Raw genomic sequence first — 94167 nt, 5'->3', positions numbered from 1 at the left:
GTGATACACTTTCGCCATTCCTCCCGGACGCCCCTCATGAAATTCTGCTCGAACTGCGGCCATGCGGTCGTGCTGCGCATCCCTGAAGGCGACTCGCGCCTGCGTTCAGTGTGCGACAACTGCAGCACTATCCACTACGTCAACCCGCGTAATGTGGTCGGCACCATTCCCGTGTGGGAGGACAAGGTCCTGCTGTGCAAGCGCGCCATCGAGCCGCGCTACGGCTTCTGGACGCTGCCGGCCGGCTTCATGGAGATCGGCGAGACCACCGCGCAGGGCGCCGCGCGCGAGACGCTGGAGGAAGCCGGGGCACGGGTGCAGATCGGTGAGCTCTTCTCGATCCTGAATGTGCCGCATGTGCATCAGGTGCACATGTTCTACCTGGCAACGCTGGAAGACCTGGACATCTCGGCGGGCGAGGAAAGCCTGGAGGTAAAGCTGGTCGAGGAAGCCGACGTACCCTGGGACGAACTGGCCTTCCCCACCGTGATCCATTCGTTGCGCTGCTTCTTCGCGGATCGCGCGGCGGGACGGCTAGCCGACGGCACTTTCCGCCTGCACAGCCTGGATATCGACAAGCCGATGCGCCCGCTGACCACCCGGGCCACGGTCGAACCCTGAACCCGGGCACGTTGCCCGCACTTCCCGCATGATCACCTGGCTGGATCCGCATGATCCGTTCCCGCCGGTCGAGCGTGCGCTCGGCCCGGGCTCCGACGCGCCCGGCCTGCTTGCGGCCAGCCGCGAGCTGTCGGCCCAGCGCCTGCTGCTGGCTTACCGGCAAGGCATCTTTCCCTGGTATGCCGAAGGCCAGCCGGTGCTGTGGTGGAGCACCGATCCCCGCATGGTGCTGCCGCCGCAGGCGCTGCGCGTTTCCAGCACCTTTCGCAAGACCCTCAAGCGCGTGCTGCGCGACCCCGACTGGGAAGTCCGCGTCGACGACGACTTTGTCGCCGTGATGCAGGCCTGCGCCGAAACCCCGCGCGATGGCCAGCACGGCACCTGGATCACCGAGGACATCATCGCCGCCTATGGCGCACTCCACCGCAATGGCCTGGCCCATTGCGTGGAGACCTGGTACCAGGGCGAGCGCGCGGGCGGCCTGTACGGCGTGGCGCTCGGGCGGATGTTCTATGGCGAATCGATGTTCGCGCGGCTCACCGATGCGTCCAAGATCGCCCTGGCCGCGCTGTGCGCGTTCCTCGGCAACCACGGCGTGGCGATGATAGACTGCCAGCAGGAAACCGATCACCTGGCTTCGCTCGGGGCGAGTCCCATCCCGCGTGCGGAGTTTGCGGCCCATATCCGCATTGCCACCCGCCAGCCGGACATCGTGCCGTGGGGTTTTGACAAGACGGTGCTGCAGAGATGGACCCAGGTGCAGCCCTAGGGCGCGCCGCATTGGCCACTCGCCGCAAGGCCTGGTCGCCGCGCCATCGGCTTTCCCGCGTTGCTGTTTCATCCCTGGCCGTTGCAGACACATGAGCAAGCTAAAGGAACTCCCCCTTTCCGCGTTGCAGTTCTACGCTACGGCACCCTACGCTTGCAGCTACCTCGATGGCCGCATGGCGCGCTCTCAGGTCGCCACGCCCGCCCACCTGATCAATGCCGATGTCTATTCGCGGCTGGTGCGCGCCGGCTTCCGGCGCAGCGGCATCTTTACCTACCGCCCCTATTGCGATGAATGCCACGCCTGCACGCCGTGCCGCGTGGTGGTCGACCAGTTCCGCCCTGACCGCAGCCAGCGCCGGGCCTGGCGCCAGCACGGCAGCCTGCAGGCGCTGGTGGCGCCTCTGACCTACGTGGAAGAGCATTATTCGCTCTACCTGCTGTACCAGTCGATGCGCCACGCCGGCGGCGGCATGGACCAGGACAGCCGCGACCAGTACGAGCAGTTCCTGCTGCAAAGCCGGGTCAACTCGCGGCTGGTGGAATTCCGCGAGCCGCCGGGCTCGCCCGAGGCCGGGCGGCTGCGCATGGTCAGCATGATCGATGTGCTCGACGACGGCCTGTCCTCGGTCTACACCTTCTACGACCCGCTGGAGGTGCATGCCAGCTACGGCACCTACAACATCCTGTGGCAGATCCAGCAGGCCCGCGAACTCGCCCTGCCCCACCTGTACCTGGGCTACTGGATCGCCGATAGCCGAAAAATGGCCTACAAGGCGCGCTACCAGCCGCTGCAGGTGCTGACCGCAAACCAGTGGCGCGCGTTCGATGCGACGCCAGCGTCGCTGCGGGATGCGGCGCCCGCCGTGGCGTCGCCCACCGCTGTGCCGGTCGTGCCACCGCAGCCCGGCGACGAAGCCCCGGAAAACAGCCTGTAGCGGACAGCCTGCGCGAGTCATGCCCGCGCCAGCGGCGCAGTACCCGATCCGGCCCAACCGTTACAATGCCGCCTTGGTCCCGACTTCCAAGCTGATTCCCTGTGCTGAACGCGCTCTACCCCCTGTTTCGCCCCGCCCTGTTCTCGATGGATGCGGAGGACGCTCACCATTTCACCCTCAACAACCTGCTCCGCGCCAAGCGCATGGGGCTGGCGGGCTGCATCGGCAATACCATCGCCGATGACCCGCGCACGGTGATGGGTGTGCGCTTCCCCAACCCGGTTGGCCTGGCCGCCGGGCTCGACAAGGATGGCGCCTACATCGACGGGCTGGCCGCCTTCGGCTTCGGCTTTATCGAGGTGGGCACCGTAACGCCGCGCCCGCAGGCGGGCAACCCGCGGCCGCGCATGTTCCGCCTGCCGCAGGCGGACGCGCTGATCAACCGCATGGGCTTCAACAACGGCGGCGTGGATGCCTTTATCGCCAATGTGAACGCGTCGCGCTGGAAGGCTGAAGGCGGCGTGCTGGGCCTGAACATCGGCAAGAACGCCGATACCCCGATCGAGCGCGCGGTGGACGATTACCTGCACTGCCTGGAGAGGGTCTACCCGCACGCCAGCTACGTCACCGTGAATATCTCCTCGCCGAACACCAAGAACCTGCGCCAGCTGCAGGGCGCCAGCGAGCTCGACCACCTGCTCTCCACGCTCAAGGACGCCCAGCAGCGCCTGGCCGACAAGTACAAGCGCTACGTGCCGCTCGCGCTCAAGATCGCGCCGGACCTCGATGCCGACCAGATCGGCAATATCGGCGATGCGCTGGTCCGCCACCGGATCGACGGTGTGATCGCCACCAACACCACGATCGCCCGCGACGCCGTCAAGGGCCTGCCGCACGGCGAGGAAGCTGGCGGCCTGTCAGGCCGGCCGGTGTTCGAATCCTCCACGCGCGTGGTCAAGAGCCTGCGCGCGGTGGTTGGGGACGCGGTGCCCATCGTCGGCGTGGGTGGCATCTTCAGCGGTGCGGATGCGCAAGCCAAGATCGCGGCGGGCGCCCAACTGGTGCAGGTGTACAGCGGGTTGATCTACCGCGGCCCGGTGCTGGTCAAGGAATGCGCCGCCGCGCTGCGCGCCTGACGGCCGCGGCCCAAACCCGTTTTTGCGCCTTATCACCCCAGCCTCACAAGGATAGCCATGGAAACCACCCGTCTTGGCCGCAGCGACCTGCAGGTTTCGCGCATCTGCCTGGGCACCATGACCTTCGGCGAGCAGAACACCGAAGCCGAAGGCCACAGCCAGCTCGACTATGCGGTGTCGCGCGGCATCAACTTCATCGACACCGCCGAGATGTACCCGGTCAAGCCGCGCGCCGAAACCTATGGCAGCACCGAGCGCATCGTCGGCACCTGGCTCAAGCGCCAGCAGCGTGAGCGCATCGTGCTGGCCACCAAGGTGGCGGGCCCGGCGCGCATGCCATGGATCCGCAATGGCGGCGACCTGACCCCGGACAGCATCCGCGCGGCGGTGGACGCCTCGCTGGCACGCCTGCAGACCGATTACATCGACCTGTACCAGATCCACTGGCCCGCTCGCAACGCGCCCATCTTCGGGCAAAAGCAGTTCGATCCGGCCAATGAGCGCGAGTGCGCCTCGATCCAGGCGCAGCTCGAAGCCATGGGCGAGCTGGTGCGCGCGGGCAAGATCCGCTATGTCGGCGTGTCCAACGAAACGCCGTGGGGCGTGGCCGAATTCGTCAAGCAGGCGGAGCTGCACGGCCTGCCGCGCATCGCCACCATCCAGAACCCGTACAACCTGCTCAACCGCAGCTTCGAGCAGGGCCTGGACGAGGCGTGCTTTCGCACCGACGTCAGCCTGCTGGTATACAGCCCGCTGGCCTTTGGCCAGCTCACCGGCAAGTACCTCGGTGGCGACCTCGCCCACCCCGTGTTTGACGCGCAGGCCAAGGGCCGACTGACCCGCTTCCCGCCCGACTGGAGCCCGCGCTACCTGCGCCCGGAAAGCCTGGCCGCGGCCGCCCGCTACGTGACGCTGGCACGCGAGCACGGCCTCTCGCCGGCAACGCTGGCGCTGGCCTGGAGCTACTCGCGCTGGTTCGCGGCGAGCACCATCATCGGCGCCACCTCGCTGGAACAACTTCGCGAGAACATCGATGCCTGGCAAACGCCGCTGCCCGAGGCGGTCACCGCGGCCATTGCCCGCATCCACGCCGAAATCCACAATCCGGCGCAGTAACGTTTCCCCATTCCAGGCACCGGGGACGGTGCGCCGCCCGAAGCCGCCCATCGCGTGCTCCGGGCCTGCCGTTTTCCCCTACTGACGCGCTGGAACAGGGCAAATTCCGCCTCGAAAATGGTATCCTCGCAGGCTTATCGCCGTCGTATCCGCTGTACAAGAGCGTCCCCCAGCCTGCCGCCTGGTGTATCGCCCACACAATGGACCGGCCGGTTGGCGCAGCGCGCCGCCGGGCAAGACGGCGGACCAGTTCTTATCGAGAACGAAACGCGGCTCATCACCCAGAACCCATATCCGGGGGAGATTAAAAATTATGAAGTGTCTCAAGACATCGACCAAGACCATCCTGGGCAGCGCCGTCGCCCTCGCGCTGCTGTACGGCGGCGCCGTGCAGGCCCAGACCGTCAAGGTGCTCTCGATCGTCGACCATCCCGCGCTGGACGCCATCCGTGACGGCGTGCGCGACGAGCTGAAGACCGCCGGCTTTGACGCCGACAAGAACCTGAAGTGGGAATACCAGAGCGCGCAGGGCAATACCGGCACTGCCGCGCAGATCGCCCGCAAGTTCGTCGGCGACCAGCCCAACGTGATCGTGGCCATCGCCACGCCGTCGGCCCAGGCCGTGGTGGCCGCCACCAAGTCGGTGCCGGTGGTGTACTCCGGCGTGACCGATCCGGTCGCCGCCCAGCTGGTCAAGAGCTGGAGCGCATCGGGCACCAATGTGACCGGCGTGTCGGACAAGCTGCCGCTGGATCGCCAGGTTGCCCTGATCAAGCGCGTGGTGCCCAAGGCCAAGACGGTCGGCATGGTCTACAACCCCGGTGAAGCCAACTCGGTGGTGGTGGTCAAGGAACTGAAGGCGCTGCTGGCCAAGGAAGGCATGACGCTGAAGGAAGCCGCAGCACCGCGCACGGTCGACATCGGCGCCGCCGCCAAGAGCCTGATCGGCAAGGTCGACGTGATCTACACCAACACCGACAACAACGTGGTGTCGGCGTACGAAGCCCTGGTCAAGGTCGCCAACGAGTCGAAGATCCCGCTGGTAGCCGCCGATACCGACAGCGTCAAGCGTGGCGCCGTTGCCGCGCTGGGCATCAACTACGGCGACCTCGGCCATCAGACCGGCAAGGTGGTGGTGCGTATCCTGAAGGGCGAGAAGCCCGGCGCGATCGCTTCGGAAACCAGCGACAAGCTGGAGCTGTTCGTGAACACCGGCGCGGCCGAGAAGCAAGGCGTGACGCTGTCGCCCGAGCTGATCAAGGAAGCGAAGACCGTCATCAAGTAATCACGGCACGCTGACCCTGCGCGTTCGCGCGCAGGTGGCTCTATCCGGGCCCGCCCCCGGAAACGCCTGCGCCGCGCCGCCTGACCCGGGCAGCGCGCCAGGCGTTTTCAGATTCGGCCTCCCGTGCCGGACACAAGCAACTGGATTTCCCCCATGTCCCTCTTTTCCCTGCTGGGCGCCCTGGAGATCGGCCTGATCTTCAGCCTCGTCGCCCTGGGGGTGCTGATCTCCTTCCGCATCCTCAATTTCCCCGATCTGACCGTCGATGGCAGCTTCCCGCTGGGTGGCGCCGTGGCGGCCACGCTGATCGCCTCGGGCCAGGATCCGTTCATCGCCACCGCGCTGGCGATTGTTGCGGGTGCCTTTGCCGGCTTCGTCACCGGCTGGCTCAACGTGCGCCTCAAGATCATGGACCTGCTGGCCAGTATCCTGATGATGATCGCGCTGTACTCGATCAACCTGCGCATCATGGGCAAGCCCAACGTGCCACTGATCACCGAGTCGACCATCTTCACCATCCTGCAGCCGGACTGGCTGCCCGACTACATGCTGCGCCCCGCGCTGCTGCTGATCGTGGTGGTCGTGGCCAAGCTTGGCCTGGACTGGTTTTTCTCCTCGCAGCTCGGCCTGGCCATGCGAGCCACCGGCGCCAACCCGCGCATGGCGCGCTCCCAGGGCATCGCCACCGGCCGCGCCACGCTGGCGGGCATGGCGCTGTCCAACGGCCTGGTGGCCCTCGCGGGCGCGCTGTTCGCGCAGACCCAGGGCGGCTCCGATATCTCCATGGGCATCGGCACCATCGTGATCGGCCTGGCCGCGGTGATCATCGGCGAGAGCATCCTGCCGGCGCGCCGGCTGGTGTACACCACGCTGGCCGTGGTGCTGGGCGCCATCCTCTACCGCTTCTTCATTGCGCTGGCCCTGAACAGCGAGTTCATCGGCCTCAAGGCACAGGACCTGAACCTGGTCACTGCCGTACTGGTGACCGGTGCCCTGGTGTTGCCCGGGACCCGCAAGAAGCTGTTCGGCCGCAAGAACGGAGGTGCCTGAGATGCTGCGCGCACAAGACCTGAAACTCACCTTCAATCCCGGCACCCCGATCGAGACGCGCGCGCTGCGCGGCCTCAGCCTGGATATCCCGACGGGCCAGTTCGTTGCCGTGATCGGCTCCAACGGTGCCGGTAAATCCACCTTCCTCAATGCCATCAGCGGCGATCAGATGGTGGACACCGGCCGCATCACGATCGACGACGTCGACGTCACGCGCAAGCCCGCCTGGGACCGCGCCCCGCTGGTGGCGCGTGTCTTCCAGGACCCGATGGCGGGCACCTGCGAGGCACTGACGATTGAAGAAAACATGGCGCTGGCCATGGCGCGCGGCAGCCGCCGGGGCTTTCGCGCGGCGCTGAACAAGCCCTCGCGCGAGCTATTCCGCGACAAGCTGCGCCTGCTCAACCTCGGCCTGGAGAACCGCCTGACCGACCGCATCGGCCTGCTGTCGGGTGGCCAGCGCCAGGCCGTGAGCTTGCTGATGGCCTCGCTGCAGCCCTCGCGCATCCTGCTGCTGGACGAGCACACCGCTGCGCTGGACCCGAAGACCGCCGCCTTCGTGCTGGAGCTGACCGCCAAGATCGTGGAGGAAGCCAAGCTCACCACGATGATGGTCACGCACAGCATGCGCCAGGCGCTGGACTACGGGCAACGCACCGTGATGCTGCACCAGGGCCAGGTGGTACTGGACGTGTCGGGCGACCAGCGCGCCGGGCTGGACGTGCCGGACCTGCTGCGCATGTTCGAGCAGACGCGGCATGAGCAGCTGGATGACGATGCCCTGCTGCTGGGCTGAGCCTCGCGCTGCGCTCGCTTAGCCACGCACCCATGCAAAAGGCCCCTGCGCAAGCGGGGGCCTTTTGCATTCGGGCAAGGCGTGTGGCTGCTCAGGCTGTGGCCGCCTTGTCCAGCCAGCGCTTGAGCTGGTCGGTAACGGCGGTGCTCGAGAACGAGCAGCTATCCTGCGCAAATACGGCCGCCATCTCCAGCCGGCGCAGCAGTTCTTCCATCGCCTGCCCGAACATCGGCGGCAGCACCAGGCCGGGAGCTGCCTCGCGCCAGCTGCGCACCAGGCCATCGGCCGCGAGCTGGCCGCCAATGTGTTGTTCAAGTGCGGCGCGCATCGTTGCCAGCGCCGGTGCATTGTTCGTGGTCGTGGCCATCAACGCGCCCTCCTTTCTTTGTAAAGTTCGCGGAACGTGCGTCCGCTCGGTGCCGGCAGGTCGCGGGTCTCGGTCCAGCCACGGCCAGCCATCGGCAAGCTGGCAATCAGCTTGCTGCTGCCGCCCATGCGCGCGAGCAAGCGCGCGCCGATGCGGGTGGCGAAGGCGTATAGCCCCGGGCGGCGCGCCACGTAGCCCCACACTTGCAGCCCGAGCCGCTCTTGCCAGGGACGCAGGCCACGCTCCATCTGCTTCTCGCGCAGCTTGCGCAGCAGGTCCGACAGCGGGATCGAAGCCGGGCACACGCGGTTGCATTCCCCGCACAGCGTGGCCGCCTGCGGCAGGTCCAGCGCGTTGGCAATGCCGACATAGCTCGGCGTCAGCACGCTGCCCATCGGGCCCGGATAGACCCAGCCATAGGCATGGCCGCCGATCTTCTGGTACACCGGGCAGTGGTTCATGCAAGCGCCGCAGCGGATGCAGCGCAGCATGTCCTGGAAATCGCCGCCGATCAGGCCGCTGCGCCCGCCGTCGACCAGCACGAAATACATATGCTCCGGACCGTCGCGCTCGCCCTCGGCGCGCGGGCCGGTCAGCAGCGAAAAGTAATTCGAGATGGCCTGGCCGGTGGCCGAGCGCGGCAGCAGCCGCATCACGGTGGCCAGGTCTTCCAGCGTCGGCAGCACCTTCTCGATGCCGGTCACGGCCACGTGCACGCGCGGCATCACCGTGCACATGCCTTCGTTGCCTTCATTCGTCACCACCGCCACCGAGCCTGTTTCGGCAATGATGAAATTGCCGCCGGTCACGCCCATGTCAGCCGACAGGAATTCCGGCCGCAGCACTTCACGCGCTTCGCGCGTCATCTCCGGGATATCGGTCAGGCGCGGTTTGTGGTGGACCTTGGCGAAGAGATCGGCGATCTCTTCCTTGTCCTTGTGCACGACCGGGGCAATGATGTGCGACGGCGGCTCGGCATCGTTGATCTGCAGGATGTATTCGCCCAGGTCCGTCTCGATGCTCTGCACGCCCATCTCGCCCAGCACCTGGTTCAGGCGCATTTCCTCGGTCACCATCGATTTGCTCTTGATGACCTTCTTCACCCCGTGCTTGCGCGCAATCTCGGCTACCAGCCGCGCGGCGTCGGCCGTGGTCTCGGCAAACAGCACGGTGGCGCCGCGGCGCGTGGCGTTTTCCTCGAAGGTGGCGAGCCACACGTCGAGGTTCTGCAGCGCGCGGTCGCGGCGCTCCTTGAGTGCCTCGCGGGTGGCATCGAAGTCGATGTCGCGCATGGCGTCGGCGCGCGCCGTGACGAATTTGGTGGAGAGCTTCTTGAGGTTCTGCTGCAGGCGCTGGTCGGCCAGTTTCTGGCCCGCGCGCGCTTTGAACTCCATGCTGCGAACTTGCATAGCGGGGATCTCGCTAAGGTTTGTTTTTCAGCTGGCCGGGATCAGGCATCACCGGCGAGCACTTGCGCGATATGCAGCACCTGGGTACGCGTGTCGCCGGTCCTGCGCAGGCGCCCCTCGATATTGAGCATGCAGCCGAGGTCGCCCAGCACCACGGCATCGGCACCGCTGGCCTTGATGTTGGCGCACTTCTCGTCGACGATGGCCGTGGAGATATTGCCGTACTTGACCGAGAAGGTACCGCCGAATCCGCAGCAAGCCTCGCAGTCCTTCATCTCGCTGAGCTGCACACCGGGCAATTGCGCCAGGAGAGCGCGGGGCTGGCTCTTGACGCCCAGTTCACGCAAACCGGAGCAAGAGTCATGGTAGGTAATGCGGCCCGTGAACTTTGAGTCGAACTCGCCCAGCTTGGCCACGTTGGCCAGGAAATCGGTCAACTCGAATACGCGCGAGCGCAGGCCTTCATAGCGGCCATTCAACTCGGGATCGTCGCCGAGCAGGTCCGCATAGTGGTGCAGCACCATGCCGCCGCAGGATCCGGACGGAATCACCACGTAGTCGAACATTTCGAACTCGCGCAGGAATTTTTCCGCCAGGTCGCGCGATGCCGTGCGCTCGCCCGAGTTGTAGGCAGGTTGCCCGCAACACGTCTGGGCTTCGGGCACCATCACCTCGAAGCCAGCCTTCTCCAGCAACTTGAGCACCGAGAAGCCGATTTCCGGACGCATGAGGTCCACCAGGCAGGTGGCGAACAGACCAACTCGCATTGTTTCCCTTTTCCAGACCCCGAAACCCCGCAATTATGCGCCCTTGCGTACCGGCCAGCATACAAAAGCGTGCACGGCAGGGGTGAATTCGCCGCATTTTTGCATGCCTTTTTCGACACATTCGCCATCAGCAAAATCCGAAGATTCTTTCGGCAATGCCATTTCACCTATTGAAATTTTCACAATGCGAGATAGAATCAGGCAACCGCTTAATTTGCCGCACGGCAACATTTCCCCATGGCAGAAGCAGACAAAGCCCCCGGCAAGACGTCCATCCAGGTCATCGAACGCATGATGACCCTGCTGGATGCGCTCGCCCAGCACGCTGATCCGGTCAGCCTCAAGGAGCTGTCGCTGACCACCGGGCTGCACCCTTCCACCGCGCACCGCATCCTCAATGACATGGTGGCCTGCCGCTTTGTGGACCGCTCCGATCCGGGCAGCTACCGGCTTGGCATGCGGCTGCTGGAGCTTGGCAACCTGGTCAAGGCCCGGCTGTCGGTACGCGACGCCGCGCTGGCACCGATGCGGGCCCTGCACCGCGTGACGGGCCAGACGGTGAACCTGTCGGTGCGGCAAGGCGACGAGATCGTCTACATCGAGCGCGCCTATAGCGAGCGCTCCGGCATGCAGGTGGTACGCGCCATTGGCGGCCGCGCGCCGCTGCACCTGACTTCGGTTGGCAAGCTGTTCCTGGCCGCCGATGAAGTGGCACGCGTTCGCAACTACGCCACCCGCACCGGGCTGGCCGGCCACACCCGCACCTCGATCACCGACCTGATCAAGCTCGAGCGCGAACTCAACTGGGTGCGCACCAACGGCTATGCGCGCGACAACGAAGAGCTGGAACTCGGCGTGCGTTGCATCGCCGCTGGCATCTACGACGACTCACGCCGTCTGGTGGCCGGATTGTCGCTCTCGGCCCCGGCCGACCGCCTGCAGGACAGCTGGCTGCAAAACCTGAAGGACACCGCGTTGCAGATCTCGCGCGGCATGGGCTACGCGACTGACGTCGCAGCCTGAACACGGCGGGGTGGACGGCGCGGGGAGCCACGCGCCCTTCGCGCCGAACCCTTGCCTCGCCCGCTTCCCCTTTCCTTCCCCCTCTCCCTCTCGCATGGCCCCAACCGAAAACTAGGTATATACCCTTAGTTTTCAGATAACCTGAATAGCTATATCCTGCTGGGCATGCGGACCAAAGCCATTACCCTCACCGAACAGGTAACCCAGCAGTTGCGCGCCGAGATCGCCAGCGGCACCTACCCCGTTGGCGCCCGGCTGCCGACCGGCAAGCAGCTTGCCGAGCAATACGGTGTCAGCCCCGCCGTCATCCGCGAGGTGACCGAGCACCTGCGCTCCCAAGGCCTGGTTGAAAGCCGCCAGGGCGTGGGTAGCACGGTGCGCTCGCGCGTGGGCAATGCCGGCTTCCAGCTGCCGCAGGAGATCGGCATTGATCGCGACGAACTGGCCAGCATCTACGAGCTGCGGCTCGATCTGGAGAGCGCCGCCGCTGCGCTGGCGGCGCTGCGGCGCACCGCGCAGGATGTCGCCGGCATGCAGGCGCTGCTGGACCGGCTCGCGGCGCAATTGCACGACCCGCACCACAGCGCTGAGGCGGACACCGCGTTCCATGTGGCGATCGCCACCGCCACCCACAACAAGTACTACCTGCAGCTGCTGCAGTACCTGAACCTGCAACTGCACCAGGCCGTGCATGTGGCGCGGCTCAATACCCGCCAGCAGGAGGGCCTGTCCGAACGGGTCCACCAGGAACACCTGGCCATCTTCCACGCGATTCGCGCGGGCGACCCTGAACAAGCACGCGCCGCGGCAGTAGCCCACCTGCGCGGCGCGGCGGCGCGCCTGGGCCTGCAACTGGCAGCGCGTGGCGAGTCCCTCACCAGCGGCCAAGAGCCCTCTCATTCCGCGGCCTGAAGCCGCATTGCCACTCCGGATAGACCCATCATGCAAAACTCAGCTTTCCTGCCCCGCCTGATCGAAGCGCTAGGCCCCGACGTGGTCGCCACCGAGCCAGACCAGGTTGCGCCGTGGCTCGCCGACTGGCGCGGCCTTTACCGAGGCAATGCGCAGGCCGTGGTGCGCCCGCGCTCGGTGGATGAAGTGGCACGTTGCCTGGCCTTGTGCCAGCAGGCCGCGGTCCCGGTGGTGCCGCGTGGTGGCAACACCGGCCTGTGCGGCGGTGCCGCGCCGGACAGCAGCCCCGCCAACGTGGTGCTGAGCATGGATCGCATGAACGCGATCCGCTCGATCGATACCATCGCCAACACGCTCGTCGCCGAAGCGGGCTGCATCCTGGGCAACCTGCGCCGCGCCGCGCAGGAGGCGCATCGCCTGCTGCCGCTCAGCCTGGCCGCCGAGGACTCCTGCCAGATCGGCGGCAATCTCGCGACCAACGCGGGCGGGGTCAATGTGGTGCGCTACGGCATGACCCGCGAGCTGGTGCTGGGCGTGGAAGCCGTGCTGCCCAACGGCGAGATCTTTCACGGCCTGCGCGCCTTGCGCAAGGACAACACCGGCTACGATCTCAAGCAATTGCTGATCGGCTCCGAAGGCACGCTGGGCGTCATTACCGCGGCAGCGCTGCGCCTGTTTCCGCGCACCGACGCACGCTCGGTGGTGCTTGCGGCAGTGGCCTCCCCGCTGCAGGCGCTGGAGCTCTTCGAGCTGCTCTTCGCGCAGTGCGGCGCTCGCCTGCAAGCCTTCGAATTCTTCACCGGCCATTGCGTCGACCTCGTGCTCAAGCACGCGGAAGGCGTGCAGGAACCCTTCAGCCAACGCTATCCCGCCTATGTGCTGGTAGAGCTGGCCGACACCACCGACGAAGCCGCCCTCAACGTCCTGCTGGAGCGCGTGATTGGCGAGGCGCTGGAGCGCGAGCTGTGCCTGGACGCCGCCGTCTCTGCGTCGCTGTCGCAACTGCAGAGCCTGTGGAAGCTGCGCGAGGAAATCTCCGAGGCTCAGCGCGCCGACGGGCCGCACCTGAAGCACGATGTGTCGCTGCCGATCGAGCAGATCCCGGCCTTCATGGTGTCGATGGAGGCGCGCCTCAAGGCCATCAGCCCCAGCATCCGCCCGTTTATCTTCGGGCATTTCGGCGACGGCAACCTGCACTACAACCTGTCGCGCCCCGCGGGCGCGGAGCGCGACTGGACCGCGCAGCATGGCAAGGCGCTGACCGCCGAAGTGCTGGACGAGGTGGTGCGCTACGGCGGCAGCATTAGTGCCGAGCATGGTATCGGCCAGCTCAAGCGCGATGATTTCCTGCGCCTCAAGGACCCGCTCGAGCTGCGCATGATGCAGGGCATCAAACAGTTGCTGGATCCGGCCGGCATCATGAATCCGGGCAAGCTGCTCTAAGCGCGCCGCCCGCGCCCCAAAGAAAAACGCGCCGGTGACGGCGCGTTTTTCTTGACTGCAAGCAGCAGGCTGCCAGATCACTCTGGCGCCGCCATCAGATGCCGCGAGGCTGCTGGGCGGTCAGGATTGCCTGGGGGCTAGTGGGGCTGCCAGGCCCCTGCGTCAGGTTTGGGGACGTCGGAAAAGGGCGGCCAGGCCCTGTCTGCACGTGTTCCAGCCAGTCCTTGACGCGGTTGGCATCGGCAAAGCGGGACAGCTTGCCAACGGAATCCAGGAACACCATCACCACATTGCGGCCATTTACGCGCGCCTGCATCACCAGGCACTGGCCAGCCTCGGAGATAAATCCTGTTTTCTGCAGGCCGATCTCCCAGTTGCCGCCGCGAACCAGGCGGTTGGTGCTGACGTAGTGCTGGGTGCGGCCCAGCACGTTGACCTCATGCTCGGTCTGCGTCGAAAACTCGCGGATGGTGGGGTTGCGGTACGCCGCGTTGACCATGCGCACAAGGTCCATCGCGCTCGAGACATTGCTGCTCGACAAGCCGTTCGAATCGACAAAGTGGCTGTCGTTCATGCCGAGCTCGCGTGCCTTGCGGTTCATGGCTTGCACAAAGGCCGGCAGGCCGCCCGGGTAGCTGCGGCCCAGCACCGATGCGGCGCGATTCTCCGAGGACATCAGCGCCAGCAGGAGCGCCTCCTGACGGGAGAGCTGCGCGCCAAAGCGCAGGCGCGAACTGCTGTGCTTTTCGTTGTCGCGGTCTTCCTCGGTGATGGTGAGCACCTCGTCCATCGGCTGGCGCGCGTCCATCACAACCAGGGCGGTCATCAGCTTGGTGATCGAGGCGATCGGCAGGACCGCGGCGGCGTTCTTCTGGAACAGCACTTCGTTGGAGTTCTGATCCATCACCAGCGCCACGCTGGAGCGCAGCGCGAGCGCGTCTTCGGTGTCACGCAGGCCGAGCGCCTCGCCCAGCGAGGGTTTCGCGGGGATGAACGCCGCGCGAACCGGTGCCGCCTGGCGCTGCGCCACCACGGTGCGCTTACCGTTTTTCAGTACCACGACCTTGCGCGTAGTGGCACGCTCGGCCTTGCCGCTGGTCGCGACCTGCTTGGATTTTGCGGATTTGGAAGAAGAACTTGCCGATTTTTTCTCGGACTTGGTGACTTTTGCCGACTTTTTGCTGGTTTTTGCGGTGTCCGACGTTTTCGTCGCGGCATCGGCCACAGGGGCGGCCAGCATGGAAACGGTCAACAGCACGGAGGCCGCAACCGAAGTAAGAGGGGTAGAGCCGAAGAATCGCAAAAATAGGGGGGAATCAGACCGGAACATGATTCATTCAGCGCGCAACTAGGATTGCGCCAGTTTAGGAAAAAAAGAAATTGTTAGCAAGATTAAAGACTTACGCAGCCTCTTTAAAGTTCGATTTGCAAACAATTCCACATTACGGCAAATGCGGGGCACACATCACTTGACACGTGCATTAAGACCGACGTCGACTGTGGTAATTCCACACCGTTTCATCTTTCTCACCCGCCCATCGGGTTGCCCCGAGCCAACATGCAGCGGCAGCGACGGCACAAAGCGAGCCTTCGCCACCGACAACTTCTCAAGATAAGAAACGCGCGAACCCGCTTACCGGTTCACGCTCGGTACTAAGGGTATTCTCTATGGCGGCGGGGTCGGCATGGCCCAGGGCCATGCCGCACACCACCATTTCATCCGCCGGCAGGCGCAAGTGATTGCCGATGACCGCGTGGAACTGGGTGAATGCCGCCTGCGGACAGGTATCCAGCCCGCGCGCCCGCGCCGCCACCATGATGCTTTGCAGGAACATGCCATAGTCCAGCCAGCTGCCCAGCTCCAGGATGCGGTCGATCGTGAAGATCATGCCCACCGGGGCGCCGAAGAACGTGAAGTTGCGCGAGTGCTGCGCATGCATGCGCGCCTTGTCCTCGCGGCTGATCTGCAGCAGGCTGTACAGGTCCCAACCCACCTTGCGGCGGCGGTCAATGTACGGCGCCACCCACTCGCGTGGATAGTAGGGATACTCCTCTCGATACTTGCTGTCGCGCTGCGGATCGTCGTAAGCGGCCAGCACGTCGGCCGACAGCTTCACCTTGGCATCGCCAGTCAGCACATAGACCCGCCATGGCTGGGCGTTGGTGCCCGACGGCGCCCGGCTGGCCACGGCCAGGATCTCGTTGACCACGTCGCGCGGCACCGGCGTATCGAGAAACGCGCGCACCGAGCGGCGCGTGATGATGGCCTGATCGATCAGGGCGGCGCCCCGTTTCTGCTGTGAATCCATGGTTCTCAGCTCCTTTGCGCGGGCCGGATCATGCACCGGCATCCGCGGGTTCGCACACCAGGGCCTGCAGCGCATCGCGCAGCGCGGGCGGCAGCGGCACCGGGCGGCGCGTGGCGCGATCCACATAGACGTGAACAAAATGGCCCTGCGCCGCAGCTACGTCTTCGTCGTTACGGAACAGGCCCACTTCGTAGCGCACGCTCGAATTGCCCAGCCGCGCCACGCGCAGGCCCGCCACCACCGTGTCGGGAAAACTCAGCGCGGCAAAATAATTGCATTGCGTCTCGATCACCAGCCCGATGGTGTCGCCGGACTCGATATCCAGCACGCCTTCCCGGATCAGGTAGGTGTTCACCACGGTATCGAAATAACTGTAGTAGATGACGTTGTTGACGTGGCCATAGACGTCGTTATCCATCCAGCGCGTGGTGATGGGCTGGAAATGACGATAGGCGCTGCGGGTATCTGCGGTCGGTTTCATCGAAAGCGCGAAAAGGGAAAATTAGCGGCGGATCACCAGCGCAACGCCACCGGCGGCCAGGGCCATGCCAAGCGCGGCCAGCGGCGGGAAGCTCTCGCCGAACAGCAGCCACGCCATGGCGGCGGTGGTCGGCGGGGTGAGATACATGAGGCTGGATACCTTGGTGGCCGCGCCTTGTCGGATCAACAGGAACAGCAGCGAGATGGCCCCGATGGACAACGCGACCACCGACCAGGCGAGCGCGCCAACCATCTCGGCATTCCACTCAACGTGACGGGTTTCGGTCAGGAACATGAATGGCAGGCAGGCCAGCGCCGCCGCCGCGAACTGGATCACCGAGCCCATGCGCAGGTCGAACATCGGGCAATGGCGTTTCTGGTACAGCGTGCCGAAGGTGATCGAGAACAAGGCGCCGAGCGCCAGCAGCAGGCTTGGCGCGGACAGCCCGCTGGCCGACAGTTTGTTTGCCACCACCAGGCCCACGCCAAGGATGCCGAGCAGCAACCCCAGCCACTGGCGCCGCCCGATGGTCTCGCCCATGCGCGAGGCCGCCAGCGCGGTCAGGATGGGCTGCATGCCGACGATCAGCGCGGAGACGCCCGCCGGCATGCCCAGCTTGACCGCTGCCCACACGCCCCCCAGGTAGCCCGCCTGCAGGAACAGCCCTGCCAGCGCGATGTGCCCGACCATGCGCCAGTCGGTCGCGCCGGCGCGCTGCGGCAGCGGAACGCGCGCCATCAACACGAAGGGCACCATCAGCACCAGCACACCGACAAAGCGCAGAAACAGGAAGGTCATCGGCTCCGCGTGCGGCATGCCGTACTTGGCTACGATGAATCCCGTGCTCCAGATCACAACGAACAACCACGGCATGGCGGCCATCCACAAGGTGCCGCGCGCCGCGTGGGCCTGGCTGGTTGCACTCATCGTTGTGCCTTCTCCATATCGCCGGTGGGCAGGATCGCACCTGCACCCGCGGCGTCCGGCTTGCCGCGCCTGGAATAGCGTTCGTGATACTGCGAGGCGAGCGCGATGGTCTGCGCATGCACCGCGACGGTGTTCTCGATCTGGTTGCCGTAGCCGCCGGCCATGGCCACGGCAATGGGCAGGCCGCGATCCAGGGCCGCGTCGAACACCAGGCAGTCCCGCCGGGCCAGCCCGGCCAGCGTCAGTTTCAGGCGTCCAAGCCGGTCGCCCTCATGCGGATCGGCCCCGGCTAGATAAATGAGCAGGTCGGGAGCGAAACGCGCGAACAGCGTATCGAGTGCGCCCTGCAGCGCTTGGGCGTAAGTCTCGTCGTCGCAGCCATCGGGCAGGCCTACGTCGAGATCGCTGGCCTCCTTACGGAAGGGATAGTTTTTCTCGCCATGCAGGGACAGCGTGAAGACGAAGGGATCGTCACGCAGGATGGAGGCGGTGCCGTTGCCTTGGTGCACGTCGAGGTCGACCACGGCCACGCGCGCCACCCGGCCATCGCCACGCAATTGGCGCGCGGCGATGGCCGCATCGTTGAAGACGCAGAAGCCACCGCCCTTATCGGCATAGGCGTGGTGCGTGCCGCCCGCCAGGTTGACCGAGATGCCCTCACGCAGCGCTACGCGGCAGGCCTCGATGGTGGCACCAGCGGAGCGCCGCGAGCGCTCGACCATGGCGTCCGACCAGGGAAAGCCGATCTCGCGCTGGCGCGCCGGGTCCAGTTCGCCCCGGGAGACGCTCCCGACATATTCAGGCGTGTGCGCCAGCAGCAAGGCATCGTCCCCGGCCCGCGGCGCCTCGACCAGCACCAGCCCCGGCACATCGCGCTCGACCGTCTCCCTCAACATGCTGTACTTGCGCATCGGGAAGCGGTGGCCCTCAGGTAGGGGCAGGACAAAATGGTCGGCGTAAAAAGCGAGCATGAGGGCAAACATAGGCGGGCAGGCTGACCGGCGGCGGCCGGTCGCGGCGACTTGGCCGTGGCGCATCGGCCGGCGGGTCGCGCCCTTGGGAGACGGCGATTCCGGCAGACCGCGATGGTAGCACTGTGCTGGCCCCGGGGTGCGCCACCCCTCCCCTTCCTCCCCCCACAAGGTGCCGGGCGTGGCACACCTGCCGATGCTACGCAGCCAAAATGTGACAGTGCACCGACTTCAACAACAGTTATTTGTGCATTGCACAAGAAGCCCTTGACACCGTTTTTCTTTTCCCTACAATTGGAATTGTTGCGGCGCACCATCGATTTTGCAGAGCAAGCGGAGCGCGCCGATAACCCCCTTACGCCTGGGGCTGGCTGACGAGAAAACAGGTTTAGCCTTTATTCCGTCATGGCTTTGACATCTGGGCGGCCTAATTTTGCATGACCTTGAACTTCATTATTGGAGACCAGCATGAGCTTCACCCCGGAACAAGTCGCCGCAGCGCAAAAAGCCAACCTCGAAACCCTGTTTGGCCTGACCACCAAAGCTTTCGAAGGCATCGAAAAGCTGGTCGAGCTGAACCTGCAAGTCGTCAAGGCCACGTTCGCTGAAAACGTGGACAACGCCAAGAAGGCCCTCTCGGCCAAGGACGCCCAGGAATTCCTGGCCCTCCAGACCTCGCTGGTCCAGCCGGTTGCCGAAAAGGCCCTGGCGTACAGCCGCCACGTGTACGAAATCGCCTCGGAAACCCAGGCTGAATTCACCAAGGTCGCCGAAGCCCAACTGGCCGAGAACTCGAAGAAGGTGCAAACCCTGGTCGAGAACCTCGCCAAGAACGCCCCGGCCGGCTCCGAGTCGACCGTTGCCATCGTGAAGTCCGCGATCAGCGCCGCCAACAACGCTTACGAGTCGGTCCAGAAGGCCACCAAGCAAGCTGTTGAAATCGCTGAGACCAACTTCCAGGCAGCCGCCAGCGCCGCCACCAAGGCCGCACAGCAAGCCAGCGCCACGGCTCGCACCGCGACCAAGAAGGCCACCACCGCCGCCTAATCCGCGACGGCAGGAAACGGACCGGCTTCGGCCGGTTCGTTGGCAAAGCGCGCCTGGCATGGCCAGCGCATTTTGCCAACGAAGGCAGCACGGAAGGCTACACCCAAGCCGCCCTGCCCTCCTACGGTGTCTCCTCGGTATCTGGTTTCCATGTATTCCAATATCGATTCATTCCCGGCCATGCGCCGGGATTTTTTTGCCTGCGACACATTGGCAAGCAGGCACTCGGACACACGGACACACGCCCTCCCCGCTGCGGGCAAGCTTTGGCCGGCGCAGCCGCAAGCGTATGCGGCAAAAAATCTGGCGGTTAATTGCGAATCAAGACGTAAAAAGGCCCGCCATACGGCGGGCCTCACTCTCGTGTCGCTAACGTCCGGTGCTTAGCGCTTGCGCGGCGGCGGGACGTCGGTGCAGACACCTTCGTAGATCTCGGCAGCCATGCCGATGGATTCGCCCAGCGTCGGGTGCGGGTGGATGGTCTTGCCGATATCCACTGCATCGGCACCCATCTCGATTGCCAGGCAGACTTCGCTGATCAGGTCGCCCGCATGCATGCCGACGATGCCGCCGCCGATGATCCGGTGGGTTTCCTCGTCGAAGATCAGCTTGGTAAAGCCTTCGTCGCGGCCATTGGCAATGGCACGGCCCGATGCTGCCCACGGGAACACGCTCTTGCTGTACTTGATCCCCTGCGCCTTGCACTGGTCTTCGGTCACGCCGGCCCAGGCCACTTCCGGATCGGTGTAGGCCACCGACGGGATCTGCTTGACGTCAAAGTAGGCCTTCTCGCCGTGCGCGGCTTCCGCTGCCACGTGCGCTTCGTGCACCGCCTTGTGGGCCAGCATGGGCTGGCCGACGATGTCACCGATAGCGAAGATGTGCGGCACATTGGTGCGCATCTGCTTGTCGACGTCGATAAAGCCGCGATCCGTGACCGCCACCCCCGCCTTCTCCGCGCCGATGCGCTTGCCGTTGGGCACGCGGCCCACCGACACCAGCACCAGGTCGTAGCGCTGTGGCTCGGCCGGCGCCTGCTCGCCTTCGAACTTGACGTAGATGCCGTCCGGCTTCGCTTCCACGCCGACCGTCTTGGTCTTGAGCATGACCTTGTCGAAGCGCTTCTTGTTCATCTTGTCCCAGACCTTGACCAGGTCGCGGTCGGCACCCTGCATCAGGCCATCGAGCATTTCCACCACATCGATGCTGGCGCCCAGCGTGCTGTACACCGTGGCCATTTCCAGCCCAATGATGCCGCCGCCAATGACCAGCATCTTGTTGGGCACTTCCGGCAGTTCCAGCGCGCCGGTGGAGTCGACGATGCGCGGGTCCTCGGGGATGAAAGGCAACTTGACCGCCTGGCTGCCGGCGGCGATGACGGCTTTTTCGAAGCGGATCACCGTCTTCTTGCCTGTCGTCGCCTTGGCGTCACCTTCGGTTTCCTGCACCTCGAGGTGATGCGGGTCGAGGAAGGTGCCGATACCGCGCACGACCTGTACCTTGCGGGCCTTGGCCATGCCGGCCAGGCCGCCGGTCAGCTTGCCGACCACGGTTTCCTTGTAGTGGCGCAGCCCGTCGAGGTCGATCTTGGCCTCGCCGAACAGGATGCCGTGGGCCGCCAGGGCCTTGGCTTCGTCGATCACGGCAGCGTTGTGCAGCAGCGCCTTGGAGGGGATGCAGCCCACGTTCAGGCAGACGCCGCCGAGCGTGCTGTAGCGCTCGACCAGCACGGTGTTCATGCCAAGATCGGCGCTGCGGAAGGCGGCCGAGTAGCCACCAGGGCCGGCGCCGAGCACCAGCATGTCGCAGGTAATATCCGCGCCGCCCGCATGCGCGGCGGCCGCAGGGGCCGCAGCCGCGGCAGGCGCGGCTACCTGCGCGGGCGCGGGTGCAGGGACCGGCGCGGCCGCCGGCTTGGTCGCGGCTTCGCTCTCCAGCGTGCAGATGACAGCGCCCTTGGCGACCTTGTCGCCCACCTTGATGCGCACCTCTACCACCTTGCCGGCGGCGGACGACGGCACATCCATGCTGGCCTTGTCGGACTCGAGCACGATCAGCGATTGCTCCTGCTCGACCGTATCGCCAGCCTTGACCAGCACCTCGATGACTTCCACCGCGTCGAAATCGCCGATATCCGGCACCTGGACTTCGATCACACTCATGTTTCGCTCCTCAAGAACGCACTCCGCTTCAGATGCGGGGCGCGCCATCGTTATTGGTTGCTCCGTCGCCAGCCATGTCAGCCAGTTGCACCACCTGCACCTCGACCGGGCCTGCCGAACTCTTGTCGAACTCCACCCCTGCATCCACCCCGATGCGCGCAATCTCGCGGGCGGCCAGGCCCGGCTGGTCGTAGACCGCGTGCATGGCGCCCAACGCGTAGTTGCGCCCCGAGCCAATGCCCCAGAAGCGATCGAACGAGAAGACTTCGCGGTACGAATACACGCCGAAAATGCCGGCCGGATTGGCAATCAGGCAGACGATCTGCGAGGACTCGTAAGGATCGTCCTCGTCCTCCTTGGTGTTGATGAAATACTCGTTCTTGAGTTTTTCATGCACCTTGAGGAAGGTCCGGAAGACGTCATCGCGCGAACCCAGCCGGCAATCCTCGCCCAGCCCGGCCAACAGGCTGCGCATGACCGGGAAGTGCGCGGTGGTGCCGGCAAGCGCCACGAAGCTGTCACCCACCGGGAACACCTTCTGGTTGCGCTCGTAGGCCCGCGTGAGCCGGGTGTCGCCAAACGTCACCAGCGCGTCGGCGGCAATCGCCACTTCGCCGGCCTTCTTGACGACAACGCAGGTAGTCATGGGCTCGCTTCCTGTTTGCAGGTTGCAGACGTTGCAGGTAAGGGCGCGCATGGCCGCGAGGCCCGGCGCGCCCTGCCCGCCTTACAGCAGGATGCGGCGGAAATCGGCCAGCAACTGACCGAAATAGGTGTTGAAGCGAGCCGCTTCCGCACCGTCGATGACGCGGTGATCCCACGACAGCGACAGCGGCAGCGTCAGGCGTGGCACGAACTGCTTACCATCCCACACCGGCTTCTGGTACGACTTGCACACGCCCACGATGGCCACTTCCGGCGCGTTGATGATCGGCGTGAAATACGTGCCGCCGATGCCGCCCAGCGAGGAGATCGAGAAGCAGCCGCCTTGCATCTGGTCCGGCTTGAGCTTGCCGTCGCGCGCCAGCTTGGCCAGTTCGTTCATTTCCTGGCCGATCTCGATCACGCCCTTCTTGTCGGCGTTCTTGATCACCGGCACAACCAGGCCGTTCGGCGTGTCAGCGGCGAAACCGATGTTGAAATACTGCTTCAGCACCAGGTTCTCGCCATCGAGCGACGCGTTGAAATTCGGGAATTTCTTCAGCGCGGCGACGGTGGCCTTGATCATGAAGGCCAGCATGGTGACCTTGACGCCTTGCTTCTCGTATTCCTTGTTGAGCTGCACGCGGAAGGCTTCCAGCTCGGTGATGTCGGCCTCGTCGTGATTGGTGACGTGGGGAATCATCACCCAGTTGCGATGCAGGTTCGCGCCCGAGAGCTTCTTGATGCGCGACAGCGGCTTGCTTTCGACCTCGCCGAAACGGGTGAAATCCACCTTCGGCCACGGCAGCAGGTTCAGCTCGCCACCACCCGCCGGGGCGGCTGCTGCCTTTGCCGGGGCTGCGGCATGACCGCTCATCACGCCCTTGACGTAGGCCTGCACGTCGTCCTGGGTGATCCGTCCCTTGGGGCCGGTGCCCGGCACGCGAGACACGTCCACACCCAGTTCGCGCGCGAACTTGCGCACGGAGGGGCTGGCATGGGCAGCGGTGCCGGTCACGCCGGCTACCGGAGCAGCCGCGGCGGGCGCGGGAGCCGGCGCGGCCGCCGGGGCGCTGGCTGCGGGAGCCGGAGCCGGAGCGGCAGCAGCAGCGGGAGCAGCGGCCGGGGCAGCAGCAGCAGGCGCGCTGGCCGGAGCACCGGCGGCGCCTTCCAGGATCAGGATCAGCGTGCCTTCGGCGACGTTGTCACCGACCTTGATCCGGACTTCCTTGACCACGCCGGCGGCTGGCGACGGCACGTCCATGGTGGCCTTGTCGGACTCCAGCGTCACCAGTGCGTCTTCGGCGTTGATGGTGTCGCCCGGCTTGACGTGGACTTCGATCACCGGGACCGAGTCGTAGTCGCCGATGTCCGGCACCTTGACCTCGACCGGGCCGGCGGCGGCGGCGGCGGCCGGCGCGGGAGCGCTGGCGGCTGCCGGGGCCGGCGTCGGGGCGGGGGCCGGCGCGGCGGCCGCGGGAGCCGGTGCGGCTGCGGCCGGGGCGGGCGCAGTGGCAGCCTGGCCGGCGGGCTCCAGCATCACCAGCACGGTGCCTTCGGCGACGTTGTCGCCAATCTTGATCCTGACTTCCTTGACAGTGCCGCCCTGGGGCGAAGGCACGTCCATCGTGGCCTTGTCCGATTCCAGCGTCACCAGCGCGTCTTCCGCGTTGATGGTGTCGCCCGGTTTCACGTGCACTTCGATGACGGGAACGGCGTCGTAATCGCCGATATCCGGCACCTTGATTTCAATCGCTTGACTCATTCAGTGTCTCCTGGGCAGGCCGGCGCGCACGACAAACACGAGCGTGTGAGGTTACCCTCACCGCCGTGATCTGTCACGCCGCCGCGCCGCAAGGCGCCGGGAATCAACCCGGCGCCTTGCGGCGCGGCATTGCCGCTCCTGCGGGGGTTCGTGCAGTCGGCCTGCTTAGACCGACATCGGGTTCGGCTTGTTGGGGTCGAGGTTGTACTTCTTGATGGCTTCGGCCACCTTGTCGCGACCGATGGCACCTTCGTCAGCCAGCGCCTTCAGTGCAGCCAGCGTCACCCAGTGACGATCCACCTCGAAGAAGTGACGCAGCTTCTCGCGGGTGTCCGAGCGGCCAAAACCATCGGTGCCCAGCACCACGAAACGGCGCGGCACGAAGGGACGGATCTGGTCGACAAAGGCGCGCACGTAATCGGTCGAGGCGATCACAGGGCCGCGCACCGACTTGAGGCTCTTGGTCACGTGCGACTCGCGTTGCGGCTCGGTCGGGTGCAGCAGGTTCCAACGCTCCACGTCGTGGCCGTCGCGGGCCAGTTCGGTAAAGCTCGGGCAGCCCCACAGGTCCGACTCCACGCCCCAGTCCTTCTTGAGCAGGTCGGCAGCGGCGATCACCTCGCGGAAGATCGTGCCCGAACCCAGCAGCTGCACGCGCGGCGCATTGCTGTTTTCCACGCCCTTCTTGAACTGGTACATGCCCTTGACGATGTCGCCCTCTACGCCAGCCGGCATTTCCGGATGCTCGTAGTTCTCGTTCATCACCGTCAGGTAGTAGTAGACGTCTTCCTGCTCGGCGTACATGCGGCGCAGGCCGTCCTGCATGATCACCGCCAGCTCGTACTGGAAGGTCGGGTCATACGAGATGCAGTTCGGGATCACGGCATGGAACACATGCGAGTGGCCGTCTTCGTGCTGCAGGCCTTCGCCGTTGAGCGTGGTGCGGCCCGAGGTGCCGCCCAGCAGGAAGCCGCGCGAGCGCATGTCGGCGGCCGCCCAGCACAGGTCGCCGATACGCTGGATGCCGAACATCGAGTAATAGATGTAGAACGGGATCATCTGGATGCCGTGCGTCGAGTACGACGTGGCGGCGGCGATCCAGTCGCACATGGCGCCGGCTTCATTGATGCCTTCCTGCAGCACCTGGCCAGTCTGCGATTCCTTGTAGAACATCAGCTGGTCGTGGTCTTCCGGCACGTACTTCTGGCCTTGCTGGTTCCAGATGCCAATCTGGCGGAACAGGCCTTCCATGCCGAAGGTGCGCGACTCGTCGGGCACGATGGGCACCACGTGCTTGCCGATCTGCTTGTCCTTGAGCAGCGTGTTCAGGATCCGTACGAAGGCCATGGTGGTGGACACTTCACGGCCTTCGCTGGTGGCCTTGAGCAGCGCGTCGAAGGCGGACAGCTCAGGCACCTTCAGGGCTTCTGCCTTCTGGCGGCGGGCCGGCAGGTAGCCGCCCAGGTCCATGCGGCGGGCGCGCATGTATTCCAGTTCCTTCGAGCCTTCCTCGAAGGTGATGTACGGCACTTCCTCGATCTTGTCGTCGGAGACCGGGATGTTGAACTGGTCGCGGAAGCGGCGGATCGCGTCCACCGGCATCTTCTTTTGCTGGTGGCTGATATTCATGGCCTGGCCCGCGTCGCCCATGCCATAGCCCTTGATGGTCTTGGCCAGGATCAGCGTGGGCTGACCCTTATGCTCGTTGGCGGCGCTGTAGGCGGCATAGATCTTGTGCGGATCATGGCCGCCGCGGTTCAGGCGCCAGATGTCCTCGTCGGACCAGTCGGCCACCATCGCCTTGAGCTCAGGGGTATTGAAGAAATGCTCGCGCACGTAGGCGCCATCCTTGGCCTTGAAGGTCTGGTACTCGCCGTCCACGCAATCCATCATGCGCTTCATCAGCAGGCCCTTGTGGTCGCGTGCCAGCAACTGGTCCCAGCGGCTGCCCCACACCACCTTGATCACGTTCCAGCCGGCGCCGCGGAACTCGGACTCGAGTTCCTGGATGATCTTGCCATTGCCGCGCACCGGACCATCCAGGCGCTGCAGGTTGCAGTTGATCACGAACACCAGGTTGTCCAGCTTCTCGCGCCCGGCCATGCCGATCGCGCCCAGCGATTCCGGCTCGTCGGTCTCGCCGTCGCCCAGGAACGCCCAGACCTTGCGGCCTTCGGTCTGCACCAGGCCGCGGCTGTGCAGGTACTTCATGAAGCGGGCCTGGTAGATGGCCATGATCGGGCCCAGGCCCATCGACACCGTCGGGAACTGCCAGAAGTCCGGCATCAGCCACGGGTGTGGGTAGGACGAGATGCCCTTGCCGTCGACTTCCTGGCGGAAGCTGTCGAGTTGTTCCGTGCTCAGGCGGCCGAGCAGGAAGGCGCGCGAATACACGCCCGGGGCCGAGTGGCCCTGCACGAACACCAGATCGCCGCCGTGTTTCTCGGACGGGGCGTGCCAGAAGTGGTTGTAGCCGACGTCATACAGCGTGGCGGCCGAGGCAAACGAGGAAATATGGCCGCCAACGTTGGTGTGCTTGTTGGCGCGCAGCACCATCGCCATGGCGTTCCAGCGGGTGTACGAGCGGATGCGGTGCTCGATGTCCTGGTCGCCGGGAATGCGGGCCTGCTGCTCCACCGGGATGGTGTTGATGTACTGCGTCTCAGCGTGGAACGGCTGGGTGACGCCATTCACGCGTGCGTATTCGATCTGCTTGTCGATCAGGAAGGCGGCCCTGTCGGTGCCTTCGGCGGCGATCACGCCCTGCAGGGCATCAAGCCACTCGTGGGTTTCCTGGGGATCGGCGTCGTTGGCGCTGCTTGCGCCGAGGATCTGCTCTGGTACAGCTGACATGACTGTCTCCTGGTGAATTCCTGCCTCGGTGCCCCCTGATTCTTGTGGTGGGAGCCCCGGCCTGACGGTGTGACTACGGTACGGCGCGCGGGCCGCGAGTGTCTTCGCACGGTCCTTCGCTAGCGCCTCACCCGGGCTTGCCAGCGAGGCTGGCAGGACCGGACGCAGCACTGCCGTCCGCACTTTTCGGTCGGACCGATTCTATGGAAGCACATTGGGCAAGACAAGCCCAATTTTCAAATTGCGATATGGTTTCTTACAATATGAAATATTGCGGCAGCGCACCACAAAACTGCGCCAGCCCTTGCCGCCAAACGCCATTCACCCGCCGCGCCTTCGACAGGAATGCCGCAGCGCCGCATTGGCGCTTACCCCAAGCGACGGGGCGCCGCAATCCCGCTACACTGGTCGGTCAGTCGTCAATCCCACCATGCCGTCCCTCAAAGATTTCTTTTCCCACCTCCGCGCCGCAGTCGTCCCTCCCTCCGCTTCCGGCTCCGCCAAGGCGAGCGGCAGCGACCCTACGCTGGTCGCCCCGCCCAACCCGCTGACGCCCCTCGATACGCTTGGCCACGTGGACGAGCCCGCCGCCGTCAACGGGCCGCCGCGCGGATTGTGGTGGCTGCGCTGGCGCAACCTGGTGGCGACCAGCTGGTTCATGTTCATCCCGCTGGTGGCAATCGTGCTGTTCACGGTGGCGATGGGCGTGATCCTGTGGTCGCTCCATGAAACCGAGCGCCAGCAGCAACGCGACGCGCTTTATCGCGACGCGGCCTGGGCCCAGCAGCGCGTGCGCCTGTCCCTGCTGAGCAACCAGGACCAGCTGGCCTCGCTGGCGCGCGACATCGCCGCCGCCCAGCTGGACCAGGGCGCCTACCGCACCGCCGCGCAGGAAATCCTGCGCGAGAACCCGGAAATCGTCTTCGTCAACTGGCTGGACGCGACCCGGCGCGGGCGCTGGTCGCTGCCGTCCACCTCCGAATTCGCCAGCCGGCTGCGCGAAACCCAGGACCAGCCGCTGGAGCCCGAGGTGCTCGATACCTTCGACGCCGCCCGCGAAACCCAGCGCGTGGTGTACTCGCGCCCGCTGGTCAACGACCGCGGCGACAGCTTCATGCTGATGGAGGTGCCGATCGTGCGGGACAACGAGTTCCTCGGCACCCTGGGCGCGCTCTACTCCATCAACGGCATCCTGACCCACCTGCTGCCGCCGGAGCTGACCGAGCGCTACCGCTTCTCGCTGATCGACAAGAACAACCAGATCCGCGCCAGCACTTCGTTGCGGCCGGTGCCGGGCAACGCGCTGTCCTACGAGGTGTTGCTGGACCCGCCGGGGCACTCGCTGTCGCTGCGCGCCGACGCCTACCCGCCCGCCTCCAACCTGCCCAACAACATGCTGCTGTGGCTAGTGGTGGGGCTGTCGTGCTTCCTGTTGTGGAGCCTGTGGAGCATGTGGCGCCACACCAGCCGGCGCTCCGAGGCGCAGCGCGCCCTGCTGGCCGAGACGTCATTTCGCCGCGCGATGGAAAACTCGATGCTGATCGGGTTGCGTGCGCTCGACCTGAACGGCCGCATCACCTACGTCAATCCTGCCTTCTGCCGCATGACCGGCTGGCAGGACAGCGACCTGGTCGGCCGCGTGCCGCCCTTCCCCTACTGGCCGCCCAACGACCATCAGGAGATGCAAAAGCAGATCGACCTGACGCTGCAGGGCAAGTCCCCGGCCAGCGGCTATGAGATGCGCGCCATGCGGCGCGACGGCAGCAGCTTCTACGCCCGCATGTATGTCTCGCCGCTGGTGGACAGCCGCGGCAGGCACACCGGCTGGATGGCCTCGATGACAGACATCACCGAGCCCAAGCGCGCCCGCGAGGAACTCGCCGCCGCCCACGACCGCTTCACCACGGTGCTGGAGAGCCTGGACGCCGCGGTGTCCGTGCTGGCCACCGACAAGCCCGAATTGCTGTTCGCCAACCGCTACTACCGTCAGCTGTTCGGCTGGGAAGCCGAGGGCCACCTGAAGCTGGCCGGCGGCGAAGTCGACAAGGAGCAGGTCTCCAGCGACGCCACCGACTTCGTCGACGCCTACGCCGGCCTGCCTGCCTCGGAGCTGATGCCCTACTCCTCGGACGCGCGGGAAGTCTTCGTTCCCGACATGCAGAAATGGTTCGAAGTGCGCCGCCGCTACATTCAGTGGGTCGACGGCCACCTGGCGCAGATGCAGATCGCCACCGACATCACGGTGCGCAAGGCCGCCGAGGAAATGGCGCGCCAGCATGAGGAACGGCTGCAGTTCACCAGCCGCCTGACCACCATGGGCGAGATGGCGTCGTCGCTCGCGCATGAGCTGAACCAGCCGCTGGCGGCAATCAACAACTACTGCATGGGCGCGGTGGCCCGGCTGCGCTCCGGGCGCAGCACCGCCGAGGACCTGATCCCGATCCTGGAAAAGACCTCCGCGCAGGCCGTGCGCGCCGGCACCATCATCAGCCGCATCCGGGGCTTCGTGAAACGCAGCCAGCCCCAGCGCCGCGAAGCCGCGCTGCATGACATAGTGGCCGACGCGGTCGGGCTGGCCGACCTGGAGGCCACCCGCCGCCGCGTCACCATCCTGACCCGGCTGCCGGCGCCGCCGGTGGTGCTGTTCGTCGATCCGGTGCTGATCGAGCAGGTGCTGGTCAACCTGCTCAAGAACGCCGTCGAGGCCATGGCCGGGCTGCCCGCGCTGCGCGCCACCGGCGTGGTGCGCCTGCACGCGCGCATCGAGCCGGGCGAGATCGGCCCGAACATGCGCATCGACGTGATCGACCAGGGCCCCGGCGTTGACGAGGCCACGAAGGAACGCCTGTTTGAACCGTTCTTCAGCACCAAGTCCGACGGCATGGGCATGGGGCTGAATATCTGCCGCTCCATCATCGAGTCCCACCAGGGGCGCCTGTGGGTGGAGAACAATGCTGACGGCATCGGCTGCACGTTCAAGATCATGCTGCCGCTGCAGCCGGCACTGATCGACCAATAATCGGCCAACACGACGCCGAGCGGGCCGCGCGGCATTGACAAGACAGGATCAGGCGCGCCAGGGCCGCCCCTGTCGCTTGCCGCCCGGCCCGGTTACACTTGGCGGCAAATGACTTTGATGTCCCAGGAGACTTCATGACCGTAACGCCAAACCCCACCTCCCACCGCGGCGAGACCGTCTTCATCGTCGACGACGATGAAGCCATGCGCGACTCGCTGACCTGGCTGCTGGAGGGCAATGGCTACCAGGTTCGCAGCTTTACCAGCGCCGAACAGTTCCTTTCCGCCTACGACTCGGGCCAGGTCTCCTGCCTGATCCTGGACGTGCGGATGCCGGGCATGAGCGGGCCCGAGCTGCAGGAACGCATGATCGCGGAAAACATCAATATCCCGATCGTCTTCATCACCGGCCACGGCGATGTGCCGATGGCAGTCTCCACCATGAAGAAGGGCGCAATCGACTTCATCGAAAAGCCGTTCGATGAGTCCGAACTGCGATCGCTGGTGGAGCGCATGCTGCAAAAGGCCCGCACCGACCATTCCGCCGCCCGCGAGCAGCGCGCCGCCAAGGACCTGCTGGGCAAGCTCACCACGCGCGAGCAGCAGGTGCTGGAGCGCATCGTGGCCGGCCGGCTGAACAAGCAGATTGCCGACGACCTGGGCATTTCCATCAAGACCGTGGAGGCGCACCGCGCCAACATCATGGAAAAGCTCAACGTCAACACCGTGGCCGACCTGCTTCGCCTGGCCCTGTCCAAAAACAGCTGAAGCAATAGCTGAAACAGCCTGGCCAGCACCGAAGCCCCCCGCCGAGCTTGCGGGGGGTGTCAGCTCAACGCCCTAAGTACTCCTCGTCGCGAAAGGTCACGACCCATTGCGGCTTGTAGACCACGAATACCGCCACCAGCATGCCCGTGAGAAAGGCTTCGCCAAACGCCAGGATCAGCACGGCGGTCAGCGTATCGGGTAGCGACAGCACGCCATCGCCCACGCTGTAGCTACGCCAGACCGCGCGCGCCGCCCCCGCGCCCAGGGCGGCCAGCCCGGCGGCAAAGTAGCCATGGCCGAGGATGAACACAAAGGGATGGCGCGGCAGCAGCCGGCGCATGGCCCCCTGCAGCGCGGCCGACAGCAAGGCCGGCAACAACCCCATCCAGACATAGCGCGGCCACGGCGCCGCCCAGTCCAGCCGGGCCCAGGTGTCGCCAGCCAGGTAGCCCAGCCCCAGGAACGACACCAGATCCACCACGAACAGCGACAGCAAGGCCAGCGGCAGCCCGAACAGGGTCACCATCAGGGTGGCGCCGAACAGCTGGATCGCCAGCCCGCCGGGCAACGTCGCGCGGACCGTCCATAGCAGCGCCAGCAACACCAGTGCGCCCAGCCAGCCATGCTGCAAATCGTCGCGCCTGAGCAGCTGCCAAGGCCGGCGGCTTAGCGCCCAGGCCATGGCGGCCAGGCTGAGCACGATGAGGACGGCATGCTCGGCCGCCGCGGCGGTGGCAAAAGGGGTCAGGGCATCCATGCAGCCATGCTACCAGCGCCCTACTCTCCTGCGCCCCGGGTTGCGTCAACCTTTATAATTCCGCTTTGACCACCTCCAGCTCTCCAGCGCCCATCCCCATGCCAGCCCAACTCATCGACGGCAACGCCCTTGCCAAGCAACTCCGTACCGAAGCCGCCCAGCGCGCCGCCCGCCTGACCGAACGCGGCCACCGGCCCGGCCTGGCCGTGGTCCTGGTGGGCGAAGACCCGGCAAGCCAGGTCTATGTGCGCAACAAGGTCAAGGCCTGCGACGACAATGGTTTTCATTCCTCGCTCGACCGCTACCCCGCCGACCTGTCCGAGGCCGACCTGCTGGCCCGCATCGACGCCCTGAACCGCGACCCGCACATCCACGGCATCCTGGTGCAGTTGCCGCTGCCCAAGCATATCGACAGCCACAAAGTGCTCGAAGCGATCGCCCCGGAAAAAGACGTGGACGGCTTCCACGTGGCCAATGCCGGTGCCCTGATGACCGGTGCCCCGCTGTTCCGCCCGTGCACGCCCTATGGCTGCATGAAAATGCTGGAATCGGTCGATTTCCCGCTGCGCGGCGCCCGCGCGGTGGTGGTCGGCGCCTCCAACATCGTCGGCAAGCCGATGGCGATGCTGCTGCTGCAGGCAGGCGCCACCGTCACCATCTGCAACAGCAAGACGCGCGACCTGGGCGCCCATACCCGCGACGCGGACGTGATCGTGGCCGCCGTGGGCCGGCGCAACATCATCACCACTGACATGGTCAAGCCCGGCGCAGCCGTGATCGACGTGGGCATGAACCGCGACGACAATGGCAAGCTGTGCGGCGATGTCGACTTCAACGGCGTCAAGGAAGTCGCCGGCTACATCACCCCTGTGCCGGGCGGCGTTGGCCCGATGACCATTACGATGCTGCTGATCAATACGCTGGAAGCCGCCGAGCGCGCGGCCGGCTGAACATCGTATCGGTCTGCCACGGACAGTGCCGACGCCGTGCGCGCCGGGTACTGCCTGGCACTGGAAATCCTGCCGCCCCGCCCCAATGTGCGGGGCATTGCCCTTACAGGCCCTGCCAAGAGAGACGTCATGGATCAAGCCGCCAACCAAGCCAACGCTGCAAATCACGCAAACGGCGACAATCCGCTGCTGGATTTCACCGACCTGCCGCGTTTCTCCGAGATCCGCCCCGAGCACATCGGCCCGGCGCTGGACGTGCTGCTGGCGACCGCGCAAGCCGCCGTCGACCGCGCCGAGGACCCGGCCACCGAAGCCACCTGGGCCAATGCCGTGCAAGCGCTGGAAGCCGCCACCGAGCCGCTGGGACGCGCCTGGGGCGTGGTGGGCCACCTGAGTGCGGTGGCGGATACGCCGCCCTTGCGCCAGGCGCATAGCGACAACCTGCCGCGCATGACCGAGTTCTGGTCGTCGCTGGGCCAGAGCCTGGCGCTCTATGACAAGTACAAGGCCATCGCCGCGAGCCCCGAATTCGCCACCATGAGCACGGCTCGGCGCCAATTGATGGAAAACGAGTTGCGCGGTTTCCGCCTGGGCGGCGCCGAACTGCCCGAAGACAAGAAGCCCCGCTTTGCCGCGATCCAGGAACAGCAGGCCCAGTTGTCCAAGGCCTTCTCCGACCACGTGCTCGATGCCACCAATGCCTACGCGCTGCTGATCGAGGACGAAAGCCGCCTGAGCGGCATCCCGGAAGACGCACTGGAGGCCGCGCGCCATGCCGCTGAAAAAGACGGCAAGCCGGGCTGGAAATTCACCCTGCACTTCCCCTCCTACTTCCCGGTGCTGCAATACGCGGACGACCGCGCGTTGCGCCAGACCATGTACGAGGCCAGCGTCACCCGCGCCTCGGAACTGGCCGAGCAGTACGGCCAGGGCAAGGCCGAGTGGGACAACACGGCCAATATGCGCGAGCAGCTCGCGCTGCGCCGCGAAGAAGCGCAGTTGCTCGGCTACGCCTCCTTCGGCGAGGTCTCGCTGGTGCCCAAGATGGCGCAATCCCCGGCCGAAGTGCTGCGCTTCCTGGACGAACTGGCCGCCAAGGCGCGTCCGTATGCCGAGAAGGACTGGGCAGAGCTCAAGGCATTCGCCGCAAGCGAGCTGGGCCTGAGCGACCTCTCGCCCTGGGACGTAGCCTACGCGTCGGAAAAGCTGCGCGAGCGGCGCTACGCCTTCTCCGAGCAGGAGGTAAAGCAATACTTCCCCGAGCCGCAGGTGCTCAAGGGCTTGTTCGGCGTGGTGGAGAAGCTGTTCTCGGTGCGCATCGAAGCCGACCAGGCCCAGACGTGGCACGAAGACGCGCGCTTCTTCCGCGTCGTTTCGCCCGAGGGCGAGCTGCTGGCGCAGTTCTACATCGACCTTTACGCCCGCGAAGGCAAGCGCGGCGGCGCGTGGATGGATGACGCCCGAGGCCGCAAGCTGCTGGATGGCGGCCGCGTGCAAACCCCGGTGGCCTACCTGACCTGCAACTTCACGGCGCCGGTGGGTGGCAAGCCCGCTGTCTTCACCCACGACGAAGTGATCACGCTGTTCCACGAGTTCGGCCACGGCCTGCACCATATGCTCACCCAGGTGGGCGAGCTGGGCGTGTCCGGCATCAATGGCGTGGAATGGGATGCCGTCGAGCTGCCCTCGCAGTTCATGGAGAACTTCTGCTGGGAGTACGAGGTGCTGGCCGACATGACCGCGCACGTCGACACCGGCGAGCCGCTGCCGCGCGAGCTGTTCGAGCGCATGCTGGCCGCGAAGAACTTCCAGAACGGCATGATGACGCTGCGCCAGATCGTGTTCTCGTCGTTCGACATGCACCTGCACACCAGCTTCGACCCCGCGGGCGAGAAGTCCGTGCTGGCGCTGTCCAGGGAGATCAACGATCGTGCCCATGTGGTGCCGCAGCACCCGCTGTCGCGCTGGCCGAACACCTTCAGCCATATCTTCGCCGGCGGCTATGCGGCGGGCTACTACAGCTACAAGTGGGCCGAAGTGCTGTCCGCCGACGTCTACGCGGCCTTCGAGGAAGCCGCGAAGCTCTCCGGCACCGTGCTCGACGCCGAGACCGGCGCACGCTACCGCAGGGAAATCCTGTCGGTGGGCGGCAGCCGACCAGCCATGGAATCGTTCACCGCGTTCCGCGGCCGCGCGCCGCAGATCGACGCACTGTTGCGGCACGGCGGCATGGCGGTGGCTTAACGCCGCACGTCGTCAATAGAAGAATAGAAAAGGTTAAGCGGCTCGGTCTGGGCCGCTTTTTTCATGGCGGCTCGCACGTGCAATGCAGGCGGTCGACAGCAACGCGCAGCCTGCGCTCACCGCAATCGCCACCGAGTAGCTGCCGTAGGCATCGAAGAGCCAGCCGGCCAGGCTGCCGCCCGCCATCGCCGCAATGCCCACCGCGACATACAGCGCACCCAGGATCGCCCCGAGGTTGGCCGTGCCGAACCATGTCGCGGCCAGCGCCGGGTACAAGGAAATGCAACCGCCGTTAGCCGCGCCAAACAGGACGGCAAACAGCGCCAGCGCCGGGAAGCTCGTGGCCTCAAGCCACACGCCGTTGAGCAGCGCGAGCATCAGCGTCAGGCACATGAGCAGCCGCCCTGGACCCAGCCTGTCGCCGAGCCCGCCCAGCAACAGGCGCCCCAGGATATTGCCGGCACCCACCAGCCCGATCAGCAGATTCCCGGCCGTGGACGACAAACCGTGCTGCCGCGCGTACGGATGGATATGGACCAGCGCAGCGAACAGGCCAACCGAGCCCAGCAGGATGGCGCCGAAGTACCACCAGAATCGCCCGCCGCGCACGGCTTGCGCCAGGCTGAGCCCGGTTGGCGGGGGCAAATGGGCTGCGCCAGGCGCCGCAGGCGCGCCATCGGGATACAGGCCGGCCTCTTCCGGGCGCCCCTTTAGCAGCGTTGCCATTGCCAACCCGACCACGGCGATGGCCAGCGCGAAGCAGCGCATTGTCGCCTGCCAGCTCATATGCTCCATCAGCAGGCCCGCCACCACCGGTCCGATGAACGTGCCAAGCCCGGTGCCCGCCAACGCAAGACCCGACGCCCGGCTGCGGTGCCTGACGAACCAGCGCTGCACCGCCGTCACCGCTGGCACGTAGACCAGGCCTACACCCAGGCCCACCAGCGAGCAGAAGGCGACCAGGAACCCCGCCAGCGAATCCGTGACGATGCTGGCGATGGCAAACCCCAGCGCCAGCGAGACAATGCCCATTGCAATGACCCGGCGGGTGGAGATCCGGTCGGCCAGGGACCCGGAGAATACGCCCACCACGTAGTAAATCAGCGCGGTAAACGAGAACACGGAAGCCGCCGACGAACTCCCCACCCCGAAGCCTTCCTGGATGCTCGCGAAAAATGCGCCAAACGAGTAGGCGGCGCCAAATATCAGCGCCAGCAGCACGTGTGTCGCGCCAACCACATACCAGCCCGGGAATATGTTCATCCCCGCGTTTGCCCTTGCGCTCACCTTTGCCATGTTGTCTCCGGTCACCCTCTCGCCTGTCCACACACGCCTCCAGCATCCTGGAATCGTCGATTGCGACACATATTCTTGTATATACAAGATAAGACAACAAATCAACGAGTCGGGATTACCCTGAGCAGGGCCAAACCCACAGCCAAAACCCGCCCCCTTTCTCCTGGCGCATGCCGGCCTTGAATTTGGAGAATCGCTGCCAATGGAAATTGGCTAGACAAGCGCGGTCAAGTAAACTGCGTGCCATGACCTACCTGCCACCCGCCGCCGCCTACGCGCACATCAAGAACTACCTGAAGGACGGACTCAGCGCCGGACGCTGGCCACCCGGCACGCTGATGCCATCGGAATCCGAGCTGGTCAGCCAGTTCCGCGTCAGCCGCATGACCGCCAACCGGGCGGTACGGGAACTGCAGGCCGAAGGCCTGGTGGAGCGCGTGCAGGGCGTTGGCACGTTCGCCACCCAGCCCTATCGCGCATCGTCCACGCTGACCATCCGCGACCTGCACGACGAGATCACTGAGCGGGGCCACCGCCACCGCTCCGACGTGCACATGGCGCGCGCCGAAGTCGTCACCGAGGCATTGGCGCCGCGCATCGGGCTGCCCGTCGGCAGCAAGGTCTTCCACACCTTGATCGTGCATAGCGAGAACGGCGTGCCGCTGCTGTGCGAGGATCGCTACGTCAACCCCGCCCGTGCGCCTGACTATCTCGACGTGGATTTCACCAAGACCACGCCCACCAATTACCTGCTGACCGTGGCACCGCTATGGGAGGCGCAATACTCCATCGAGGCGCAGTTGCCCACCGAGCAGGAGGCCGAGCTGCTGGGCGTCAAGCCAAGCGAGCCCTGCCTGATCGTGATCCGCCGCACCGAAAGCCAGGGCTCGCCGATCACGCTGGCGCGGCTGGTCCATCCGGGATCGCGCTACACCATCGAGGGCTCGTTCAAGCCATAGGGCCGCCCGGCCTGCTCCTGAAGGAAACACCATCCATGCCTGACATCGCCGCGCTTTGCCTGCGTGAAGTCGCCGACACCCATGTGCTGATCGAGCAATGGCTGTCGAACCCCGCTTGCCCCGAAGCCGTACTGGAGACGCTGCTGAAACGGTTTGGTCCGGACTTCAGCATGATCTCGCCAACCGGTGCGCGTATGGAGGCAGGCGGCTTTCCCGCGTTGTTCGCACGACTGCGCGGCGCCCGGCCCGGGCTGCAAATCAGGATTGATGAGTTGACGCTTTTGCATGAGGACGCGCGCTCGGCCACGGTCAGCTACCGGGAGACGCAGGCCTGGAGCGCGGGCGCCTCCGAGCGGCGTGCCTCGGCGCTGTTCGTGATAGGGAAAGATGCGCGTGTCACGTGGCGACACTTGCATGAGACCTGGGCCTGAGGGCGCCTGCCTCTGGAAGTGCCTGTGGCCCCGGCGGTCGTTCATAATGTGCGGGCAAACCAGGGGGACACCGGGACGAATTCCAGTGTCGCCCAGGCAACCGTCAATCAATAAGCCATTTGAACATGAGAATCGCAACCTGGAACGTCAACTCGCTCAAGGTCCGGCTACCGCAGGTACTGGACTGGTTGATCGAGCAGGAAAAGGCCGATACGCCGATCGATGCCCTGTGCCTGCAGGAGCTGAAGATGCCCGACGACAAGTACCCGCTGGCCGAACTGGAAAGCGCGGGCTTCCACAGTGTGTTCACCGGCCAGAAGACATACAACGGCGTGGCGATCCTGGCGCGCAACGCCACCATGGCGACGCCCACCGACGTGGTGCGCAATATCCCTGGCTTCGACGACCCCCAGCAGCGCGTGGTAGCGGCGACCTATGGCGACGTGCGCCTGGTGTGCGCGTACTTCCCCAACGGGCAGGCGCCGGACTCCGACAAGTTCACCTACAAGCTCGGCTGGCTGCAGGCAATCACCGCGTGGCTGCAGGAGGAAATGGTGAAGTACCCGAAGCTGGCGCTGCTGGGCGACTTCAATATCGCGCCCGAAGACCAGGATGTGCACGATCCCAAGAAGTGGGAAGGGCAGAATCTGGTGTCGCCGCCGGAGCGCGATGCGTTCCGGGCGCTGGAGGCACTTGGGCTGACCGACGCATTCCGCATGTTCGAGCAGCCGGAGAAGAGCTTCTCCTGGTGGGACTACCGCATGTTTGCGTTCCGCCGCAACGCCGGCCTGCGCATCGACCACATCCTGCTGTCGCCGGCCCTGCGCGAGGCGTGCAGCGCCTGCGTGATCGATCGCGTGCCGCGCACCTGGGAGCAGCCCTCGGACCACACGCCGGTGGTGGCCACGCTCGACCTGGGCTGAGGCGTTGCGCCAAGGCGCCGGCCACGAGGCCGGCGGCCGGCATATCCGGGTAGCCACCGGCTCGCGTCCGGGCGTCTGCACGGCTACACTTGCGGGCATGAAACCGGCTACCTTCCGCCACCGCAACCTCCCCCACCTGCTGCTGCAAGCCCGTGAAACGCTGATGGCGGGCTTCCGGCCCATCCTGCGTCAGCATGGCATGACCGAGCAGCAATGGCGCGTGGTGCGCACCCTCAACGAGCAAGGCGAGATGGAGCCTAACCAGCTCGCCGATGCCTGCCTGATCCTGAGCCCGAGCCTTACCCGCATGCTGTCGAGCATGGAGGAAGCTGGCCTGATCCTGCGCTCGCGCTCCACCACGGACCAGCGCCGCCAGTTGATCTCGCTGACCGACAAATGCCGTGCCCTGATCGCCGAGATGGAGCCGCTGATCGACCGCCGCTATGAGCAGCTCGAGCAGATGATCGGCGCAGAGCGGCTGGGCAAGGTCTATGGCGCGATCGACGAATTGCTGGTGAGCCTCAGCGAACGAGACCCGCAAGCATGACCGCTCCGGCTGTGCAGGGCACGACCGGCCGGATGCTCGGGCGCCTGTTGCCGGCATGGCGTCACAGCGTGAGCCGCGCCTCCTTGCGTGCGGACCTGGTTGCGGGCCTGCTTGGCGCGGTGCTGGTACTGCCGCAGGGCGTGGCCTTCGCCACGCTTGCCGGCTTGCCGCCGCAATACGGTATCTACGCGGCCGTGATTCCCTGCATCGTGGCGGCCTTGTTCGGTTCCAGCTGGCATGTGATGTCCGGCCCGACCAACGCCAACTCGCTGGCGCTGTTCGCCATGCTGAGCCCGGTGGCATTTGCCGGCAGTCCCGAATACATCAACCTGGCGCTCGCCGTCACCATCATGGTTGGCTTGCTGCAGCTTGCCGTGGGCACCTTGCGCCTTGGCACGCTGGCCAACTTCATCTCGCCCTCGGTGCTGCTTGGCTTCACCTGCGGCGCGGCGACGCTGATCGGCCTCTATGCGCTCAAGGACCTGTTTGGGCTGGCCGTGCCGACGGGCACGAGCGCCTTCGGCGTGGTGCGCTTTCTGCTGGACAACGCCGACGGCATCAACTGGAGCGCGTTCACGGTAGCGGCGATCACGCTGGCGGTGACCGTAGCGGTGAAGCGCGTCTCGCGCCGTCTGCCCTTCATGCTGATCGGCCTGCTGGCGGGTTATGGCGTCGCCCTGCTGCTCAATGCGCCGGGCTGGAGCGCGGGCGCGCACCACGTCAACGTGGTCGGGCCGATCCCGTCGGCCATCCCGCCCTTCCACCTGCCGAATATTTCCTGGCAGGCGATCCCAGACCTGCTTGGCATCGCCGCCGCGCTGACCATCGTGGCACTCGGCCAGTCGATCTCGATCGCCAAGGCGGTGGCGCTGCGCTCGGGCCAGCATATCGATGCCAACCGCGAGTTCATCGGGCAGGGCCTGTCGAACATCGCAGGTGGTTTGTTCTCCGCCTATATCTCCTGCGGCTCGCTGAACCGCTCCATGCCTAACTACGAGGCCGGCGCGCAGACGCCGCTGGCCAGCATTTTCTCGGCCTTGCTGCTGGTGGTGCTGGTCACGGCCAGCGCCTCGCTGCTGGCGCAGATCCCGCTGGCCTCCATCGCCGCGATGTTGCTGCTGGTGGCCTGGGGCCTGTTCGATTTCGGCCGGCTGCGCCGCATCGCCAGCCTGAGCCGCACGGAATTCGCCATCGCCATCAGCACCTTTGTCGCCACGCTGGCCATCCGCCTGGAGATGGCGGTCTTGCTCGGCACCATCCTGTCACTGGTGGCCTATCTCTATCGCACCTCGCGGCCGGCGGTGCGCAGCCTGGTGCCAGACGCCGACGACCCCGACCGGCGCTTTACGCCGCTCGACGAACTGCAGCGCCCGCAGCCGGAATGCCCCCAGCTCAAGCTGTTGCGCATGGAAGGCGCGATCTACTTCGGCGCGGTCCAGTACGTGACGGACCGCTTGCACGAGGCACGCAACGCCCATCCCGGCCAGATCCATCTGCTGGCCATGACCAAGAGCATGAACTTCATCGACCTGGCCGGCGCGGAGATGTGGGAAAGCGAACTGAGCGAGCGGCGCGCCACCGGCGGCGACCTGTATTTCCATCGTCCGCGCACGCAGGTGCTGCAGACGTGGGACCAGACCGGCTTCGCGCTGAAGCTGGGCGAGGGGCACATCTTTTCCACCAAGCGGCAGGCGCTGCACACCATCATTGCGCGCCTCGATCCAGCGGGCTGCGCGCAATGCCAGGCACGCATCTTCGAAGAATGTGCTAGCCGCCCTGGCGGGCCGGGCTACCCGGCAAAACCGGCTTGAGCGCGATCAACGTGATCGGCACAATCGGCGCGATCGGGAAGATCAGTGATGAGCGCGGGGAATGAAAAAGAGAAACGCCGGCGGGAAACCGGCGTCAGGCGGCGAGAAGCCGCAATGACCTGAAGCGGTAGCCCGGGATCGGACCGATGACCGGCCCGGACTGGAATCCGCTTCAGAGCGGCGCCACATGGGCGCGCTTGACTACCACTGGCTGGGCAGCGCCCTGCTCGATCAGCACCACCGCGGCACGCTCGATGGTTTCACGTCCAGCGCGGAACGCCTCTTCCAGCGACAACACCTGGTCGGCACTGAAGCCTTCCCACAGCGCTTCACGGGTCACCACGCAAGTGACTGGTTGGCCGTCGACAACGGCGTGAAATAGCAAGCCTTCATTATTGATATCGTAACGCTCTTGCTCTTGGAACTTGATATCCATCGGTACAGCCCTCCATTGCAAGTGAAGAATCATCCTAACATGGGTCGGCCCGACTCGTCCGCAAAGGCCTACGCCCCGCTCACCCCAAGCAAGACTGCCGAAACCCCGGGTGAGTTCCCACGGCGTGAGTGCCTGACTTCGGTGCAAGGAGAAGGAACAAGGCTGCCCGGGCATTGCACGTACGACGGCGAAATCGCACACGGCATTTCCAGAGCACCCTCATGCAGGAAAAATTACGCAGGGTGTTTGACAAACTCAAAAACCATGATACAATCTTTTTCTTCGTTGGGGCGTTAGCTCAGTTGGTAGAGCAGCGGACTCTTAATCCGTAGGTCGAGTGTTCGAGTCACTCACGCCCCACCAGCGAATTCTAAAAGCCGGAAGCAGCAATGCTTCCGGCTTTTTCCATTGGCGCTCCACATCTGTCACCGCCCTTGCTACGGCCCCGGCGATTCATCCATTCATCCCTCGAAAAACACGCACAAAAAAAAGCCCGCGATCGATGGCGGGCTGGGGAAGGGTCAGGGGCGTTCAGGGAACGACCCGGGGCCTAGTGTGAATACATTACAGATATGCCGCGACCCCTCTCCAGAGGGGTCGCACGCGCGGCACATTCCATTGTTGCCTCAACCCTGCCTGGCGCGCTCGAACAGTTCACGCGCGAGCCCGCGATGCTGCGCAAGGACGCGCGGCAACTCCACCGTCTGCAACTCGCCATCGCGCACCACCACCTTGCCGTTGATCACGCTGGTGGCGACATTGCCCGGCGTGCAGAACACCAGCGCCGCCACCGGGTCGTGGCCTGCGCCGGCGTAGCCCACCTGCGCCATGTCGAAGGACACGAAATCGGCCGACATGCCAGGCGCCAGCGCGCCAATATCGTCGCGGCCCAGCACGCGCGCGCCGCCCAGCGTGGCGATCTCCAGCGCCTCGCGCGCGCTCATGGCGGCGGGCCCGTAGCCCACGCGCTGCAGCAGCATGGCCTGGCGCACCTCCCCCAGCATATGCGCGCCATCGTTCGACGCGCTGCCATCCACGCCCAGCCCGACCGGCACGCCGGCATCGCGCATTGTGCGCACCGGCGCAATGCCTGACGCCAGGCGCATATTCGAGCAAGGGCAATGGGCAACGCCGGTGCCCGTGCGGGCGAACAGCGCAATGCCTTCATCATCGAGCTTGACGCAGTGGGCATGCCACACGTCGGGGCCGACCCAGCCGAGTTCTTCGGCGTACTGGGCCGGCGTGAGGCCGAACTTCTCGCGCGAGTAGGCGATGTCGTTATCGTTCTCGGCCAGGTGGGTGTGCATCGACACGCCATAGTTGCGCGCCAGCAGCGCCGATTCGCGCATCAGGTCGCGCGAGACGGAGAACGGCGAACACGGCGCCACCACCACCCGCAGCATCGCGTGGCGCGAAGCATCGTGGTACTGCTCGATCAGTCGCTGGCTGTCCTTCAGGATGGCGTGCTCCTCCTCCACCACCGAATCGGGCGGCAGGCCACCCTTGCTGCGGCCCACGCTCATCGATCCGCGCGCGGCGTGAAAGCGCATGCCCATTGCCGCCGCGGCTTCAATGGAATCGTCCAGGCGCGAGCCATTGGGATACAGGTACAGGTGATCGCTGGTGGTGGTGCAGCCGGACAGCATCAACTCGGCCATCGCGGTACGGGTCGACACGTCGATCATTTCCGGCGTCAGGTGCGACCACAACATATAGAGGTTGGTAAGCCAGGTGAACAGCTCGGCGTCCTGCGCCGCCGGTACGGCGCGGGTCAGGCTCTGGTACATGTGGTGGTGCGTGTTGACCAGCCCGGGGATCACCACCTTGCCGCGCATATCGATCACCTCGGCACCGCCCTCGCCGATCAGACGGCGGTATTGCGGCGGCAGCTCGGCGGTGGCGCCCACCCATTCGATCACCGGGCCTTGCGCCACCAGTGCGCCACCCGGGATTTCGCGGCGTTGCGCATCCATGGTCACCAGGATGTCGGCATTGATAAGGATGAGGGGCATGGCGGGATCTTCAGGTTGGTGGCGAAAATACCCGGCACGTCATGCGGCCAGGCCCACACAGTCTAAGACGCCGGCAGGCCTTGGCAAAGCATCGATTTCCACCGACGGTGTGCACAAAAACAGCACAGCCAGGTGCAACTCCGCTAGCGCACGCCAGCAAACAACGCCACCAGGCCCTCGCCAATCCGCTCGGCCATCAGTTCCGCCGCGGCGCTCAGCGGATTGCGCGCACGCGCAACCAGCCGCAGTGTCTGGCACGGCAGCTGGCCATCGCGCAGCGGCACCCAGGCCAGCGCCCCGCGCTCCCGCTCCTCCAGCACGTCGAGCGGATTCAGGAAGGCGATGCCGGCGCCAAGCATGACCAGGCGGCGCATCAGCGCGGTCGAAGTGGTCTCGGTGACCGGCGACACCGCGACCGCGGCTCGCGCGAAGGCCTCATCGAGGATGGCGCGAATCGACATCGACGGCGCGGGCAGGATCAGCGGACAGGCCAGGCACTCGCTGAGCAGCGTCGACGGCTGCGCGGCCAGCGCATGCCCGGGCGCCACCACCGCGCCGATATGCCAGTCGTTGCTGGCCAGGATGCGGAAGGCGGCGATATCGGGAAGATCGTAGGCAAGACCGAGATCGGCATCGCCGCGCTCGACAGCGCTGACAATGTCGGCCACGGGCAGATCCAGCAGGCGCACGAGTATGCCCGGGTACTGCTGGCGAAAGGCATGCACCAGCGACGGCATCAGCGAGCCGGCGAGGCCGGCCGTGGTCGCCACGGTGACTTCACCCTGGCGCACGCCCTTCACGGCTTCGATTCGGCTGCGCAGCAATTCGTGCTCGCGCAGCGTCTGGCGCACGTGCGCCAGCACCATCTCGCCTAGCGGGGTCAGGCGCAGGCGTTTGTTGATGCGCTCGAACAACGGCGCGCCCAGCTCCGCCTCCAGGTCCAGGATCTGCCGGTTGATCGCGCTCGGCGCCACGTGCAGATGCAGCGCGGCCTGGCGGATCGATCCGCGGCTGACCACCTCGTCGAGGTAGCGCAGGACTCTGGCATGCATGACGGGCTCCGGACTCGGGCGTTGGATTCAGCGCGGCAGCGACATTGCGCGCCTGGGAAGACGAGCGCATTGTAGCCGCTGGCCAGGCGCACGAAATCCGAGTTGCGCTGACAGCCATTTCAGGCGGCATGGAGTACGCTGGCATCAGGTGCCGGCCGATGGCGACCGGCCCACCTCGATATCCTGTCAGCGCCCGGCGCTCCGACTTCCATGGCCACGAAAACAAGCAGCAAGAAGCCCGTCACGAAGCGCGGCGCAAAGCATGGCGGCGAACCCCGCCCGCCCGGCCCAGCAAAACGCCAGGAAGCGCTGATGCGGTGCCGGAACCTGAAGATGGCGCGCTCCGCCCACGCGTACGTGCGCGGCAACACGCGCAAGTACTACGAATGGCTGGAGGCCAAGCAACCGCACACCCTGCCCGAGGGCCCGGCGATCTGGATCTGCGGCGACTGTCATGCGGGCAACCTTGGTCCGATCGCCGATATCCAGGGCCGCGTCGACATCCAGATCCGCGATCTTGACCAGACCGTGATCGGCAACCCGGCGCACGACCTGATCCGCCTCGCGCTGTCGCTGGCCACCGCAGCGCGCGGCTCGGACCTGCCCGGCGTGATCACCGCGCGCATGCTGGAAAGCCTGGTGCTGGGCTACGAGAGCGCTTTCGATAATCCCGATGCCGCGGCAGGCCTGACTTCACGCCGGCCTGCCGCGGTACGTACCGTGATGCGCCTGGCCCTGGGGCGCAGATGGAAGCATCTCGCCCATGAACGGCTGCAGGACACCACGCCCTCCATTCCACTCGGCAAACGGTTCTGGCGCCTCGCCGCGGACGAGCGGCGCGCAATCGGTGCCCTCTTCGAGCGGCGCGAGATCGCCCACCTCGCCACGCTGCTGACCTCCCGCGACGACGGCGCGCGCGTGGAGGTAATGGACGCCGCTTACTGGGTCAAGGGCTGCAGCTCGCTGGGACGATTGCGTTTCGCCGTATTGCTGTCCGTTGGCAGCAATGACAGCCCCAGTCCCGAAATCTGCCTGATCGATATCAAAGAAGCGGTGAACGCTGCGGCGCCGGGCTACCCCAAGGTGAACATGCCGCGCGGCAATGGCGAGCGGGTCGTGGAAGGCGCCCGCCATCTCTCGCCGGCACTGGGCGATCGCATTCTTTCCGCGCAGCTGCTCGACAAAGCAGTCTTCATCCGCGAGTTGCTGCCGCAGGACCTGAAGCTGGAGATCGAGACGCTGTCACAGGAAGAAGCCAGCCGCGTAGCGAGGTACCTGGGTGAGGTGGTCGGCAACGCCCACGCGCGCCAGATGGACCTGGCCACCCAGCGCAGCTGGCTGGGCGAGCTGGCGCGCAATCGCTCCAAGCAGCTGGATGCGCCGTCCTGGCTATGGACCAGCGTGCTGGACCTGATCGCCAGCCATGAGGTCGGCTACCTCGAACACTGCCGCAAATTCGCGCTTGGGCCGGAGGCACATATCTAAAAACAAATTGCAAAACAGCTATTGCAAAGTCAAAAATCGTCATCTACAATCTTGGACTTCGTTGGGGCGTTAGCTCAGTTGGTAGAGCAGCGGACTCTTAATCCGTAGGTCGAGTGTTCGAGTCACTCACGCCCCACCAGCGAATTCTAAAAGCCGGAAGCAGCAATGCTTCCGGCTTTTTCCATTGGCGCGCCAAACCCCGCCGGATCTCTCCAGGGGGCGCGGCAACCTTGGGCCACCCTTCCCACGCAGCGACGCATACGCGGGTTGATACCAATTCCGCCAGCTACGCTTTCACGGTTGAATTGCGCCTGGAGCACAATGCGGAACATGGTTCCGCATCACGGAACCCATCCGACATCTCCAGCGTCCCGCGGCAAGCAGGAACGAGGGCAACAGCGCGACGCAGATCGCCGTGCCCCACCCCCCGCGCCCGCCCGGGCCGTCATTAGACCTAGAACCCTCGGGAGCCTCTCTTGAAAGCAGTATTGAATGTCGGCAGCGCAGCTTGCCTGGCCCTTCTTGGCCTGTGCCACAGCGCCTTTGCACAAACCTACCCGACCAAGCCAATCCGCCTGATCGTGCCGTTCGCCGCGGGTGGCACCACGGACATCGTGGGCCGCGCGGTGGCCGACGGCATCGGCCGTGAGCTTGGCCAGGTCGTGGTGGTGGAAAACCGCGGCGGTGGCGGCGGCGCAATCGGCGCCGACGCGCTGGCCAAATCCGCGCCCGATGGCTACACGCTGGGCGTTGCGACGGTCAGCACCATGGCGACCAACCCCGCCACCAATGCCCGCAACCCCTACGATCCGATCAAGGACTTCGCGCCCATTACCAATCTGGTCAATGTGCCGAACGTGCTCACGATCAACCCCAAGGTGCCGGCCAAGAACCTGCAGGAGTTCATCGCGCTGGTCAAGGCCAACCCCGGCAAGTACAGCTATGCGTCGGCAGGCAAAGGCAGCATCTCCCACCTCGACGGCGAACTGTTCAAGTTCCTGACCAAGACCGACATGGTCCACATTCCCTACCGTGGATCGGGCCCCGCCCTGAACGACACGCTGGCAGGCCAGGTCAGCGGCCAGTTCGACAACCTGCCCTCGTCCATGCCGCACATCCAGGCCGGCAAGCTGCGCGCCCTCGCGGTGGCGGCGCCCAAGCGCGTGGACGGCTTGCCCGATGTGCCGACCTTTGCCGAAGCCGGCATGAAGGACATGAACAACATGGCCTGGTACGGCCTGGTGGCACCTGCCGGCACGCCTGCCGCGATCATCGCCAAGGTGCATGACGCTGCCGTGAAGACCTTGCAGGACCCGAACGTGAAACGCCGCCTGGCGGAAAGCGGCGCCTACCCTGACGGCAACACGCCGCAGCAATACGCCGCGCAGATCAAGCGCGAGTTGGATATGCGCAAGAAGATCGCACGCGACCAGAACATTACCCTCGAGTAACCGGTAACCGGTAACGTCGCAACGGCCCGGCTGCCTTGCAGCCGGGCCTTGCCAGGGCTCGCGCCTTCGGCAATCCCGCCTCGCCCCTCCCTTTCCGCCTCCCCTGAAAACAACGCTTGCCTTGATCTGGCGCATAGCCGGCCAGGCCAATAAGCGGTTCAATACAGTGGGAAGAAAGATTAACTTCGCAGGGTCATCCCAAGTCGGTAGAGTCACCCTGGTCTGACGACCATATTTGCGGCCATGCCCCCTGCCCGTGGCCATTGCTCTCGAACTACCCAAGCTTTACTCACGAGGATGAAAATGCGCAACAAGACCGTACCCGCCCTGATCATCGCCGCCCTCACCGCCTTTGGCGGCGTGCAACTGGCGCACGCCCAGAAGAACTACACCGATGGCGGCGACCTTTATGGCGGCGCCCATACCAACAAGACGGACCCGAACAAGAGCGCCGCCAAGTCCGGCAAGTTCGATCCGTACACGGATGGCGCGAAGAAATCGACCAAGTCGAACCTGAACGCTTCCGGCACCAAGAAGAAGGCCGACCCCTACACGGACGGGGCAAAGGCCGGCAAGCCCGATCCATACACGGACGGCGCAAAGGCCGGCAAGTTCGATCCGTACACGGACGGCGCCAAGGCCAAGCAGTAAGCCGCGGCGGAAGCGGCAGGCGGCAGGCGGCAGGCAACAAGCAGGCCGTCTCGCCGGAAGGTGCGCCAGCGCACCTTCCGGGCTGCAGGGAACAGGCAAGATCAGCCAACGGGATCGCCACGGCAATGCCAAACGCCCGCTTGAAACGCCATCTGAGCCAGATGGCGCCGCATGTGGAAATGTGAGAGATATCCGAGAATGGATCCGGAAGGCTGCCTACAGCGTGAACCGTAGCGCAGCCTTACCCTTTCGCGATCCCGGACCTCTCCCTTTCGGAGACCATCATGCTAGACCTGCTGCTCCTAATGGCTTCTTCCCTGGTGCTGGCCGTGCTCATCTTCAAGGGATAAGGGATACCGAACAAGGGATGAAGGCCGCAAAGCAACAAGGAAGGCCCAAGCGCAAGCCGCTTCAGGCTGCGGCCAGGGCCGCCTTCGTGCCGCCCATCGTGCCTTCCTCGCGCAAGCGCACGTGCCAGGCCAGCGCCTCCTCGATGAGGTGCGGCGTATGCCCGCCGCGGCGCGTGGCGCGCGTCACGTAATCACGCAGCAACTCCCGATACAACGGATCCGCGCAGTTAGCGATGATCTGCTGCGCGCGCTCGCGCGGCGCCAGGCCGCGCAGATCGGCCAGGCCATGCTCGGTCACAATGATGTCGACATCATGCTCGGTGTGATCCACGTGGGACACCATCGGCACGATGCTGGAGATGGCGCCGGCCTTTGCCATCGACTTGGTGACGAACACCGACAAATGCGCATTGCGCGCGAAGTCTCCCGACCCGCCGATGCCGTTCATCATGTGCGTGCCGCCCACGTGCGTGGAGTTCACGTTGCCGTAGATATCGCACTCCAGCGCCGTGTTGATGGTGATCAGCCCGAGCCGGCGCAGTAACTCCGGATGGTTGCTGATCTCCTGCGGGCGCAGGATCACGCGCGCTTTGTATCGCTCCAGGTCTGCCAGGAAGCGCGCGTAGACGGCGCTGGTCAACGTCACCGATGACGCAGAGGCAAAGCGCAGCCGCCCGGCGTCCAGCAACTCGATCGTGCTGTCCTGAAGCACCTCCGAATACATCGTGAGATCGCGGAACGGGGAATCGACCAGGCCATGCAGCACGGCGTTGGCGATCGTGCCGATGCCGGCCTGCAGCGGCTGCAGCGAAGGCGCCAGCCGGCCTGAGCGCACTTCATGCGACAGGAAATCGTTCAGGTGCCCGGCGATCTGGCGCGTTTCCTGGTCGGGCGGCAACGCATTGGATGGGCTATCGTCCTTTTGCGTGATCACGATGGCGGCGATCTTCGCGGGGTCCACCGGAATAAAAGGCAAGCCGATGCGCTGATCCACCGAGACCAGCGGAATGGGCTGGCGATGTGGCCGCGCCGTCGGCAGGTAGATGTCGTGCAGGCCTTCGAGGCCGGCCGGCATGCTGAGGTTGATCTCGACGATCACCTTCTGCGCCAGCATCGCGAAGCTCGCGGAGTTGCCGACCGAAGTCGACGGCACGATGCCGCCGGATTCGGTGATCGCGACCGCCTCCACCACCGCCACGTCTACCGGCGCGATCTGGCGCCCGCGCAGTTGCTCCACGGTTTCCGACAGGTGCTGGTCGATGAACATCACCTCGCCCGCGTTGATCTTGCGCCGCAAGGTGGCATCCACCTGGAACGGCAGGCGCCGCGCCAGTACATTGGCCTCGGCCAGCATCTTGTCGGTGTCGTTGCCCAGCGAAGCGCCAGTCATCAGCGTGATGCGCAGCGGCTCGTGCGCCGCGCGCCTGGCCAGCGCTTGCGGCACCGCCTTGCAGTCGCCGGCGCGGGTGAAGCCGCTCATGCCTACGGTCATGCCGTCCCGGATCATCGCCGCCGCGGCCTCGGCCGGCATGACCTTGTCGAGCAGGCTGGCCAGCCGGATACGTTCCTTGTACATCTTATGTCTCCATGATGCCCGTCCCGGCCAGAAAGGCCGCGCCGCGCGCCGCGGCAAGGCCAGGTGCCCAGCTCGGCTCGCGCTTCCTACCGGCGGGTAAGGCGCAGACAGGCAGTGTAGCCACGCCAGGCACATTCCTGCGGCGATATAAAATCATGAAAACCAGTCGTAAATCTCATACATCGCAACGTCCGCGCCAGCCCGGAGCGGGCCAGGCCAGCCCGCGCACATTGTGCGCGGTGCCGCCCTTTATGCTCTACAGTAGTTAGCACGGTCATGCTGCCAGGAAGCAGGCAACACACGACGCGCGTCGCGCGGTGCCTGTGCCGGCAACGGACTGCCAAAACAGCCGTCTGGGGGAGACACCATGCTGGCGGAAAGCGAAGCGCGACAGGCCCAGTTGCTGGCCGACCTGATGCAGTTCGCCCAGGGCCGCCTGCCCGGCGACATGTTCGTCCAGGCCGAGCCATTCCTGCGGCACTACTACGACCTGGCCGACGCCGAAGACCTGCTCAAGCGCAACGTGGCCGATCTCTATGGCGCGGTCATGGCGCACTGGCAGACCGCCCAGCGCTTTGTCCCGGGCAATGCGCGGCTGCGCGTCTACAACCCCAACCTCGAGCAGCACGGCTGGCACTCCGACCACTCGGTGGTGGAGATCGTCAATGACGACATGCCGTTCCTGGTGGACTCCGTCACCATGGAGATCAACCGGCTGGGGCTGGCCCTGCATTCCGCGATCCACCCGGTCTTCCGGGTCTGGCGCAACGCGGACGGTACCATCGCCAAGGTGGGCCTGGGTGGCGAGGGCGACACCACCGCGGGCGAGCCCGCCGGCGGTCCCCGGCTCGAATCCTTCATCCATTTCGAAGTGGACCGCTGCGGTGACACCGCCACGCAGGAGGCCTTGCGCAACGGCATTGCCCGCGTGCTGGGCGACGTGCGCGCCGCGGTGCAGGACTGGCCGGCAATGACCGCCATCACCCGCGCCACCATCGACACGCTGGCGCAGGGCCCGGATGGCAACCAGCCCGATACACAGGAAGCCTGCGCCTTCCTGCAGTGGATGCTGGACGAGCATTTCACTTTCCTCGGCCAGCGCGACTATGAACTGGTCGTCCAGGACGACCGCTACTACCTGCGCGGCGTGCCCGGCTCCGGCACCGGCATCCTGAGCGAACGCCTGCACCCTCCCGAGGAGGAGACACTGACCGAGCTGCCCGCGGCGGCCACTTCGGTCATCGAAGACAGGTCGCCGATCTTCGTGACCAAAGCCAATTCGCGCTCCACCGTGCACCGGCCCGGCTACCTGGACTACGTCGGCATCAAGCTGACGGACGCCAACGGCAAGCTCTTTGGCGAGCGGCGCTTCGTGGGCCTCTACACGTCCACCACCTACATGATGTCGTGCGAGGACATCCCGCTGGTGCGGCGCAAATTCGGCAACATCCTGGCGCGCGCGGGCTTCCTGACCAAGGGTCATCTCTACAAGTCGCTGGTGACCATCATCGAGCAATACCCGCGCGACGAACTGTTCCAGGCCGAGGAAGACGAACTGTTCCACATCACGCTGGGCATCCTGCGCCTGCAGGAGCATCAGCGCATCCGCCTGTTCGTGCGGCGCGACCGCTTCGACCGCTTCGTCTCCTGCCTGGTGTTCGTGCCGCGCGACAAGTACAACACGGATCTGCGCCAGCGCATCCAGAAGCTGCTGATGACCGCTTTTTGCGGCAACGGCTGCGAGTTCACGCCGCAACTCTCCGAGTCGCCGCTCGCGCGCATCCAGCTGATCGTGCGCGGCGAGCCTGGCACCATGCCTGAGGTCAACCCGGACGAGCTGGAAGAGCGCATTGTGCAAGCCGCCCGCCGCTGGCAGGACGACCTTGCCGCCGCCCTGCTCGACAGCACCGGCGAGGAGCAAGGCAACCGGCTGCTGCGCCGCTACGGCGACTCCTTCCCGGCCGGCTACCGCGAGGACTACCCGGCCCGCATCGCCGTGCGCGACATCGAGCTGATGGAGGCGGCACAGGCCACCGGCGGCATCGCCATGAACCTGTACCGTCCCATCGAAGCCGCGCCCGGCGCATTCCGCTTCAAGGTCTATCGCGCCCGCGAGCCGATCGCGCTGTCGCTCAGCCTGCCGATGCTGGAGCACCTTGGCGTGCGCGTGGACGAAGAGCGTCCCTACCTGATCGAGCCCAACGGCGCGGCACCGGTGTGGGTCCATGATTTCGGACTGGAAATGGCCGATGGGGTTGCGGCCGGCATCGACCTTGGCGCCGATATCGCGCGCATCAAGGCGCTGTTCGAGGACGCCTTCGCGCGCGCCTGGAGCGGCGAGATCGAGAACGACGACTTCAACCGCCTGGTGCTGCGCGCCGAGCTCGCCGCGCGCGATGTGACCATCCTGCGCGCCTATGCCCGCTACCTTCGCCAGGTCGGGTCGACCTTCAGCGATGCCTATATCGAGCGGGCGCTGACCGGCAACCCGGCTATCGCCTCGCGCTTCGTGGAACTGTTCGTCGCGCGCTTCGACCCCGCCACGGAAAGCGCCCGCGCCGCGCGCTGCGAGCGCCTGCAGCAAGCCATCGGCACGGAGCTGGACCAAGTGCCCAACCTTGATGAAGACCGCATCCTGCGCCTGTTCCTGGGCGTGATCAACGCCACGGTGCGCACCAACTATTTCCGCCACGGCCCCGACGGCGGGCCGCGCCCTTACCTGTCGTTCAAGTTCAACCCCGCGCTGGTGCCCGGCCTGCCCGAGCCGCGCCCGATGTTCGAGATCTGGGTCTACTCCCCGCGCGTGGAAGGCGTGCACCTGCGCGGCGGCCCGGTGGCGCGTGGCGGCCTGCGCTGGTCCGACCGGCGCGAGGATTTCCGCACCGAGGTGCTGGGGCTGATGAAGGCCCAGATGGTGAAGAACACGGTGATCGTGCCGGTGGGCAGCAAGGGTGGGTTCGTGGTCAAGCGCCCGCCGCCAGCGAACGACCGCGACGCCTTCCTGCAGGAAGGCATTGCCTGCTACCAGACCTTCCTGCGTGGCCTGCTTGATGTCACCGACAACCGCGTCGCCGGCACCTTGGTGCCGCCGCCGGAGGTGGTGCGTGAAGACGGCGACGACCCCTATCTGGTGGTCGCCGCCGACAAGGGCACGGCCAGCTTCTCCGACTACGCCAACGCGATCTCCGCCGAGTACGGCTTCTGGCTCAGCGATGCGTTTGCCTCGGGCGGCTCGGTCGGCTATGACCACAAGAAGATGGCCATCACGGCGCGCGGCGCCTGGGAGTCGGTCAAGCGCCATTTCCGCGAGATGGGCGTCGACATCCAGTCCACGGACTTCACCGTCGCCGGCATCGGCGACATGTCGGGCGACGTGTTCGGCAACGGCATGCTGCTGTCACCCCATATCAAGCTGGTGGCCGCGTTCGACCATCGCCATATTTTCCTCGACCCCAACCCCGACCCCGCCGCCAGCTTGCGCGAGCGCCAGCGCATGTTCGAGTTGCCGCGCTCGAGCTGGGCCGACTATGACATGAGCCTGGTCTCCGCCGGCGGCGGGCTGTTTGCGCGCACCGCCAAGACCATCGCGATCACGCCGGAGGTGCAGGCGAGCCTTGGCATCAGCGCGACCGTGCTCTCGCCCGCCGAACTGGTCCACGCGATCCTCCTGGCACCGGTCGACCTGCTCTATAACGGCGGCATCGGCACCTATGTCAAATCCAGCCGCGAGAGCCATCTGCAAGTGGGCGATCGCGCCAACGACGCGGTGCGCGTCAACGGCGCCGAGCTGCGCTGCAAGGTGGTGGGCGAAGGCGGCAACCTTGGCTTCACGCAACTTGGCCGCATCGAGTTCGCGCGCAATGGCGGGCGCATCAACACCGATGCGATCGACAACTCTGCCGGCGTCGATTGCTCCGACCATGAGGTCAATATCAAGATCCTCCTGGGACTGGTGGTGGCGGATGGCGAAATGACCGAGAAGCAACGCAACAAGCTGCTCGCGGAAATGACTGACGAAGTCGGCTTGCTCGTGCTCGAGGACAACTACTACCAAAGCCAGGCGCTGTCGGTTGCCGGGCGCAACGCCGCGGCGCTGCTCGATGCGGAGGGCCGGCTGATCCGGTGGCTTGAGCGCGCCGGCCGCCTCAAGCGCGCGTTGGAATTCCTCCCGACCGAGGACGAACTGGGTGAGCGCAAGGCCGCCGGGCAGGGCCTCACCTCGCCCGAACGCGCGGTGCTGCTGGCCTACAGCAAGATGTGGCTGTACGACGAGTTGCTCACATCCGCGCTGCCGGAGGACCCGCTGGTGGCCGGCCTCCTGCCCGCCTATTTCCCGCAGCCGCTGCGCGAGCGGCACGCCGACACCATGCTGCGCCATCCGCTGCGCCGGGAGATCCTGGCCACGCACCTCACCAACACGCTGGTCAACCGCATCGGCGCCACCTTTGTCCACCGCATGCAGGAAGAAACCGATGCGCGGCCCGCGGACATCGTACGCGCCTGCCTGATTGCGCGCGACGTGTTCGGCCTGGATCCGCTCTGGCTGCGCATCGACGCGCTGGACAACCAGGTCGACGATGCCGTTCAGGCGCGCATGTTCGTCGCCGTGGGACGGCTGCTGGACCATGCCAGCCTGTGGTTCCTGCGGCATCCACACGCGGGCGGCCCCACCGATGGCGACAGCGCGCGCTACGCCGAAGCCGCGGCCTGGCTCACGCCACAGCTACCCGCACTGTTGGCCGGGCCAGAGGCCACCGCGTTGGCGCAATGGCGGCAGGACCTGAGCCAGTCCGGCGTGGACGATGAACTGGCCCTGCGCGTGGCTGCGGGGGAAATCTCCGCGGCAGCACTGGATATCGCCGATGTGGCAGCGGCCACGCAGCGCAGCCTGGCGCTGGTGGCGGGCGTCTATTTCGCGCTCGATACGGAGTTCAGTTTTAGCTGGCTGCGCGAACGCGCCCTGGCGTTGCCAGCCGACAGCCATTGGGACCTGCTGGCGCGCACCACGACGCTCGAAGACCTCGACCGCCTCAAGCGCGCGCTCACGGTCAGCGTGCTGGCGCAGCCACAGGAACTGGATACGCCGGCAAAACTGATCGAGGCATGGCGCGGCGGGCGCCAGGCACAGATCGAACGCTTCTCGCGCATGCTGGCGGATCAGCGCGCATCGGGCGCGGCCGGCTTGTCGATGCTGTCGGTGGCGGTACGGGAAATCGGCTTGCTGGAACGCAGCCAGCAAGCCGGGTAGACGCAGGCGCGGCCGATTGGCGACAATGGGGGCCTTAGCCAGCGCGCTTGCACCGGACCCCCGATGAACAAACCCGTCAAAGCCGCGATTGCTGCGGCGATCGTCGTCGCTGCCACCAGCTACGCCAGCCCCTACTGGGCGCTCTACCAGATGCGCTCCGCCATCGAGACGCGCGATGCCGACAAGTTCTCCCGCTATGTCGACTATCCGGCCCTGCGGGAAAGCCTGAAGGCGCAGCTGACGTTGTCCCTGCAGAAAAAGCTCGGCACGCCCGCCTTGCAGAACACGCCCTTTGCCGGCATCGGGCAGGCAATCGGCGTAGCGGTCATCAACACCATGATCGACACCATGGTGTCGCCGGCCGGCGTCATGGCGCTCATGGCCGGCGAGAAGCCCGCCACGGCGCCACAGCCAGCCCCCCCCGCGCGCCCAGCCCCCGCACCCGCGGAAAACAACGGCGAACCAGCCGGGCACGCCAAGGAGGAAGCCGCCAAGGACGCGCTGAAATACAGTTTGTCCTATCGGGCGCTGAACACCGTGGAAGCCTCGGCCACCAAGGACAATGGCGAGCGCATTCTCATTGGCCTGACGCGCCAAGGCATATGGACGTGGAAATGGAGCAGCATCGTGCTGCCGGAGCTTTCCAAGCCTTAGGCCATATTTAGCCTAAGGTCTCTTTTGGACCTTGGACCCGTTTTGGACCTTAGGCTTTGATACCAGGATTCACCGGCCCCATTTCGCCTCGAGCAGCACCGCCGCCTTGATGGCATCGATGGTCTCCTCTTCGGTCTTGAAATCGCCCAGCAGCCGCTTGGACTTGCCGCTGAGCACTGCGGCCTGGAGCGCCTTGCCGGATGCCTCCGACGTACCCGGACTCCAGCAATAGCGCGCCGTCCATGTGCCATCCTGCAACCGCTCGGCTACCCAGATGACGCGAAAATCCTCGAACACTACCCCGAAAGGCTCGTCTTCGTTCATTGCAACCTCCACAACACGCGATCGCTCCCCTCGAACACCACGGCCGTGCGCGCGCGTGCCGTGTCAGCAACATCGCCCGGCCGGGATCGGCATCTGTCCGGGCGATACGTCGCCGTCAGGGCGGCGATCTGGTTGATCGCGAGATGCTAGCACGCAGCCTCGCCGCCGTGCCCACCATGGCGCACTACTGCTCAGATCATGGTGGTATCTAGTCGGCAAGGATCTCGTGGCTGCCGTGCGCCAGGAGGCTCCCCGGGATGTCGCCGAGCATGCGCGGCCTGCGCGGCTGCAACTCCAGGCCCAGGCGGATTAGCAGCTCGAACGCATCCGCCAGCAGATGCTGCTGGCGCGGCAACAAGCTGGCATAGGGCATGTCGTAGATGGACTGGTGCGCGCCACGCGCACCTTTGAGGCCGCGATCGCGGGCCATGTCGGACAACAGCGCGGCAAAGCCGCTCAGGTCCTCGGCGGCCAGGGCGGTGTTGAGCACCGCGGCCAGCACATGGGGCGGTGACGAACCCCACCCCATGGCATCGGCATTTGCGGCGGATTCTTCGGAAGCATCGAATGAGTTCATACCCGGATTAACGACAGCGATCCCCCGCCATGTAGGCTGGCCGGCGAAACTTCTGCCCGAGCCAATGCATGGCCAGGAAGGCCTGCGAGGCCACTAGGATCAATCAGTCAACCCGCGGCATAGGCTACATGGTCCACCGTCGCATCGATCAGCCGGCAAGCGCGTGCCTGCGCCCGGTCGGCGACTTCCATGAGTTCGCCCTGCTCATGCCCCACCCACGACTGCAGCGGCGACGGATTGCGCACCGCGCCTTTGGCCTCCTGGACGATCGAGGCACTCACCAGGCATCCGCGCTCATGCTGCTGTACCGAGATCAAAATCACGTAGCCTCGGTAATGCTGTGTTCTGGATTCATTCATTGCGTCTCCCTTTGGCGGCCATCGTAGCATGCCGCAGCGCAGCGTCCGGTCAGCCGCGGCAAGGGGCTGCCGGGCCTAGGTCCGGTCCTGCGGGCGATCCTGTGGGCGGCGCCCCATGCGCCAGACATTGGGCGGCTCGCCGTGGGCGGCGTTCTGGAACATCCAGGCGCCGCAGACCGTGCAGCGCCAGGGCCGGTCCACCCAGCGCGAGTTGATGTCCATGCCAAGTGCACCCGCACCCGATGCGGCCAGGTTCTCATGCGGCTCCACCGTGGTCGGCGCACCAACGAGAAGATGGCAGAGATCGCAAGCGTGCATGCCTTACTCCAACGAAACGCTCACTCCAGCGAGGGCGGAGTGCCAAAGGGATCAGCGCTCTGCTGGCCCGGCACCTCGGTCAGGTCGAACTCGTCACGCGCCTTGTCCACCACAGCCCGGATACTCCTCTCATAACCCGCGGCATTGCCGAAGGCCTTCATATCCCAGTTGCGCCCGCGCGCATCGCGCGCATGCGCTTGCGGTGCCGGCACCCGGATCTTCGCGCCGTCCTCCACAACGTCATCAAGACGCTGGATGCGCCGGCTCACCTCATCCTGCAAGGCCCTGGCAGCGCGCTCGCGTTTGGCCATCCTTACTCCTATCGTATGCGTTGCACGCGGTAAACGGCATCCGGCCAAACCAGTGCCCTGGGACCCTGCGCACAGCAAACGTCTGCCTGGGAAGACATGCACACCGCACAGTCCATGGATTGATTGTAGAGTCCGCCGCCCCTTCGCGACAAACCTGATTGGCCTGATTGATCGGCAAAAGGCTTCCCTAGCCCACCACGTCATTGGTCACCGCAACCGCAACGGGCGGGTGCACCTCACCGAACACGGACAAGCGGATAGGCATGCCTGCCAGTATGTTGGCAATGTCCTGCTCCGTGGGTTGCCAGAAAGAATGCATCACGCCGCGCGCCGCATCGAGGTGCACCGGCAGCCCCGAGAATTCCCCATCCCTGGCGGCATCCCAGTCCAGGGGCTCGCCGACCACGAGGTTGGTGTGCTTGGTTTTCACGGGTGGCATCATGGCGCTCTCCACTGTGGAGCGAACTCCGTGATGTAGGAGTTGCTCAGACCCCGGTGGGATCGCCAACGGCAGCCATCACCCAATGGTGAAACATTTTGCCGGCAACGGCATCGGACAGATGCATTAGTCCATTTAGCGCTACCCGCGCGCCACCACCAGCGTGGCAAGGCAGGTCAGATATCCAGAAGTAGAGATGCTTCGCCCTACTCCGGCTGTAGCCAATGTAATTGACTACAGCGTCAGCAATCCCGGTGGCAGCGGTGGCTGCGTCGATTCGAAAAGATTAAGGCGAATTCGATCAGGCTCGTTGTCGCGTGTTTTGGCCGGGCCAAATGCCGGCGTTTTGTGCCGGCATTTTGAACAGGCAACAAAAAACCCGCACAACAATCGCTGTGCGGGTTTTTCTTAATACTGGTCGGGGCGAGAGGATTTGAACCTCCGACCACCTGCACCCCATGCAGGTACGCTACCAGGCTGCGCTACGCCCCGAAAGAAAAAGATTATATCAGAAGCTTTTTAAAAATAGCTAGTCATTAGTGCACTTTTTATTCGTGCTTCGCGATCTGTTGAAGCTGCGCGAGCAGGTGCTGCACTTCCACCAGTTCGTTGCGCAGGTTGTTGAGGTCGAGCGAAAAAACCGGCGCGTCACCGGCGGCTTCCGCAGCCAGCGCCTGCACGTCCTCGGCGGCGGCATGGCTGTGCTGCCGCCCTTCGTCGAGGCGATTGCGGGCGCCATTGATCGTGAAGCCCTGTTCGTACAGCAGGTCGCGGATGCGCCGGATCAGCAGGACCTCATGATGCTGGTAGTACCGCCGGTTACCGCGTCGCTTGACGGGCTTGAGCTGCGTGAACTCCTGCTCCCAGTAGCGCAGCACATGCGGCTTGACGGCGCAAAGCTCGCTGACTTCCCCAATGGTGAAGTAGCGTTTGGCGGGAATCGGCGGCAACAAGATGCGTTCGCTGGATCGTTCCGACATACGGTGAATGGGCGGGCTTCAGGCCGTGCCGGGAGAGAGTTGTGGTGCTCGCGCGGGCTAGCGCGCAAACAAGCGTGATACAGGAATTCAGCAGGATAACGAGTCGTCGTGCTGCTGGCAAACGATCAGCCGGGCACCGGCACCAGGCCGGCACGCTCTTCCACCAGGCCCTTGAGCTTCTGGCTGGCATGGAACGTCACCACGCGTCGTGCCGTGATAGGAATGATCTCGCCCGTCTTGGGATTGCGGCCGGGACGTTGCGGCTTGTCGCGCAGCTGGAAATTGCCGAAGCCGGAGAGCTTGACGCTGTCGCCCTGTTCCAGCGCTTCGCGAATCACGTCGAAGAAAGCTTCGACCATGTCCTTGGACTCGCGCTTGTTGAGACCGACCTGGTCGAACAGCATTTCAGCGAGCTCGGCCTTGGTGAGGGTCGGCACTTCGGCAACGCGAGCGTCGGAAGTATCGTCGTCGAGCGAGGCTGCCTGGCGGTCGCCTGCTTCACCCATTGCAGAGGCCATGAGATACGCGTGTCGATCGTTCATTGTCATTCGGTGTGGCGATCCGCCCGGATGCGGAAGTCCGGGCGCTCCATTGTCATGTCAGCTGGTGGATCAGCCGCGCATCCGCGCCTGGAATGCAGCGCCGGCGGCTTCGACCATGCAACGCACCGCGCTGTCGACGGTTTCGTCCTGGAGGGTCGCCCCAGTATCTTGCAAGGTCAAGCGGAACGCAAGGCTTTTCTCGTCCGCGCCAATGGCCGCCGAAGCCGCCTTCGGACGGAACTCGTCGAACAGCACCAGGCTCTGGCAATAGCGGGCGGAGCCCTGTTTTTCCAGGGCTTCGCGCATGGCGTCGAGCAGGTCCTGCACGCGCACCGACTGCTTTACCACCAGTGCCAGGTCGCGTACGGCGGCCGGGAACTTGGAGATTTCGGTGTAGCTGGGCAGGCCCACTTCACGCAGTGCCTGCAGGTCCAGTTCGAACACGACCGGCGCTTGCGTCAGTTCGTACTCCTGCAGCCAGCGCGGATGCAGTTCGCCGATCACGCCGGCCACCTTGCCGTCGATCACCACCTGCGCGGCTCGGCCTGGATGCAGCGCGGGATGCGATACCGGCTCGAAGCGCGCGACGCGCGGGAACAGCAACGCCTCGACATCGCCCTTGACGTCGAAGAAGTCCACCGGGCGGGTGGCGATGCCCCACTGCTCCTCGAAGGCCGGGCCGTAGGCAATGCCGCCTGCAACCATCGGCTGGTGATAGCCGGCCACCGTCAGGCCGCCATCGGCAACCGAGGCGTCGCGATGGAACACGCGGCCCACTTCAAACATCCGCACACGCGATGCCTTGCGGTTGAGGTTGTAGCGCACCTTGTCGAGCAGGCCACCGATCAGCGTGGAACGCATCACCGCCAGTTGGCTGGCGATCGGGTTCAGCAGGCGGATCGGGTTGTCGTTGCTGGCGAAGTCGCGCTCCCACTTCTCTTCGACGAAGGCGAAGTTGATTACCTCCTGGTAGTCGCGCGCGGCAATCGCGTGGCGCACAGCATGGGTCGAGCGGCGGGCTTCGTCGGTCGGGCGCATCTCGCTTTCGGCGATAGGCGGGCGTGCCGGGATACGCTCGAAGCCATAGATGCGGGCCACTTCCTCGATCAGGTCTTCCTCGATCTCGATATCGAAGCGATAGCTCGGCGGCGTGACCACGAACACTTCACCGTCCTCGCCTTGCTCGCGGGCGAACGGCAGTTGCAGGCGCTGGAACACGTCGGCGATGACCGCAGGCGACAGCTCGATGCCAAGCACGCGCTCGGCACGCGCCACGCGCAGTCGCACCGGCTTGCGTTGCGGCAGGTTGACAATCTGGTCGTCGACCGGGCCGGCCTGGCCGCCGCAGATCTCGAGGATCAGCGCGCTGATGCGCTCGATATGCTCAACCGTGGTGGCGTAGTCCACGCCACGTTCGAAGCGATGCCCGGCATCGGTCGAGAAGTTGAAGCGCCGCGAGCGGCCCTGGATGGCTTCCGGCCACCAGAAGGCGGCTTCGAGGTAGATGTTGGTGGTGTCGAGCGTCACGGCGGTGCTGTCGCCGCCCATGATGCCGGCCAGGCTCTCGATTTCCTTGTCGTCGGCGATCACGCCGACCTGCTCGTCGAGCTCCACGGTATTGCCATTGAGCAGCTTGAGCTGCTCGCCCTTGCGGCCCCAGCGCACATCCAGCCCGCCGTGGATCTTGTCCAGATCGAAGACGTGCGAGGGGCGGCCGAGCTCGAGCATCACGTAGTTGGAGATGTCGACCAGCGCGGAGATGCTCCGTTGCCCCGCCCGCTCCAGGCGCTGCACCATCCATGCCGGCGTGGCCGCGTGCGCGTTCACACCGCGGATCACACGGCCCGAGAAACGGCCGCACAGGTCAGGGGCGGAAATCTTCACCGGCAGCTTGTCGGCCAGCGTCACGGCAACCGGCTTCATCTCCGGCAGGTGCAGCGCGGCACCGGTCAGCGCGGCGACTTCGCGCGCCACGCCGTGGATCGACAGGCAGTCGGCCTTGTTGGGGGTGAGCTTGATGACGAAGACCTGGTCATCCAGGTCCAGGTACTCGCGAATGTCCATGCCGATCCTGGCATCTTCGGGCAGGAGCATCAGGCCGCCATGGTCCTCCGACAGCTTGAGCTCGCGCGCCGAGCAGAGCATGCCGAAGCTGTCCACACCGCGCAGCTTGCCCACCTTGATCTCGAACGGCTTGCCGCCTGCCTCGGACGGCGGCAGCACCGCGCCGACCAGCGCGCAAGGCACCAGGATGCCGGGCGCCACATTGGGCGCGCCACAAACGATCTGCAGGGTCTCGCCGGTGCCGGCATCGACCTGGCAAACGTTGAGACGGTCCGCGTTGGGATGGCGCTCGGTGGAAAGCACGCGCGCGACCACCACCTTGTTGAAAGGCGGCGCGACCGGGCCGACCTCTTCCACTTCCAGCCCGGCCATGGTCAGGCTGTGCGAGAGCGCATCGGTGGAAATCTTGTCGGGATTGACGAAACTGCGAAGCCAGGATTCCGAGAATTGCATGGCGCTTCTGATCCGGTAAGTATTCTGTTCTGGGGTGTCGGTGACGATGTGCTCTGGCGCGGATACGCGCCTCAGGCGAACTGGCGCAGGAAACGCGCGTCGCCTTCGAAGAACAGGCGCAGATCGTTGATGCCGTAGCGGAGCATGGTCAGGCGTTCAAGGCCGGAACCGAAGGCAAAGCCGATATAGCGCTCGGGGTCCAGGCCCATATTGCGCAGCACGTTGGGGTGCACCTGGCCCGAGCCGGAAATCTCCAGCCACTTGCCATTGCCGAAGGCCATGTCGATTTCCGCCGACGGCTCGGTGAACGGGAAGTACGAGGGGCGGAAACGCACCTGGATGTCATCGCGCTCGAAGAACTTACGCAGGAAGTCCGTGTACACGCCCTTGAGGTCGGCAAAGCTCACGTCATCGCCGATCCACAGGCCTTCAACCTGGTTGAACATCGGCGAGTGCGTGGCGTCGCTGTCGACGCGGTAAGTACGGCCGGGGCAGATCACCTTGATCGGCGGCATCTCGCGGCCCTTGTACTTCTCCACGTGCATGCGCGCGTAGCGCACCTGCATCGGGCTGGTGTGGGTACGCAGCAGCAGCAACTTGCCGTCGCTGTCGCGGCCATCCACATAGAAGGTGTCCTGCATCGAACGGGCCGGATGGTTGTCCGGGTTGTTCAACGCGGTGAAGTTCATCCAGTCCGTTTCGATTTCGGGGCCATCGGCCACATCGAAGCCCACCGAGCCGAAGATCTGCTCGACGCGCTCCCAGGTGCGCATCACCGGGTGCAGGCTGCCGCGGGCAACCGCGCGACCCGGCAGCGTGACGTCGATGGCTTCGGCAGCCAGCCGCGCGTTCATCAGCGCATCGGCCAGCGCCTGGCGGCGTGCCTGCAGCGCGGCCTCGACCTGCTGCTTGGCCTGGTTGATGCGCGCGCCTTCGCTCTTGCGCGTTTCCGGGTCGAGCTTGCCGAGGCTCTTGAGCAGCTCGGTGAGCGCACCGGTCTTGCCCAGAAAGCGGGCTTTTTCGTTTTCCAGCGTGGCGTTGTCGTTGGCTGCAGCGAAGGCGGCCTGGGCGTCGGCGACGATTTGATCCGGATCCAGAGACATGGCGGCGGTCGGCGATAAATTTGGCGTCCGGGTCACGCTGGGCCCGGGCGTGGGTTGGCACTAAGTGCGATGTGGGTGCAGAGCCCGCGCGGCACCGGGGGCGGCGCGGGCTTCGTTTCGGATGTCGTCTTGCATCGAACCGGGAACGGCGCGCGAAACGGTATCCGAAATGAAAACGGGGCTCGGTGAGGAGCCCCGTTTCTGCAGGTCCGGCCGAATTGCCGTCGCGGCGACAAGCGCTGCTCAGGCAAATTCGGCGGAAATGCTGTCGACCTTGCGGTCGGTGCTTGCCCGGGCTGCCACACTAGACACTAGCGTGACACCCCGGAGCCGGCATCAGGCAACGGTGGCTTTCACCTGGTTGACGATGGCGGCAAAGGCAGGCTTGTCATGAATAGCCATGTCCGACAGCACCTTGCGGTCCAGCTCAATCGAAGCCCGCTTCAGGCCGTTCATGAACACGCTGTAGGTCATGCCATGCTCACGCGAAGCAGCATTGATACGCGCAATCCAGAGCGCGCGGAACACGCGCTTCTTGTTGCGGCGATCGCGGTATGCGTACTGGCCAGCACGCATGACCGCCTGCTTGGCGATACGGTAGACGTTATTACGACGGCCGCGGAAACCCTTGGCGGCGACGATGACTTTCTTATGGCGGGCCCGTGCAGTGACCCCACGTTTTACTCGAGGCATGTAATGCTCCTTTCGTTTTCGTTAGGGTTATGCGTAAGGCATCATTGCGCGAACGGACTTCAGGTTCGTCTCATGGACGTCCTGGGTGCCGCGCAACTGGCGCTTGTTCTTGGTGGTCTTCTTGGTCAAGATGTGACGCTTGAAGGCCTGGCCACGCTTGAACGAACCATTCGGACGCGCAGTAAAGCGCTTGGAGGCGCTTTTCTTGGTCTTCATCTTCGGCATGAAATACTCCAGCTTCTATGACATGCATGCAGGTGGCCAGCTAGCGCCGACACTTGCAAAACCCGCATCCACTTATTGTTGCGCTAAAGCCGCGTGCGGCCTCTGCGCTGCTTTCGCACGACGCCGCGCCCGGAGGGATTCCCCTCCGGGCCGCAGCGACGCGCAAAATCTTACTTCTTCTTCTTGGGAGACAGCACCATCACCATCTGGCGGCCTTCCATCTTCGGCATCTGCTCGACCTGGCCAACTTCTTCCAGGTCCGCCTTCAGGCGTTCGAGCACACGCGCGCCGATTTCCTGGTGCGCCATCTCACGGCCGCGGAAACGCAGCGTGATCTTGGTCTTGTCGCCGTCTTCGAGGAAGCGCTTCAGGTTGCGCAGCTTGACGTTGTAGTCGCCATCATCCGTACCCGGCCGGAACTTGACTTCCTTGACCTGGATGATCTTCTGCTTCAGCTTGGCGTCGTGCGCGCGCTTGGCTTCCTCGTACTTGAACTTGCCGTAATCCATGATACGGGCAACCGGCGGCACCGCTGTAGGAGCGATTTCCACCAAGTCCAAGTCCTTATCCTCAGCCAGGCGGAGCGCGTCCATGAACTTGACGATGCCGAGCTGCTCGTTATCAACCCCGACCAGGCGCAATTCGGGTGCGCTGATTTCGCGATTGATGCGATGACCTTTGTCTGTAGCGATGTTGCGTTACCTCAAGAAGACAAAAAACAAGCCGTGCTCATCCCATCAGGCTTTGCTGGCAACGTCCTGTTGCAGACGCTCCACAAACGCGGAAACGGACATCACGCCCAGATCCACGTTGCCACGGGCACGCACGGCCACTTGACTGGCATCCCGTTCTTTGTCGCCCACTACCAGGAGGTAGGGGATCTTCTGAAGGGAATGCTCGCGGATTTTATACGTAATTTTCTCGTTACGCAAATCCGCCTTAGCCCTAAATCCTTGTTTTTGCAGCAGTTGCACGACGTTTTCGGCATATTCCGCCTGCGAGTCGGCAATATTCAGGACCAGGACCTGCTCCGGCGCCAGCCAGGCAGGCAGCGCGCCGGCGTGGTTTTCCAGCAAGATGCCCAGGAAGCGCTCGAAAGATCCCAGGATGGCCCGGTGCAGCATGACCGGGCGCTTGCGCGAGTTGTCTTCGGAGACGTATTCGGCATCCAGGCGCTCCGGCAGCACCAGGTCCAGCTGCAGCGTGCCACATTGCCAGGACCGGCCGATGGCGTCCTTGATATGGTATTCCACCTTGGGGCCGTAGAAGGCGCCCTCGCCCGGCAGCTCTTCCCACTCCACGCCACAGGCGCGCAGCGCCAGGCGCAGGCCTTCCTCGGCGTGATCCCAGACTTCGTCCGAACCGGCGCGCTGATCCGGGCGCAGCGACAGCTTGACCGCGATGTCCTTGAAGCCGAAATCGTCGTACACGGAGAACGCCAGCTCGTTGAAGGCCTTGGCCTCCGCTACGATCTGCTCTTCCGTGCAGAAGATGTGCGCATCATCCTGCACAAAGCCACGCACGCGCATCAGCCCGTGCAGCGCACCGGAGGGCTCGTTGCGATGGCAGGCGCCGAACTCGGCCAGACGCAGCGGCAGGTCGCGGTAGGAACGCAGGCCGTGATTGAAAATCTGCACATGGCCGGGGCAGTTCATCGGCTTGATCGCGTAGTCGCGCTTCTCCGACTCCGTGACGAACATGTTTTCCTTGTAGTTCTGCCAGTGACCTGACTTCTCCCACAGCGAACGATCCATCACTTGCGGCGTGCGCACTTCTTCATAGCCGGCCTGCGTCAGGCGGCCGCGCATGTACTGCTCCACCGCTTGCCACACCTGCCAGCCCTTCGGGTGCCAGAACACCATGCCCGGCGCCTCTTCCTGCAAGTGGAACAGGTCGAGCAGCTTGCCCAGCTTGCGGTGGTCGCGCTTCTCAGCCTCTTCCAGCATATGCAGATAAGCTTCCTGGTCTTCCTTCTTGGCCCAGGCCGTGCCATAGATGCGCTGAAGCATCTCGTTCTTGGCGTCGCCGCGCCAGTAGGCACCCGCCACCTTCATCAGCTTGAAGACCTTGAGCTTGCCCGTGGACGGCACGTGCGGGCCACGGCAGAGGTCGACGAACTCGCCTTCGCGATACAGGCCGATCTCCTGGTCCTGCGGGATCGAGGCGATGATCTCGGCCTTGTACTTCTCGCCCATCGACTCGAACAGTTTCACGGCTTCGTCGCGGCTCCAGACTTCGCGCGTTACCTTCTCGTCCTTCTTGGCGAGCTCGGCCATCTTCTTCTCGATGGCAACCAGGTCCTCGGGCGTAAAGGGGCGCTTGTAGGCGAAGTCGTAGTAGAAGCCGTTCTCGATCACCGGGCCGATCGTCACCTGTGCCTCGGGATACAGCGCCTTGACAGCGTAGGCCAGCAAGTGCGCCGTCGAGTGACGGATCACATCAACGCCATCGGCATCCTTGTCCGTGACGATGGCGAGAGCCGCATCGCGCTCGATGAGGAAGCTGGTGTCGACCATCTGCCCGTCCACCTTGCCCGCCAGGGCAGCCTTGGCCAGGCCCGAGCCAATGCTCTGCGCCACTTCGGCCACCGTTACCGGGCCGGGGAATTCGCGTCGGGAACCATCCGGCAGCGTGATTGCGATCATCTTGCACCTCATCAGAAATCCACCCGCCGGCGCCGTGCGGCCGGCAAGCGAATAAAAAGCATCTTGTAGCGCCTGGCTCATGCCACTTCATGTAACCAGCATGAGCCAGGCAGCGGGGACTTCGCTCGGATCCACCCACGGGCGACCGAGCAGGATAGCAGGGAGCCAACAAGCGAGAGACGAAAAAAAACGCAGCCAAGGCTGCGTTGTTTTTCGATTTAACCCCAATCCACCGGGTCCGAAGGCGCACCTCGACTACTGTCGCTAATTAGCGGTAGTAGTTCGCTGTGTCTTGAACATGGCGCCTTTTCCGTTCCAGGTTATCGGGATCAACCGGACTGCTTCGGTACTTCTTACTGCTATGCGTTGGTAGGCTCGATTGGACTCGAACCAACGACCCCCACCATGTCAAGGTGGTGCTCTAACCAGCTGAGCTACGAGCCTATGGTACTGCTTGAAACTAACCGCTGTAGGCGCTTGCTGCACTGCGCCTACGTCTTACTGCTTGTTCGTTGGTAGGCTCGATTGGACTCGAACCAACGACCCCCACCATGTCAAGGTGGTGCTCTAACCAGCTGAGCTACGAGCCTACGGAGAACGAAAGTATAGCATCACTTTCTTTTCGCTTGCAAGACCCCCACCACATCTTCGATCAAACCGAGCGCGCGCTGCAACTGCGTGGCCTCGGAAACCTCGGCGGTGAACTGCATCCGCGCGACGCCTTTGCTCGACAGCGTCTTCACGCCGGTGACGTTGATCTTCTCGCGCGACAGCACTTCGGAGATGTCGCGCAGCAGTCCTTGCCGGTCGATCGCCTCCACGTGGATGTCCACCGGATAGACGGCATCGCTGCGCTTACCCCACTCGGTATGGATCACGCGCTCCGGCGCACGCGCCGAGAGCTGCCCGAAGGTGTGGCAGGTGCGGCGATGGATCGAGACACCGCGCCCACGCGTGACGAAGCCCACGATCTCGTCCGGCGGCGCCGGCTTGCAGCATTTGGACATCTGCGTGAGCAGCGAATCCACGCCCACCACCAGCACACCGCTCTTGGCGCCGCGCGCCACGCTGGTGGCGCGGCTCTTCTTGGTGACGGCCTCTTCCTCGCTCTGCACCACCGCGGCTTCGCCCTCGGGATGCCGCAGCGCCTGCTCCACATGGCGCAGGCTGAACTCATCCTTGGCGACCGCGGCGAACAGGTCGTCCGGCGTCTTGAAACCCAGCCGCGTGGCAAGGTCATCCAGGTTGACAGCAGTCTTGCCCTCGCGCTGCAAGGTCTTATCGATCAGCGCGCGGCCTTGCGACATGGTCTCTTGCGAATCCAGCGCATTGAACCAGGCGCGCACCTTGGCGCGCGCGCGCGGGCTGGCCAGGTAGCCCAGCTCTGCGTTGAGCCAGTCGCGTGACGGGCCGCCCTGCTTGACGGCGATGATATCCACCGTCTGCCCGTTCTTGAGCGGCGTGTTCAGCGGCACCATGGTGCCATCCACGCGCGCGCCGCGGCAGCGATGGCCCAGGTCCGTATGCAGGTAGTACGCGAAATCCACCGGCGTAGCGCCTTGCGGCAACGCGACCACGCGCGCCTGCGGCGTCAGCACATAGATGTGGTCGTCGATGGCCGCGTGCTTGAGCTGCTCCCAGGGCGACTCGTCGTGCGCAACCGAATGATCGGCGTCGTCCTTCCACGCCAGCAACTGGCGCAGCCACGCGATCTTCTCGTCGTAGCGCTCGCTGGCGGAGAACTGGCCGCTATAGCCCTTGCTGCCCGCCTCCTTGTAGCGCCAGTGCGCGGCCACGCCGTACTCGGCGAAGTGATGCATCTCCTGGGTGCGGATCTGCACCTCGAAGGCGCGCCCGTCGTCGCCGATCACCACCGTGTGCAGCGACTTGTAGCCGTTCGACTTGGGCCGGGAAATATAGTCGTCGAACTCGCGCGGGATCGGCTGCCAGATATGGTGCACGATGCCCAGCACGGTGTAGCAATCCTTGATGTCGTCGACGATCACGCGGAAGGCGCGCACATCGTAGAGATCGGCAAAGTCGAGCTCCTTGCCGCGCATCTTCTTCCAGATGCTGTAGATATGCTTGGGCCGTCCGCTCACCTCGGCGCGGATCCCGGCCGATGCCAGCTCGGACTGCAGCCGCGCGATGGCGCTGGCGATATAGCCTTCGCGCTCGATGCGTTTTTCGTCGAGCAGCCGCGCGATGCGCTTGTAGGTATCGGGCTGCTCGAAGCGGAACGCCAGGTCTTCCAGCTCCCACTTCATCTGCCAGATCCCCAGCCGGTTGGCCAGCGGCGCGTAGATGTCCAGCGTTTCGCGCGCAACCCCCGGCAGCGGCTGCGCCTTGACCTGCGCCAGCCAGCGCAGCGTCTGCAGCCGCGAGGCGAGGCGCACCAGCACCACGCGGATGTCCTGCGCGAAGGCCAGCAGCATCTTGCGCAGCGCCTCCACCTGCTCCTGGCGCGCGGCGATTTCGTCCTTGGTGGTCTCGGGCGCGCCACTGTGGCCCACCGCGATCGCGCCGATGCGCAACAACTGCCGCACACCCTTGACCAGCCCCGCCACCTCTTCGCCAAAGAGCGGCTCGATTTCCGCCTCGCTGCCAGGCACGAACGCGGCCAGCGCGAACAGGCAGGCCGCGGCGCGCGCGGCATCGTCGACGCGCAGGCCATCGAGAATGCGCAGCATGCCTTCGGCATGCGAGAGCACGGTTTCGCCGGTGGGCAGCAATGCGGTGCTGCCGCGCTCGCGCACGAACGCCAGGGCGCGCTCCACCAGCCCGGCATCGGGCGTGCCGGCAATCTGCCCGGTCAGGTCAGTCGACGTCACCATCTCGCTGCCCCAGCCTCACTTGAGCGCGGCGGTGACCACAACTTCGATCAGGTACTGCGGATTGGCCAGGCGAGCCTCCACGGTGGCGCGCGGGGGCGTATGGCCCTGCACCACCCACGCGTCCCAGACTTCGTTCATGATACCGATCTGGTCGACGTCGGTGAGGAAGATCTGGCACGAGAGAATCCGGCTCTTGTCGCTGCCTGCTTCGTTCAAGAGGCGCTCGATATGGCCCAGCACCTCGGTGGTCTGGCCACGCAGGTCCGCGCCGGGATCGACTTCCGGCACCTGGCCGGCAAGGTAGACCACGCCGTTGTAGATCGCGTATTCGGACAGGCGCTTGCCCACGTGGGCGCGCTTCAGTTCATTGGTACTCATGGCAATACTTTAGTCGTCGGGTAAAACATCAAGATCATCGGGTCCAGGCAGCGCTTCTCGCTTCAGGCCGCGCCCAGGAAAAACTGCTTGGCGATGGCCACTTGCGCGGGATCGATGAACGTCGGGGCATGCCCCACATCCGGCACTTCCACGGCGCTCACGTTGCGCCCGCGCGCCACCATCTCCGCCACCGTCTCGCGCGTGAGCAGGTCGGACTGCGCGCCGCGCACCACCAGCGTGGGCGCCTGGATGGCCTCGAACATCTGCCACAGCGCCGCCTCGCCCGCGCTCACCTGCTCAGGCGTGGTCTCGCGGAACGGCAGCGCCATCGCCAGATCGTAATGCAAGCCCCATTCCAGCCCTTCCGCACCCTGCACGGGCTTGAGGATGGCGCCGTTGAGCTCGCGCCATTGCTCGGGCGTGTGCCGGCCAAAAGACGCGCTGATGGTCTGCAGGTAGGCCAGGCCTTCTTCGAAGGTCTTGAAGCGCACCGGCAGGCCCAGGTAGGCACCGATCCGCTCCACCGCCGAGGCGGCGATGCGTGGGCCCACGTCGTTGAGCAGCAGCTTGCGCACCGGCGACTTGGGCAGGCCCGCCAGTCCCATGCCGATCAGGCCACCCATCGAAGTGCCAAACCAGTCGACCTGCTCGACATTGAGCCGAGCGATCAGGGTGACCATATCGGACACGTACTGCGGCACCACGTAGCGGCGCGGGTCCGCGAGCCAGTCCGAGCGGCCGCGCCCGACCACGTCGGGGCACACCACGCGATACTCGCCGCACAATGCGGCGGCCACCGTGTCAAAGTCACGGCCGGTGCGCGTCAGGCCATGCACGCACATCAGCACCCGGGGATTGGTGGGATCGCCCCACTCGTGATAGGCCATGCGGTGAAGACCCGCCGGGCTGATGCACTGGACGAAGCCGAGGCGCGGACTGACTGACGACATCTGAACTCCCTGGCAAGACGGTAGCAAGAACGGCGCCTCCAGCATGGTGGCGCCCAGGTTGGGCAAAGCTGGATTGTACGCTGCAGCAGTTACAATGCCACAGCATCGGGGTTCTCGCCGCCATGCCTTTGCCGCTGGCGCGCGACGGGTCCCTCGCGCAGTCCAACTCCAACGTGCAAAGCACTCCGACGAAAGGGCAAACATGCTTAAAGGCAAGACGGCACTGGTCACGGGTTCCACCAGCGGTATCGGGCTCGGCATCGCGCAGGCACTGGCCGCCCAGGGCGCCAACATCATCGTCAACGGCTTCGGTGATGCAGAAGCCGCCAAGCGCGAGATCGCGCAGGCCGGCGCGGGCATCCGCGTGGGCTACCACGGCGCGGACATGAGCAAGTCCGCCGAGATCGAAGACATGATGCGCTACGCCGACGCGGAATTCGGCGGCGCCGATATCCTCGTCAACAATGCCGGCATCCAGTACGTGGCGAATATCGAGGACTTCCCGCCCGAGCGCTGGGACGCGATCATCGCCATCAACCTGACCTCCGCCTTCCACACCACCCGCCTCGCCCTGCCCGGCATGAAGCGCAAGGACTGGGGCCGCATCATCAATATCGCCTCCGCACACGGGCTGGTGGCCTCCGCGCAAAAATCCGCCTACGTGGCCGCCAAGCACGGCATCGTCGGCCTGACCAAGGTCACCGCGCTGGAAACCGCCCAGACCGGCGTGACCGCCAATGCGATCTGCCCGGGCTGGGTGCTGACGCCGCTGGTGCAAAAGCAGGTGGAAGCGCGCGCGCAGAAGGACGGCATTCCCGTGGAGCAAGCCAAGCACGAGCTGGTGATCGAGAAGCAGCCTTCCGGCCAGTTCGTCACGCCCGACGAACTCGGCGCGCTGGCCGTGTTCCTGGCCAGCGACGCGGCCCGCCAGGTGCGCGGCGTGGCCTGGAACATGGATGGCGGTTGGGTGGCGCAATGAAGGCAATGAACACAAAGGCACAGAGCACGCAGCGACGCCACGTTCTGCGCGCCCTGAGCCTGGCCGCCGCCGCCTCGCTGGGGCTGCGCGCCGGTGCCAGCGCCGCTGCCGCCCCGCCGCTCGCCATCGAGGTATACAAGAGCCCGCAATGCGGCTGCTGCGAGGGCTGGGTCGAGCACCTGCGCGCAAACGGCGTTGCCGTGACCGTGCGCGACGTGGAAGACACCGGCGTCTATCGCGCCCGCTTCGGCATGCCAGAGCGCTTCGGCTCCTGCCATACCGGCCGCATCGCAGGCTATGCGATCGAGGGCCATGTGCCGGCCGCCGACATCAAGCGGCTGGTAGCCAGCAAGCCCAAGGCCGTGGGCCTGGCCGTGCCCGCCATGCCGGTCGGCTCGCCAGGCATGGAACAGGGCACGCGCAAGGACCCGTTCGATGTCCTGCTGGTCCGCGCGGATGGCGGCGCATCGGTCTTCGCCAGCTACAACAAGCGCAGCACCTGAAGCACCCGGCGCATCTGACAAAGGCGCACCCGGCGCTGAGAGCAAAAAACCCCGCGAGCTTGCGTTCGCGGGGTTTTTTCATTGCGACAGCGCGAATCAGAGCAGCGGAGCGCCCGTCTTGCTCTGGATCTCTTCGCGGCTCACGCCCGGCGCGGTCTCCACCAGCTTCAAGCCGGCTTCGGTCACGTCGATCACGCCAAGGTCCGTGATGATGCGATTGACCACGCCCACGCCGGTCAGCGGCAGCGCGCACGACGCCAGGATCTTGATGTCCTCGCTGCCGTCCTTCTTCTTGGCGGTGTGTTCCATCAGGACCACGACGCGGCCGACACCCGCCACCAGGTCCATCGCGCCGCCCATGCCCTTGACCATCTTGCCCGGGATCATCCAGTTGGCCAGGTCGCCCTTCTCGCTGACCTGCATGGCGCCGAGGATAGCCAGGTTGATATGGCCGCCGCGAATCATCGCGAAGGAATCCGCCGAGGAGAAGATCGACGAGCCCGGCAGGGTCGTCACGGTCTGCTTGCCGGCGTTGATCATGTCAGCGTCGACCTCGGCCTCGGTCGGGAACGGGCCGATGCCCAGCAGGCCGTTCTCGGATTGCAGCCAGACTTCCATGCCTTGCGGCACGTGGTTGGCCACCAGCGTCGGCAGGCCGATGCCCAGGTTCACATAGAAGCCGTCCTGCAGCTCGCTCGCGGCGCGCGCCGCCATTTCGTCACGTGTCCATGCCATGATGATTCTCCTTAGCCCGCGGCACGCACGGTGCGCTGCTCGATGCGTTTCTCGGGGTTGGCGTTCAGCACGATGCGCTGCACGAAGATGCCCGGGGTGTGGACCTCATCCGGATCCAGCGTGCCGGTATCGACCAGGTGCTCGACCTCGACGATGGTGACCTTGCCGGCCATCGCGCACATCGGGTTGAAGTTGCGCGCGGTGCGGCGGAACACCAGGTTGCCGGCGCGGTCCGCCTTGTACGCCTTGACCAGGGCCACGTCAGCGGTCAGCGCGCGTTCCATCACGTACTGCTGGCCATCGAACTCGCGGATTTCCTTGCCGTCGGCCACGATGGTGCCCACGCCGGTCTTGGTGAAGAAGGCGGGGATGCCCGAGCCGCCGGCGCGCAGCTTCTCGGCCAGCGTGCCCTGCGGGGTGAAATCGAGCTCGAGTTCGCCGGCCAGGTACTGGCGCTCGAACTCCTTGTTTTCACCGACGTACGACGAGATCATCTTCTTGATCTGGCGTGTGGCGAGCAGCAGGCCCAGGCCGAAACCGTCCACCCCAGCGTTATTCGAGATGCAGGTGAGTTGCTTGGCGCCGCTGTCGCGCAGCGCGGCAATCAGCGCCTCCGGGATGCCGCATAGACCGAAACCGCCAACCGCGATCGTCTGGCCGTCGCGAACGACGCCCGCGAGCGCCTCCGCGGCGCTGGCGTAGACCTTGTTCATGTTTGCTCCTTCCTCGGTGATTTCCTGTCATTGCGCCCGCCTCCAGGTGATGCTGGCGAGTCACGCAGGGAAATTGTAACGGTACAATCGGACGGAGATCGTCCAGTTGCCAACCGTCCGACAGCATACGCAAGCGTCGCATCCCGCGCCAATACGTACAATTACATAAGCAAATGCCCGCCATCGACTACCAGACCGCCTTCCAGCTCGCCCCAGTCGGCCTCGTGCTGTCGCGCGAGCGCATGATCGAGGACTGCAACGACGAGCTCTGCCGCATCTTTGGCACCACCCGGGCCGCCATGATCGGCGAATCGTTCCAGGTACTCTATCCCACCGCTGACGAGTTCGAGCGTACCGGCGCGCGCATCGTGCCGATCATGAACGCCAAAGGCACCTACTCCGACGAGCGCATCATGAAACGCGCCGGGGGCGACCTGTTCTGGTGCCACGTCACCGGGCGCTCGCTGGACCGCCAGCAGCCCTTGGGCGCCGGCATCTGGACCTTCGAAGACCTCTCGCAGAGGCGCCCGGTCACCGCCGAGCTGACGGCGCGCGAACGCGATATCGCCGCGCAGCTGGTTGATGGCAAGACCAGCAAGCAGATCGGCAAGCTGCTCTCCATCAGCCCCCGCACGGTGGACATCTACCGGGCCAGGCTGATGAAGAAGTACGGCGCCCATACCTCGGTCGACCTGGTGCAACGCCTGCTCAACCACTAAGGGCGGCGCCCTACTCCATCAGCGCCCGGATTGCCGGCGGCACGGGCACGGATTTTTCGGCCTCGTAGTCGCACCAGACCACCTTGGCGCCGCCTTGCGCGTACACCACGTCCGGCTGGTCGATGCGGCGGATCTCCATGCGGGTCTCGAAGCTCGTGCGCCCCAGGTCGCCTGCAAACATCCGGCACTCGATATCCCCGGGATAACGCAGCTGCTTCAGGAAACTCATGTGGGCGTTGATGATGACTGGCCCGCAACCGCTGGCATCCTTGCCGCCATGTCCCAGCGACTCGAACCAGGCAATGCGGGCCTGCTCCAGGTAGCGGAAGTAGACCGTGTTGTTGACATGGCCCATGGCGTCCATATCGCCCCAACGGATGGGCATGTGCAGAGTGAATACGGGTTTCATCCGCGTGAGCGTAACACCGGGAGCCTGTCGCTTCCATCGGCGGAAACGACGGTTTACGCATCGGCACGCCTGGAGGGCGGCAGCCCTGGCCTTTGATCAGCCGGGCCAGCTCAACTCGGGCCAATCCGATTCTGCAATCAGAATTTCCGGCGAGCGCCAGCCGGCGACGGACGCCGCCGGCCCGGCAGGCGAATACAGAAAAACGATGGCTTAGCGGCGCGCCGGGCGGTCGCTGCCCGGCGCACCGGGCATGGCAAGGCCGGAATCCGTCAGGGACGATTCCATGCGGCGGATCTGCTCCTGCAGCTGCTCCAGGCGGATACGGGAGGCACGGCTCTCGATTTCCGCGCTCTGAACCTCGATGCGCGCCGCCTTCTGCTCTTCGGCGATGCGCTGGCGCTGCGCCTGCATCACGCGCACGTCTTCATTAAGCGCATTGGCACGCGCCTCGGTTTCCTGCAGCGCCTTGTCAAACGCGCGTTTTTGCGATGCCAGCACCTGGCGGCGGATATCGTCATCAGCCCAGATCGCGCTCTGCTGCGTTACCTGGCGGTAAGCCTGTTCCGCCGCCCCGATCGATTCGAAGCGGAAAACCCGCCAGAGATTCTTCTGGTAGAACAGCGCCACATAGCAAATCACCTGATCGTCCGCAAGCATCAGCGTGGTGCCGTAGTCGCCGTTGTAGCTGGTGCGCAGCTCGCGCACCGACCTGTCGCGCAGGCGCTTCTGCAGCTCCGACACCAACCCCAGGGAAGCCGGCGAGGCCTGCGGCATGCTGCCCGAAGCGGTCAGCGGCGCCGGGGCCACCGACATCGGCACGGGCTCGGCCGCCGCCACGACACCAGAGGCGGACAGCGACAGGGCCAGGCCAATCAGGCTGGCTAGCAAGGGGGCGCGGCAGGAATTATTCAACATGGCGTTCCGGCTGGGACGGGGACGAAATACGGTTCAAGAAATCGGGGTGCATCATGCGGCACTGCCCGGCGGCAATGATGCGCAACGCGCACCCCACCGACCGCGGATTGTAACAAGCTTCCCAGCAAGGACCGCGTTTTGTCACCATGACGGGATTGGCGGTGCCATTCCCGCAACAGCCCCACTGGCGTGGGGGAGCGTTAGCGCCACCCCACGCTTTGGCGATTGCCAGCCGCTTAGCGCTTGGCGATCGAGGATTCTGCCTTGCTCACCAGATCCACGCCAATCTGCTTCTTCCACTTGTCATAGACCTTGGCCGTGGCCTTGCGGAAGGCATCGTGCTCGGCCGGCGTCAGTTGCGCCACCTTCACACCGTGGGCCTCCATATCCTTCCAGGCCGGTGCGCCCGCCTCGACCAGGCCCTTGCGGGCCAGCGCCGTTTCCTGCTTGCCGGCGTCGATGGCGGCTTGCTTGACGATCTCGCGGTCGGCCGGCGTCCAGCTTTCCCAGATCTGCTTGTTGACCACGAAGATCAGCGGGTCAGCCACGTAGCCCCAGGTGGTCACGTACTTCTGGCCGACCGTGTAGAGCTTGGCCGCGGCGAACACCGATTGCGGGTTTTCCTGGCCATCCACCGCGCCCGAGGCCATGGCCGGCTGCGCGTCGGCCCAGCTCATCTGGGTCGGGTTGGCGCCGAGCGCATTGAAGGTCTCGATATACAGCGGCGAGCCCACCACACGCAGCTTCATGCCTTTCAGGTCTTCCGGCTTGCGGATTTCGCGCTTGGAGTTGGAGACTTCACGAAAGCCGTTCTCGCCCCAGGCCAGCGGCACCACACCGGACTTGTCCAGGGTCGCGAAGATAGACTTGCCGACTTCGCCTTGCGTGAGGGCGTCCAGTGCCTTGTAGTCAGGCATCAGGAACGGCAGCGAGAACAGGTTCAGCTCCTTGACCTGCGGCGACCAGTTGATGGTCGAGCCAACCGCCATGTCGATCACGCCCTGGCGGATCGCCGAGAACTCGCGGGTCTGGTCGCCGGCCACCAGCGAGGTGCCCGGGTACAGCTTGATGTTGATGCGGCCGCTGGTGCGCTGGCGCACCAGGTCGGCCCAGATCTCGCCGCCCTTGCCCCACGGGAAGGCCGGGCCGAGCACCAGCGACATCTTGTATTCGGCTTTGTAGCTCTGCGCCATGGCGCCAGCGGGCGCGAGGGCGGCTGCGGCGATGGTGGCTGCCAGCGACAGCATCAGGGCACGACGTTTCATGCGTTCTCTCCTCTCAGGATCTGTTGTGTGTTTGTTATGGGCAACCAGAATTTCAATACCTCAAGTACCTCAAGTACCTCAAATACCTCAAATACCTCAATAGCCCAGGTAGTCGGGCAGCCAGGTCGCCAGCGGCGGGAAGGCCAGCACCAGCAACATGGCGACGAACATCGCCAGCAGCATCCACACCACCCAGGGCACGGTCTCTTCCATGCGCACGCGCGCGATCCGGCACGAGACCATCAGGTTCACCGCCAGCGGCGGCGTGAACTGGCCAAGCGCGACCTTGAGCGTCAGCACCACGCCGAACCACACCGGGTTCCAGTGGAAGGCATTGGCGATCGGCAGCAGCAGCGGCACGAAGATCAGGAAAATCGAGATGCCGTCGAGGAACATCCCCACCGTCATCAACAAGGCCACGATCAGCGCCAGCACGCCGTATTCGCCCAGCCCGGAATGCGCAATGGCATTGGCCAGCGGATCGATCACGCCCAGCGTGGACAGCGCGTAGGCAAAGATGCCGGCCAGCGCCACCACCAGCAGGATCACTGCGGAAGTCTCCGCCGCCTCCTGGAAGATCACGAACAGGTCGCGCATGCCAATGCTGCGGTAGATCACCATGCCGACGAACAGGCCGTACACCACCGCCACCACGGCGGCTTCGGTCGGCGTGAACCAGCCCGCGCGCATGCCGCCCAGGATCAGGAACGGCGCGACCAGGCCCCAGGCCGCTTCGCGCAGGCTTTTCCAGAACGGCGGACGCGGCAGGCCGGCCTCGATGGCGCCCATATTGTGCTTGCGCGCCAGCCAGACGGCCGGCACGATCAGCGCCACGCCGGCCAGGATGCCGGGGATCATGCCGGCGGCGAACAGCGCCGGCACCGAGGCGCCAGGCACCAGCACGCTGTAGATGATGAAGGCAACGGACGGCGGGATCAGGATGTCGGTCGCGGCGGCAGCGCCGACCACGGCCGCGCTGTACGCACCGGGATAGCCGGCCCGCGACATCGCGGCGATCATCACCCCGCCCACCGCGGCCGCATTGGCCGGGCCGGAGCCGGAGATGCCGCCCAGGAACATGGCGACCAGGATGGCCACCAGCGGCAGCATGCCCGGTCCGCGCCCGACGATGGCGATGGCGAAGGTCACCAGCCGCTGCGCCACGCCGGAACGGTCGAAAATCGAGCCGACCAGCACGAACATCGGGATCGCCAGCAGCGGGTACTTGCCCAGGCCAGCGTAGAAGTTCTGCGGCACGGCCAGCAGGCCGAACATCTGCGTGTCCAGGTTGGACAGGCCGATCGCCACCAGGCCGCCAAGCCCCAGCGACACGCCGATCGGCACGCCCAGCATCATCAAGCCCAGGAACACCACGAACAGGATAATGGCAATCAGGGTCATGGCGTGGACTCCGAAGCTGCTGCGCCATCGACGCGCTCGGCATGCAGGGCCTTGAGCGCGCGCAGGTTGCGCACCGCTACGCCGAGCGCCCGCAGCGCGATGGCGGCGGACAGTACCGGCAGCCAGACGGAGTACCACCAACTCGGCACGCCAATGCCCGGCGAGGTCTCTCCAAACGTGTATTCGTCCCACGCCACGCGAGCGCCCAGCACCGCCAGCGCGATGAACATGACGGCAACGGCTACCGCCGACAGCACCGCCAGGCGCCGCTGCCGCGCCGCGCTGCCGCGATCGAAGAAGAATTCAATGCGGATATTGCGGTCGCGCGCCACGGCCGCGCTGCCTGCCACCAGGGCCAGCACGATCATCAGGAAGACCGAGAACTCCTCGGTCCAAGCAAACGATTCATCGGTGAAATAACGGACCACCACGTTGGCGAAGGTGATGCACACCAGCAGCACCATGACGATCACGCCAACCCAGTCTTCAATTCGCGGCGATACCTTGAAGCCGCTGTCCCCTTGCTGGCTGGCGCCAGTCTCGCCCGGCATGGCCGTGACGTGTTTTGGGTCGGCATCGCGCCGCCCCTCCCGATCTGCTTGCATCTCCCCGGCCTCCGGTCCGGTCCGCGCGGCGCCGCTGGCTGCGCACGGATTTTCTCTTTGAATTATGTAAAGACTTAATCTCAAGACTTGGCGGATTATGCCAAGACTTGCGGCGCGCGCGGGAACTTTTGCTCCATGCCGCGCGCGGCTCCTGCTGGACGGGGGCACCCGTGCGCCCCACGCTGGCTCGCGCCAGCAGGCAGCCTTCTGGCCGTGGGAATCCGGCAGGCCATCGATTCCGCAGGGTGCCCAAGGGGACCGGATAAGCCCAGGGACCGTGAATCGCACGCCCCGCCGCCGCTTTTGGCGCGGGCCAGGGCCAACCTGCCGGCAGGCGCACGCGAGCGTGCGCCGCCCTTCTGACGGCTACACCATGCCGTCGTCGGCGGTAATGATCGCGCCGTTGATGAATGCCGACTGGTCGGACGCCAGCAGCAACAGCAGGCCGTCCAGGTCCTCGGGCTTGCCCACGCGCTTGCGGGGCAGCATCTGGACCAGCTTCTGGCCGGCGTCGGTGTCCCAATGATGGTGGTTGATATCGGTGTCGATATAACCGGGGCAGATGGCGTTGACGTTGATGCCATGGCGCGCCCACTCCAGCGCCATCGACTTGGTCATGTGCACCACCGCGGCCTTGCTCATGCAGTACACGCCGATCTGCGAGAGCACCTTGAGCCCGGCGACCGACGCGATATTGACGATGCGCGACTGGGGCAGCGGATTGCCGTTCTTCTCGGCGCCCTTGGCGCGCGCAATCATGCGCTTGGCCACTTCCTGCGCCACGAAGAAAGCGCCCCGGGTATTGGTGTCGAAGACGAAATCGAAGTCGTCGGGGGTCACGTCGATCAGGCGCTGGGTGGTGGAGACGCCCGAGTTATTGACCAGGATGTCGATCGCCCCGGCCTCGGTCTCGGCATGCGCCACCGCGGAGCGCACGCTGTCGTGGTCGGTCACGTCGAGCTGCACCACGTGCGCGCTGCCACCCTCGGCCTCGATCGCGGCTCGCAGCTCCTTGAGCCGCTCGGTACGCCGCGACGCCAGGATGACCTTGGCGCCGGCACTCGCCAGGACATGGGCAAACCGCGTGCCCAGACCGCTTGAAGCGCCTGTCACCAGCGCGACCTTGCCTTCCAGATTGATCGACAAACCCATAATGGCCTCTATGTTCGGGAGCCCCCGGCGCCGCCTGCCATGGCCACGGCCAACGGGGGCTCCTCGCGAAATCTGCCTGCTGAAACCGAAGGCAGCATATCAAAAAAAAGAACGGTCGTTCCAAAAAAAATCTTGCCTGACCATGGCGAGTCCCGGACAATGCCGGAGATTCTAAGAACTCGGGCCACAAAGGGAAAGAGGAAAAACGCGCATGGCCGCCACGATTTGGCGAGTGCGCCGCCCCGCCCTTGCCCCAAGTTCCCCCCGATCATCGCATCCCCGGTACCACCGAACACGGCATTTCCCACAATTGCGCGCAAGTTGCCAAGAATAGAGGGTTAGAGACAATGAATCAGCAACAGCTCCTGGAGCAGTACGGCCCCCGCGAGGCCATGGAATACGACGTCGTCATCGTTGGCGGCGGCCCAGCCGGCCTGGCAACCGCCATCCGCCTGAAGCAGCTCGCCCAGGAGAAAGGCACCGAGGTCAATGTCTGCGTGCTGGAAAAAGGCTCCGAGCCGGGCGCCCACATCCTGTCCGGCGCCATCATGGACCCGGTTGCGCTCAATGAGCTGATCCCCAACTGGAAGGAACTCGGCGCCCCGCTGAACCAGCCGGTCGCCGAAGACAAGTTCCTCTTCCTCAACGAAACCGGTTCCAAGGCCACGCCGTCCGCCCTGCTGCCCGAGTGCTTCCACAACCACGGCAACTACATCGTCAGCCTGTCCAACTTCACGCGTTGGCTGGGGCAACAGGCCGAGGGCCTGGGCGTCGAGATCTTCCCGGGCTTCCCGGCCGCCGAGGTGCTCTACAACGACGACGGCTCGGTCAAGGGCGTTGCCACCGGCAACATGGGCATCAACAAGGAAGGCGAGCCGACCGAGAATTTCCAGCTCGGCATGGAGCTGCACGCCAAGTACACCATCTTCGCCGAAGGCTCGCGCGGTCATCTTGGCAAGCAGCTGATCGCCAAGTACAAGCTCGACGACGGCAAGGATCCGCAAAGCTACGGCATCGGCCTGAAAGAGCTGTGGGAGATCGATCCGGCCAAGCACCAGCCAGGCCTGGTGGTGCACACCGCCGGCTGGCCGCTGGACCCGGCCACCTACGGCGGCTCCTTCCTGTACCACATGGAAGACAACAAGGTCGCCGTGGGCTTCGTGGTGGGCCTGGACTACACCAACCCCTGGCTCTCCCCGTTCGAGGAGTTCCAGCGCTTCAAGACGCACCCGGAAATCCGCACCTATTTCGAAGGTGGCAAGCGCATCAGCTACGGCGCGCGCGCCATTACGGCCGGCGGCCTGCTGTCGCTGCCCAAGACCGTATTCCCGGGTGGCGCCCTGGTCGGCTGCGACGCCGGTTACCTGAACGCCTCGCGCATCAAGGGCAGCCACGCTGCCATCAAGACCGGCATGATGGCCGCCGAAGCCGCCTACGACGCGCTGCAGGCCAACCGCCAGCACGACGAACTGACGGCCTACCCGACCGCCTTCGAGAACAGCTGGCTGCACAAGGAACTGCTGCAGGCAAAGAACTTCAAGCAGTGGTTCAAGAAGGGCCGCACCACCGCCACGCTGATGACCGGCATCGAGCAATGGCTGCTGCCCAAGCTGGGCATCCGCAACCCGCCCTGGACCATCCACCGCGAGAAGCCGGACCACGTCTACCTCAAGCCAGCCGCCGAATGCCAGCAGATCGTCTACCCGAAGCCGGACGGCAAGCTCACCTTCGACCGCCTCAGCTCGGTGTTCATCAGCAACACCAACCATGAGGAAAACCAGCCGGCCCACTTGACGCTCAAGGATGCGAGCGTTCCCGTCAATGTCAACTGGGACAAGTTTGCCGGGCCCGAAAGCCGCTACTGCCCGGCCGGCGTGTACGAGTTCGTGCAGAACGACGACGGCAAGGAACGCCTGCAGATCAATGCGCAGAACTGCGTGCACTGCAAGACCTGCGACATCAAGGATCCCACCCAGAATATCGTATGGGTGACGCCGGAAGGCGGCGGCGGCCCGAACTACGTGGGCATGTAAGTTCGCCGCAGGGCAAGCAAAACGGCACCGGATTCGGTGCCGTTTTTTTTGGGGCTCAGACTTGCGGGCTCGACGTCGCGGGCGACGTCAGTGAATCCTGGTAGTGCGGCTTGTCGTCGGCCACGCTCTGATACCAGCCAATCACATCGGCCACGCCAGCAATCAGCGTGATGAGTGCCGGGCCGGCGAGCGGCACCTGCCCGATCCCATCGATCAAGGCCAGCACCACGTCCGCCATGCCGCCAGCCTCGCGCGGCTTGCCGAGGGCTGTGGCCGAGGCCACGTTCAGGGGCGACATCCCGACCAGCAGGCGCACACCGTCAGCACCGGCGCCGGCTGGCTTGGTTCCGCTCGAAAGCGCTTCCAGTCCCAGCGCGCGCTCGTCCATCGACAAAGCACGCGCCTGGCTGCCACCCTGCGCAATATTAGCCATGGCTGGCATGGCAACGGCTAGCAGGGCCGCCAGGATGGGCGCGCGCAAGGGCGCGCCAAGGCGGGATATGTGCTTCATGATGTCTCCTTGCGGCAGGGATCGGGATACCGGCCCGCCGCACTGCCAGCATGCCGTGCCCGATTTTCTTGCAGGGGACAGTAGAAACGAGAAGTGTGATTCGGGCAAGAATCCGTGTTAGCGGGATGACTCCAAACGCCGCCCCCTCTCACGCGGCGGTGACCTGCATGCTGGCATTTGCCAGCAACTGCTCATAGATAAAGCACTGGAGCAACGTCAGCTCGCGCTCGCCGAGGGCGTCGAACACAACGCCGAACGTGGGAAACTCCACATCGCCCTCGGCAGGCAACGCGTTGCGCACCACTCCGTCGACCATGATCTCGCTGTCCAGCGCGGCGGTGCGCAGATGGAAGCACAATCGCACCGCCGCACCGGATGCCGGCACCGCGCCGGCGATCTGGATCTGCGCGCCGCCAGTGCTCAGGTCGGTCAGCAACACCAGACGGGCAGGCCGGTGCTGTGCCGCTGCCTCATCGTCCGCGCTGCCGGGATCCACCAGGTAAGCCGCCAGCCGCGTCGGCACGCGGGTCGCCGTGCGCACCGGCATCTGCTGCGGCTCGGCCGGCGCCGACAAGACCAGGTAGCGGAAGGGGCTGCGGCAGATGGCGGTCACCGTCGACTCGAAACTGAGGATGGCGTGACCGGAAAAGCCGCGCAGCAACACCGACTCACCGGGCTTGAGCTGTAGTTCCTTCCCGCCGAGCTGCGGCCAGGTCACGAACAGGCCCTGCTCGACAAATCCGATCAGCCGGCTGGCCGCGGCGCGCCCGGTCTGCCCCGCCGACTTGACCTGCAGCAGCGTGCCTACCTGCAAGCCAAGCGGCCCCGCACTGGCCTGCCGCCCGCCGTCCATCGGCTCGCCCGGTTCGCCCATCTCGTCCTCTGGCCGGCACACCGTGCCATGGCGGAACACCAGGGCAACGTCGCGGTCCTCGGGAATCACGCTGCCGCTGCCGAGCACGAGATTGCCTGCCTCGTCCAGCAAGGACCAAGGCAAGGGCTGGCCGACGGGGAGATCGTTAGGGGTGAGTGCAATCATGGTTAGCACCGGTGAACGCCCGGGCAGGGGGCGTGGCAGATCCAACGGTGGCCACGGGAACGCAGGAACGGTCGTCCCGGCCACCACCTAGCGAGGCGCCCAGTGCACGCAGCGGCTGGCGCGGCTTCCGCGAGGCGCCGCGATGTACCAAGTGAATAGCGCAACTCATCCAGTTTGCTATCGGCGCTTTCCTGGAAAACCTTGAGAAAAATCCGACCACCAAGAGGGCAGGCACGCCTTGACGCCGCCCCGTTTTCCTTGCAGAATCGCACCACAATCTGTCTGACAGCCTTACATATTAATCGATGACCGTCCTGAGCCGCCCCGCCTCGCTTGCCGCACGTATCGCCGACGCCCTGCGCGCCGACATCGCGGCCGGCCGCTTTGCCGCCGGCGCCCGGCTCCCGGCCGAAGCCGCCCTTGGCGAGACCTTTGGCGTGAGCCGCCCCATCGTCCGCGAGGCCATCGCACAACTGAAGGCGGACGGGCTGCTGGTCACGCGCAAGGGCTCTGGCGCCTATGTATCGGACACGCCCGGCGGCCAGGTATGGCGCATGGCCCCCGAACTGCAAGGCGGCCCGACCCTGGCCCAGCTATTCGAGCTGCGCATGGTGGTGGAATGCGCCTGCGCCGAAATCGCCGCGCTGCGCCGCACCGACGAAGACCTCCAAGCTATCCACGCCGCGCTGGCCGCGATGCGCGAGCACGCCAAGGATTTCACCAGCGCCGCAGCCGCCGACGTAGCGTTCCACCACGCCATCGCGCAGGCCGCGCACAATCCCTGCTTCACCGGGCTGACCGATTTTGTTGGCCAGCACATGCTGGCGGCGCGGCAGACCGCCTGGGAAAACGCCGCCCGCTTTCGCGGCGGCTCGCAGGACGCGCAGAGCGAGCACGCCGCGCTGGTGGAGGCCATTGCCGCCGGCAACGCCAGCGCGGCGCGGCAGGCCGCACGCAGGCACCTCGGCGCGGCAGCCAAGCGCATGGGGCTGACTTTGCGTTAAGCCCTGGCGCGCAGAGCGCAGGGCCTACCTATCCACGGCACAACACAATCCAGGGACCCGCGGCACGCACCGCCTGACAGGCGCCGGCCGCATCAGCAGAGAACGACAATGGAACAAGTAGATTGCGTGGTAATCGGCGCGGGCGTAGTGGGCCTGGCCGTGGCGAGACAACTGGCCATGCAGGGCCGCGAAGTCATCATCCTGGAAGCCGAGAACGCCTTCGGCACCATCACCAGCGCGCGCAACAGCGAAGTGATCCACGCCGGCATCTACTATCCGGCCGGCTCGCTCAAGGCCGCGATGTGCGTGCGCGGCAAGGCCATGCTGTACGACTACTGCGCCTCGCACCACATCCAGCACCAGCGCTGCGGCAAGCTGATCGTAGCCACCACCGAGGCTCAGGTCGCCACGCTGGAAGGCATCCGGGCCAAGGCCGCGGCCAATGGCGTGCATGACCTGCAGTTGCTCAGCCAGGCCGAGGCGCAGGCGCTGGAGCCGAACCTGCAATGCCGCGCCGCCCTGCTCTCCGCGTCCACCGGCATCGTCGACAGCCATGGCCTGATGCTGGCCTTGCTGGGTGACGCTGAGAACGCCGGCGCCATGCTGGCGGTGCAGTCGCCCGTGGCCGGCGGCGCCGTGATGCCGGATGGCATCCGCCTCGATGTGGGCGGCCAGGACGACGCGGCCGCCACCACGCTACTGGCCCGCACCGTGATCAATTCGGCCGGCCTGACCGCGCCAGCGCTGGCGCGCAGCATCAAAGGCATGCCTGCCGCACATGTTCCACCGCAGTACTACGCCAAAGGCTGCTACTTCACGCTGGCCGGGCGCGCCCCCTTCTCGCGCCTGATCTACCCGGTGCCGGAGGCCGCCGGCCTGGGCGTGCACCTGACGATCGACCTGGGCGGCCAGGCGCGCTTCGGCCCCAATGTGCGCTGGATCGACGAGATCGAGTACGGCGTGGACCCGGCCGATGCCGACAGCTTTTACGGTGAAGTGCGGAATTACTGGCCGGGACTGGCCGATGGCGCGCTGCAGCCGGGCTATGCCGGCATCCGCCCCAAGATCAGCGGTCCGGGCGAGCCCGCGGCGGATTTCCGCATCGATGGCCCGGCCACCCATGGCGTGCCCGGGCTGGTCAACCTGTTTGGCATCGAGTCGCCCGGGCTGACCTCGTCGCTGGCGCTGGCCGAGCACGTGGCAAGCCTGCTGTGAAGCCCTGAACGATCGGAACGCCGGCGCCCGTCAGCGCTCGGCCGGGGCGGCTTGCGCCCTGGCGTCGGAAGCCGCTTCCGTACGGAAGGTCATGAACGCGCACAGTGCGCCGCCTGCCGCTGCCAGTGCCGCCAGCCCGAACGTGTGAGCGGGCCCGAGCGCCTTCCACGTCCACCCCATCGCCAGCCCGCCGCAGGTGCCGCCAAGGCCGTAGGAAAGTCCGGTGTAAAGGGCTTGGCCACGCCCCTGCAAGGGACCCGCGAACCAGCGCTGCAGGCGCTTCAGGCTGGCGCTATGGTGCGCGCCGAAGGTGGCCGCGTGCAGCACCTGCACCAGCGCCATCAGCCATGACAACTGGGCAAAATAGCCGGTCAGGCCGAAGCGGATCGCGGCCAGCACGAAGGTGCCGGCCAGGATGGTGCGCAACGGTACGCTTGCGAACAACCGCCCCTGGTAAAAGAAGAAAACGATCTCGGCCACCACGCCGATGGTCCACATCACGCCGATGGCAAACTTGCTGTAGCCAAGCTGCTCCAGGTACAGCGAATAGAACACGTACAACGCGGCGTGGGCGAACATCATCAGGAACGCCGAGCCGAAGAACCAGCTCACATCCGGACGGCGCAGCAGCGGCAGCGCCGGCGGCGGCTTGACGCGCGGCCCGTCGTCGGGCGCATCGCGCATGCCGAACACCACCACCAGGAACAGCGCCAGCATGGTGCTCGCCAGCCACGGGAACACCTCCATGCCGTAGCGCTCGAACAGCGCCCCGCCCAGCAGCACGGCCGCGATAAAGCCGGCCGAGCCGAACATGCGGATGCGCCCGTAGCGGTAATCGAAGGCGCCGTAACGGCGCAGCGTGGAAATGGTGAGCGCGTCGCCCAGTGGAGACATGGCGCTGGTGATCAGGTTCAGCCCGATCATCATCGCCATCATGCCGCCGTAACTGGTGACGCCGGGCACCATCAGGAACGCCAGCAAGGATGTCACGGCGGCCAGGCGCAGCAGGCGCACGCGGGTGTGCATCACGTCGGACAGCCAGCCCCAGAAATACGGGCCGACGATGCGGCTGACCTGGAAGCAGGCCATCAGCACGCCGATCTGCACCGGGGAAAAACCGCGCCCGGCGAAGAACAGGCTCACATAGGGGGAGATGACGCCGACGTAGCCGTAATAGCCAAGATAAAACAGGCCAAAGCGCGTCTCGGAGACGCGCCCGGCACCCGCGGCGCGGGCGCGTTGTTCCGCCTGCGCCAACTCAGCGCGACTGGCCGGACTGCGGCGACTGGGCGGGAATGCGCGGGGTATCGACCTTGACGTCGCCGCACTGGGCGCGGTGGCGCAGTGCATGGTCCATCAGCACCAGCGCCAGCATGGCTTCGGCGATGGGGGTGGCGCGGATGCCCACGCAGGGATCGTGGCGGCCGAAGGTTTCCACCGTGGCGGGCTGGCCTGCCTTGTCGATGGATTCGCGCGGGGTGCGGATGCTGGAGGTGGGCTTGATTGCCAGCGAGACGGTAATGTCCTGGCCGGTCGAGATGCCGCCAAGCACGCCGCCGGCGTTATTGCCACGGAAGCCTTCGGCGCTGAGCGAGTCGCCATGCACGCTGCCGCGCTGGCTCACGCTCTCGAACCCCGCGCCGATCTCCACGCCCTTGACGGCGTTGATGCCCATCATGGCATGCGCGATGTCGGCATCGAGCTTGTCGAACAGCGGCTCACCCAGGCCCACCGGCACATGGCTCGCCACCACCTCGATGCGCGCGCCGACGGAGTCGCCGTCGCGGCGCAGCGCGTCCATATAGGTTTCCAGCTCCGGCACGATCTGCGCATTGGGGGCAAAGAAGGGATTCTCCGGCACTTCCGCCCAGTCCACGAACGGCACGCGGACTTCGCCCAGCTGCGACATATAGCCCCGGATCTCGGTGCCGTACTGCTCGCGCAGCCACTTCCTGGCCACGGCCGCCGCCGCCACCACCGGCGCCGTCAGGCGGGCCGACGAGCGGCCGCCGCCGCGATAGTCGCGGATGCCGTACTTCTGCCAGTAGGTGTAGTCGGCGTGGCCGGGCCGGAAGGTCTCGACGATATTGCCGTAATCCTTGCTGCGCTGGTCGGTATTGCGGATCAGCAGGCAGATTGGCGTGCCGGTGGTCTTGCCCTCGAACACGCCGGACAGGATCTCGACCTGGTCGGCTTCCTGGCGCTGCGTGACATGGCGCGAGGTGCCGGGCTTGCGGCGATCCAGGTCGATCTGGATATCGGCTTCGGTCAGTTCCATGCCCGGGGGGCAGCCATCCACCACCGCGCCGATGGCCGGCCCGTGCGATTCGCCGAAAGTGGTGACAGTGAAGAGCAGGCCGAGAGTATTGCCGGACATGATGGGAGGCCGCGCAGGGCGTGAGAATTGGGGAACGGGCTACATTGTAAGGCTTTTGCCGCCCTTCCGGCCCTCCCCGGCTATCGCTCAGGTCGCGGGCACCGCCTGCTGGTCCGGATAAAAGCGCTCCCGCATCCGCGCCACGTAGGCCACCAGGCTGGGGTGGGATTCGGCGGCGGCGCGGATCGGCGTGTCGAACAGCGGGCACAGCGCGCCGGCCATGAAGGCGAAGACCGTGGCGTCGGCGCCGCAAGGCTTGTCGCCCATCAGGTATGGCTGACTGCCCAGCACGTCGGCCACGGCCGCCACATCGCGCCCGGCGATCGCGGCCAGATCGGCCGGGCTATGGCGCCCAAGCCCCTGCGCCCACAGGATGCGGCGGATCTTCGAGCGCACAAAACGCATCGCCAGCCCGCGCACCGGCCACGGCACGGCACGGAAAAACGTCGCCGGGCCCCGGGCAAAATTGGCGTCATGGTTCCAGCGCGCGTCTGCCACCGCCCAGTAGAAGTTATCTTCCAGCATCTTCTCGACCGCCCAGGCCGTGCCACGCTGGGACTGCGTCAGCCCTTCATCGAAGTCGATGTGGTAGGTCTTCTCCAGGTGCCAGCGGATCAGCGTGGAGTCCGCCACCACGCGGCCCTCGTCGTCGAGATAGGGCAGCTTGCCCTTGGGCGCGCGCCGCAGGCCGCCCTGCGCGGCACGGTACGGCAGCCCCGCGAGCTTGAGCAGCATGTCGGCCTTGGTGACAAAAGGGCTGGCGTCTGGCAGGCCGAAGGCCGGCCCGAAGGTGTAAAGCGTGATCATGGTTGCCGCCTCCCGCTTGCCGTTAGCGCCACTCGCCGCGCAAGCCCTGCACCACCTGCTGCAGGCCCTCCGGCGTGGCCAGTTCCGGCGCGATCGGGTCGCCCACGACCAGTTCCAGCCGGTTCAGGATGCCGCGCCGGAATGGCCGGGACATGGCATTGCCACCCTTGCGGGAGAAAAAGCTGCCCCACAGCCCGCGCAGCGCCATCGGCACGACCGGCACGGGGGTGCGCCGGATGATCTGCTGCACGCCCTGCTTGAAGGGATTGAGCTCGCCGGTGGCCGTGATCTTGCCCTCCGGGAAGATGCAGACCAGGTCGCCGCCGGCCAGCGCCCGCGCGACTTCGTCGTAGGCGCGCTCCAGCATGACCGGGTCCTCGTGCGCCGGCGCGATCGGGATCGCCTTGGCCTGGCGGAAGAACCACGACATCAGCGGCACCTTGAAGATGCGGTGATCCATCAGAAAGCGCACCGGCCGCGGGCTGGCGGCCATCAGCACCACCGCGTCGGCAAAGCTGACGTGGTTGCACACCAGCACCGCCGCGCCCTCGGCCGGGATGTGCTCGGCATTGACGCGCTTCAGGCGATACACCGTATGCACCAGGATCCAGGCAATGAAGCGCAGCAGGAATTCCGGCACCAGCGAGTAGATGTAGATGGCAACCACCGCGTTGAGCAGCCCCACCACCAGGAACAGCTGCGGAATGCTGAAGCCAGCCTGGGTCAGCACCACCGCCAGCAGCGAGGAGCCGATCATGAAGAAGCTGTTGAGGATGTTGTTGGCGGCGATGATGCGGGCCCGGTGCGTCGGCGCGCAGCGGCTCTGGATCAGCGCGTACAGCGGCACGCTGTAGAAGCCGCCGAACATCGCCAGCAGGAACAGGTCGATCAGCACGCGCCAGTGGCGCGGGTCGGCGGCAAAGCCGGCCAGCCCGGACAGCTCGCTGTGCCGCTCGCCGTTGCTGGCGAAGAACAGGTCGACCGCGAACACCGTCATGCCAATCGAGCCGAACGGCACCAGGCCGATCTCGACATGCCGCCCGGACAGCCGCTCGCACAGCAGCGAACCGGTGCCGATGCCCAGCGAGAACACCGCCAGCAGCAGCGTCACCACGTTCTGGTCGCCGCCCAGCACGTCCTTGGCAAAGCTGAAAAACGAGGTGAGGAAGGTCGCGCCCAAAAACCAGAGCCAGGAAATCCCCAGCAAGCTCAGGAACACCGTGCGGTCGGTGCGCGCCAGCTTGAGGTTGCGCCAGGTCTCGGTAAACGGGTTCCAGTTGATGCGCAGGTCAGGTTGCGGCGCCGGCGAGTCCGGCACGCGCGCGGACACCATGCGGCCGGCCAGCGCCAGCACCACGCAGGCTGCGCCGACATAGAACGGCCCCACGATCTTCTCGCCATGGGTCAGACCGGCCAGTTCGCCGCCAAGCAGGGTGCCGAGCAGGATGGCCACGAAGGTGCCCATCTCCACCAGGCCGTTGCCACCCACCAGCTCGGTCTCGTCCAGGTGCTGCGGCAGGTAAGCAAACTTGACCGGGCCGAACAGCGTCGAGTGCAACCCCATCAGGAAGGTGCCCATGTAAAGCAAGGGCGCGCTGTGCATGGCAAAACCCGCCAGCCCCAGCAGCATGATGGCGATTTCCAGCGTCTTCACCAGCCGGATCAGCCGGGACTTCTCGATCTTGTCGGCGATCTGGCCGCTCGTGGCCGAGAACAGCACGAACGGCGCGATAAAGATGGCCGAGATCAGGAATGCCGCGCTCTTGGCGTCAACGCCGTCGAACAGGGCCGTATGGTAGGTGACCAGCGAGGTAAAGGCGACCTTGAACAGGTTGTCGTTCATGGCACCCAGGAACTGGGTCCAGAAGAACGGCGCGAAACGGCGTGCGCGGAGCAGACGGAATTGGTTTTGTTGGCTCATGTAGCGCTCATGTGGCGGTCGGCTCAAAAAGATGCCGCGTCGTTGCGCGGCATTTACCACTTGTATGGACTACGGGCGCGCCCCAGTGGGGTGCGCAGCCCGCAGCGCCTCGATCGGCACAACCCGGCCGCCACTACGTGGCGCCTCTCGCGCCATGGGCGGCTCAATCGGTCTTTTCTTCCGGCCAGTCGCGGATGTAGGCCTTGAGCATGCGGTTCTCGAAGCTCTGCTCTTCCACCACGGCCTTGGCCACGTCGTAAAACGAAATCACGCCCATCAGCGTCCGGTTGTCCAGCACCGGCAGGTAACGGGTGTGGCGCTCCAGCATCATGCGGCGGACTTCATTGACGTCCGTCTCCATGGTGCAGGTCAGCGGCGCGTCGTCCATGACCTTGCGCAGGCTGGTGGTGCCGACGTTGCCGCCGTTGGCGGAGAGCGTCTTGATGATCTCGCGGAAGGTCAGCATGCCGACCAGATCGCCGTATTCCATCACCACCAGCGAGCCGATATCGTGCTCTGCCATGATGTTGACCGCCAGCAGCAGTGACGTTTCCGGCTTCACCGTGTAGAGCGTGTTGCCCTTGATCTGCAGGATGTCGCTGACTTTCATGATGGTCTCCGCTTCTCTGAAACTGCTGTTTTGCTGTTTATTACCTGCCGCCGCCGGCATGGCCTGATGCGCCGATCCTAGCCGAAACCTGCCGCCCAAGTAAAGCACGGGCCGCCGCCGGCGGCCGCCAAGGCTATTTGCCGTGCCCCCGGTGGCAGCGGATGCTACGATGCGATCCGGAGACAACTCTAGCCCTTGAAGCCATGTCCGGTACCCGTTTCGACACCCTGGCGCTGCATGCTGGCGCCGCCCCCGACCCCGCCACGGGGGCGCGGGCCACGCCCATCCATCTGACGACATCCTTCGTCTTCAAGGACAGCGAGCACGCCGCCTCGCTGTTCAATATGGAACGCGCGGGCCACGTCTACTCCCGCATCTCCAATCCGACGGTCGCCGTCTTCGAGGAGCGCATCGCAGCCCTGGAGAACGGCGCCGGCGCGATCGGCGTGGCTTCGGGCCAGGCCGCGCTGCATCTGGCGGTGGCGACGCTGATGGGCGCGGGCTCGCACATCGTGGCGTCCAGCGCCCTGTATGGCGGCTCGCACAACCTGCTGCACTACACGCTGCGCCGCTTCGGCATCGAGACCACCTTCGTGCAGGCGCGCGACATCGACGCCTGGCGCGCGGCCATCCGGCCCGAAACCAAGCTGCTGTTCGGCGAGACCCTGGGCAACCCCGGGCTGGACGTGCTCGACATCCCGACCCTGGCGCAGCTCGGCCAGGACAACGGTATCCCGCTGCTGGTCGACTCCACCTTCACCACGCCCTACCTGCTCAAGCCCTTCGACCTGGGCGCCGGCCTGCTCTATCACTCGGCCACCAAGTTCCTGGGCGGCCATGGCACCACCATCGGCGGCGTGCTGGCGGAAGGCGGCACCTTCGACTTCGAAGCCTCCGGGCGCTTCCCGGAGCTGTCGGAGCCCTATGCTGGCTTCCACAACATGGTCTTCACCGAGGAGAGCACGGTGGCGCCGTTCCTGCTGCGCGCGCGCCGCGAAGGCCTGCGCGACTTCGGCGCCTGCCTGAGCCCGATGGCCGCCTGGCAACTGCTCCAGGGCATCGAGACGCTGCCGCTGCGCATGGCCCGCCATGTGGACAATGCGCGCCGCGTGGTGCAGTTCCTGGTGTCGCACCCGATGGTCGAGTCGGTCGCCTATCCGGAGCTGGAATCCCACCCGGACTACGAACTCGCCAAGCGCCTGCTGCCGCGCGGCGCGGGCGCCGTGTTCAGCTTCAACCTCAAGGGCAACCGTGCCGCGGGCCAGCGCTTCATCGAAAGCCTGGCGCTGTTTTCGCACCTGGCCAATGTCGGCGATGCCCGCTCGCTGGTAATCCACCCGGCCTCCACAACCCACTTCCGCATGGACGCCGCGGCACTGCAGGCGGCTGGCATCAGCGAAGGCACCATCCGTCTGTCGGTCGGACTGGAAGACCCGGACGACCTCATCGACGACCTCAAGCGCGGCCTCAAGGCAGCCGAGAAAGCCATGAGCGCCAAGGGAGGGCAAGCCTGATGGAACTGACGATCGCAGGCCACAAGGCCTACGCCTACACCGGCGGCAAACCCTTCGACCCGGCCCTGCCCTGTGCCGTGTTCGTGCACGGCGCGCAGAACGACCACAGCGTCTGGGCCCTGCAGACGCGCTGGTTCGCCAACCACGGCTTCAGCGTGCTGGCCGTGGACCTGCCCGGCCACAACCGCAGCGAGGGCATGCCCCTCAAGACGGTCGAGGCGATGGCCGACTGGGTGATCGAACTGGTCCGCGCGGCCGGCGTCAGCGCCCCCGCGCTGGTCTTCGGGCACAGCATGGGCTCGCTGATTGCGCTGGAAACGGCTGCCCGCCACCCTGACGCGGTGTGCGGCATCGCCCTGCTTGCCACGGCCTACCCGATGAAAGTCGCCGACGCCTTGCTCGACGCCTCGCTCAACCGCGTGGACCAGGCCATCGCCATGGTCAACGCGTGGTCGCACTCCAGCCTCGCCAACAAGCCCTCCTCGCCGGGACCGGGCTCGTGGATGCAAGGCGGCAGCCAGCGCCTGATGGAACGCGTGGCACAACGCAACCCCGAAGGCCACGTCTTCCACAACGACTTCTCCGCCTGCAACGCCTACGCCAACGGCGACGCCGCGGTAGCCACCGTGCGCTGCCCCGCCCTGTTCATCAGCGGCAGCAAGGACATGATGACCTCGCCCAAGGCCGCCCAGGCGCTCGCCGCCAGGATGGCATCGGCCAGCACGGTCACGGTGCCCTGCGGGCATGCGCTGATGGGGGAAAGACCGGATGAGGTACTGGATGCGCTGGCAGCATTCGCGCGCAAGGTGGTAGCGGCAGGTTGAAGGCCGAAGCATAGCGAGCGAGCGCCCTCTCCCACAAGTGTGGGAGGGGGGAGCCAACCGGCGGCAAGATCAACCACTGTGGTAGCCGTGTTTCCCGCCCGAAGGGGCGGGAAACACCCCAGCGCGATGCGAAGCGAGCCGTGGAGGTTCACCAAGGCCGTATGGGGCGCCTTCTTTGCCCACTTTCTTGGCAAGACAAGAAAGTAGGTCGCCGCCCCGCAGGGGTGGTGAAACTGCTGTTGAAGTTGATGTTAAACAGTTGCAGTTGCAGTCCCGCCCCCACCTAAACTAAAAACCCCCGAACACCCCACAGG

83 protein-coding genes, 5 tRNA genes and 1 pseudogene are annotated in these 94167 nt (G+C 65.4%); 36 read left to right on the top strand and 53 right to left on the bottom strand.

Going from position 1 to position 94167, the window contains the following annotated elements; translation table 11 throughout:
- The first annotated feature begins 36 nt into the window (after positions 1-36).
- The 8 genes from A9975_RS04435 to A9975_RS04400 all read left to right on the top strand — a co-directional run bounded on the left by A9975_RS04435 (position 37) and on the right by A9975_RS04400 (position 7710).
- Positions 37-621 carry an NUDIX hydrolase gene (locus A9975_RS04435; RefSeq protein WP_043345274.1) on the top strand — a complete coding sequence of 195 codons (585 nt, stop codon included), beginning with the start codon at positions 37-39 and terminating at the stop codon, positions 619-621.
- 28 nt (positions 622-649) lie between these two features.
- Complete coding sequence (gene aat / locus A9975_RS04430; RefSeq protein ID WP_183031555.1) at positions 650-1390, top strand: leucyl/phenylalanyl-tRNA--protein transferase; 741 nt, start codon at positions 650-652, stop codon at positions 1388-1390.
- A 91-nt stretch (positions 1391-1481) separates the two neighbouring features.
- Positions 1482-2327: an arginyltransferase gene (locus tag A9975_RS04425; RefSeq protein WP_174422708.1), complete on the top strand. Its 846-nt coding sequence runs from the start codon at positions 1482-1484 to the stop codon at positions 2325-2327.
- A 101-nt stretch (positions 2328-2428) separates the two neighbouring features.
- Positions 2429-3463 (top strand): quinone-dependent dihydroorotate dehydrogenase, encoded by a 1035-nt coding sequence (locus tag A9975_RS04420; RefSeq protein ID WP_183031554.1) that lies wholly within the window; start codon positions 2429-2431, stop codon positions 3461-3463.
- 57 nt (positions 3464-3520) lie between these two features.
- A complete protein-coding gene (locus A9975_RS04415; protein WP_183031553.1) occupies positions 3521-4579 on the top strand; it encodes an aldo/keto reductase in 1059 nt (352 codons plus the stop codon).
- 313 nt (positions 4580-4892) lie between these two features.
- Entirely contained in the window at positions 4893-5864 is a 972-nt protein-coding gene (locus tag A9975_RS04410; RefSeq protein WP_183031552.1) for an ABC transporter substrate-binding protein, read from the top strand.
- Positions 5865-6017: 153 nt separating this feature from the next.
- The gene (locus A9975_RS04405; protein ID WP_150987764.1) at positions 6018-6914 is read left to right on the top strand and encodes an ABC transporter permease; all 897 of its coding nucleotides are present in this window, start codon (positions 6018-6020) and stop codon (positions 6912-6914) included.
- Position 6915: 1 nt separating this feature from the next.
- Positions 6916-7710, top strand: a complete 795-nt coding sequence (locus tag A9975_RS04400) for an ABC transporter ATP-binding protein (protein ID WP_150987767.1) — start codon at positions 6916-6918, stop codon at positions 7708-7710.
- 91 nt (positions 7711-7801) lie between these two features.
- Here the strand turns inward: A9975_RS04400 and A9975_RS04395 are convergent, their stop codons facing one another.
- From A9975_RS04395 to A9975_RS04385, 3 genes are read right to left on the bottom strand one after another with little or no spacing between them, the layout of a single operon-like run.
- Entirely contained in the window at positions 7802-8077 is a 276-nt protein-coding gene (locus A9975_RS04395; RefSeq protein ID WP_043345256.1) for a hypothetical protein, read from the bottom strand.
- On the bottom strand, positions 8077-9486 hold the full coding sequence (locus A9975_RS04390; RefSeq protein WP_183031551.1) for a LutB/LldF family L-lactate oxidation iron-sulfur protein: 1410 nt from the start codon (positions 9484-9486) through the stop codon (positions 8077-8079). The genes A9975_RS04395 and A9975_RS04390 overlap by 1 nt, the downstream gene beginning before the upstream one ends.
- Positions 9487-9527: 41 nt before the next feature.
- A complete protein-coding gene (locus A9975_RS04385; RefSeq protein ID WP_183031550.1) occupies positions 9528-10253 on the bottom strand; it encodes a (Fe-S)-binding protein in 726 nt (241 codons plus the stop codon).
- A 237-nt stretch (positions 10254-10490) separates the two neighbouring features.
- Here A9975_RS04385 and A9975_RS04380 point away from each other — a divergent pair, with 237 nt between their 5' ends.
- The 3 genes from A9975_RS04380 to A9975_RS04370 all read left to right on the top strand — a co-directional run bounded on the left by A9975_RS04380 (position 10491) and on the right by A9975_RS04370 (position 13631).
- The gene (locus A9975_RS04380; RefSeq protein ID WP_150987776.1) at positions 10491-11276 is read left to right on the top strand and encodes an IclR family transcriptional regulator; all 786 of its coding nucleotides are present in this window, start codon (positions 10491-10493) and stop codon (positions 11274-11276) included.
- 165 nt (positions 11277-11441) lie between these two features.
- Positions 11442-12188 carry a FadR/GntR family transcriptional regulator gene (locus A9975_RS04375; protein WP_183031549.1) on the top strand — a complete coding sequence of 249 codons (747 nt, stop codon included), beginning with the start codon at positions 11442-11444 and terminating at the stop codon, positions 12186-12188.
- Positions 12189-12218: 30 nt separating this feature from the next.
- Positions 12219-13631, top strand: a complete 1413-nt coding sequence (locus A9975_RS04370; protein ID WP_183031548.1) for an FAD-binding oxidoreductase — start codon at positions 12219-12221, stop codon at positions 13629-13631.
- Positions 13632-13725: 94 nt separating this feature from the next.
- Here A9975_RS04370 and pbpG read toward each other — a convergent pair whose 3' ends face one another.
- The 5 genes from pbpG to A9975_RS04345 all read right to left on the bottom strand — a co-directional run bounded on the left by pbpG (position 13726) and on the right by A9975_RS04345 (position 18319).
- Positions 13726-14871, bottom strand: coding sequence for a D-alanyl-D-alanine endopeptidase (gene pbpG / locus A9975_RS04365; protein WP_370563870.1), 1146 nt, complete (start codon positions 14869-14871; stop codon positions 13726-13728).
- A gap of 367 nt (positions 14872-15238) precedes the next feature.
- Positions 15239-15940, bottom strand: coding sequence for a nitroreductase (locus A9975_RS04360; RefSeq protein ID WP_183031546.1), 702 nt, complete (start codon positions 15938-15940; stop codon positions 15239-15241).
- A gap of 28 nt (positions 15941-15968) precedes the next feature.
- The gene (locus A9975_RS04355; RefSeq protein ID WP_150987792.1) at positions 15969-16421 is read right to left on the bottom strand and encodes a thioesterase family protein; all 453 of its coding nucleotides are present in this window, start codon (positions 16419-16421) and stop codon (positions 15969-15971) included.
- A gap of 21 nt (positions 16422-16442) precedes the next feature.
- Positions 16443-17348 (bottom strand): DMT family transporter, encoded by a 906-nt coding sequence (locus A9975_RS04350; RefSeq protein WP_150987796.1) that lies wholly within the window; start codon positions 17346-17348, stop codon positions 16443-16445.
- Positions 17345-18319: a histone deacetylase gene (locus A9975_RS04345; RefSeq protein WP_183031545.1), complete on the bottom strand. Its 975-nt coding sequence runs from the start codon at positions 18317-18319 to the stop codon at positions 17345-17347. Before A9975_RS04345 ends, A9975_RS04350 begins: the two co-directional genes overlap by 4 nt.
- Before the next feature lie 468 nt (positions 18320-18787).
- Between A9975_RS04345 and phaP1 the strand changes: the two genes are divergently transcribed.
- Positions 18788-19366 carry a TIGR01841 family phasin PhaP1 gene (gene phaP1 / locus A9975_RS04340; RefSeq protein WP_150987801.1) on the top strand — a complete coding sequence of 193 codons (579 nt, stop codon included), beginning with the start codon at positions 18788-18790 and terminating at the stop codon, positions 19364-19366.
- 383 nt (positions 19367-19749) lie between these two features.
- Here phaP1 and lpdA read toward each other — a convergent pair whose 3' ends face one another.
- The 4 genes from lpdA to aceE all read right to left on the bottom strand — a co-directional run bounded on the left by lpdA (position 19750) and on the right by aceE (position 26788).
- Positions 19750-21528 (bottom strand): dihydrolipoyl dehydrogenase, encoded by a 1779-nt coding sequence (gene lpdA, locus A9975_RS04335; protein WP_183031544.1) that lies wholly within the window; start codon positions 21526-21528, stop codon positions 19750-19752.
- A 28-nt stretch (positions 21529-21556) separates the two neighbouring features.
- Positions 21557-22174, bottom strand: a complete 618-nt coding sequence (locus A9975_RS04330; RefSeq protein ID WP_150987807.1) for an MFS transporter — start codon at positions 22172-22174, stop codon at positions 21557-21559.
- 81 nt (positions 22175-22255) lie between these two features.
- A complete protein-coding gene (aceF, locus tag A9975_RS04325) occupies positions 22256-23935 on the bottom strand; it encodes a dihydrolipoyllysine-residue acetyltransferase (RefSeq protein ID WP_183031543.1) in 1680 nt (559 codons plus the stop codon).
- Positions 23936-24100: 165 nt separating this feature from the next.
- The gene (aceE, locus tag A9975_RS04320; RefSeq protein WP_183031542.1) at positions 24101-26788 is read right to left on the bottom strand and encodes a pyruvate dehydrogenase (acetyl-transferring), homodimeric type; all 2688 of its coding nucleotides are present in this window, start codon (positions 26786-26788) and stop codon (positions 24101-24103) included.
- 430 nt (positions 26789-27218) lie between these two features.
- On the opposite strand from aceE, the gene A9975_RS04315 reads away from it, so the two are divergent.
- Positions 27219-29807, top strand: a complete 2589-nt coding sequence (locus tag A9975_RS04315) for a PAS domain S-box protein (protein WP_183031541.1) — start codon at positions 27219-27221, stop codon at positions 29805-29807.
- Positions 29808-29941: 134 nt separating this feature from the next.
- On the top strand, positions 29942-30574 hold the full coding sequence (locus tag A9975_RS04310) for a response regulator transcription factor (RefSeq protein ID WP_006155997.1): 633 nt from the start codon (positions 29942-29944) through the stop codon (positions 30572-30574).
- Positions 30575-30638: 64 nt separating this feature from the next.
- On the opposite strand, the gene A9975_RS04305 is transcribed toward A9975_RS04310, so the two are convergent.
- Positions 30639-31331, bottom strand: coding sequence for a hypothetical protein (locus A9975_RS04305; RefSeq protein ID WP_183031540.1), 693 nt, complete (start codon positions 31329-31331; stop codon positions 30639-30641).
- A gap of 98 nt (positions 31332-31429) precedes the next feature.
- On the opposite strand from A9975_RS04305, the gene folD reads away from it, so the two are divergent.
- Positions 31430-32281, top strand: coding sequence for a bifunctional methylenetetrahydrofolate dehydrogenase/methenyltetrahydrofolate cyclohydrolase FolD (folD, locus tag A9975_RS04300; RefSeq protein ID WP_183031539.1), 852 nt, complete (start codon positions 31430-31432; stop codon positions 32279-32281).
- A 129-nt stretch (positions 32282-32410) separates the two neighbouring features.
- Positions 32411-34525: a M3 family metallopeptidase gene (locus A9975_RS04295; protein ID WP_183031538.1), complete on the top strand. Its 2115-nt coding sequence runs from the start codon at positions 32411-32413 to the stop codon at positions 34523-34525.
- Between the two features lie 33 nt (positions 34526-34558).
- On the opposite strand, the gene A9975_RS04290 is transcribed toward A9975_RS04295, so the two are convergent.
- Positions 34559-35788 (bottom strand): MFS transporter, encoded by a 1230-nt coding sequence (locus tag A9975_RS04290; RefSeq protein ID WP_183031537.1) that lies wholly within the window; start codon positions 35786-35788, stop codon positions 34559-34561.
- 278 nt (positions 35789-36066) lie between these two features.
- On the opposite strand from A9975_RS04290, the gene hutC reads away from it, so the two are divergent.
- The 5 genes from hutC (at position 36067) to A9975_RS04265 (ending at position 40492) form a co-directional block, all read left to right on the top strand.
- Entirely contained in the window at positions 36067-36780 is a 714-nt protein-coding gene (gene hutC, locus A9975_RS04285) for a histidine utilization repressor (protein WP_183031536.1), read from the top strand.
- 35 nt (positions 36781-36815) lie between these two features.
- Positions 36816-37211: a hypothetical protein gene (locus tag A9975_RS04280; RefSeq protein WP_183031535.1), complete on the top strand. Its 396-nt coding sequence runs from the start codon at positions 36816-36818 to the stop codon at positions 37209-37211.
- A gap of 125 nt (positions 37212-37336) precedes the next feature.
- Complete coding sequence (xth, locus tag A9975_RS04275; protein ID WP_183031534.1) at positions 37337-38134, top strand: exodeoxyribonuclease III; 798 nt, start codon at positions 37337-37339, stop codon at positions 38132-38134.
- A gap of 97 nt (positions 38135-38231) precedes the next feature.
- On the top strand, positions 38232-38681 hold the full coding sequence (hpaR, locus tag A9975_RS04270; RefSeq protein WP_150993045.1) for a homoprotocatechuate degradation operon regulator HpaR: 450 nt from the start codon (positions 38232-38234) through the stop codon (positions 38679-38681).
- A complete protein-coding gene (locus tag A9975_RS04265) occupies positions 38678-40492 on the top strand; it encodes a SulP family inorganic anion transporter (protein ID WP_370563863.1) in 1815 nt (604 codons plus the stop codon). The genes hpaR and A9975_RS04265 overlap by 4 nt, the downstream gene beginning before the upstream one ends.
- A gap of 172 nt (positions 40493-40664) precedes the next feature.
- Here the strand turns inward: A9975_RS04265 and A9975_RS04260 are convergent, their stop codons facing one another.
- Complete coding sequence (locus A9975_RS04260) at positions 40665-40928, bottom strand: DUF1488 domain-containing protein (protein ID WP_006159541.1); 264 nt, start codon at positions 40926-40928, stop codon at positions 40665-40667.
- A gap of 287 nt (positions 40929-41215) precedes the next feature.
- Here A9975_RS04260 and A9975_RS04255 point away from each other — a divergent pair.
- A tRNA-Lys gene (locus A9975_RS04255) sits at positions 41216-41291 on the top strand.
- A gap of 263 nt (positions 41292-41554) precedes the next feature.
- Here the strand turns inward: A9975_RS04255 and A9975_RS04250 are convergent.
- A complete protein-coding gene (locus A9975_RS04250) occupies positions 41555-42940 on the bottom strand; it encodes an 8-oxoguanine deaminase (RefSeq protein ID WP_183031533.1) in 1386 nt (461 codons plus the stop codon).
- A gap of 143 nt (positions 42941-43083) precedes the next feature.
- Positions 43084-43992: a LysR substrate-binding domain-containing protein gene (locus A9975_RS04245; RefSeq protein ID WP_183031532.1), complete on the bottom strand. Its 909-nt coding sequence runs from the start codon at positions 43990-43992 to the stop codon at positions 43084-43086.
- Positions 43993-44202: 210 nt separating this feature from the next.
- Between A9975_RS04245 and A9975_RS04240 the strand changes: the two genes are divergently transcribed.
- From A9975_RS04240 to A9975_RS04225, 4 genes are all read left to right on the top strand, one after another.
- Positions 44203-45477, top strand: a complete 1275-nt coding sequence (locus A9975_RS04240) for a DUF2252 family protein (RefSeq protein WP_183031531.1) — start codon at positions 44203-44205, stop codon at positions 45475-45477.
- 63 nt (positions 45478-45540) lie between these two features.
- A tRNA-Lys gene (locus A9975_RS04235) sits at positions 45541-45616 on the top strand.
- Positions 45617-45953: 337 nt separating this feature from the next.
- Entirely contained in the window at positions 45954-46928 is a 975-nt protein-coding gene (locus tag A9975_RS04230; protein ID WP_183031530.1) for a tripartite tricarboxylate transporter substrate binding protein BugE, read from the top strand.
- A 303-nt stretch (positions 46929-47231) separates the two neighbouring features.
- Positions 47232-47579, top strand: a complete 348-nt coding sequence (locus tag A9975_RS04225) for a hypothetical protein (protein ID WP_174422737.1) — start codon at positions 47232-47234, stop codon at positions 47577-47579.
- Positions 47580-47990: 411 nt separating this feature from the next.
- On the opposite strand, the gene A9975_RS04220 is transcribed toward A9975_RS04225, so the two are convergent.
- Positions 47991-49505: an acetyl-CoA hydrolase/transferase family protein gene (locus A9975_RS04220; RefSeq protein ID WP_183031529.1), complete on the bottom strand. Its 1515-nt coding sequence runs from the start codon at positions 49503-49505 to the stop codon at positions 47991-47993.
- A gap of 367 nt (positions 49506-49872) precedes the next feature.
- Between A9975_RS04220 and A9975_RS04215 the strand changes: the two genes are divergently transcribed.
- On the top strand, positions 49873-54753 hold the full coding sequence (locus tag A9975_RS04215; protein ID WP_183031528.1) for an NAD-glutamate dehydrogenase: 4881 nt from the start codon (positions 49873-49875) through the stop codon (positions 54751-54753).
- Positions 54754-54816: 63 nt separating this feature from the next.
- On the top strand, positions 54817-55407 hold the full coding sequence (locus A9975_RS04210; RefSeq protein WP_183031527.1) for a DUF2939 domain-containing protein: 591 nt from the start codon (positions 54817-54819) through the stop codon (positions 55405-55407).
- A gap of 69 nt (positions 55408-55476) precedes the next feature.
- On the opposite strand, the gene A9975_RS04205 is transcribed toward A9975_RS04210, so the two are convergent.
- From A9975_RS04205 to A9975_RS04110, 20 genes are all read right to left on the bottom strand, one after another.
- Positions 55477-55731, bottom strand: coding sequence for a hypothetical protein (locus A9975_RS04205; RefSeq protein WP_183031526.1), 255 nt, complete (start codon positions 55729-55731; stop codon positions 55477-55479).
- 208 nt (positions 55732-55939) lie between these two features.
- Positions 55940-56308, bottom strand: a complete 369-nt coding sequence (locus tag A9975_RS04200; RefSeq protein ID WP_183031525.1) for a hypothetical protein — start codon at positions 56306-56308, stop codon at positions 55940-55942.
- 107 nt (positions 56309-56415) lie between these two features.
- Positions 56416-56667 carry a hypothetical protein gene (locus tag A9975_RS04195; protein WP_150983934.1) on the bottom strand — a complete coding sequence of 84 codons (252 nt, stop codon included), beginning with the start codon at positions 56665-56667 and terminating at the stop codon, positions 56416-56418.
- Positions 56668-56742: 75 nt separating this feature from the next.
- Positions 56743-56985, bottom strand: a complete 243-nt coding sequence (locus tag A9975_RS04190; protein ID WP_150983933.1) for a hypothetical protein — start codon at positions 56983-56985, stop codon at positions 56743-56745.
- 20 nt (positions 56986-57005) lie between these two features.
- On the bottom strand, positions 57006-57296 hold the full coding sequence (locus A9975_RS04185) for a hypothetical protein (protein ID WP_183031524.1): 291 nt from the start codon (positions 57294-57296) through the stop codon (positions 57006-57008).
- 187 nt (positions 57297-57483) lie between these two features.
- A complete protein-coding gene (locus A9975_RS04180) occupies positions 57484-57738 on the bottom strand; it encodes a hypothetical protein (protein WP_183031523.1) in 255 nt (84 codons plus the stop codon).
- Between the two features lie 412 nt (positions 57739-58150).
- Positions 58151-58227: transfer RNA gene (locus tag A9975_RS04175), tRNA-Pro, on the bottom strand.
- 56 nt (positions 58228-58283) lie between these two features.
- On the bottom strand, positions 58284-58715 hold the full coding sequence (locus A9975_RS04170) for a MerR family transcriptional regulator (RefSeq protein WP_183031522.1): 432 nt from the start codon (positions 58713-58715) through the stop codon (positions 58284-58286).
- 125 nt (positions 58716-58840) lie between these two features.
- Entirely contained in the window at positions 58841-59257 is a 417-nt protein-coding gene (locus A9975_RS04165; protein ID WP_183031521.1) for an integration host factor subunit alpha, read from the bottom strand.
- A 69-nt stretch (positions 59258-59326) separates the two neighbouring features.
- Positions 59327-61774, bottom strand: a complete 2448-nt coding sequence (gene pheT, locus A9975_RS04160) for a phenylalanine--tRNA ligase subunit beta (RefSeq protein ID WP_183031520.1) — start codon at positions 61772-61774, stop codon at positions 59327-59329.
- 71 nt (positions 61775-61845) lie between these two features.
- A complete protein-coding gene (gene pheS, locus A9975_RS04155) occupies positions 61846-62877 on the bottom strand; it encodes a phenylalanine--tRNA ligase subunit alpha (RefSeq protein WP_043345035.1) in 1032 nt (343 codons plus the stop codon).
- A 336-nt stretch (positions 62878-63213) separates the two neighbouring features.
- The gene (gene rplT, locus A9975_RS04150) at positions 63214-63570 is read right to left on the bottom strand and encodes a 50S ribosomal protein L20 (protein ID WP_006163216.1); all 357 of its coding nucleotides are present in this window, start codon (positions 63568-63570) and stop codon (positions 63214-63216) included.
- Positions 63571-63597: 27 nt separating this feature from the next.
- Positions 63598-63795 carry a 50S ribosomal protein L35 gene (gene rpmI / locus A9975_RS04145; RefSeq protein ID WP_006575466.1) on the bottom strand — a complete coding sequence of 66 codons (198 nt, stop codon included), beginning with the start codon at positions 63793-63795 and terminating at the stop codon, positions 63598-63600.
- 170 nt (positions 63796-63965) lie between these two features.
- Positions 63966-64487, bottom strand: a complete 522-nt coding sequence (gene infC / locus A9975_RS04140) for a translation initiation factor IF-3 (RefSeq protein WP_081488948.1) — start codon at positions 64485-64487, stop codon at positions 63966-63968.
- 45 nt (positions 64488-64532) lie between these two features.
- Positions 64533-66440 (bottom strand): threonine--tRNA ligase, encoded by a 1908-nt coding sequence (thrS, locus tag A9975_RS04135; protein WP_043345032.1) that lies wholly within the window; start codon positions 66438-66440, stop codon positions 64533-64535.
- A 367-nt stretch (positions 66441-66807) separates the two neighbouring features.
- Positions 66808-66884, bottom strand: a tRNA-Val gene (locus A9975_RS04130).
- A gap of 69 nt (positions 66885-66953) precedes the next feature.
- A tRNA-Val gene (locus A9975_RS04125) sits at positions 66954-67030 on the bottom strand.
- A gap of 21 nt (positions 67031-67051) precedes the next feature.
- Positions 67052-69274, bottom strand: a complete 2223-nt coding sequence (locus A9975_RS04120; protein ID WP_183031519.1) for a bifunctional (p)ppGpp synthetase/guanosine-3',5'-bis(diphosphate) 3'-pyrophosphohydrolase — start codon at positions 69272-69274, stop codon at positions 67052-67054.
- Positions 69275-69289: 15 nt separating this feature from the next.
- Positions 69290-69652, bottom strand: a complete 363-nt coding sequence (locus A9975_RS04115; RefSeq protein ID WP_183031518.1) for a RidA family protein — start codon at positions 69650-69652, stop codon at positions 69290-69292.
- A gap of 62 nt (positions 69653-69714) precedes the next feature.
- On the bottom strand, positions 69715-70602 hold the full coding sequence (locus A9975_RS04110; RefSeq protein ID WP_183031517.1) for an alpha/beta fold hydrolase: 888 nt from the start codon (positions 70600-70602) through the stop codon (positions 69715-69717).
- Between the two features lie 202 nt (positions 70603-70804).
- Here A9975_RS04110 and A9975_RS04105 point away from each other — a divergent pair, with 202 nt between their 5' ends.
- Both A9975_RS04105 and A9975_RS04100 read left to right on the top strand, forming a co-directional pair.
- Positions 70805-71581 carry a 3-hydroxybutyrate dehydrogenase gene (locus A9975_RS04105; protein WP_183031516.1) on the top strand — a complete coding sequence of 259 codons (777 nt, stop codon included), beginning with the start codon at positions 70805-70807 and terminating at the stop codon, positions 71579-71581.
- Positions 71582-71586: 5 nt separating this feature from the next.
- A complete protein-coding gene (locus A9975_RS04100) occupies positions 71587-72084 on the top strand; it encodes a DUF411 domain-containing protein (RefSeq protein WP_183031515.1) in 498 nt (165 codons plus the stop codon).
- A gap of 96 nt (positions 72085-72180) precedes the next feature.
- On the opposite strand, the gene A9975_RS04095 is transcribed toward A9975_RS04100, so the two are convergent.
- Positions 72181-72819, bottom strand: a complete 639-nt coding sequence (locus A9975_RS04095) for a CoA transferase subunit B (RefSeq protein WP_150983922.1) — start codon at positions 72817-72819, stop codon at positions 72181-72183.
- 11 nt (positions 72820-72830) lie between these two features.
- The gene (locus A9975_RS04090) at positions 72831-73532 is read right to left on the bottom strand and encodes a CoA transferase subunit A (RefSeq protein ID WP_183031514.1); all 702 of its coding nucleotides are present in this window, start codon (positions 73530-73532) and stop codon (positions 72831-72833) included.
- 173 nt (positions 73533-73705) lie between these two features.
- Here A9975_RS04090 and A9975_RS04085 point away from each other — a divergent pair, with 173 nt between their 5' ends.
- Positions 73706-74251: a PAS and helix-turn-helix domain-containing protein gene (locus A9975_RS04085; protein ID WP_183031513.1), complete on the top strand. Its 546-nt coding sequence runs from the start codon at positions 73706-73708 to the stop codon at positions 74249-74251.
- 10 nt (positions 74252-74261) lie between these two features.
- Here A9975_RS04085 and A9975_RS04080 read toward each other — a convergent pair whose 3' ends face one another.
- From A9975_RS04080 to A9975_RS04055, 6 genes are all read right to left on the bottom strand, one after another.
- Positions 74262-74660, bottom strand: a complete 399-nt coding sequence (locus tag A9975_RS04080; RefSeq protein WP_043345018.1) for a thioesterase family protein — start codon at positions 74658-74660, stop codon at positions 74262-74264.
- 210 nt (positions 74661-74870) lie between these two features.
- A complete protein-coding gene (locus A9975_RS04075; RefSeq protein WP_150983920.1) occupies positions 74871-75575 on the bottom strand; it encodes a DUF2968 domain-containing protein in 705 nt (234 codons plus the stop codon).
- A 236-nt stretch (positions 75576-75811) separates the two neighbouring features.
- Positions 75812-76840 carry a DctP family TRAP transporter solute-binding subunit gene (locus A9975_RS04070; RefSeq protein WP_174422758.1) on the bottom strand — a complete coding sequence of 343 codons (1029 nt, stop codon included), beginning with the start codon at positions 76838-76840 and terminating at the stop codon, positions 75812-75814.
- Positions 76841-76936: 96 nt separating this feature from the next.
- On the bottom strand, positions 76937-78241 hold the full coding sequence (locus tag A9975_RS04065) for a TRAP transporter large permease (protein WP_150983918.1): 1305 nt from the start codon (positions 78239-78241) through the stop codon (positions 76937-76939).
- Entirely contained in the window at positions 78238-78846 is a 609-nt protein-coding gene (locus tag A9975_RS04060) for a TRAP transporter small permease (protein ID WP_183031512.1), read from the bottom strand. Before A9975_RS04060 ends, A9975_RS04065 begins: the two co-directional genes overlap by 4 nt.
- Before the next feature lie 366 nt (positions 78847-79212).
- Positions 79213-79998 (bottom strand): SDR family oxidoreductase, encoded by a 786-nt coding sequence (locus A9975_RS04055; protein ID WP_183031511.1) that lies wholly within the window; start codon positions 79996-79998, stop codon positions 79213-79215.
- A gap of 347 nt (positions 79999-80345) precedes the next feature.
- Here A9975_RS04055 and A9975_RS04050 point away from each other — a divergent pair, with 347 nt between their 5' ends.
- Positions 80346-82031, top strand: coding sequence for an electron transfer flavoprotein-ubiquinone oxidoreductase (locus A9975_RS04050; protein ID WP_183031510.1), 1686 nt, complete (start codon positions 80346-80348; stop codon positions 82029-82031).
- A gap of 55 nt (positions 82032-82086) precedes the next feature.
- Here the strand turns inward: A9975_RS04050 and A9975_RS04045 are convergent, their stop codons facing one another.
- Together A9975_RS04045 and A9975_RS04040 are read right to left on the bottom strand one after the other, a co-directional pair.
- Positions 82087-82542, bottom strand: coding sequence for a hypothetical protein (locus tag A9975_RS04045; protein ID WP_183031509.1), 456 nt, complete (start codon positions 82540-82542; stop codon positions 82087-82089).
- A gap of 148 nt (positions 82543-82690) precedes the next feature.
- Positions 82691-83581, bottom strand: a complete 891-nt coding sequence (locus A9975_RS04040; protein ID WP_183031508.1) for a flagellar brake protein — start codon at positions 83579-83581, stop codon at positions 82691-82693.
- Between the two features lie 305 nt (positions 83582-83886).
- On the opposite strand from A9975_RS04040, the gene A9975_RS04035 reads away from it, so the two are divergent.
- Positions 83887-84585, top strand: coding sequence for a FadR/GntR family transcriptional regulator (locus A9975_RS04035; RefSeq protein ID WP_183031507.1), 699 nt, complete (start codon positions 83887-83889; stop codon positions 84583-84585).
- Positions 84586-84693: 108 nt separating this feature from the next.
- The gene (locus A9975_RS04030; RefSeq protein WP_183031506.1) at positions 84694-85800 is read left to right on the top strand and encodes an NAD(P)/FAD-dependent oxidoreductase; all 1107 of its coding nucleotides are present in this window, start codon (positions 84694-84696) and stop codon (positions 85798-85800) included.
- Here A9975_RS04030 and A9975_RS04025 read toward each other — a convergent pair.
- The 5 genes and pseudogenes from A9975_RS04025 to A9975_RS04005 all read right to left on the bottom strand — a co-directional run.
- Positions 85728-87057: pseudogene (locus tag A9975_RS04025) on the bottom strand (MFS transporter); the annotation flags it as partial. The gene A9975_RS04030 and the pseudogene A9975_RS04025 sit on opposite strands and share 73 nt — an antisense overlap.
- 1 nt (position 87058) lies before the next feature.
- Entirely contained in the window at positions 87059-88177 is a 1119-nt protein-coding gene (aroC, locus tag A9975_RS04020; RefSeq protein WP_183031504.1) for a chorismate synthase, read from the bottom strand.
- An 87-nt stretch (positions 88178-88264) separates the two neighbouring features.
- Positions 88265-88984 (bottom strand): glutathione S-transferase C-terminal domain-containing protein, encoded by a 720-nt coding sequence (locus A9975_RS04015; RefSeq protein WP_183031503.1) that lies wholly within the window; start codon positions 88982-88984, stop codon positions 88265-88267.
- Positions 88985-89006: 22 nt separating this feature from the next.
- On the bottom strand, positions 89007-90905 hold the full coding sequence (locus A9975_RS04010) for an MFS transporter (protein ID WP_183031502.1): 1899 nt from the start codon (positions 90903-90905) through the stop codon (positions 89007-89009).
- Positions 90906-91068: 163 nt separating this feature from the next.
- Entirely contained in the window at positions 91069-91515 is a 447-nt protein-coding gene (locus tag A9975_RS04005) for a CBS domain-containing protein (RefSeq protein WP_006163173.1), read from the bottom strand.
- A 203-nt stretch (positions 91516-91718) separates the two neighbouring features.
- On the opposite strand from A9975_RS04005, the gene A9975_RS04000 reads away from it, so the two are divergent.
- Together A9975_RS04000 and A9975_RS03995 are read left to right on the top strand one after the other, a co-directional pair.
- A complete protein-coding gene (locus A9975_RS04000; protein ID WP_183031501.1) occupies positions 91719-93029 on the top strand; it encodes an O-acetylhomoserine aminocarboxypropyltransferase in 1311 nt (436 codons plus the stop codon).
- Entirely contained in the window at positions 93029-93853 is an 825-nt protein-coding gene (locus tag A9975_RS03995; protein ID WP_183031500.1) for an alpha/beta fold hydrolase, read from the top strand. The genes A9975_RS04000 and A9975_RS03995 overlap by 1 nt, the downstream gene beginning before the upstream one ends.
- Positions 93854-94167: the final 314 nt, after the last annotated feature.

It is taken from the genome of Cupriavidus sp. UME77, from assembly GCF_014170355.1.
Taxonomy (GTDB): Bacteria; Pseudomonadota; Gammaproteobacteria; order Burkholderiales; family Burkholderiaceae; genus Cupriavidus; species Cupriavidus basilensis.
This window is presented reverse-complemented; position numbering and strand designations above follow the sequence as displayed.

Coding starts and splice junctions, on each gene's coding strand:
- pbpG (WP_370563870.1), bottom strand. CDS start 14,871: ATGCTGGCCGCCCCTGTGGCCGATGCCGCGACGAAAACGTCGGACACC.
- A9975_RS04205 (WP_183031526.1), bottom strand. CDS start 55,731: ATGAACGAAGACGAGCCTTTCGGGGTAGTGTTCGAGGATTTTCGCGTC.
- A9975_RS04415 (WP_183031553.1), top strand. CDS start 3,521: ATGGAAACCACCCGTCTTGGCCGCAGCGACCTGCAGGTTTCGCGCATC.
- A9975_RS04405 (WP_150987764.1), top strand. CDS start 6,018: ATGTCCCTCTTTTCCCTGCTGGGCGCCCTGGAGATCGGCCTGATCTTC.
- A9975_RS04030 (WP_183031506.1), top strand. CDS start 84,694: ATGGAACAAGTAGATTGCGTGGTAATCGGCGCGGGCGTAGTGGGCCTG.
- A9975_RS04075 (WP_150983920.1), bottom strand. CDS start 75,575: ATGTTGAATAATTCCTGCCGCGCCCCCTTGCTAGCCAGCCTGATTGGC.
- A9975_RS04315 (WP_183031541.1), top strand. CDS start 27,219: ATGCCGTCCCTCAAAGATTTCTTTTCCCACCTCCGCGCCGCAGTCGTC.
- pheT (WP_183031520.1), bottom strand. CDS start 61,774: ATGCAATTCTCGGAATCCTGGCTTCGCAGTTTCGTCAATCCCGACAAG.
- A9975_RS03995 (WP_183031500.1), top strand. CDS start 93,029: ATGGAACTGACGATCGCAGGCCACAAGGCCTACGCCTACACCGGCGGC.
- A9975_RS04380 (WP_150987776.1), top strand. CDS start 10,491: ATGGCAGAAGCAGACAAAGCCCCCGGCAAGACGTCCATCCAGGTCATC.
- A9975_RS04085 (WP_183031513.1), top strand. CDS start 73,706: ATGCCCGCCATCGACTACCAGACCGCCTTCCAGCTCGCCCCAGTCGGC.
- A9975_RS04080 (WP_043345018.1), bottom strand. CDS start 74,660: ATGAAACCCGTATTCACTCTGCACATGCCCATCCGTTGGGGCGATATG.
- A9975_RS04105 (WP_183031516.1), top strand. CDS start 70,805: ATGCTTAAAGGCAAGACGGCACTGGTCACGGGTTCCACCAGCGGTATC.
- A9975_RS04005 (WP_006163173.1), bottom strand. CDS start 91,515: ATGAAAGTCAGCGACATCCTGCAGATCAAGGGCAACACGCTCTACACG.
- A9975_RS04110 (WP_183031517.1), bottom strand. CDS start 70,602: ATGTCGTCAGTCAGTCCGCGCCTCGGCTTCGTCCAGTGCATCAGCCCG.
- hpaR (WP_150993045.1), top strand. CDS start 38,232: ATGAAACCGGCTACCTTCCGCCACCGCAACCTCCCCCACCTGCTGCTG.
- A9975_RS04010 (WP_183031502.1), bottom strand. CDS start 90,905: ATGAGCCAACAAAACCAATTCCGTCTGCTCCGCGCACGCCGTTTCGCG.
- A9975_RS04410 (WP_183031552.1), top strand. CDS start 4,893: ATGAAGTGTCTCAAGACATCGACCAAGACCATCCTGGGCAGCGCCGTC.
- aceE (WP_183031542.1), bottom strand. CDS start 26,788: ATGTCAGCTGTACCAGAGCAGATCCTCGGCGCAAGCAGCGCCAACGAC.
- A9975_RS04250 (WP_183031533.1), bottom strand. CDS start 42,940: ATGCCCCTCATCCTTATCAATGCCGACATCCTGGTGACCATGGATGCG.
- A9975_RS04050 (WP_183031510.1), top strand. CDS start 80,346: ATGAATCAGCAACAGCTCCTGGAGCAGTACGGCCCCCGCGAGGCCATG.
- A9975_RS04225 (WP_174422737.1), top strand. CDS start 47,232: ATGCGCAACAAGACCGTACCCGCCCTGATCATCGCCGCCCTCACCGCC.
- A9975_RS04115 (WP_183031518.1), bottom strand. CDS start 69,652: ATGAGTACCAATGAACTGAAGCGCGCCCACGTGGGCAAGCGCCTGTCC.
- A9975_RS04120 (WP_183031519.1), bottom strand. CDS start 69,274: ATGGTGACGTCGACTGACCTGACCGGGCAGATTGCCGGCACGCCCGAT.
- A9975_RS04395 (WP_043345256.1), bottom strand. CDS start 8,077: ATGGCCACGACCACGAACAATGCACCGGCGCTGGCAACGATGCGCGCC.
- A9975_RS04280 (WP_183031535.1), top strand. CDS start 36,816: ATGCCTGACATCGCCGCGCTTTGCCTGCGTGAAGTCGCCGACACCCAT.
- A9975_RS04370 (WP_183031548.1), top strand. CDS start 12,219: ATGCAAAACTCAGCTTTCCTGCCCCGCCTGATCGAAGCGCTAGGCCCC.
- lpdA (WP_183031544.1), bottom strand. CDS start 21,528: ATGAGTGTGATCGAAGTCCAGGTGCCGGATATCGGCGATTTCGACGCG.
- A9975_RS04100 (WP_183031515.1), top strand. CDS start 71,587: ATGAACACAAAGGCACAGAGCACGCAGCGACGCCACGTTCTGCGCGCC.
- A9975_RS04360 (WP_183031546.1), bottom strand. CDS start 15,940: ATGGATTCACAGCAGAAACGGGGCGCCGCCCTGATCGATCAGGCCATC.
- A9975_RS04240 (WP_183031531.1), top strand. CDS start 44,203: ATGGCCACGAAAACAAGCAGCAAGAAGCCCGTCACGAAGCGCGGCGCA.
- A9975_RS04190 (WP_150983933.1), bottom strand. CDS start 56,985: ATGCACGCTTGCGATCTCTGCCATCTTCTCGTTGGTGCGCCGACCACG.
- A9975_RS04375 (WP_183031549.1), top strand. CDS start 11,442: ATGCGGACCAAAGCCATTACCCTCACCGAACAGGTAACCCAGCAGTTG.
- A9975_RS04310 (WP_006155997.1), top strand. CDS start 29,942: ATGACCGTAACGCCAAACCCCACCTCCCACCGCGGCGAGACCGTCTTC.
- A9975_RS04355 (WP_150987792.1), bottom strand. CDS start 16,421: ATGAAACCGACCGCAGATACCCGCAGCGCCTATCGTCATTTCCAGCCC.
- A9975_RS04170 (WP_183031522.1), bottom strand. CDS start 58,715: ATGTCGGAACGATCCAGCGAACGCATCTTGTTGCCGCCGATTCCCGCC.
- A9975_RS04195 (WP_150983934.1), bottom strand. CDS start 56,667: ATGAATGAATCCAGAACACAGCATTACCGAGGCTACGTGATTTTGATC.
- A9975_RS04070 (WP_174422758.1), bottom strand. CDS start 76,840: ATGAAACGTCGTGCCCTGATGCTGTCGCTGGCAGCCACCATCGCCGCA.
- A9975_RS04435 (WP_043345274.1), top strand. CDS start 37: ATGAAATTCTGCTCGAACTGCGGCCATGCGGTCGTGCTGCGCATCCCT.
- hutC (WP_183031536.1), top strand. CDS start 36,067: ATGACCTACCTGCCACCCGCCGCCGCCTACGCGCACATCAAGAACTAC.
- A9975_RS04185 (WP_183031524.1), bottom strand. CDS start 57,296: ATGGCCAAACGCGAGCGCGCTGCCAGGGCCTTGCAGGATGAGGTGAGC.
- aroC (WP_183031504.1), bottom strand. CDS start 88,177: ATGTCCGGCAATACTCTCGGCCTGCTCTTCACTGTCACCACTTTCGGC.
- folD (WP_183031539.1), top strand. CDS start 31,430: ATGCCAGCCCAACTCATCGACGGCAACGCCCTTGCCAAGCAACTCCGT.
- A9975_RS04015 (WP_183031503.1), bottom strand. CDS start 88,984: ATGATCACGCTTTACACCTTCGGGCCGGCCTTCGGCCTGCCAGACGCC.
- rpmI (WP_006575466.1), bottom strand. CDS start 63,795: ATGCCGAAGATGAAGACCAAGAAAAGCGCCTCCAAGCGCTTTACTGCG.
- A9975_RS04060 (WP_183031512.1), bottom strand. CDS start 78,846: ATGCAAGCAGATCGGGAGGGGCGGCGCGATGCCGACCCAAAACACGTC.
- A9975_RS04345 (WP_183031545.1), bottom strand. CDS start 18,319: ATGCTCGCTTTTTACGCCGACCATTTTGTCCTGCCCCTACCTGAGGGC.
- A9975_RS04290 (WP_183031537.1), bottom strand. CDS start 35,788: ATGAACATATTCCCGGGCTGGTATGTGGTTGGCGCGACACACGTGCTG.
- A9975_RS04385 (WP_183031550.1), bottom strand. CDS start 10,253: ATGCGAGTTGGTCTGTTCGCCACCTGCCTGGTGGACCTCATGCGTCCG.
- A9975_RS04000 (WP_183031501.1), top strand. CDS start 91,719: ATGTCCGGTACCCGTTTCGACACCCTGGCGCTGCATGCTGGCGCCGCC.
- A9975_RS04220 (WP_183031529.1), bottom strand. CDS start 49,505: ATGTACAAGGAACGTATCCGGCTGGCCAGCCTGCTCGACAAGGTCATG.
- A9975_RS04200 (WP_183031525.1), bottom strand. CDS start 56,308: ATGAACTCATTCGATGCTTCCGAAGAATCCGCCGCAAATGCCGATGCC.
- A9975_RS04065 (WP_150983918.1), bottom strand. CDS start 78,241: ATGACCCTGATTGCCATTATCCTGTTCGTGGTGTTCCTGGGCTTGATG.
- A9975_RS04215 (WP_183031528.1), top strand. CDS start 49,873: ATGCTGGCGGAAAGCGAAGCGCGACAGGCCCAGTTGCTGGCCGACCTG.
- A9975_RS04045 (WP_183031509.1), bottom strand. CDS start 82,542: ATGAAGCACATATCCCGCCTTGGCGCGCCCTTGCGCGCGCCCATCCTG.
- A9975_RS04425 (WP_174422708.1), top strand. CDS start 1,482: ATGAGCAAGCTAAAGGAACTCCCCCTTTCCGCGTTGCAGTTCTACGCT.
- A9975_RS04095 (WP_150983922.1), bottom strand. CDS start 72,819: ATGGCATGGACACGTGACGAAATGGCGGCGCGCGCCGCGAGCGAGCTG.
- A9975_RS04260 (WP_006159541.1), bottom strand. CDS start 40,928: ATGGATATCAAGTTCCAAGAGCAAGAGCGTTACGATATCAATAATGAA.
- A9975_RS04305 (WP_183031540.1), bottom strand. CDS start 31,331: ATGGATGCCCTGACCCCTTTTGCCACCGCCGCGGCGGCCGAGCATGCC.
- A9975_RS04040 (WP_183031508.1), bottom strand. CDS start 83,581: ATGATTGCACTCACCCCTAACGATCTCCCCGTCGGCCAGCCCTTGCCT.
- A9975_RS04210 (WP_183031527.1), top strand. CDS start 54,817: ATGAACAAACCCGTCAAAGCCGCGATTGCTGCGGCGATCGTCGTCGCT.
- xth (WP_183031534.1), top strand. CDS start 37,337: ATGAGAATCGCAACCTGGAACGTCAACTCGCTCAAGGTCCGGCTACCG.
- A9975_RS04055 (WP_183031511.1), bottom strand. CDS start 79,998: ATGGGTTTGTCGATCAATCTGGAAGGCAAGGTCGCGCTGGTGACAGGC.
- A9975_RS04245 (WP_183031532.1), bottom strand. CDS start 43,992: ATGCATGCCAGAGTCCTGCGCTACCTCGACGAGGTGGTCAGCCGCGGA.
- A9975_RS04330 (WP_150987807.1), bottom strand. CDS start 22,174: ATGACTACCTGCGTTGTCGTCAAGAAGGCCGGCGAAGTGGCGATTGCC.
- rplT (WP_006163216.1), bottom strand. CDS start 63,570: ATGCCTCGAGTAAAACGTGGGGTCACTGCACGGGCCCGCCATAAGAAA.
- A9975_RS04165 (WP_183031521.1), bottom strand. CDS start 59,257: ATGAACGATCGACACGCGTATCTCATGGCCTCTGCAATGGGTGAAGCA.
- A9975_RS04035 (WP_183031507.1), top strand. CDS start 83,887: ATGACCGTCCTGAGCCGCCCCGCCTCGCTTGCCGCACGTATCGCCGAC.
- aceF (WP_183031543.1), bottom strand. CDS start 23,935: ATGAGTCAAGCGATTGAAATCAAGGTGCCGGATATCGGCGATTACGAC.
- pheS (WP_043345035.1), bottom strand. CDS start 62,877: ATGTCTCTGGATCCGGATCAAATCGTCGCCGACGCCCAGGCCGCCTTC.
- A9975_RS04390 (WP_183031551.1), bottom strand. CDS start 9,486: ATGCAAGTTCGCAGCATGGAGTTCAAAGCGCGCGCGGGCCAGAAACTG.
- phaP1 (WP_150987801.1), top strand. CDS start 18,788: ATGAGCTTCACCCCGGAACAAGTCGCCGCAGCGCAAAAAGCCAACCTC.
- A9975_RS04350 (WP_150987796.1), bottom strand. CDS start 17,348: ATGAGTGCAACCAGCCAGGCCCACGCGGCGCGCGGCACCTTGTGGATG.
- A9975_RS04400 (WP_150987767.1), top strand. CDS start 6,916: ATGCTGCGCGCACAAGACCTGAAACTCACCTTCAATCCCGGCACCCCG.
- thrS (WP_043345032.1), bottom strand. CDS start 66,440: ATGATCGCAATCACGCTGCCGGATGGTTCCCGACGCGAATTCCCCGGC.
- A9975_RS04295 (WP_183031538.1), top strand. CDS start 32,411: ATGGATCAAGCCGCCAACCAAGCCAACGCTGCAAATCACGCAAACGGC.
- aat (WP_183031555.1), top strand. CDS start 650: ATGATCACCTGGCTGGATCCGCATGATCCGTTCCCGCCGGTCGAGCGT.
- A9975_RS04180 (WP_183031523.1), bottom strand. CDS start 57,738: ATGATGCCACCCGTGAAAACCAAGCACACCAACCTCGTGGTCGGCGAG.
- A9975_RS04265 (WP_370563863.1), top strand. CDS start 38,678: ATGACCGCTCCGGCTGTGCAGGGCACGACCGGCCGGATGCTCGGGCGC.
- A9975_RS04090 (WP_183031514.1), bottom strand. CDS start 73,532: ATGAACAAGGTCTACGCCAGCGCCGCGGAGGCGCTCGCGGGCGTCGTT.